This window comes from Pedobacter antarcticus (genome assembly GCF_900103515.1).
GTDB lineage: Bacteria > Bacteroidota > Bacteroidia > Sphingobacteriales > Sphingobacteriaceae > Pedobacter > Pedobacter antarcticus.
Genome location: NZ_FNGZ01000005.1, coordinates 172856 through 288198 on the forward strand (window position 1 = coordinate 172856; position 115343 = coordinate 288198).

The 115343-nt window shown below is 40.4% G+C and carries 96 protein-coding genes, 7 tRNA genes and 2 pseudogenes (1 of these 105 cut by a window edge); 64 read left to right on the plus strand and 41 right to left on the minus strand.

Features of this window, described 5'->3' with window-relative positions; all coding sequences use genetic code 11:
• The first annotated feature begins 247 nt into the window (after positions 1 to 247).
• The 4 genes from tig (at position 248) to BLR53_RS12320 (ending at position 4686) form a co-directional block, all read left to right on the plus strand.
• Complete coding sequence (gene tig / locus BLR53_RS12305; RefSeq protein WP_037439395.1) at positions 248 to 1594, plus strand: trigger factor; 1347 nt, start codon at positions 248 to 250, stop codon at positions 1592 to 1594.
• Positions 1595 to 1785: 191 nt separating this feature from the next.
• Positions 1786 to 2475, plus strand: coding sequence for an ATP-dependent Clp endopeptidase proteolytic subunit ClpP (gene clpP / locus BLR53_RS12310; protein WP_074590047.1), 690 nt, complete (start codon positions 1786 to 1788; stop codon positions 2473 to 2475).
• A 3-nt stretch (positions 2476 to 2478) separates the two neighbouring features.
• Positions 2479 to 3723: an ATP-dependent Clp protease ATP-binding subunit ClpX gene (gene clpX / locus BLR53_RS12315; RefSeq protein ID WP_074590049.1), complete on the plus strand. Its 1245-nt coding sequence runs from the start codon at positions 2479 to 2481 to the stop codon at positions 3721 to 3723.
• A gap of 102 nt (positions 3724 to 3825) precedes the next feature.
• Positions 3826 to 4686 (plus strand): AMP nucleosidase, encoded by an 861-nt coding sequence (locus tag BLR53_RS12320; RefSeq protein ID WP_051759745.1) that lies wholly within the window; start codon positions 3826 to 3828, stop codon positions 4684 to 4686.
• On the opposite strand, the gene BLR53_RS12325 is transcribed toward BLR53_RS12320, so the two are convergent.
• Genes BLR53_RS12325 through BLR53_RS12340 form a run of 4 tightly spaced genes read right to left on the minus strand, consistent with a single transcriptional unit; the run spans position 4683 to position 8521 of the window.
• Positions 4683 to 5186, minus strand: a complete 504-nt coding sequence (locus BLR53_RS12325) for a SixA phosphatase family protein (protein WP_037439391.1) — start codon at positions 5184 to 5186, stop codon at positions 4683 to 4685. The genes BLR53_RS12320 and BLR53_RS12325 overlap by 4 nt on opposite strands.
• Positions 5179 to 6222, minus strand: coding sequence for a glycosyltransferase family 9 protein (locus BLR53_RS12330; protein ID WP_074590051.1), 1044 nt, complete (start codon positions 6220 to 6222; stop codon positions 5179 to 5181). The genes BLR53_RS12325 and BLR53_RS12330 overlap by 8 nt, the downstream gene beginning before the upstream one ends.
• On the minus strand, positions 6222 to 6824 hold the full coding sequence (locus BLR53_RS12335) for a DUF4254 domain-containing protein (RefSeq protein ID WP_074590053.1): 603 nt from the start codon (positions 6822 to 6824) through the stop codon (positions 6222 to 6224). Before BLR53_RS12335 ends, BLR53_RS12330 begins: the two co-directional genes overlap by 1 nt.
• A gap of 20 nt (positions 6825 to 6844) precedes the next feature.
• Entirely contained in the window at positions 6845 to 8521 is a 1677-nt protein-coding gene (locus tag BLR53_RS12340) for a DNA polymerase/3'-5' exonuclease PolX (RefSeq protein ID WP_074590055.1), read from the minus strand.
• 75 nt (positions 8522 to 8596) lie between these two features.
• On the opposite strand from BLR53_RS12340, the gene BLR53_RS12345 reads away from it, so the two are divergent.
• On the plus strand, positions 8597 to 9238 hold the full coding sequence (locus BLR53_RS12345; protein WP_143007869.1) for a hypothetical protein: 642 nt from the start codon (positions 8597 to 8599) through the stop codon (positions 9236 to 9238).
• 28 nt (positions 9239 to 9266) lie between these two features.
• Here the strand turns inward: BLR53_RS12345 and sppA are convergent, their stop codons facing one another.
• The gene (sppA, locus tag BLR53_RS12350) at positions 9267 to 11036 is read right to left on the minus strand and encodes a signal peptide peptidase SppA (RefSeq protein WP_074590060.1); all 1770 of its coding nucleotides are present in this window, start codon (positions 11034 to 11036) and stop codon (positions 9267 to 9269) included.
• Between the two features lie 51 nt (positions 11037 to 11087).
• Here sppA and folK point away from each other — a divergent pair, with 51 nt between their 5' ends.
• Together folK and BLR53_RS12360 are read left to right on the plus strand one after the other, a co-directional pair.
• Positions 11088 to 11585 (plus strand): 2-amino-4-hydroxy-6-hydroxymethyldihydropteridine diphosphokinase, encoded by a 498-nt coding sequence (folK, locus tag BLR53_RS12355; protein WP_074590062.1) that lies wholly within the window; start codon positions 11088 to 11090, stop codon positions 11583 to 11585.
• A 21-nt stretch (positions 11586 to 11606) separates the two neighbouring features.
• Entirely contained in the window at positions 11607 to 11984 is a 378-nt protein-coding gene (locus BLR53_RS12360) for an Hpt domain-containing protein (protein WP_037439379.1), read from the plus strand.
• A 69-nt stretch (positions 11985 to 12053) separates the two neighbouring features.
• Here BLR53_RS12360 and pssA read toward each other — a convergent pair whose 3' ends face one another.
• Complete coding sequence (gene pssA / locus BLR53_RS12365) at positions 12054 to 12746, minus strand: CDP-diacylglycerol--serine O-phosphatidyltransferase (RefSeq protein ID WP_037439376.1); 693 nt, start codon at positions 12744 to 12746, stop codon at positions 12054 to 12056.
• Between the two features lie 6 nt (positions 12747 to 12752).
• On the minus strand, positions 12753 to 14471 hold the full coding sequence (gene rho / locus BLR53_RS12370; RefSeq protein WP_074590064.1) for a transcription termination factor Rho: 1719 nt from the start codon (positions 14469 to 14471) through the stop codon (positions 12753 to 12755).
• A gap of 269 nt (positions 14472 to 14740) precedes the next feature.
• Here rho and pyrF point away from each other — a divergent pair, with 269 nt between their 5' ends.
• The 6 genes from pyrF to BLR53_RS12400 all read left to right on the plus strand — a co-directional run bounded on the left by pyrF (position 14741) and on the right by BLR53_RS12400 (position 20248).
• Positions 14741 to 15571 (plus strand): orotidine-5'-phosphate decarboxylase, encoded by an 831-nt coding sequence (gene pyrF, locus BLR53_RS12375; RefSeq protein ID WP_074590066.1) that lies wholly within the window; start codon positions 14741 to 14743, stop codon positions 15569 to 15571.
• 118 nt (positions 15572 to 15689) lie between these two features.
• On the plus strand, positions 15690 to 15911 hold the full coding sequence (locus tag BLR53_RS12380) for a PspC domain-containing protein (protein WP_037439370.1): 222 nt from the start codon (positions 15690 to 15692) through the stop codon (positions 15909 to 15911).
• 71 nt (positions 15912 to 15982) lie between these two features.
• Positions 15983 to 18658, plus strand: coding sequence for an FtsK/SpoIIIE family DNA translocase (locus BLR53_RS12385; RefSeq protein ID WP_074590068.1), 2676 nt, complete (start codon positions 15983 to 15985; stop codon positions 18656 to 18658).
• Between the two features lie 15 nt (positions 18659 to 18673).
• Complete coding sequence (gene lolA1, locus BLR53_RS12390) at positions 18674 to 19324, plus strand: outer membrane lipoprotein periplasmic chaperone LolA1 (protein WP_074590070.1); 651 nt, start codon at positions 18674 to 18676, stop codon at positions 19322 to 19324.
• Between the two features lie 19 nt (positions 19325 to 19343).
• A complete protein-coding gene (locus BLR53_RS12395) occupies positions 19344 to 20105 on the plus strand; it encodes an MBL fold metallo-hydrolase (RefSeq protein WP_037439364.1) in 762 nt (253 codons plus the stop codon).
• 59 nt (positions 20106 to 20164) lie between these two features.
• A tRNA-Leu gene (locus BLR53_RS12400) sits at positions 20165 to 20248 on the plus strand.
• A 68-nt stretch (positions 20249 to 20316) separates the two neighbouring features.
• Here the strand turns inward: BLR53_RS12400 and BLR53_RS12405 are convergent.
• The 3 genes from BLR53_RS12405 to BLR53_RS12415 all read right to left on the minus strand — a co-directional run bounded on the left by BLR53_RS12405 (position 20317) and on the right by BLR53_RS12415 (position 22084).
• Positions 20317 to 20967: a DUF2461 domain-containing protein gene (locus BLR53_RS12405; protein ID WP_074590209.1), complete on the minus strand. Its 651-nt coding sequence runs from the start codon at positions 20965 to 20967 to the stop codon at positions 20317 to 20319.
• A gap of 24 nt (positions 20968 to 20991) precedes the next feature.
• On the minus strand, positions 20992 to 21396 hold the full coding sequence (locus BLR53_RS12410; protein WP_083332071.1) for a DUF1905 domain-containing protein: 405 nt from the start codon (positions 21394 to 21396) through the stop codon (positions 20992 to 20994).
• Positions 21397 to 21679: 283 nt separating this feature from the next.
• Positions 21680 to 22084: a winged helix-turn-helix transcriptional regulator gene (locus tag BLR53_RS12415; protein ID WP_037439360.1), complete on the minus strand. Its 405-nt coding sequence runs from the start codon at positions 22082 to 22084 to the stop codon at positions 21680 to 21682.
• A gap of 94 nt (positions 22085 to 22178) precedes the next feature.
• On the opposite strand from BLR53_RS12415, the gene BLR53_RS12420 reads away from it, so the two are divergent.
• From BLR53_RS12420 to BLR53_RS12440, 5 genes are all read left to right on the plus strand, one after another.
• A complete protein-coding gene (locus BLR53_RS12420) occupies positions 22179 to 23279 on the plus strand; it encodes an alkene reductase (RefSeq protein ID WP_037439358.1) in 1101 nt (366 codons plus the stop codon).
• A 23-nt stretch (positions 23280 to 23302) separates the two neighbouring features.
• A complete protein-coding gene (locus tag BLR53_RS12425) occupies positions 23303 to 24031 on the plus strand; it encodes an SDR family oxidoreductase (RefSeq protein ID WP_074590072.1) in 729 nt (242 codons plus the stop codon).
• A gap of 25 nt (positions 24032 to 24056) precedes the next feature.
• Positions 24057 to 24821 carry an SDR family oxidoreductase gene (locus BLR53_RS12430; protein WP_037439353.1) on the plus strand — a complete coding sequence of 255 codons (765 nt, stop codon included), beginning with the start codon at positions 24057 to 24059 and terminating at the stop codon, positions 24819 to 24821.
• 11 nt (positions 24822 to 24832) lie between these two features.
• Positions 24833 to 25834 carry an NADP-dependent oxidoreductase gene (locus BLR53_RS12435; RefSeq protein WP_074590074.1) on the plus strand — a complete coding sequence of 334 codons (1002 nt, stop codon included), beginning with the start codon at positions 24833 to 24835 and terminating at the stop codon, positions 25832 to 25834.
• 166 nt (positions 25835 to 26000) lie between these two features.
• Positions 26001 to 26891 (plus strand): alpha/beta hydrolase family protein, encoded by an 891-nt coding sequence (locus BLR53_RS12440; protein WP_051759744.1) that lies wholly within the window; start codon positions 26001 to 26003, stop codon positions 26889 to 26891.
• 27 nt (positions 26892 to 26918) lie between these two features.
• Here the strand turns inward: BLR53_RS12440 and BLR53_RS12445 are convergent, their stop codons facing one another.
• Positions 26919 to 27569: a hypothetical protein gene (locus BLR53_RS12445; protein WP_037439349.1), complete on the minus strand. Its 651-nt coding sequence runs from the start codon at positions 27567 to 27569 to the stop codon at positions 26919 to 26921.
• 274 nt (positions 27570 to 27843) lie between these two features.
• On the opposite strand from BLR53_RS12445, the gene BLR53_RS12450 reads away from it, so the two are divergent.
• From BLR53_RS12450 to BLR53_RS12475, 6 genes are all read left to right on the plus strand, one after another.
• Entirely contained in the window at positions 27844 to 29232 is a 1389-nt protein-coding gene (locus BLR53_RS12450) for a PAS domain S-box protein (protein WP_074590077.1), read from the plus strand.
• 100 nt (positions 29233 to 29332) lie between these two features.
• Positions 29333 to 29698, plus strand: coding sequence for a response regulator (locus BLR53_RS12455; RefSeq protein WP_074590079.1), 366 nt, complete (start codon positions 29333 to 29335; stop codon positions 29696 to 29698).
• A 67-nt stretch (positions 29699 to 29765) separates the two neighbouring features.
• Entirely contained in the window at positions 29766 to 30005 is a 240-nt protein-coding gene (locus BLR53_RS12460; RefSeq protein ID WP_074590081.1) for a hypothetical protein, read from the plus strand.
• Positions 30006 to 30191: 186 nt separating this feature from the next.
• Positions 30192 to 32564 (plus strand): ABC transporter permease, encoded by a 2373-nt coding sequence (locus tag BLR53_RS12465; protein WP_074590083.1) that lies wholly within the window; start codon positions 30192 to 30194, stop codon positions 32562 to 32564.
• A gap of 99 nt (positions 32565 to 32663) precedes the next feature.
• Positions 32664 to 33107: an SRPBCC family protein gene (locus BLR53_RS12470; RefSeq protein ID WP_037439340.1), complete on the plus strand. Its 444-nt coding sequence runs from the start codon at positions 32664 to 32666 to the stop codon at positions 33105 to 33107.
• Between the two features lie 61 nt (positions 33108 to 33168).
• Positions 33169 to 34371, plus strand: a complete 1203-nt coding sequence (locus BLR53_RS12475; protein WP_074590085.1) for a DUF4932 domain-containing protein — start codon at positions 33169 to 33171, stop codon at positions 34369 to 34371.
• Between the two features lie 68 nt (positions 34372 to 34439).
• Here BLR53_RS12475 and BLR53_RS12480 read toward each other — a convergent pair whose 3' ends face one another.
• From BLR53_RS12480 to BLR53_RS12490, 3 genes are all read right to left on the minus strand, one after another.
• Complete coding sequence (locus BLR53_RS12480; protein ID WP_074590088.1) at positions 34440 to 35546, minus strand: PepSY-associated TM helix domain-containing protein; 1107 nt, start codon at positions 35544 to 35546, stop codon at positions 34440 to 34442.
• Positions 35546 to 37897 carry a TonB-dependent receptor gene (locus tag BLR53_RS12485; RefSeq protein ID WP_074590090.1) on the minus strand — a complete coding sequence of 784 codons (2352 nt, stop codon included), beginning with the start codon at positions 37895 to 37897 and terminating at the stop codon, positions 35546 to 35548. The genes BLR53_RS12480 and BLR53_RS12485 overlap by 1 nt, the downstream gene beginning before the upstream one ends.
• A gap of 247 nt (positions 37898 to 38144) precedes the next feature.
• On the minus strand, positions 38145 to 38642 hold the full coding sequence (locus BLR53_RS12490; RefSeq protein WP_074590092.1) for an Lrp/AsnC family transcriptional regulator: 498 nt from the start codon (positions 38640 to 38642) through the stop codon (positions 38145 to 38147).
• Between the two features lie 123 nt (positions 38643 to 38765).
• Here BLR53_RS12490 and BLR53_RS12495 point away from each other — a divergent pair, with 123 nt between their 5' ends.
• Positions 38766 to 40148, plus strand: a complete 1383-nt coding sequence (locus BLR53_RS12495) for an MFS transporter (protein ID WP_051759738.1) — start codon at positions 38766 to 38768, stop codon at positions 40146 to 40148.
• Positions 40149 to 40473: 325 nt separating this feature from the next.
• Positions 40474 to 40722, plus strand: coding sequence for a helix-turn-helix domain-containing protein (locus BLR53_RS12500; protein WP_051759736.1), 249 nt, complete (start codon positions 40474 to 40476; stop codon positions 40720 to 40722).
• A gap of 11 nt (positions 40723 to 40733) precedes the next feature.
• On the opposite strand, the gene BLR53_RS12505 is transcribed toward BLR53_RS12500, so the two are convergent.
• Entirely contained in the window at positions 40734 to 41360 is a 627-nt protein-coding gene (locus BLR53_RS12505) for a helix-turn-helix transcriptional regulator (protein ID WP_244889509.1), read from the minus strand.
• A gap of 446 nt (positions 41361 to 41806) precedes the next feature.
• Between BLR53_RS12505 and BLR53_RS12510 the strand changes: the two genes are divergently transcribed.
• The 3 genes from BLR53_RS12510 (at position 41807) to BLR53_RS12520 (ending at position 47578) form a co-directional block, all read left to right on the plus strand.
• Positions 41807 to 42934, plus strand: coding sequence for an efflux RND transporter periplasmic adaptor subunit (locus BLR53_RS12510; protein WP_074590096.1), 1128 nt, complete (start codon positions 41807 to 41809; stop codon positions 42932 to 42934).
• An 8-nt stretch (positions 42935 to 42942) separates the two neighbouring features.
• Positions 42943 to 46101 carry an efflux RND transporter permease subunit gene (locus BLR53_RS12515; RefSeq protein WP_074590098.1) on the plus strand — a complete coding sequence of 1053 codons (3159 nt, stop codon included), beginning with the start codon at positions 42943 to 42945 and terminating at the stop codon, positions 46099 to 46101.
• An 82-nt stretch (positions 46102 to 46183) separates the two neighbouring features.
• A complete protein-coding gene (locus tag BLR53_RS12520) occupies positions 46184 to 47578 on the plus strand; it encodes an efflux transporter outer membrane subunit (protein ID WP_074590100.1) in 1395 nt (464 codons plus the stop codon).
• Positions 47579 to 47595: 17 nt separating this feature from the next.
• Here the strand turns inward: BLR53_RS12520 and BLR53_RS12525 are convergent, their stop codons facing one another.
• Positions 47596 to 48849: a glycosyltransferase gene (locus tag BLR53_RS12525; RefSeq protein ID WP_074590102.1), complete on the minus strand. Its 1254-nt coding sequence runs from the start codon at positions 48847 to 48849 to the stop codon at positions 47596 to 47598.
• A 93-nt stretch (positions 48850 to 48942) separates the two neighbouring features.
• On the opposite strand from BLR53_RS12525, the gene BLR53_RS12530 reads away from it, so the two are divergent.
• On the plus strand, positions 48943 to 49524 hold the full coding sequence (locus BLR53_RS12530) for a MiaE family protein (protein WP_074590104.1): 582 nt from the start codon (positions 48943 to 48945) through the stop codon (positions 49522 to 49524).
• Here the strand turns inward: BLR53_RS12530 and BLR53_RS12535 are convergent.
• From BLR53_RS12535 to BLR53_RS12545, 3 genes are all read right to left on the minus strand, one after another.
• Positions 49521 to 50558 (minus strand): S66 peptidase family protein, encoded by a 1038-nt coding sequence (locus BLR53_RS12535; RefSeq protein ID WP_074590106.1) that lies wholly within the window; start codon positions 50556 to 50558, stop codon positions 49521 to 49523. The two genes, BLR53_RS12530 and BLR53_RS12535, sit on opposite strands and share 4 nt — an antisense overlap.
• A 43-nt stretch (positions 50559 to 50601) precedes the next feature.
• Positions 50602 to 52743, minus strand: coding sequence for a glycoside hydrolase family 97 protein (locus BLR53_RS12540; protein WP_037439325.1), 2142 nt, complete (start codon positions 52741 to 52743; stop codon positions 50602 to 50604).
• Positions 52744 to 52955: 212 nt separating this feature from the next.
• Complete coding sequence (locus BLR53_RS12545) at positions 52956 to 53612, minus strand: HAD family hydrolase (RefSeq protein WP_037439324.1); 657 nt, start codon at positions 53610 to 53612, stop codon at positions 52956 to 52958.
• 226 nt (positions 53613 to 53838) lie between these two features.
• On the opposite strand from BLR53_RS12545, the gene BLR53_RS12550 reads away from it, so the two are divergent.
• The 5 genes from BLR53_RS12550 (at position 53839) to BLR53_RS12570 (ending at position 58257) form a co-directional block, all read left to right on the plus strand.
• Positions 53839 to 53922 (plus strand) — tRNA-Leu (locus tag BLR53_RS12550).
• A 278-nt stretch (positions 53923 to 54200) separates the two neighbouring features.
• The gene (locus BLR53_RS12555) at positions 54201 to 55214 is read left to right on the plus strand and encodes an LLM class flavin-dependent oxidoreductase (RefSeq protein WP_074590108.1); all 1014 of its coding nucleotides are present in this window, start codon (positions 54201 to 54203) and stop codon (positions 55212 to 55214) included.
• Between the two features lie 195 nt (positions 55215 to 55409).
• A complete protein-coding gene (locus tag BLR53_RS12560) occupies positions 55410 to 56738 on the plus strand; it encodes a PepSY-associated TM helix domain-containing protein (RefSeq protein WP_074590110.1) in 1329 nt (442 codons plus the stop codon).
• 71 nt (positions 56739 to 56809) lie between these two features.
• Positions 56810 to 57238 carry a DUF2147 domain-containing protein gene (locus BLR53_RS12565; protein WP_037439466.1) on the plus strand — a complete coding sequence of 143 codons (429 nt, stop codon included), beginning with the start codon at positions 56810 to 56812 and terminating at the stop codon, positions 57236 to 57238.
• 2 nt (positions 57239 to 57240) lie between these two features.
• The gene (locus BLR53_RS12570) at positions 57241 to 58257 is read left to right on the plus strand and encodes a WD40/YVTN/BNR-like repeat-containing protein (RefSeq protein WP_074590112.1); all 1017 of its coding nucleotides are present in this window, start codon (positions 57241 to 57243) and stop codon (positions 58255 to 58257) included.
• A gap of 49 nt (positions 58258 to 58306) precedes the next feature.
• On the opposite strand, the gene pncB is transcribed toward BLR53_RS12570, so the two are convergent.
• Entirely contained in the window at positions 58307 to 59497 is a 1191-nt protein-coding gene (gene pncB, locus BLR53_RS12575; protein WP_074590211.1) for a nicotinate phosphoribosyltransferase, read from the minus strand.
• Between the two features lie 201 nt (positions 59498 to 59698).
• Between pncB and BLR53_RS12580 the strand changes: the two genes are divergently transcribed.
• The 11 genes from BLR53_RS12580 (at position 59699) to BLR53_RS12630 (ending at position 78161) form a co-directional block, all read left to right on the plus strand.
• Positions 59699 to 60379 (plus strand): NAD-dependent epimerase/dehydratase family protein, encoded by a 681-nt coding sequence (locus BLR53_RS12580; RefSeq protein ID WP_037439313.1) that lies wholly within the window; start codon positions 59699 to 59701, stop codon positions 60377 to 60379.
• Between the two features lie 522 nt (positions 60380 to 60901).
• The gene (locus BLR53_RS12585; RefSeq protein WP_074590115.1) at positions 60902 to 64030 is read left to right on the plus strand and encodes a SusC/RagA family TonB-linked outer membrane protein; all 3129 of its coding nucleotides are present in this window, start codon (positions 60902 to 60904) and stop codon (positions 64028 to 64030) included.
• 32 nt (positions 64031 to 64062) lie between these two features.
• Positions 64063 to 65583 (plus strand): SusD/RagB family nutrient-binding outer membrane lipoprotein, encoded by a 1521-nt coding sequence (locus BLR53_RS12590; RefSeq protein ID WP_037439305.1) that lies wholly within the window; start codon positions 64063 to 64065, stop codon positions 65581 to 65583.
• A 94-nt stretch (positions 65584 to 65677) separates the two neighbouring features.
• Complete coding sequence (locus BLR53_RS12595; protein ID WP_083332072.1) at positions 65678 to 67216, plus strand: S10 family peptidase; 1539 nt, start codon at positions 65678 to 65680, stop codon at positions 67214 to 67216.
• Between the two features lie 23 nt (positions 67217 to 67239).
• Entirely contained in the window at positions 67240 to 68874 is a 1635-nt protein-coding gene (locus tag BLR53_RS12600; RefSeq protein ID WP_083332073.1) for a S10 family peptidase, read from the plus strand.
• Positions 68875 to 68941: 67 nt separating this feature from the next.
• Positions 68942 to 71848 (plus strand): tetratricopeptide repeat protein, encoded by a 2907-nt coding sequence (locus tag BLR53_RS12605; protein WP_074590117.1) that lies wholly within the window; start codon positions 68942 to 68944, stop codon positions 71846 to 71848.
• A 26-nt stretch (positions 71849 to 71874) separates the two neighbouring features.
• Positions 71875 to 73302: an APC family permease gene (locus tag BLR53_RS12610; protein WP_037439302.1), complete on the plus strand. Its 1428-nt coding sequence runs from the start codon at positions 71875 to 71877 to the stop codon at positions 73300 to 73302.
• 14 nt (positions 73303 to 73316) lie between these two features.
• Positions 73317 to 74915, plus strand: coding sequence for an amidohydrolase family protein (locus tag BLR53_RS12615; RefSeq protein ID WP_037439301.1), 1599 nt, complete (start codon positions 73317 to 73319; stop codon positions 74913 to 74915).
• A 577-nt stretch (positions 74916 to 75492) separates the two neighbouring features.
• Entirely contained in the window at positions 75493 to 75807 is a 315-nt protein-coding gene (locus BLR53_RS19785; protein ID WP_074590119.1) for a DsbA family oxidoreductase, read from the plus strand.
• A gap of 588 nt (positions 75808 to 76395) precedes the next feature.
• A complete protein-coding gene (locus tag BLR53_RS12625) occupies positions 76396 to 77199 on the plus strand; it encodes an SDR family oxidoreductase (RefSeq protein WP_083332076.1) in 804 nt (267 codons plus the stop codon).
• A gap of 44 nt (positions 77200 to 77243) precedes the next feature.
• Positions 77244 to 78161: a helix-turn-helix domain-containing protein gene (locus BLR53_RS12630; RefSeq protein WP_074590121.1), complete on the plus strand. Its 918-nt coding sequence runs from the start codon at positions 77244 to 77246 to the stop codon at positions 78159 to 78161.
• A 194-nt stretch (positions 78162 to 78355) separates the two neighbouring features.
• On the opposite strand, the gene BLR53_RS12635 is transcribed toward BLR53_RS12630, so the two are convergent.
• A complete protein-coding gene (locus tag BLR53_RS12635; RefSeq protein WP_074590123.1) occupies positions 78356 to 78769 on the minus strand; it encodes an SDR family NAD(P)-dependent oxidoreductase in 414 nt (137 codons plus the stop codon).
• Between the two features lie 373 nt (positions 78770 to 79142).
• Between BLR53_RS12635 and BLR53_RS12640 the strand changes: the two genes are divergently transcribed.
• The 3 genes and pseudogenes from BLR53_RS12640 to BLR53_RS12650 form a co-directional block, all read left to right on the plus strand.
• Positions 79143 to 79733, plus strand: coding sequence for a Crp/Fnr family transcriptional regulator (locus BLR53_RS12640; protein ID WP_218122984.1), 591 nt, complete (start codon positions 79143 to 79145; stop codon positions 79731 to 79733).
• 102 nt (positions 79734 to 79835) lie between these two features.
• On the plus strand, positions 79836 to 80483 hold the full coding sequence (locus BLR53_RS12645; RefSeq protein WP_074590127.1) for an NADPH-dependent F420 reductase: 648 nt from the start codon (positions 79836 to 79838) through the stop codon (positions 80481 to 80483).
• A gap of 417 nt (positions 80484 to 80900) precedes the next feature.
• Positions 80901 to 81136: pseudogene (locus tag BLR53_RS12650) on the plus strand (YWFCY domain-containing protein); the annotation flags it as partial.
• Between the two features lie 99 nt (positions 81137 to 81235).
• Here the strand turns inward: BLR53_RS12650 and BLR53_RS12655 are convergent.
• The 4 genes from BLR53_RS12655 to BLR53_RS12670 all read right to left on the minus strand — a co-directional run bounded on the left by BLR53_RS12655 (position 81236) and on the right by BLR53_RS12670 (position 83216).
• A complete protein-coding gene (locus BLR53_RS12655; RefSeq protein ID WP_083332077.1) occupies positions 81236 to 81733 on the minus strand; it encodes a superoxide dismutase in 498 nt (165 codons plus the stop codon).
• Positions 81734 to 81740: 7 nt separating this feature from the next.
• A complete protein-coding gene (locus tag BLR53_RS12660; protein ID WP_074590129.1) occupies positions 81741 to 82055 on the minus strand; it encodes a MerR family transcriptional regulator in 315 nt (104 codons plus the stop codon).
• A gap of 632 nt (positions 82056 to 82687) precedes the next feature.
• Positions 82688 to 82760, minus strand: a tRNA-Gly gene (locus BLR53_RS12665).
• Positions 82761 to 82907: 147 nt separating this feature from the next.
• Entirely contained in the window at positions 82908 to 83216 is a 309-nt protein-coding gene (locus BLR53_RS12670; RefSeq protein ID WP_037439297.1) for a putative quinol monooxygenase, read from the minus strand.
• Positions 83217 to 83464: 248 nt separating this feature from the next.
• Here BLR53_RS12670 and BLR53_RS12675 point away from each other — a divergent pair, with 248 nt between their 5' ends.
• Positions 83465 to 85969 (plus strand): phosphocholine-specific phospholipase C, encoded by a 2505-nt coding sequence (locus BLR53_RS12675; RefSeq protein WP_074590131.1) that lies wholly within the window; start codon positions 83465 to 83467, stop codon positions 85967 to 85969.
• A 44-nt stretch (positions 85970 to 86013) separates the two neighbouring features.
• On the opposite strand, the gene BLR53_RS12680 is transcribed toward BLR53_RS12675, so the two are convergent.
• The 5 genes from BLR53_RS12680 to BLR53_RS12700 all read right to left on the minus strand — a co-directional run bounded on the left by BLR53_RS12680 (position 86014) and on the right by BLR53_RS12700 (position 92196).
• On the minus strand, positions 86014 to 88722 hold the full coding sequence (locus tag BLR53_RS12680) for an outer membrane beta-barrel protein (RefSeq protein WP_037439294.1): 2709 nt from the start codon (positions 88720 to 88722) through the stop codon (positions 86014 to 86016).
• Positions 88723 to 88732: 10 nt separating this feature from the next.
• Positions 88733 to 89758, minus strand: coding sequence for a FecR family protein (locus BLR53_RS12685; RefSeq protein ID WP_074590133.1), 1026 nt, complete (start codon positions 89756 to 89758; stop codon positions 88733 to 88735).
• 81 nt (positions 89759 to 89839) lie between these two features.
• Positions 89840 to 90454, minus strand: coding sequence for an RNA polymerase sigma factor (locus tag BLR53_RS12690; RefSeq protein WP_176763538.1), 615 nt, complete (start codon positions 90452 to 90454; stop codon positions 89840 to 89842).
• A gap of 137 nt (positions 90455 to 90591) precedes the next feature.
• A complete protein-coding gene (locus BLR53_RS12695) occupies positions 90592 to 91836 on the minus strand; it encodes a hypothetical protein (RefSeq protein ID WP_074590137.1) in 1245 nt (414 codons plus the stop codon).
• Between the two features lie 27 nt (positions 91837 to 91863).
• The gene (locus tag BLR53_RS12700) at positions 91864 to 92196 is read right to left on the minus strand and encodes a potassium transporter KefB (RefSeq protein ID WP_074590140.1); all 333 of its coding nucleotides are present in this window, start codon (positions 92194 to 92196) and stop codon (positions 91864 to 91866) included.
• Between the two features lie 254 nt (positions 92197 to 92450).
• Here BLR53_RS12700 and BLR53_RS12705 point away from each other — a divergent pair, with 254 nt between their 5' ends.
• The 3 genes from BLR53_RS12705 to BLR53_RS12715 all read left to right on the plus strand — a co-directional run bounded on the left by BLR53_RS12705 (position 92451) and on the right by BLR53_RS12715 (position 95893).
• Entirely contained in the window at positions 92451 to 93359 is a 909-nt protein-coding gene (locus BLR53_RS12705) for an AraC family transcriptional regulator (RefSeq protein WP_074590142.1), read from the plus strand.
• Positions 93360 to 93604: 245 nt separating this feature from the next.
• Positions 93605 to 94675: an MFS transporter gene (locus BLR53_RS12710; RefSeq protein ID WP_244889513.1), complete on the plus strand. Its 1071-nt coding sequence runs from the start codon at positions 93605 to 93607 to the stop codon at positions 94673 to 94675.
• A 111-nt stretch (positions 94676 to 94786) separates the two neighbouring features.
• Complete coding sequence (locus BLR53_RS12715) at positions 94787 to 95893, plus strand: acyltransferase family protein (RefSeq protein WP_074590144.1); 1107 nt, start codon at positions 94787 to 94789, stop codon at positions 95891 to 95893.
• A gap of 86 nt (positions 95894 to 95979) precedes the next feature.
• Here the strand turns inward: BLR53_RS12715 and BLR53_RS12720 are convergent.
• Positions 95980 to 96064 (minus strand) — tRNA-Leu (locus BLR53_RS12720).
• 48 nt (positions 96065 to 96112) lie between these two features.
• Positions 96113 to 96185 (minus strand) — tRNA-Gly (locus tag BLR53_RS12725).
• Between the two features lie 248 nt (positions 96186 to 96433).
• Here BLR53_RS12725 and BLR53_RS12730 point away from each other — a divergent pair.
• A complete protein-coding gene (locus tag BLR53_RS12730) occupies positions 96434 to 97351 on the plus strand; it encodes a bestrophin family protein (RefSeq protein ID WP_074590146.1) in 918 nt (305 codons plus the stop codon).
• Positions 97352 to 97354: 3 nt separating this feature from the next.
• On the opposite strand, the gene BLR53_RS12735 is transcribed toward BLR53_RS12730, so the two are convergent.
• Positions 97355 to 98227: a carboxypeptidase-like regulatory domain-containing protein gene (locus tag BLR53_RS12735; protein WP_074590149.1), complete on the minus strand. Its 873-nt coding sequence runs from the start codon at positions 98225 to 98227 to the stop codon at positions 97355 to 97357.
• 321 nt (positions 98228 to 98548) lie between these two features.
• Here BLR53_RS12735 and BLR53_RS12740 point away from each other — a divergent pair, with 321 nt between their 5' ends.
• Entirely contained in the window at positions 98549 to 99367 is an 819-nt protein-coding gene (locus tag BLR53_RS12740; RefSeq protein ID WP_074590151.1) for a methyltransferase domain-containing protein, read from the plus strand.
• Here BLR53_RS12740 and BLR53_RS12745 read toward each other — a convergent pair.
• From BLR53_RS12745 to BLR53_RS12760, 4 genes are all read right to left on the minus strand, one after another.
• Complete coding sequence (locus BLR53_RS12745) at positions 99311 to 100465, minus strand: MFS transporter (RefSeq protein ID WP_074590154.1); 1155 nt, start codon at positions 100463 to 100465, stop codon at positions 99311 to 99313. The genes BLR53_RS12740 and BLR53_RS12745 overlap by 57 nt on opposite strands.
• A gap of 435 nt (positions 100466 to 100900) precedes the next feature.
• Positions 100901 to 100985, minus strand: a tRNA-Leu gene (locus BLR53_RS12750).
• Positions 100986 to 101030: 45 nt separating this feature from the next.
• A tRNA-Gly gene (locus BLR53_RS12755) sits at positions 101031 to 101106 on the minus strand.
• A gap of 130 nt (positions 101107 to 101236) precedes the next feature.
• Positions 101237 to 101731 (minus strand): regulatory protein RecX, encoded by a 495-nt coding sequence (locus BLR53_RS12760; protein WP_074590157.1) that lies wholly within the window; start codon positions 101729 to 101731, stop codon positions 101237 to 101239.
• 66 nt (positions 101732 to 101797) lie between these two features.
• Between BLR53_RS12760 and BLR53_RS12765 the strand changes: the two genes are divergently transcribed.
• A complete protein-coding gene (locus tag BLR53_RS12765) occupies positions 101798 to 104257 on the plus strand; it encodes a bifunctional UDP-N-acetylmuramoyl-tripeptide:D-alanyl-D-alanine ligase/alanine racemase (RefSeq protein WP_074590159.1) in 2460 nt (819 codons plus the stop codon).
• A 9-nt stretch (positions 104258 to 104266) separates the two neighbouring features.
• Complete coding sequence (locus tag BLR53_RS12770) at positions 104267 to 104857, plus strand: DUF502 domain-containing protein (protein WP_037444094.1); 591 nt, start codon at positions 104267 to 104269, stop codon at positions 104855 to 104857.
• Positions 104858 to 104882: 25 nt separating this feature from the next.
• Here the strand turns inward: BLR53_RS12770 and BLR53_RS12775 are convergent, their stop codons facing one another.
• Entirely contained in the window at positions 104883 to 105590 is a 708-nt protein-coding gene (locus tag BLR53_RS12775; protein WP_037444092.1) for an LOG family protein, read from the minus strand.
• A gap of 17 nt (positions 105591 to 105607) precedes the next feature.
• Positions 105608 to 107086 (minus strand): sodium:solute symporter, encoded by a 1479-nt coding sequence (locus tag BLR53_RS12780; protein ID WP_037444090.1) that lies wholly within the window; start codon positions 107084 to 107086, stop codon positions 105608 to 105610.
• Between the two features lie 82 nt (positions 107087 to 107168).
• Here BLR53_RS12780 and recR point away from each other — a divergent pair, with 82 nt between their 5' ends.
• The 6 genes and pseudogenes from recR (at position 107169) to trpA (ending at position 112501) form a co-directional block, all read left to right on the plus strand.
• Positions 107169 to 107789 (plus strand): recombination mediator RecR, encoded by a 621-nt coding sequence (recR, locus tag BLR53_RS12785; protein ID WP_037444087.1) that lies wholly within the window; start codon positions 107169 to 107171, stop codon positions 107787 to 107789.
• A 1-nt stretch (position 107790) separates the two neighbouring features.
• The gene (locus tag BLR53_RS12790; RefSeq protein ID WP_074590161.1) at positions 107791 to 108606 is read left to right on the plus strand and encodes an SDR family oxidoreductase; all 816 of its coding nucleotides are present in this window, start codon (positions 107791 to 107793) and stop codon (positions 108604 to 108606) included.
• A gap of 272 nt (positions 108607 to 108878) precedes the next feature.
• A complete protein-coding gene (gene trpD, locus BLR53_RS12795; RefSeq protein WP_074590163.1) occupies positions 108879 to 109865 on the plus strand; it encodes an anthranilate phosphoribosyltransferase in 987 nt (328 codons plus the stop codon).
• 23 nt (positions 109866 to 109888) lie between these two features.
• Positions 109889 to 110455: pseudogene (locus BLR53_RS20060) on the plus strand (phosphoribosylanthranilate isomerase); the annotation flags it as partial.
• Positions 110456 to 110509: 54 nt separating this feature from the next.
• Positions 110510 to 111691 (plus strand): tryptophan synthase subunit beta, encoded by a 1182-nt coding sequence (gene trpB, locus BLR53_RS20065; RefSeq protein ID WP_037444100.1) that lies wholly within the window; start codon positions 110510 to 110512, stop codon positions 111689 to 111691.
• 21 nt (positions 111692 to 111712) lie between these two features.
• Positions 111713 to 112501, plus strand: coding sequence for a tryptophan synthase subunit alpha (trpA, locus tag BLR53_RS12805; protein WP_074590168.1), 789 nt, complete (start codon positions 111713 to 111715; stop codon positions 112499 to 112501).
• 95 nt (positions 112502 to 112596) lie between these two features.
• Here trpA and BLR53_RS12810 read toward each other — a convergent pair whose 3' ends face one another.
• The gene (locus BLR53_RS12810) at positions 112597 to 113217 is read right to left on the minus strand and encodes an L-threonylcarbamoyladenylate synthase (RefSeq protein ID WP_074590171.1); all 621 of its coding nucleotides are present in this window, start codon (positions 113215 to 113217) and stop codon (positions 112597 to 112599) included.
• A gap of 79 nt (positions 113218 to 113296) precedes the next feature.
• Between BLR53_RS12810 and BLR53_RS12815 the strand changes: the two genes are divergently transcribed.
• Positions 113297 to 114958, plus strand: a complete 1662-nt coding sequence (locus BLR53_RS12815) for an FMN-binding glutamate synthase family protein (RefSeq protein WP_037444077.1) — start codon at positions 113297 to 113299, stop codon at positions 114956 to 114958.
• A 69-nt stretch (positions 114959 to 115027) separates the two neighbouring features.
• Here BLR53_RS12815 and asnS read toward each other — a convergent pair whose 3' ends face one another.
• Positions 115028 to 115343: the final stretch of an asparagine--tRNA ligase gene (gene asnS / locus BLR53_RS12820; RefSeq protein WP_037444073.1), read on the minus strand. Its footprint extends 1133 nt past the window's final position; only the last 316 of its 1449 coding nucleotides appear in the window; its start codon lies beyond the right edge, outside the window — the gene reads right to left on this strand; the stop codon is at positions 115028 to 115030.

The following is a 115343-nucleotide window of genomic DNA, read 5'->3' on the forward strand; positions in this document are numbered from 1 at the left end:
GAAATTTTGCCCGGCTAAAATGATTAAAATGGCTGTAAAAAGGCGGCAGACTGAAATATTGTCAGTCCGGCCGCCTGATGAGCCCTAATTTGATATTTAACTAGGTCTATTTCAAGAAAATTAATACTTTTGGCACCTCTATTGAGGAACGGGAGGCAAAGGATGAACCTTTCCACCGGATAAAAAGATCTTCCGGAATATGGAGGGGTTTTTTTATAAAGACATTTTAAAACATTGATTCAGAAAGATGAATATTACACAGGAAAAAATTGACGACTTAAACGCAGTTGTAAAAATTAAAATTTCGCCTGAAGATTACACTGAAAAGGTCGACAAAACTATAAAAGAACAAGCTAAAAAATCTAATCTTCCTGGTTTCCGTAAAGGAATGGTGCCACCAGCACATATCAAGAAAATGTATGGTAAAAGCATTCTGATTGAAACAATCAATGGTCTGCTTAGCGAAAACCTGAATAAATACCTGACCGACAATAAAGTTGAAGTTCTGGGTCAGCCATTACCAGTAATGGACGATACTAAAGACTTCAAATGGGACGGTACAGACGAATTTGAATTTGATTATGAATTAGGACTTGCTCCTGAAGTTAAATTTGAGATTTCAGCTAAAGATAAATTCACCCAGTATATAGTTAAAGCTGACGAAGAAACACTGGCATCCCGCATTAAAAATATCCGTCGCAGCTATGGCAAAATGACAAATCCTGAAGTTTCGGCAGGTGATGACGTACTTTATGCCGAATTAGCACAGTTAAATGCCGATGGTTCAGTTTTTGAAGAAGGTGTAAAGCATACTGGTTCGATCCGTCTGGATTCAGTTAAAGATAAAGCAATTCTTAAATCTTTAACAGGCGTAAAGAAAGATGACGTATTAACAATTGATATTCAGAAAGCATTTGGTTCAGATGCTGCTGTAATCGCTAAATTGTTAGGCATCGAGGAAGAGCAGGCAACTGCTTTGACAGGCAAATTCCAGGTAACTGTTAAAAACGTAAACAGACTGGAAGAAGCAGATTTGAACCAGGAGTTCTTTGACAAAATATTTGGTGAAGGTGTTGTTACTGACGAAGCTGGTTTTACAGCTAAAATCACTGAAGAAATTGAAAGCATGTTTAAACAGGATGCTGATCGTAAACTTCAGAATGATATGTACACGCAATTAACTGAAAAAGTAACAATGGATCTTCCGGATACATTCTTACGTAAATGGTTAAAAGCAACCAATGAAAAACTATCTGATGCTGAATTGGAAGAAGGTTATGCAGATTTTGCAAAAAACCTGAAATGGACTTTAATTGAAAACAAAATCATTAAAGACAACAGCATTGAGATTAAATATGAAGATGTGTTCAAGACGGCAAAGCAACGTTTGGAAGCGCAGTTCAGAATGTACAGTCCGGCTCCAATGCCAGAAGATCAGTTAGCACAATACACAACTACCTTCCTGCAGGAAAAAGACAATGGTAACCGTATTTTTGAAGAAGTTAAAGCGCTCAAAGTTTTTGACTACATTCAATCGGTAGCTACTTTAAAACCGGAAGAAATAGCTTATACAAAATTCGCAGAGATGAACTAGTCTGTTCTGCAGACAGTGATTTCTTTAATTGATTATAAGGCGGCTTGTTTAAGGCCGCTTTATTTGTATCCGGCGTTGTTTTTGTCCGTGTGGCTGGTCTTAATTTTACAATTACCAAATAATTTGTCAAATTAGTTTGCTTACATTAAGCAACATAAACAAGAGATTTAAAATTTAATATACATATACTCATGAATATAGATAAAGACGAATTTAGAAAATACGCAGTTAAGCATCACCGTATTAACGGATTAAACGTTGACCGCTATATCGGCCGTACGAGTGCAACAGTAGAGAATATGACACCTTATATTATTGAGGAGCGTCAACTGAATGTGGCACAAATGGATGTCTTTTCCAGACTGATGATGGACAGGATTATTTTCCTGGGCGATGCCATACATGACGGGAATGCCAATATCATCCAGGCACAATTGCTTTTCCTGCAGTCTACAGATAATAACAGAGATATTCAGATTTATATCAACTCACCAGGCGGTTCTGTTTATGCAGGTCTGGGTATTTATGATACAATGCAGTATATCACACCTGATGTAGCTACAATCTGTACAGGCATGGCCGCGTCTATGGGTGCTGTTTTACTTGTTGCCGGTGCAAAAGGTAAACGTGCAGCACTAACACACAGCAGGGTGATGATTCACCAACCTTCAGGCGGCGCGCAGGGTGTTGCTTCAGATATGGAGATCAATCTGAGAGAAATGCTGAAATTGAAAAAAGAATTATACGATATCATCTCCGTACATTCCGGCCAGAGCTATGAATGGGTAGAGAAAGCATCTGACCGTGATTACTGGATGAAAGCCGATGAGGCTAAGAGTTTCGGAATGATAGATGAGGTATTAGGTGCGAATAAAAAATAAATAATGGCTAAACAAAATAAAGATTCCCGTTGCTCGTTTTGCGGTTCCGGTAAGCAGGATACATTAATGCTTATCGAGGGTCTGGATGCTTATATCTGTGATAAATGCGTCGGCCAGGCACAGCTGCTGGTTCAACAGGAATTGGGTAACAAGGCAGCTAAATCACTGGATGCGTCTGCAACCCTGCTTAAACCCGCGGAAATTAAGGCTCATATTGACCAATATGTAATTGGTCAGGACGATGCAAAGAAAGTTCTTTCGGTTGCAGTGTATAACCACTATAAACGACTGGGGCAGAAAATTAATCAGGAAGATGAAGTAGAGATTGAAAAATCCAACATCATGCTGGTTGGCGAAACAGGTACTGGAAAGACCCTGCTTGCAAAAACTATTGCTAAGATATTGCATGTGCCTTTTTGTATCTGTGATGCTACGGTACTGACAGAAGCGGGTTATGTTGGCGAAGATGTGGAGAGTATTCTTACACGTCTGCTGCAGGCTGCTGATTATGACGTAGCTTCTGCAGAAAGAGGTATTGTCTATATCGATGAGGTGGATAAGGTAGCCCGCAAAAGTGATAATCCTTCGATTACCCGGGATGTTTCCGGTGAAGGTGTTCAGCAGGCATTGCTTAAAATTCTGGAAGGTACAGTTGTAAACGTTCCGCCTCAGGGTGGTCGTAAGCACCCTGATCAGAAAATGATCCCGGTAAACACGAACAATATCCTGTTCATCTGCGGTGGCGCTTTTGATGGAATTGAGCGTAAAATTGCAAACAGACTGCGTACGCAGGCTGTTGGTTATAAAGTGAAAAAAGATGATGATGAAGAACTGGACCTGGACAATCTGTACAAGTATATCACTCCGCAGGATTTAAAATCTTTCGGTCTGATTCCTGAACTGATTGGACGCGTACCTGTTTTGACGCACCTGAACCCACTGGATAAAGCTGCACTCAGAAATATATTAACTGAACCTAAGAACTCGTTGTTCCGTCAGTACGTCAAACTATTTGACTTCGAAGGCGTGGAGCTCGTGTTTGAAGATGAGGTGCTTGACTTTATTGTAGATAAGGCCATGGAATATAAACTTGGTGCAAGGGGACTCAGGTCCATTTGTGAAGCGATCATGCTGGATGCCATGTATGACATCCCATCTGACCCAAGCATTAAAAAACTGGTGATTTCGCTGGAATATGCGAAAGAGAAATTCGAGAAAGCAGACTTTAAGAAATTGAAAGCTGCCTAATCAGAAATCCCCGTTTTTTAACGGGGATTTTTTTTTATCTTGTTTTTCCGCTATGTATTTAAAAGTAGTGAAATAGAATATTTATATATAATCAGAAGCGTTATGAACGAAGAGAAAGATGTGAAAAAAGGAGATGCTCTCAAAAAAGCAAAAAAAGTAAAAGAGGTAGAAACGCCGGTTAAATCGGGTTTGAAATCTAAAGAGGATATTGTTAGAAACTGGTTGCCGAGATATACCGGCAGACCGCTGGAAGAATTCGGACAATATATTCTGTTAACCAACTTCAGCAGATATGTCCAGATGTTCTCAGAATGGAACGACAACGCGCCAATTATGGGACTGGATAAACCGATGCAAAGTGTGACAGCTAATGGTATTACGATTATCAACTTCGGTATGGGAAGTCCACTGGCAGCAACTATGATGGATCTGTTGACAGCAATAAGTCCTAAAGCTGTCTTGTTTTTAGGTAAATGCGGCGGTTTAAAGAAGAAAAATCAGTTAGGTGATCTCATCCTTCCGATCGCAGCGATAAGGGGAGAGGGGACTTCCAATGATTATTTACCTGCAGAAGTTCCGGCATTACCTGCCTTCGCCTTACAGAAAGCTATTTCTACCACAATTCGTGACCATTCCCGTGATTATTGGACAGGTACCTGTTATACGACCAACAGAAGGGTTTGGGAACATGATAAAGAATTTAAAAAATACCTGAAAACGTTGAGAGCAATGGCTGTAGATATGGAAACAGCAACTATTTTTACCACCGGATTTGCGAATAAAATTCCTACAGGTGCTTTATTGCTGGTATCTGATCAGCCGATGATACCTGAAGGTGTTAAAACTGCAGAAAGCGATAGCAATGTAACCAACAATTATGTGGAAACGCATTTACGCATTGGAATTGACTCGCTGAAACAATTGATTAATAATGGTTTAACTGTAAAGCATCTTCACTTTTAGATCTTATCCCCACTTTTTGGGAAATCAAATAGGAACAAATCTCCTGTATGCTGGCTAACCATTGCCCAGTCATCCAGTTGAAAGTCAATGACAACAACGCCTGCAGTGGGAATATTATAAATATGAGCATCTGAGAGGTAGTTAACCAGATCTGTTAATCCCGGATTGTGTCCGAACAGGGCAATCCGGTGATAATCATTGTTCATCTGATTAATAATCCGCAGCAGTGCAGCTGGATTGGCTTCATAAATACTTTCCTGTTTTTGAATTTCAGATTTCTTCTGACCCCAGCTTTCTGCAAAATGCTGTGCTGTACTCAGCGCCCTTTTTGCAGGGCTGCTAATGAGCTGTTGGGGTAGAAGTCTCCGCTTAAGAAGTCTTTCAGCCATTTCAGGAGCATTTTTATGGCCTCTGTGATTTAAAGGGCGATCAAAGTCTGCCATACCATTTACTGCCCAGTCAGATTTGCCGTGACGTACAAGTATTAATTGTTTACTCATTGTTCAGTTTATTGATTACGGTTTGAATAACAACGGATTCGGGTAAATTGTTCATACAGGCAAAATCGCCTCTGTAACAAGGTTTATTTCCGTAAACCGAGCAGGGCCGGCAATACAGATCAAGCTGTATTACATCCTGCAAAGACTGGCCGTAACCCAGAAAACCTGTGAAAGGGTGTGTAGCTCCCCAGATGGACACCACTGGAATACCTTTCAATGAGGCCAGGTGCATACCTGATGAATCCATACTAATCATCAGATCCAGGTTGGAAATCAACGCGAGTTCCTGCTCCAGATTAGCTTTTCCAATTATTGATTTAATTCGCGGATGTCCGGCTGCCCATTCTGCGCCTATGATTTGTTCTGCAGGACCACCGCCAAAAATAAAAATCTGGTATCCTCTTTCGGCCAGCTGCAGAATTACCTGCTGCATCTTTTCGGCCGGATAAACTTTCTGCGGATGTTGTGCAAAGGGACTTACACCAATCCACTTGGTATTCATTTTATCGCCACAGATTTCCGCTAATGAATCTGGGATGACCTGCGGATTTTTTGGCGGAAGCTGATGACTTAGTTTGACTGGAAAACCTAGTTTATGAAAGACACTGGCATACCTTTCTGTCATCGCCAGCAGCGGACGTAATACCTTATTGTTTTTACGTGTAAGTTGTTTTTTTTCTTCACGTGCTTTTTCAACACGGATTACCGGTACGCCGCAAAAAAAGAAAAACAAACCAAGAATCCGGCTCCGCAGATTATTGTGCAGGTCGGCGATGGCTTTTGGGCGGGTTGCATTAAGTTCCAGGAATAATTTAAATAAGCCTGTCAGTCCTTTATGTCTGCCTTTTGGTTCTAATGAATGGAAACTGAGTCGTGGTATGTCTGCAAAAAAGGGGGTAAACGCATTTCTGCTAACCACCCCTAAAGGGATATCCGGGTACTGCTCACGAAATGCTGCAAGCACGGGAGCTGTCATCGCCACATCGCCCATGGCAGAAAAACGGAATACCAGGATCCCTGATCTTACTGGTTTCATTATGATTTCTGGTAGAGTACAGGATTTAATGCAGGGTCATTATACATTTTCATCTGTTTATAGACTTTCATGTATTTCCTTCCAGCACCAATATCTTCCAGCAAATCATCCAGGCTACCCGAAAGATCAGTACGCTGATCCAGCAGGATATTTAATTTTGCTTCACAGCTGGCAATATGTAAGGGATCGGCAGTACTGCGTTTGGTTTCTTCCTGCATATGATAAACTTTCAATGCCAGAATCGATAACCTGTCAATAACCCATGCCGGGCTTTCCGAATTTATTTTTGCATTTTCAACTGCCTGCACCTCTGCGAATTTGTTCAGGAAATAGCTGTCAATAAATTCAACTACATCTGTTCTTTCCTGATTAGACGCATCAATTCTTCTCTTCCAGCTTAATCCTTCTACAGGATCGATGGAAGGATTACGGATGACATCTTCCATATGCCATTGCACAGTGTCGATCCAGCATTTCAGGTACAGTAAATGTTCTATACTTTCTTTAGCATAAGGATTGGCAATGGGCTGGTCGATATGATCATGGATATGGTAATCTCTGATTACCTCTTCAAATATGCGGTTGCAAAGTGTGCTCATCATAGCTTCAAAGGTAAGGTATATTATTTACGGCTCTTAAAATACGCTGAAATTTCTGCCAGTGTGAAGCTATTCAGGCACGATTTGGCTTCCAATCCGCCTTTTCTTCCAACATAAACGCCGTAATGCATGTCACTGAATCCTTCCATTCGGTGTGCATCAGGATTGATCGAAAGTAATACACCTTTTTCCAGCGCATAATTATGCCAGCGCCAGTCCAGATCTAAACGGAGTGGATTTGCATTAATTTCAATAACCACCCCATTGGCGGCACAGGCGTCTATGACACGGGTATAGTTAATTGGATATCCTTTACGACTTAACAACAGTCTGCCGGTTGGATGCCCTAGAATGGTTGTATATGGATTCTCTATGGCTTTGATTAGACGGGCAGTAGCTTTTTCTTCATCCATTCTAAGGTTACTGTGAACAGAGGCAACTACAAAATCAAACTGTTTCAGTATGTCATCGGCATAGTCCAGTGAGCCATCATTCAGAATATCGCTTTCTATGCCTTTGAAAATTTTAAAAGGGGCAAGTTTTACATTTAATGCTTCAATTTCCTGATGCTGTGCATATACGCGCTGCTCATTTAAGCCGTTTGCATAAAAGGCAGACTTTGAGTGATCGCAGATACCGAAATATTCCAGACCCAGCTGATCTTTGCAGAATACAGCCATCTGTTCAAGCGTGTGTACCCCGTCGCTCCAGGTGGAGTGATTATGCAAGCTACCTTTAAGATCGTTATGTGTAATTAGAACGGGCAGCTGATGTTGCGCTGCAAGCGCGATCTCTTTTCCTCCTTCACGTAATTCGGGTTCTATATAATCCATTCCCGCAGCAGCATAAATTGCTTGCTCAGTAGGGAAGGGGCGTTCACCTGCTTTTTCCAAAACAGTTGTCACATGTGTTTCATTACCTGTCAGACGGAACAATGTAATTGCGTACTGGTCAGGTGTTGTATAATGTAGTCTTATTTTTAGTCCGAATGGGCTCTGCGCTTCAAAATAGCCTTCTGGTTTTAATTCAAATTCCAGTGCGCTAAAAGTACCAATCTGATTTTCCAGATCCTCGGGATTATCGATACCGGCAACGAAGTCAATTTCTTCAATAATTTCGCAATATCTTCTGAATTCTCCGGCAACTTCGAGTTTTGCAGTATTGCTGATGGTCTGAAACCAGATAATCATTTCAGCTTGCAGTGTATGAACCAGGTTCTCGGCCTGCGCAAACAGGAATTTACCGGCAGCAGCCATTTTGAACTCAATAACCTTCCGGATTTCATCCTGGGTTTTCAGTCCAAACCCTTTGGCTTCGATTAACCGGTTTTCATTACAGGCATAATAAAGTTCACCTATATTTTCTATCCCCAGATCCTTCCAGATAATCATGATCTTTTTAGGGCCGATACCTTTGATACTGAGCATTTCCACAATGCCTTCTGGTGTGGCAGCCAGGATATCCTGCATTTCAGTTATTATCCCTGTTTGTAATAATTCCCAGATTTTAGCGGCGGTGCTTTTACCCAGACCATCAATCTGAGCAATTTCGTCCTGCGTTTTACTGCTAATGGCATAAGGTAATTTATCTACCTTAAAGGCAGCATTGGCGATTGTTTTAATCTTAAAACTATTTTCGTTATGCAGCTCCATCAACTGGGAAAGGAGCCTTAAACTACGGGCGATGGTCTTGTTTTCCATTGCCGCTAAATTAAATAAAAAGATACGTTTATCCGGCTTATTTGATTTATGGCATTTTATTGGCTTAACAAGGGTATGAAGAAATTACTATTCATGATCGGAACAGCACTGGTAGTTCTTTCCGCATGCGGCCCTGGCGACAAGCAAAAAGACCAGGGACTAAAAAAAGATACACTTGATTTGCAAAATATCGCAATTAAAGCGCCGGATAACGTTGCTGATACGCTGTTACTGATACCCGGAAAACAGGCCGGCAAGGTTCATCTGGGGCAGGATATGCAAAAGATATTTGAAATATTGGGGAAACCGGCCGATGGCGATGCCGCTATGGGCAGTGCAATGGGGGTCTGGTATAATCCAAAGGCTACTGGTAATATTGATACCGTCACAGTGTTTTCTTCCTATAGGGACAGTACCATGTCTGTAAGGGAAGTAAAGCAGGTTTCAGTTACTTCCATGTTCAATCAAACTGAGGGCGGTGTGCACACGGGTATGAAACTGGATCAGTTGGTGGAAATTTATCCGGATCTGAAGCTTGTTCAGCGGTTTAAGAAGGAAAAAGGTAACGGTGAACTGCTGATCTACGATCATCCGGGAGATGGAATCGCTTTTGATATAGTTAACGGAATATGTACGGCGATCACGATATACCCTGCTGGTAAAAGTGTGAATCAGATTTATTTACCAGCCCGTCCTGGTTGGAAAACATCACCCTGATCTATTCAGGGTGATGTTCACTCTAATTTTAATTTACTTTAATTTCGAAGGGCATTCTGGCTTGTATTCCAGAGTTGACTACCGCCTTTTTCAATTGCTGAAATAACAGGAAATTATCACCGAATTCTTTCTTGGCATAATAGATACGAATGTTCTCCGTACCGTCTTCCAGAAACGATTTAATAGGGTCTGTTTTCTGTGGATATTCTACCAGCTTATATTCTTTAAGCTTTGCTTTTTTAGCTGCAGCAGTAATGGCATCCTGGAAATTTCCTAAACGGTCTGCCAGTCCTATTTTTACAGCGTCTGTACCTACCCATACATGGCCGCCACCGATGGAATCAATGTACGACTGGGATTTCTTCCGGCCTTCTGCCACACGGCTCGTAAAAGTAGCGTATACATGATTTACGTCGTTCTGGATAATTAATCTTTCTCCTGCAGTTAACGGTCTGTTCACGCTCATGATATCTGCATACTGGCCCGTTTTAACCCCGTCGAATGTAATACCAAGCTTATTGTTTAACAGGTTTTGAAAGTTAGGAATGATACCAAATACGCCTATTGAGCCGGTTATAGTATTAGGCTGCACAAAAATTGAATCGGCTGCACAGGCAATATAATATCCACCTGAGGCTGCCACGTCACCGAAAGAAGCAATGACTGGTTTAACTTTTTTACTAAGTACAATTTCTCTCCAAATTACGTCTGACGCCAGTGCGCTACCTCCGCCGGAGTTGACACGCAGTACGATAGCTTTTACTTTATCATCTTCTCTGGCTTTACGAATGGCACGGGAGATCCGTTCTGATCCAATCGAATCATCGTTGCCTTCTCCGCTGGTGATATCTCCATTTGCATAGATCACAGCAACTCTGTCTCTACTGCTACTGTTCTCCGGCTCCAGGTTTGCCGCATATTCATTGATAGTTAGGCTGACGATCTTCTGACGCGGGCTCAGACCACTCAATTTCTTTAATTCAGCAAGAACTTCGTCTTTATATTTTAAGCCGTCTATCATTTTGGCATTTAAGGCATCCTGCGGTTGTTTGATCCTGTAAGTATCTGCGATAACGTAAAGACTATCTGCTGGTATTTTACGGGTTTCTGCGATTCCATTCAGAAATGTATCATATAAGCCTCCCAGATAGGCGCTAACCTGGGTACGGTTATAATCACTCATTTTATCATTTATAAATGGCTCAACTGCACTTTTGTAATTTCCTACGCGGATGATCTGCGCTTCGACACCAATCTTCTCCATTGCACCTTTAAAAAAGGTCAACTGAGAGCTAAAGCCTTTAAATTCTAAGACTCCCTGTGGGTTCAAATAGACTTTGTCTGCTGCAGAAGCTAGGTAATAGGCATCTTGTGTATAAACTTCACTATAGGCTATAACTTGTTTTTTACTTTTCCTGAAATCAATGATCGCATCCCTCACTTCTTTCAATGTTGCTTTTCCTGCATTGGGAGAGCTGACATTGAGAAAAATACATTTGATGTTATCATCTGTCTTCGCTTTTTTAAGAGCCATGATCAGGTCATTAAATCCTATACTTTTACCCGAACCGGAACCTATAACGGGTAAGTTATCAAATGTTTTGTTTGGTGTTCTTTCTTTGATGGTCTGGTCCAGATTTAAATACAAGACACTGTTTGCAGCAACTGTTGTACTGGACGTCGTGTCAAGTGAGGAGATCACTGAGAAAACAATAACGATAAAAAACAGGAAAATCAGGAATGTTGAAATGATAATTCCGACAACTGTAGCAAAAACATATTTGAAAAATTCTCTCATGTGAATGTTTAATATTTAATTTGTAAATATATTAAATGATCAGGCTTACGTATGCAGTTAGAGCACAAAATAGTTTATTTGTTACTGGGTAGCAATCTGGGGGACAGACAAGCTAAACTGGAACAGGCGACCGAATTGATTACAGCAAAATTAGGGCCGGTAATTGCCAGTTCGGCCTGGTATGAAACTGCCGCCTGGGGACTTCAGGAACAGCCGGATTTTTTAAACCGGGCAATAGCCGTGAAGACAGGTCTTACTGCGCATGAAGTTTTGGATACTGTGCTGGGTATTGAAGAAATTCTGGGGCGGGTGAGAGCAGAAAAATGGGGTGCAAGGATAATTGATATAGACATTATTCTTTACGGTAATGATGTGATCAGTGACGGGGCCAGGCTGCAGGTCCCGCATCCGCTCATGCTGGAGAGGAAATTCGTGATGGAGCCGCTGGCTGAAATTGCAGGGGATCTGATCCATCCGGTCGCCGGAAAGGACATTTCAACTCTATTATCCTTGTTACAGGATAATTCAGATGTATCTAAAATTATTTAATTTTATTATAATTGTCTTATAATGATAGATCAACAGAAAAATACAGTTCCCTTAGATTTGTCGTACCTGAAAGATATGTCGGGTGACAGCGCCGAATTTATGATTGAGATGATCGATATGTTTAAACTGCAGACGCCATTATATGTCGCAGATCTTGAGCAGGCAGTGAATGCTTCAGATTGGGAAAAGGCAGCGGGATTTGCCCATAAAATTAAACCTACTTTTTCTTATGTGGGTAGGGAAGATGCGCGTGAACATCTGCAGGAAATGGAGAATAATCTAAGGAACGGGAGTAATACAGGTCAGATCCCTGAAGCGATGAAAGAGTTGCTTGCTTTTATTCAGGTTTTATATCGTCAGCTGGACGAAGCCAGGGCTGATCTTGAAGCACGTGGGTAAACGGATATTATTACATAAAAAAAGCCGCTGCATATCATATGCAGCGGCTTTTTAAATATATTTCTTTAGTTATTTGGTGATTACACTGATCTGTTTGAAATGTAAAGGCGATAAGCCGATGTATAAAACCAGGATCAGTGGAATAGCTGCGAATTGTAAAAATGCAAGCAATACTGCTGAAATGAGCAGAAAGATAAATTTTATTTTATTTGGTCCCCATGCCAGTGAACTGAACTTAAGCGAGAAAATACGGATCTCGCTCACCAGTAGTAAACTCATTACAATAGTTAAGATGATTAACAAAGGTACGGAGTAAACCAAGTTTGGAAACTGATCAGCAATGAAAGGTAGTGACACGATGAAAAGTGTATTCATTGGTGTATTTAGCCCGATGAAATCTTCCGTCTGGCGGGTATCGATATTAAACTTAGCTAATCTCAATGCCGAAAATATAGTGACCATAAAACCCAGGTAAGGCAGATATTTAACATCCGGAGCTGCAATACCCAGTAACTGGAAGAGCACCACACCCGGAAGAAAGCCAAAGCTGACCATATCTGCCAGTGAGTCGAGTTCTTTACCGATATCAGATTTAACATGGAGTGCACGCGCGGCCATTCCATCGAAAAAATCAAAAATACCGGATATTAAAACCGCCCATGCGCAGGCTTTGAGATCTCCCTGAAATGCGTAAACCACACCAATACATCCGGAGAGGAGATTGGCACAGGTCAACGCATTTGGAATATGTTTTTTTATCATCAGTTTCTAGCTGTTCATGGAGATTAAGAACTCTTCATTAGTTTTAGTGTTTCTGATCTGAGCCTGTACAAACTCCATGGCTTCCTGTGCATTCATATCTGCAAGGTGATTACGTAAGATCCATACGCGTTGTAAGGTGTCTCTGTCATGTAACAGATCGTCTCTTCTTGTGCTTGATGCAGTGATATCGATAGCAGGGAAGATACGTTTGTTGGACAGTTTACGATCCAGTTGCAGTTCCATATTACCGGTACCTTTAAATTCTTCAAAGATAACTTCGTCCATTTTAGAGCCTGTATCAGTAAGGGCAGTAGCCAAAATAGTTAATGAACCACCTTTTTCAATATTACGGGCCGCACCGAAGAAACGTTTAGGTTTATGTAAAGCATTTGCGTCTACACCACCGGAAAGTATTTTACCGGAAGCTGGTGCTGTTGTGTTGTAAGCACGCGCAAGACGTGTAATAGAATCCAGCAGGATCACTACATCGTGACCGCATTCTACCAGTCTTTTCGCTTTCTCTAATACAATATTGGCAATCTTTACATGACGTTCTGCAGGCTCATCAAATGTGGAGGCAATTACTTCTGCTCTTACACTTCTCGCCATATCTGTCACCTCTTCCGGACGCTCGTCGATCAACAGGATAATCAGATATACTTCGGGGTGATTTTTAGCAATCGCATTCGCAACTTCTTTCAGTAAATTAGTTTTACCTGTTTTAGGTTGTGCTACGATCAAACCACGCTGTCCTTTACCAATTGGGGTAAAAAGGTCAATAATACGGGTTGAATAATTATTGGTTTCTGTAAACAGATTTAATCTTTCTGTCGGGAATAAAGGGGTCAGGTAGTCGAATGGAACGCGATCTCTGACATCGGCCGGAAGTCTTCCATTAATGGTTTCCACACGAACCAGCGGAAAATACTTCTCTCCTTCTTTTGGTGGTCTGATGCTTCCTTTTACAGTGTCACCGGTCTTCAGGCCGAATAATTTAATCTGTGACTGGGAAACGTAAATATCATCGGGCGAGGACAGGTAATTGTAATCTGCTGATCTTAGGAAACCATAACCGTCCGGCATAATTTCCAATACACCTTCATTCGTAATTGTATTATCGAAATCCAGATTCGAGTAGCTGTTCTCGTTTTGTTTTTGATTATTGTTGTTTTTCTGACGGTTGTTATCTTCTCTTGGAGTTTTAACTTTTTTATTGTCCGCCTGATTACCGTTATTTTGAGTTGAAGGCTGCGTCTCTTGTTTTCTTTGTACAGGAGCCTGTTGTACTGGAGTGTTCGTCTCTTCTGCTACCGGCTGCACTGGTGCAGGTATAGTTTCCTGGACATTTACAACTTGTTCTTCTACCGCAGGTGCATCAAATAACGCAGCCCTGTTAAAAGTACCGTTAGACGGTTGTGGCGCTTCAGCCTCTTCTTTTGGTATCCTTGTTCTTTTTCTGACAGTTTTTTCTGCCGGAGCAGCTTTAACTATTTTATTTTTTGCTGGTTTTTCCTTCGGCTGTTTTTCTTCTGCGGGTGCAGTTACTCCGGCTTCAGCAGCAATTTCAGCTGGTTGCCCGGACTGATTGGTCTGTTCGCTCAATTGATGAATAACTTCTATCAATTCTGGTTTGCGCAGTTCATCAGCATTTAGAATACCCTGTGATTTTGCTAACTCCCGCAGTTCTGCAGTGAGTTTTTCATTTAATTCTGTTTTACTAAACATTATGTGGGTGTGGAGAAAATTTTATAAACGTATTTATCTGTAGATCACAGCAAAAAAATGCAATAACGATTTGGATTGACAACAAATTTTAATGAGATTTTCTGGAATGATCAGATAGAACTTGAGAATTATGTTGCAATTGTATGTATTTGAAACCTAATCTCCAAGTATTTTTTAAAATTAATGGTAATAATTTACCTGCTAATGAACATTCGGGGGTTGGTATCCTTTGAAAAAAAATGGCATATTTGCGCATAATCTAAGCCCAAATGAATAAGAAGCAGTTATTTGAACAAATCAGAGTTAAAAAATCATTTTTGTGTGTAGGTCTGGATCCGGTACTGGAAAACCTCCCTGAACACTTGCTGGATCTGGAAGATCCGGTATTTGAATTTAACAAACAACTTATTGATGCAACACAGGATCTTTGTGTTGCCTATAAACCAAATACTGCTTTTTATGAATCAAGAGGTTTAAAAGGCTGGAAAAGTCTTGAGCAAACCTGGGCTTATATTCCTAAAAATATTTTTACGATCGCAGATGCGAAAAGAGGAGATATCGGCAATACTTCTGCTATGTACGCTGATGCATTTTTTAAGGAGGAGCAAAGCGGATTAGGTTTCGATGCGGTAACAGTTGCACCTTATATGGGCAAAGATTCTGTCAGTCCTTTTCTGAATTATGCAGATAAATGGGTAATTCTGCTTGCCCTGACCTCTAATGCTGGACACAGTGATTTTCAGCTGACCGAATCTGAAAATGGTAAATTGTATGAAGAAGTAATCCGTATTTCATCTGGTTGGGCTGATAGCGAACAGCTGATGTATGTTGTTGGTGCAACCAGGGGCTCGGAATTTGCCAATATCAGAAGGCTTGCTCCTGATCATTTTCTTTTGGTTCCTGGAGTCGGTGCGCAAGGTGGAAGTCTTAAAGATGTGTGTGAATTTGGCTTGAATGACCATTGTGGACTCCTTGTGAACTCTTCTCGAGGAATAATCTACGCTGGTAAAGGAAAGGATTTTGCAGAGAAAGCACGGGCCGAAGCTCTAAAGTTACAGCAGGAAATGGAATCAATTCTAACAGAAGCCGGACTGCTGTAAAATATGTAAGCTTGTATTTCGTTTTTTAATGGGGAATGATTTTTGCATTCCGTAATTATTCGTTAAATTTAGTCTCCCGGTTGGGAAATAGATACGGATTTACATTTTAATCAGCATTATGTTCCAGAGTATCGTTACTTATTTTGAAAAACAAAGTTTTGGTGTCTGCACTTATCTGGCAGATAAGCTGAATATGTCCATCAGCAAGATCAGGCTTTTCTTCATTTATTCTTCTTTTCTGGCTGTAGGCTTTCCTATTATCTTTTATATGATGGCTGTTGTTGTACTAGATGTACGCCATTATGTTAAACGGATCAGAATGCGGATCTGGGATCGGTAGACTATAATATCATAGGGTGGTCAGATATAAATATTTTATATTTGCTGCTTATTAAATTCAGTAAACGCAACATGTCGGTAAGGGGAAACCAATTTAAATCTAATTCATTCAAAAACGATAGCAGGGACAAACAGGGTGCCAGGGCCAGTTCCAGGGATACCCGGTCGACATTTGAGCGGATGCCCTCACTGAATTTTCAGGATGAAAGAATACTGAAAATAGCCGGGCTTTTCTTTTTGATTCTTTCTATATATTTTCTGGTTGCATTTACTTCCTACGTGTTTACATGGCAGGAGGATTACAGCTATGTTATAGACGCCAACGGTGGCTGGAGCAACCTTTTCAAAACGGTTGAAGAACTGCAGCAAAATAATATTCCAATAATGGTCCAGAACTGGCTGGGCAAATTCGGTGCTTTACTTTCCCACCAGTTTATTTATGAGTGGTTTGGTGTCGCCTCTTTTCTTTTCGTATTTGTCTTCTTTGTAATCGGCTATCGTCTGCTGTTTAAAGTGAAGATATTTTCTATGGAAAAAACGCTGGGCTACAGTTTGTTCTTTTTACTTTTTCTGAGTCTGACCTTTGGGTTTTTTCATTCCTTTTTTCTGGATGCGCCGCATTATCTCGAAGGTGAAATTGGCTACTGGTCCAATAAAGTACTGGTCGCCCAGATCGGTGTAACTGGTGTAGGAGTATTACTTGCATTTTTAGCACTGACGATTTTAGTAATCGCTTACAATATTGATTTTAAACTTCCTGAACGTAAAAAGGTGCTTGTCGAAGAGGATACAGACCTGGAGCCAGAATATAGTAACGGAAATGCCTTTACACCAAAAACCGCAGAAAGTAGCGCTCTAACGGAAAAATCTGCCGCGAGACCAGTACAGGAAAACGATAAAAAATCGGGAGAGGTTGAGTTTACACTCAATGAACGTTTGGGAGGTCAGCGTAAGCAAAGTCAGGGTGCTATTGTTCCGTCCAGCAGATTTGAAGTGCAGGAGCCGATAGAAGAGGAGGTTGTAACGCCTTCAAGGCCTGCAGTTAATGTGATGAATGAAGCTATTATTCTCAGTCCTGCAGTTGCGCCGCCAGCCCCGGTTCGGGTTGCCTCTATTGCATTGGAAGAAGTGATCGTTCCTCAATCTGAACCAATATCAGTTAAGGCGGAGCCAGTTCTGACTGTAGCAAAATCTGAGGAAGAAAAGAAATCTGAACAGCTTGTTGAGCAGTTTGGAAATTATGATCCTAAATTGGATCTGTCCAGCTATCAATATCCACATCTGGATCTATTGGAAGATTATGGTTCGAATAAAATTTCAGTAAATGCTGATGAGCTCGAAGCCAACAAGAATAAGATTGTAGAAACGCTGAATCACTATAATATCGAAATTGATAAGATTAAAGCAACCATCGGTCCGACGGTTACGCTTTATGAAATTATACCTGCCCCAGGTATCCGGATTTCCAAAATCAAGAATCTGGAAGACGACATCGCTTTAAGTCTTGCTGCTCTGGGAATCCGTATTATTGCGCCAATGCCCGGTAAAGGAACTATTGGTATTGAGGTACCTAATATGCATCCGGAGATGGTTTCTATGCGGAGTATACTGGCTACTGAAAAGTTCCAGAAAACGGATATGGAGCTTCCTATTGCTTTGGGTAAGACGATTTCCAACGAAGTTTATATTGCTGATCTGGCGAAAATGCCCCATTTACTTGTTGCAGGTGCGACAGGGCAAGGTAAATCTGTTGGTATTAATGCTCTTCTGGTATCGCTGCTCTATAAAAAGCATCCATCTCAATTGAAGTTCGTATTGGTCGATCCTAAAAAGGTTGAGCTGACTTTATTCAATAAAATTGAACGGCATTTCCTGGCTAAGCTTCCTGGTGAAGCAGACGCAATTATTACGGATACAAAAAAGGTAATTCATACACTGAATTCACTATGTATCGAAATGGATCAGCGTTATGATTTGTTAAAGGACGCACAGGTCAGAAATTTGAAAGAATACAATGATAAGTTTATCAAAAGGAAGCTTAATCCTGAGAATTCGCATCGTTTTCTTCCATATATTGTACTGATTGTGGATGAGTTTGCAGATTTGATGATGACCGCTGGTAAAGAGGTTGAAACCCCGATTGCGCGTCTTGCACAGCTGGCGCGTGCGGTAGGTATTCACCTGGTACTGGCTACGCAGCGTCCATCGGTAAATATTATTACGGGTACGATTAAAGCGAACTTCCCGGCAAGGCTTGCGTTCAGGGTATTATCAAAAATTGACTCGAGAACTATTCTGGATAGTGGTGGTGCCGATCAGCTGATCGGGCGGGGAGATATGCTTTTATCTACAGGAAATGACCTGATTCGTTTACAGTGTGCTTTTGTAGATACACCTGAAGTTGATCGTATTTCTGAATTCATTGGTAATCAGCGTGGTTATCCTGAGGCATATCAGTTGCCTGAATATCTGGATGAGGCTGCGGAATCGGCCAAGGCAGATTTTAATCTGGATGACCGGGATTCTATGTTCGAAGAAGCAGCAAGACTGATTGTTATGCACCAGCAGGGTTCAACTTCACTGATTCAGCGTAAGCTTAAACTTGGATATAACCGGGCAGGTAGAATTATTGATCAGCTGGAAGCTACGGGTGTGGTCGGGCCTTTTGAGGGGAGTAAAGCCAGAGAGGTTTTATTGCCTGATGAATATGCTTTGGAACAGTTCTTGGACAATCTGAAGAAACCATAAATAACACACACACCGATGAAACAACTTTTTTTGGCGTTCCTTCTACTTACAGGAACTGGATATACCGGCTTTGCCCAGCAACAGGCACAGGCTACAACAATACTTGCTGGAGTCAGCAAAAAATATAAGTCTTACGATGCTGTAAAGGCAGATTTTATCTTCACACTGGAAAGCCCGCAAAACAAGGCTAAAGAAACCCAGCAGGGGACTCTCACCGTTCAGGCGAAGGCTAACAGGTACCGGGTAGTCATGACCGATCAGGATATGATTAGTGATGGTAAAACGCTTTGGACCTACCTGAAGAAAGATAAGGAGGTACAGGTTGCAAATGTAAACAATGAAGACGGAGATATTAACCCCGCCAAAATCTTTACCTTGTATGAAAAGGGATTTAAATATGCTTATACCGGCGAACGTAAAGTGGGCGGCAAAGTACAGCAGTTTGTTGATTTAACACCTACCGATTCCAAGAAATCTTATGCTAAGATTACACTGGGGATTGATAAAGTGGCAAAGCAGATTGCCAGTGTGCTGATCTTTGATAAAAATGGGAATAAATACACATATACAGTCAAATCTTTCGCACCGAACGTAAAAGTTCCGGAGAGCACCTATAGTTTTGATGCTAAAAAATATCCTGGTGTAGAAGTAGTGGATTTGAGATAATATAATTTAAATTTTGCCATTGAAGATAACATTTCTGGGTACGGGCACTTCACAAGGTATTCCTGTGATTTGCTGCAATTGTGAAGTATGCCGCTCTGAGGACGACAGAGATAAACGCCTGCGTGTTTCTGTTCTCGTAGAAACGGCAGACAGGACCATCGTAATTGATAGTGGCCCGGATTTCAGGTATCAGATGCTTCGTGCGGGTGTGAAAGATCTGGATGCTATCATTTATACGCATGAACATAAAGATCATATTGCCGGCCTGGATGATATCCGCCCATTTAATTATCTACTGCAAAAGAACATAGATATCTATGCAACTCCACGTGTTCAGGATGCTCTAAAAAGAGAATTCTCTTATATTTTTACTGAACATTTCTATCCGGGACTGCCGCAGATAGATATGCATACTGTAATTGACGAATCTTTTTTGATCGGACAAACGGAAATCATTCCACTGCCTGTGATGCATTATAAACTGCCGATTCTGGGCTACCGTATTGGAGATTTTAGTTATATCACGGATGCCAAAACTATCTCAGCCGAGACCAGGGAAAAGGTAAAAGGAACAAAAGTATTGGTAATCAACGCCCTCCAAAAGGAGCCTCATATTTCTCATTTTACGTTAGATGAAGCCCTGGATTTTGCTGCCGAAATAGGAGCGGAGACTACTTATCTAACCCACGTAAGTCATAATTTGGGTAAACATGCAGATATTTCATCTGAATTACCCGCTGGTGTTCAGCTTGCTTACGACGGGCTGCAGATTATTGTCTAGTTTTTTAAAATATCTCTTTAAACTATTGGTAATAAATATATCTTTGCAGCACAGTACAAACCCGGGTGGCGAAATTGGTAGACGCGCCAGCTTGAGGGGCTGGTGCTGGCAACGGCGTGGCAGTTCGAATCTGCTCTCGGGTACAACCGGAATTGAGAAATCAATTCCGGTTTTTTAATTTCAAATGGGCTTGCTATGCCAATACCACTCACTAGACCCTGTTCACAAATTTGTTGAGCTCAACGCAGGTTTTAAGCCGCTTGATTATACCATCAAAATTGTCTTCCTTAAGGAAGAAGGAATCGGCATAATATTGTCTTACAAAGAAGCTCTTCATCTTAAGAAACGCAGCTGCCGGGCTAGAAGCATCAAAACCGTTTGGGACTTTTTGTAAACTTTCTTGCGCAATGATGCCGTCAGGGAAAGCTGTCTTAAGTGTAGAATTCTCTGCTATTTTTATCCATTCCTCAAAATTGTAATCTATTTCCTGACGCAATTTTTTAAGTTTATCTGGATCTGGCTGGAAACTGCCTGCACCAAAGCAGCATTTATCTGGATCCAACATAACGTAATATACTGCATTTCCACTTTTTCGACCTCCACTGCTGATGACAGCATATAGATAGGTTTTATAAGGGGATTTATCTTTAGAAAACCTGAGGTCTCTATTTAAACGTGGGATACAGTCTTTGGCTAGCAAATGAGAAGATGCGATTGAGGGGTCAAACTTGCTGATAGAATCAATAAGATCTTGTGTGAACCCCTCGAAATTTTCATAGACTTCTCTGTAATCATCGCGGTTTTTATCGAACCATTCTTTGCTATTATTTTTCTTCAGTCCTTTAAGAAAGTCGAAGGTCATTTTTTTTAGCATATTTATCTCAAATTAATGTCTACCGCCCGGTTTTGCTGCTAAGTTTTTTATCTCTAAGAGTATCTTTTTTTCCTGACTGTTCTCGTCAGCTTGTGAGAGGATATCTTTGATGATGATAGTTCTTTCCTCTTCATTTAGGGCTCTGAATTCTGTAAGGATATCAGCATCCCTAAAACACGCCAAGATATCATCTTCATCCGTAAGCTTATTATCAGAATCCTTGTACATGTTAACAATAACTGAATCACCACCTTTTTTATTGATTGCTTTCCTGATACCAGCATTGACTGACATATACATATCCAGCCCCTTGCGTGGTGCTAAATTCATATTCTTAAATTCGTAACCGTCGATTGTGCCGGATACCTTAATATATCCCCATTTGCCTTTAATATCCTTAGAATCTGGGATAATAATATTATAGGTTCATGCCCCGTGATCAGGGACATAGTTTAGCGTCAATTTTTTGTCTTTTAATAATTCTTTCATATACATTTATGGTATAATAACTAATCAGTTAAAGGAATTCTCTAGTTTTATTCTTTATATCTATATAAAGAGCCTCTATAAGAATCAGGTCGTGAATGTACTACAAAATGACATTTATTATGTTTCGTCATCAGGCCATAATAATATAGACTGATGGTCGCAAAAACCAATTATAATCTGGTGAAGGTGATCCATTTAAAGAACTCGAATCTTATAACAGCTCAATCTTTTTGTGCTTTATAAAAGCATCTTTATCTTTTTTTACTTCTTTCAACATTGATTTTATTTCTATTGGCAATGTGAAATATTTATCAGCCCATAAGTTTATTTCGATCATTAAGGGAAGCAAATCAACCCCTTTTTGGGTTAGTTTATATAAAACTTTGGCTTTGCTTTCCGGATGGTCTAGTTTGATAATTACCCCATTTGTTTCCAGCATTTGTAACCGGGAAGCGAGGATATTAGTTGCTATTTTTTCATCCGATTTCAGGAAGTCTCCATACGTGCATTGTTTCTTGAACATAAGATCCCTGACAATAAGTAATGACCATTTGTCTCCCCATATATCCAAGGAGCTGCTAATAGGGCAATCAGACCTCTTTTTTATTTCCATCATAAAATATTTATAAAATCACTTGCAAATTAAAAGTTGTTTCTATATTTGCACTTGCAAAACGCAAGCGAATTTACGTAATTAAATTATAGATACAATGGAAACAGGATTAATTTTTGAACCTTATAGCCTAAATGGACTGGCCTTAAACAACCGAATAGTGATGGCACCAATGACCAGAAGCCGCTCTGCAAACCCTGGGAATGTCGCTACGACCCTTACTGCGCTATATTATAAACAACGTGCCACTGCTGGACTGATCATTACCGAAGGAACATTTATCAGTGAAGATGCGGTTGGCGTAGTGAACGTACCTGGTATTTATAGCAAAGAACAGATACAGGGCTGGAAATTAACTACTGATGCAGTACATGGCGAAGGCGGAAAAATATTTGCGCAGCTTTGGCATACCGGAGCATATTCTCATCCGGATCTGCATGCTGGTAGAAAGCCATTGGCCCCCTCGGCTGTAAATCCTGAGCAGCAAATATTTACAGCAAAGGGATTTCAGCCGTCTCAAGCACCAGAACCAATGAATACCGAAGATATTAAAAGAACAGTTAATGATTTCAAGCAAGCCGCCATCAATGCATTCGAAGCTGGTTTTGATGGTGTGGAACTACATGGGGCAAATGGCTATCTGCTGCAACAGTTCTTTAGCAAAAACAGCAATCACCGGACAGACGAATATGGTGGCTCTGTAGAAAACCGTGCAAGAATTTTATTCGACATTTTAGATGAATTGGAGCAGGTAGTTGATATTAAAAAAGTTGCTGTTCGTTTAAATCCCTCTTTAAATGGGATAATGGGCATTCTTGTAGATGATGAAACCAAGTCTTTATATAATTATGTTGTAAACAAGCTGAATGATTATGGCCTTGCTTACATCCATCTGATTGAGCCGTTTACCGATGTTTCTGCAATTCCTGATGCGATCCAGGAAGTAGCCAAACATTTCCGGAAGATTTACAAAGGCACCATTATTATTAACAGGGCTTTTACCCGGGAAACCGCTAATCAAGTATTAAATGATGGAGATGCTAATCTGGTGTCCTTTGGTGTTCCATTTATTGCTAATCCCGATCTAGTAGCGCGTTTCAGAACGCAGGCAATTCTTAATCAACCAGATCAAACTACTTTTTACACGCCTGGTGAAAAAGGATATACAGATTATCCTACACTGGATACCAGCAAATAGGTTTTAAAATTAAATATAGAATAATGAAAACGACAGGAAATACAATATTCATAAGTGGTGGAAGTGCCGGAATAGGTCTAGCGATCGCCAAAAAATTAAGTGAGGCAGGAAACAAGATTATCATCAACGGCCGCAGTGAAGAACGTCTTCAAAGCGCATTGAAAGAGCTTGATAATGCAGTTGCCATTCAGGGAGATTTATCGATAGCTGCTGATAGAACTCGCATTGCAGGAGAGCTCAAAGCGAATTATCCAAATGTGAATATTATCATTAATAATGCTGGAGCGGCATTTATGAATGATTTAAGCGATATTAAAAATAATGCTGCAGAAAAAGCTTATCAGGAAATCAATACTAATTATATCAGTGTGATTGATTTTACCGCACTGACTTTACCATTACTTTTGAAACAGGAAGAGGCGGCAATCGTAAACGTTTCTTCAATAGCTGTATTTAGGTCCAACAAATATTTGCCTACTTATTCCGCTAGCAAGGCTGCACTCCACAGTTACACGCAAGGTCTGAGAGATACATTTGCCACTAACGAAAAGTTGAATGTTTATGAAATATATCCGCCTTTGGTAAATACCGAGTTTTCAGCAGAGATTGGCGGGGTAAACGGTATTGCGCCATCAGAGGTAGCCGATGAACTGTTTGCTGCTTTGGAGAAAAACCAGTTTGAAATTCCTGTCGGGGATGCAAAAAAAATACACGCTTTGGTTGATGCCATCACCGAGCAGGTTAATAATTGATAAATCTGTATAATTTCAAAGAACAATGAATGTAAAAGGTAAAACAATCCTGATAACGGGTGGAGCATCAGGAATAGGGCTGGAAGCAGCAAAGCAATTTTTGGAAATCGGCGCTAAAGTGATCATTACCGGTAGAAATCAAAACAAGCTAGATGCGGTGAAACAAGACATACCTGCGGTAACCGTTATCAGGAGTGATGTTGAAAAGGAAGACGATGCGCTTTCCCTCTTTAGGCAGATTAGTACATTGGGCGGTATAGATATCTTGTATCATAATGCAGGCGTTGGAAGTCCGGCGCTTAATCTGGGCACAGGAAATGAACAGATCCTGAAGAATGCAGAGTACGAGATGAACGTAAACTATTTCGGAGTCATAAGATTGAATAACTTGTTTATGCACATGTTGAAATCTAGAGCTGACAGTGCAATTATCATTACTACTTCGCTACTTAGTCTCGTTCCCGGGTTAGAAGAGCCAACTTATTCTGCAACTAAAGTTGCTTTGGGCTTTTATACAAAGTTGTTGAGAAAAGATCTGGAAATACTCGGGAGTGATCTGAAAATATTTGAGTTGCTGCCACCGCTAGTATCAACAGAGATGACCGCCAAAAGAAAAGATAAGAAGATGACTACATATGATTTGGTAAAAGCGCTTATCTCAGGGATTAAAAGAGATCAGTTCACCATTCGTGTCGGAGATACAAAATTATTATATTTAATAAGCAGATTTTCCCCCAAGATGGCATTTAACCTGGTAAACCCTAAAAAAATATACAACAGCCTCCGGTAACAGATAAAGATATGAAAGCATTTATAGTAGAAAAATATGGTAAAAAGGAGGCGCTTAAGTTAGCCGAGATGCCGCTTCCAGTCTTAGAGGAAAATGAAGTGATGGTGGAAGTTTATGCTGCCGGCCTCAATCTGCTGGATTCTAAAATCAAGTCTGGTGAATTCAAATTGATCCTACCCTACAAATTGCCACTTATTTTAGGACATGATGTCGCAGGCGTAATTACCCAGGTTGGAAAAAATGTAAAACAGTTTAAGCAGGGGGATGAGGTTTATGCGCGCCCTTCAGATTTTCATATCGGTACATTTGCAGAGTTCATTGCAATTAGTGAAAAAGATGTAGCCTTAAAGCCAAAGAGTCTTTCTATGGAAGAAGCTGCGTCTATTCCGTTGGTTGCCCTTACTGCATGGCAAGCCCTGGTAGAAAACGCGCGTCTCAAAAAAGGGCAGAAAGTGTTTATTCAGGCCGGTTCCGGTGGAGTAGGAACTATTGCAATACAACTGGCGAAATATTTAGGTGCAACCGTTGCCACAACTGCAAGTGAAAAGAGCTTTCCAATGTTAAAAGACCTTGGAGCTGATGTGCTGATTGATTACAAAAAGGAAGATTTTGAACTTGTACTGAAAGATTATGATGTTGTGCTAAATAGCCAGGATGCAAAGACTTTAGACAAATCATTAAGGATTTTAAAACCGGGAGGAAAGGCGATTTCAATCTCCGGGCCGCCTACGCCAGATTTTGCCAAATCAATCGGCGCCCCTTGGTTCGTAAAGATTGTATTGTCACTGATAAGCTCCGGCATCCGAAGAAAAGCCAGGAAACTGGGTGTTGACTATTCATTCCTTTTCATGAGAGCCGATGGGCAGCAATTACAGCAAATTTCCAAACTTATCGAAGAGGGTGCGATTCGACCTGTGGTAGATAAGGCGTTTCCGTTTGAGCAGACTGCTGAGGCTCTGGAATATGTGGAGAGCGGGCGAGCAAAAGGAAAAGTAGTCGTCAAATTGAAATAATGCTACTGTCATTCATCAAGTATTTTATTCTACCGTAGAACTGCCTTTCGTCACATTTTCCCACTGTTCTATCACATTTATTAAATTCAGGATTCCGGGCTGCCTATTATTGTTTTATGTTATAATCTAATAACCGGGGGTATTAGACCCCTTTAAACTTAAAACAATGAAATCGTATTTACTTCTTCTTCTCTGCTGCCTTAGTTTTAGTTCATTTGGACAAACGATACCTGACCCCGGTCACCGGACGGACTTCATTACCGATGATGTTGAGTTCAATAGTGCCGGTATCACTCTGGCTGGTACTATATTTAAACCTAAACATCCATATGGGGCGGTAATTCTTATCCATGGCTCTGGTCAGGAAACAAGGATGCTGAAAATGGCGTCTCTTCTGGCAGAAAATGGTATCGCGGTATTAACATATGACAAACGCGGAGTGGGAAAATCGGGGGGAGTATACGTTGGACCGGAAGCCGGAACTAATAACATTGATGTTTCAAATCTCAATTTATTGGCACTAGATGCAAGTGCCGCCACTAACGCTTTGATTGCGCATTTACCTGCAAATCATGGGCCGTTGGGCTTCATAGGGTTTAGCCAGGCCGGCTGGATCATCCCTTTGGCTGCGAAAGAAAATCGTAATGTGAATTTTATGATATTATTTAGCGGACCAGTTGTCACAACGCTCGAACAGCTGCGATTTCAATTTTATACAGAAGGAAAACCTGGCTTTTGGGAAACGCACACAGAAGCTGAGGTACGCGAACATATACGCAGTGATGCAGATCGCTATCAGTTTGCTGCCACAGATCCACGCGATGCACTCGCTGCACTCCCGATTCGGGGGCTTTGGCTTTTTGGAGGCAAAGATGTGCAAATTCCGGTTAATTTGTCCATTGAACACCTCGACGCGCTTAAAGCGAAAGGTAAGCCTTATGAATACCGGTTATTTCCAGAATTAGGGCATAACACCTCATTCTCGAAATCGCCGGATCCGTTTAATGTTGCTATTCAATGGATTAAATCCGGTGATGGTAATATGAACCGGAAATAATCAAATACTATCAACATCTGGTTATTGTCATTTACCAGATGTTGTATTGCCGTTTGTTCCACTGTTCTTGCCGAAATTTAGTAAATCAATAGGAATGACCAATTTAAGTCCTATTGCTGCTACGCCACGATTTTTAAATAAGGTATCATCGGACGTGGATATTTCCGATTGAATATTTCCATTCACTATGAGCGGTAGGTTTTTACCCTCAAACTGGGCGAGGAAGTAATCCCGAGGTTGCCTTACATTTAGAAATTCAATTGTAGCAAGCAATGAGACGGCTCTGAACCGCCAACCTGCTCCCACTCCCCAATCAAAAGGTTTATTAGTTTCACTAATTGTTGACAAACTTACCGGATTGACAAATACCGCAAAAGTTGGCCCTTTAGTAACCAAATCATGCGAAACTACTTCTCCAGCTGCATCCATCTTATCTACCCAGTATTTATATGGAGTCCATGAAAAGCCAAGGGTTGCATTATATCGCATCTTATCAGATCGTTCTATAATGACTACGTTATTTAATTTACTGATCTTGGGATCTAAGTAGGTATTATTAATCATTGTCCCGGCGCCAAGGCCAATTATGGCAGAAAATACCGGTTCAGAGACCTGCGCTATCGCAGAATATGTACTTATAAAAGTACATAGGCAAAAAACACTTGTTGTAATTTTCATGAGAGAGTTAGTTTATTTAATCTAATATACTAATTATCAGCAGTATGGCGGTATTATTTCGCTTGTGTGATATCGCTTTAAAAGCTGATTTCATTAGAGTTCTTTAATAGATTAATAAACCTAATTTGCGGTGCGATCAGCCGCTGAGTTTCTTTAATAAAATTCGCAGAAATCACTTATTAAGGAAAAAGATCCTCCTTTTCTAAAAACTATCCCATGTAAGGGGCGTTATTAACGTAGATTCTTTAGTTTAATTGTATTTACGTTTTTTATTATGGCAGACCATCAAAATCAAAGAAACCCTGAGTTATTCAGAGATACAGTAGATTTTGAGTATCAATTGTCTCAGTATCGAAAGAGAATTTCCAATATTCTAGAAAGTTTTACAGATGCATTTTTCGAAGTGGATAGAGAATGGAAAGTAACTTACTGGAATAAAGAGGCAGAGCGGCTAATGCTCATGCCCCGGTCAGAAGTCATAGGAAAAAATTTATGGGATGTTTATGCTGACGCTGTACCATTGAAGTTCTTTACCGAATATCATAAAGCAGTGGATGAGAATGTTTCCGTGAGGTTTGAGGAGTATTTTCCGCCCCGGGGAATTTGGGTGGAAGTTGCTGCTTTCCCATCAGGAAATGGACTGTCAGTTTATTTCAAAGATATCACAGCGAATAAAAAGTCTTTGGAAACGCTTCAGGATGAACGGAGGAAATATCGTGATTTATTTAACCTCAGCCCGGTGCCGCAATGGGTATATGATTTCGATAATTTGCAGTTCCTGGACGTGAATGAGGCTGCAATCAGTCATTACGGGTATACCCGAGGCGAATTTTTATCCATGACAATCAAAGATATCCGCCTTAAAAGTGACATACCAGCGCTTGAGGAAATGTTATGTACAAAAGTTGCTGTGGGCTATTTTAGTAAAAACAGCGTAAAGCACCAGAAAAAGAATGGAGAAATTATCTCGGTAAATGTGGAGGGCAATACGGTCTACTTTGAAGGCAAAAATGCAAGGCTTGTAATGGCAATAGATCGTACTGCCGAGATCCAGGCGAAGCAAGCACAGGAAAATAGTCTTAAAAGATTTGATATTGTTTCCAAGGCAACAAGCGATGCAATTTGGGATCTGGATATGGTTACCGGAGAAATGTTATGGAATCAGGGCATCAGAGGAATCTTTGGTCACGAAAAAACTTCATATACTGAAAAATGGTGGCAGGAGCATGTCCACCCCGAAGATCTGGACAAAATACTTTGGAAGACAAAATCACTGATCGAAAATCATAAAACTAGATTGAATGCCGAATACCGTTTTAGATGTGCAGATGGTTCGTACAGGTTTGTACTCGACAGAGCCTTTATTCTCTTTAACGTGGACGGCTTGCCGGTAAGAATAATTGGTTCCATGCAAGATGTAACCGAGCGGGTGAGTGATCTGAATGCAATTAAGGATCAAAATAGGCGTTTACAGGAAATATCGTGGATACAATCCCACAAGGTTCGTAGTCCACTTGCGAAGATATTGGGCCTTGTTTCTCTAATGAAGCTTAGCAAAAATGATCTATCTGCCCTGAATGAATTAATTCCTATGGTGGCGTCTTCGGCCGAAGAACTGGATGCGGTACTAAAGGAAATTGTTGAAAAAACAGAGCGTAAGTAATGGAATCAGATTAAACTAATGAAATACGTATAAACCCCCGTTATAGGTGTTTTTATTATTTAATATATTTGGCGAAATCTTAAACAGATGCTCTGGTTTTATGAATAAACGAATCCTCCTTATAGACAAAGATCCTGCGGTAATTGACGTTATAACTTTGTTACTTGAATCTGAAGGATATCAAATATATGTCTCCAAGAAGCCATTTGAGCATTCGGAGATATACGACATTAAGCCAGACCTGATCTTAATTCATAACGGACTGGCTAATGAAGGCAGTGAAATATCTAAAAGGATTAAATCTGAACCGGGAACGTCTTCAATTCCGGTAATTTTAACCTCAACTAATCCCAATATAGCACAGATAGCCCGTGAGAACGGTGCGGATAACTATTTGCTGAAGCCTTTTGATATTGATGAGTTATGTCTTCTGATTGGTAAAACGATCCAAGCTAAGCTCTGCTAATAAGGGAGCTATTATTATTCATTTTATATATAATAAGTATTAGCGATTATATACTTATATTAATTCGATGAAAAAGCTGATCTTCTCTGTTCTTTTCGGATTGAGTTTGCTTGCTGTTCCCGGATTTGGTGCTGAATATTTACATACGCACATCTCAGACAGGAAAGAGATAATCGTATACATTACTCGTACTGGTGAAAAATATCATCAATCAAACTGCAGGTATCTTAGGCAAAGTAAGATACAAACTACTAAAAAGGAAGCGGTGAAAAACGGATATTCCGCCTGTAAAGTTTGCAAGCCTTAGCAATTAGCTTCTACTGTCAATTTTTTTGAAAATTTCATGTACGTTACCGGACACCGGTGAACGCTAACGTACATGCAAATCTATAAAGATTAAGCAGGAAGCTTATCCTCGACCTTTTGTCTAATAATTTATTGTGGCATATGATTGGTTCTTGCACCTCATTTATCATAGTCAAAAAAACATTTCATGTTCAAGAACTACTTAAAATTAGGTTTCAGGAATCTCAAAAAATATAAACTGTCATCGTTTATAAATATTTCAGGTCTTGCCCTGGCAGTAGGTTGCTGCATTATGGTTTCTGAATATACTTACTGGGCTTTACATCAGGATAGTTTTAATTCCAGAATTGACCGGCTATTTGTGATTGAAAAAATAGTAGATAAGAAAGGGGTACAGCAGATTTATGGAGATGTTCCTGCAGCTCTGGCACCATCGCTGAAGAATGATTACCCTCAGGTATCAAATGCGGCAAGGCTTAATTACCGGTCTGTAGTTATCAAGCAAGGGGAAAATGTGTTCCGGGATAGACTCACTTTTGTAGACGATGATTTTTATGAAATGTTTGATTACCCTGTAAAATGGGGAGAAAGGCAGAAATTCACTGATCAAGATGGAATTGTTCTGACGCAGGAGTTATCTGGCAAGTTATTTGGAACTAGTAATCCGGTAGGTAAAGCGCTGACAATAAGAATCAACCGCGGGAAGAGCGTCATTTCAGAAAACTTTATAGTAAAAGGGGTTCTTAAGAAGTATCCTGTAGAAGCTTCGTTTAATTTCTCCGCGCTTGTTCCATATTCCAGAATGACCGCGCTGGGGCTGGATAAGCCCGGAAGCTGGGTTGAGAGTACCAGCATCACTTTTATTGAAATGAAAGACGCGAAAGACATTGCTTTACTTAGGAGCCAGGGGAAGCGATATTCAGATCTTTACAATGCTGCTAATCAGAATAGCCAGATTTCATCTTTCCACTATCAGCACCTAAATACGATGAACTTTCATTCGTATAAGGTGTATGGGAGTTATTTTAATACCATGCAACCAATCGGGTTAATTATGCTGATTGTTATTGCAGTATCCATTTTGCTGCTGGTATATTTTAATTATATTAATATCACTATTGCATCTGTTTCCGGCAGACTGAAAGAAATCAGCGTCCGAAAAGTAATGGGTAGCAGTAAGGGCCAGATCATTCTTCAGTTTATAACTGAGAATTTAATAATTTGCTCAATAGCCGTTTTTTTCGGTTTGCTGTTGGCAGAAGTCTTCTTTTTTCCATGGTTTAGTTCGATATCAGGATTTCAGTTGGGGAACGAATTTTTCTTGCATCAAAGAACCTGGGTCATGGCATTCATACTTATTTTTGTTTCCGCTTTGAGTGGAGCCACTTATCCGGCATACTATATCTATTCCTTAAGTACCGTTGGAATGATGAAAGGAAATGTACAGATGGGAAGTAAGAATCGTTTCAGGAAGGTTCTGCTGGCTTTTCAATTCTTTCTTACTTTTATGGCTATTTCAACAGCTATCGCATTCGTAAAAGAAACAAAAACTATCAAATCTAAGCCCTGGGGTTATCACCCTGATAATAATGTGGTAGTAAGTATAGATAACTCAAATAGTTATAATTCTATACAGGAACAACTTAAAAAAAATAATAAAATTGAGTCAGTTGCGGGTTCAGTTGAATCGCTTGGCAATTTTACCAGAGAGATCAGCGTAAAGGCTGATACGGAGGCCGAGACAGTCAAGAGTTTGAATGTTCTGCCTGGATTTACCGACCATCTGGGAATTAAAATAACATCCGGACGAGGGTTCAGTGAGAAGTTTCCAGCGGACCGTCAGAATTCGGTTATTGTAAATCAGGCATTTTTGAAAATGATGAACTGGTCATCGGGAATTGGGAAAAAGATCATCTATAACAGCCATAACTATGTGATAGTAGGTGAAGTTAATGATTTCCGTTACGAAAGTTTTGAACACGAAATAGCGCCCTTAGTCCTGATGAATTGTAAACCAGAAGATGTGAGGTTTATATACATCAAATATGCGCCTGAGCTGTTTTCTAACGCACAGCAGGACATCAAAGGAATTCTGCAGAAGATTTATCCTTATCATCCCTTTGAATATTATTATCAGGACGAAGTTTTTGATGGCTATTTCACAGGGTTTTCGAAAATATCAAAACTTCTAGGCGTAACATCGTTATTCATGACGCTGATATCAGTTTCGGGTGTATTTGGACTGGCATTGATTATTCTAGGCAAAAAGATGAAGGAAATAAGTGTCCGAAAAGTATTGGGTGCAGATATGAGCCATATTATATATTTGATTGTCAAAGAGTTTTTCTTTGCATTGGTTTTTGCCATATCAATTGGATTGCCGCTTTCCTATGTTATGATGACCGCTATGTTCAGTCAGCTATCTGTTAATAGTCAGTTTTCATTATTGCCGGTTTTAATGGCTGTGGTCGCCCTGTTATTTACTACAGCAGTAAGTGTGTCATGGCATATTTTAAAAGCTTATAGGGCAAGTATTTCCCCTTATCTAAAAGACGAATAGCTTTATAAAGCTGTCTCAATTTACCCATTTTATGTCTTTTATGCACCGGTTTTGGACGCTGGATAACAGTTAACTTTATCATAATCAAAAATAGATCTTATGAAAAAACTTGAATACAGCATTACTATTAATGCTTCACCTGAGCGTGTTTGGGAAATAATTACCGGCAAAGAAACCTACGGACAATGGACGTCGGTATTTGCTGAAGGCTCCAGTGCAGAGACAGACTGGAAAAAAGGAAGTAAGGCGATCTTTCTCAATGGAGAGGGTCAGGGAATGGTCTCTGAAATTGTCGATAGTATTCCGGGTAAATTTCTTTCGATCCGTCACCTTGGAGAAGTAAAAGACGGTGTAGAAGATGCAACGACCTATCAGGGAGAGGAGTGGGGAGACGCACTGGAAAATTATGAACTAGAGCAGGTTAATGGAAAAACGGTATGGGTTGTTACGCTAGATATGAACGATGATTACGTCGATTTCATGAATAATACCTGGCCTGCCGCACTGGAAAAGGTAAAAGACCTGTCTGAACAGGCAAAATAATAGCAAGATTATACAATCGTTGGAGGCATATCTATCTTAAATTTGGAGCAAAAATATTACCATGAATAAGATGTTTATTGTTTTCTTGTTATCCTTAATTTCTTCCGTGCTTTTTGCCCAGCACCAGCTGCCTTTGTCCACAAAAGGTTCAGTTGGTGTTAGTACAAATATCGAAACCTACTTCTTTGCTGAAAAGCTTGCAGTCGAACATATCGGTAACTATGTTTTTGATATTAAGGGGGTAGATTATTCTCATCAACCCATTGTGTATTTTGGTTTTAAACATTTTAGTAACTACCAGAATGATCCCGTTATAATCCGTGCAGCGGAAATACTAAAGGAGATTCGTGATACATTGCACGATAATGGTCCGATTTTTAACTATTTATTGAATCAGAAGGAGTTCCCCGGGGCGGGGCCGAGGTTTGCGTTGAAAACAGATAATAATCCTTCTGGCTCTTCCATGAATAAAAATGTGGATGCTCTGTTGGCAGAGCTCACTGATAGTCTGAGGAGTTTCTATGTCAAAGCAGATGTGGGGAGATTTCTGGCTGAAAATTCGTCCTTTTACAAACAAGCACTGCAGGAAATAGGAAAAGATATCAATAAGGATATTTTTCTTCATATGGAGAAGTGGTACGGCCAAAAATTTCCTTTTTATGAATTATACATTTCCCCAGCTATGCCTATTACTCCTGGCGATGACAATTATCGTGGTGTTGGACCACAAATAGACTCTCCAAAGGGTAAGATTCCTTCTATGGTTGTCAGCTCCAGTAAAATGCTCAAACTTCAAAATAGCCTTGCCGACTATCATGAATTTGGATTTGATAACGAACCTGTAACTTCATTTATTTCTTCGCATGAAATAGGACATTCTTTTGTGAATCCTTTGCTTGATCAATATACGACAAGCATTAAGGCAGATTCCGCACTTTATACAAAAAAATTAGAAGCGATATTGAGTACAAGCAATATCCGTGGCTGGCATGTGACTGTTATTGAACATCTGGTAAGGTTGGGAGAAATTCGAATTGCAGTTTCAGTGAAGAATGATAAAGAAGCAGAACGATTACGGAAATTGCATATCGGGGAATACAATTGCGTGCTGATCCCTTTATTAGAGGCGAAAATCATAGAGTATGAACGTAACCATAAAAAATACCCTGATTTTAAAAGTTATGTACCTGTCCTGATGGCGTATTTTCAGGGGCTCACGCCGGAGATTATTGATGAGCAGGTAAGATTGTATGTAAATTACTGATAGATTACCCAGTCTTCCGGGGGCAGAATAATTGAATTGGTTGTTCCCCCTGGGTAAAAAGACATACGTTAAGCCTTTATACGATGTGCATTTTTCTTTTTACCCTTTTTTAGCCAGATAATAAACCCAGTTACAGGTAAACTGGCAGAAATAAGACTAATTATAGTGGCTACTATTTTCCCGAACAGGCCAAATATCTGCCCGGTATGAAGGTCATAATTTGCAGCCTCGATGACATCAGCTCTTGTATAGTCTTTGTATAATTTGGAACTGATTAATTGCCCATTATTTGCATTGTAGAAAAAAGTGTTCCGCTTTCTTTCCCAGCTTGACGCATAGTTTAAACGAAGACGGATATTTCCGTCTTTACGGATAGTCAACGTTGTTAATTCAGCACCAGGGTATAGACTGACCGCATCTGCATACATTTTTCCGTAACGTTCCGGGATAGCTTCAATGATTTCAGGTTTAATCGCCGGCTCAGCTTTTTTACCTTCGGTGAGTTTAGACCCACTTAAAAAACTAACCGCTGTGCGTACTTCTTTGAATCCAAAATATAGTCCGGAAAGAGAAATTACCAGCAAGATACCTGAAGCATAAAATCCCACTACATTGTGCAAATCATAATTGACTCGCTTAAAAGAGCCTTCCCATTTAATCGTAAGGGCTTGTCTGATAAGCCGGACCTGGCCAGGAAACCATAAAATCAAACCGGAAATTAACATAATCACAAATATGACTACAGACCAGCGGATAATAAACTTTCCTGTCTCACCCATTAATAATGAGGTATGTATTTCGCGGATGGTAAGTAGATAATCTTTCCCAGCTTTTTTGACCAGACGCCCATTATACGGATCAAGGTAATAAACATTACCTTTTCCGGCACTGAAAGCAACGGTTGCATTAGGCGCTGTATGGTTAATCTCAATCCCTGTTATTTTCTTTCCAGGGGCAATTTTGGACATGTCATGCAATAATGCAGCAAGGCTTGCAGGTGTTTGGTTGCTTACAGGTACATAAGCGTATTCTTTCTGCAGATAGGTCCGGATATCAGACTCAAAGACATACATACAGGCGGTAAGGCTGATGATCATAACTATGACCCCACTAAACAGACCCAGCCATAAATGGATTAACCTCACGCCATTTTTAATTTTCTTACTTGTTTTCATTAGAAAGAATATCCTGCAGCAAGGTTAAATCTTCGTCCGTTTCCTCTGGTATAGATTGTGTTATTTCCATAGAACTGAGAGATGCTTGGGTAATAAGCTTTATTAAATAGGTTCTCTAGTCCAAGATTCAGTTTCAAAGCCTTTGTTGCCTGATAACCCATGGCAAGGTTGAAAAGGTTATACGCCTTCACAGGGCCTTCTCCGATTAGGTATTTGCCTGTCTTTGGACTTGGCTCGAAATGATCCCTGTTGCCAACTCTCATCCAGTTTAAATCGAAGGTGAAATCTTTAATACCCGAAAACTTAAGATAAACTGTCGCTTTAGAAGGGGGAATGCGGGTTGTATTAAGATATACGTCATTTGGTCCATCATAATTTCCGTCGTTATCGACGTCGCCTTTTCCATCTACAAAAGCATAGTTACCGCCAATTGACAGATCTTTTGTAAACGTGTAGTCGGCTTGGATCTCGTAGCCGGAAACCCGTTCAGGTATTCTTTGGGAAATATACTTACCATCTACTTCTAAAAGATTCGCACCTAGTTTAGAAGTACTGATATAATAAGCTGCACTCACATTCAGACTTCCGATTGAACTACTAAATCCCGCCTCATAATTATTGACAATAATAGGCTTTGTTTGCAATTGTGAAAGCGTATTGCTTTGCGCTGCACGCAGCACACGGCCTAATTCGAAAACAGAAAAAGATTGTGCATAACTGATAAATGGATTAAATAATTTAGAAGCTGAATATCTGGCGCCTAAGTTAAATACAAGGGCATTATAATTTAACTTTCCACCTTGAACAGCGATACTTCCTTCATTATTGGGGCCAGTAGCAAGCGTATTAAAATCGTCAACTTTGATATTGATATTTTCTACTCTTAAACCTCCTTTAATGGTAAGGTTTCTTAAAATATTTGTAGTAGTCTGCAGATAAGGTGCGAAGTTAACCATATTCATATCCGGTACCCATACTCTTCCGTCAGTCAGACTTTGAGAGGTATTATCATTCATCAGATCGAGTCCATAGTTAATCTGTGTGGAAACTTGTTCCGAAAAAGTAACCGGAGTATTCAAATTAACTCTTGCCCCTTTTTTTTGTGATTTAATGGCCGACTGCCCACCTTCATAAAAAGACGCTACATTTGAATAGATAGTATAAAAATCCTGTAGATAAACGTTAGCCTGTAGATTAGTTTGTCCAAAGATCTGGTTATTGGTATACTGCAGGTTTGCGTTGTGATTGTGGCGCGTTCCTTCGTGTTCTCCTTTACGTATACCTTTAACTCCAATTGCAGGTTTCTCACCATATATTCCGTTTTTCAATACATATTCAGAATGCTGCCTTGAGCTAAAATAGTTGTACATCAGTTCGAGTCTTTGTTTGGCAGAAATATCGTAGCCAATTTTAGCGAAGGCATTATAAGTTTTAGTTTCTCCTAATCCGTAATCTGGGGAAATAACTTCTCCTTTAGCATCACGGTAAACACCCGTTTTCTCATAAGAACCGCTTACAACGTAATCTATTTTCCCATCTTTTCCATAAAACTGCTGTACTGCGCGAAAACCGAGAGTGCTGTCTCCCTTAGTATTACCTGTCATTCCAAGTTGAGAATACCCACCGAATTTTTTACCTGCAACAGGTTTTTTAGTGATATAATTGATCAATCCGCCTTCGGCACCATTACCGTATATGGCAGTAGCGCCTTTAATAACCTCAACTCTTTCAATTACAGATGGATCTATACTTCGGATATCCCTTCCTCCAGCACGTAGCGGGGTAGATTGAGGTATACCGTCGACCAATACTAAGACATTACGTCCGCGAAGTGTCTGACCTGAATTGCCCGTTTGATTTGTAGATGTACCCAGTCCAGGAACACTGTAAGCAAGAATATTGGCGAGATTAGGACTGATAGTTGACTGTGTCGCAATGTCCTTGGCTGTTAATATCGTTACTGATGACGGGGTCTGAGAAAGTGATTCTGCCTTTCTGCTTGCGGAAACAATTACTTCATTTAGGTCTGCATTGTCATTCTGCAGGGTGAAATCAAGGTTTATTACCTGATCAGAATTGATGGATATTACAGATTCATGATTAAGAAACCCTGTAACGGAAATACGGATTGTATATGTTCCAGAAGGGATCCCTTTGAACTGAAACCGTCCATTTTGATCGGTGACAGTCTTCAGACTAGTTTTCTTTAACTGTACATTTGCATTTGCGATTTTCTGATGATCGCTGTCAGTTACCGTACCCGTCAGTATGTTTTGTGTGCCTTGGGAAAAAGTAAAAAGAGGAATAAATATTAAGAACGTAATGTATAGTAGTAAAGATCCAGGCTTCATATAGAATAATTTCCGCAAATATATACTTATTAAGACTTGTTACAAATAGACTTAAGTTAAATCCGTAATTTTAATTATTTGACTTACAGTTGAGCTGCATAAATAATTATTGAAAATTCGCAAAATATACATCGTTTCATATGGCACCTGTTAGAAAACTTATTCAGCAAATTCTATGTGGAGATTAGAAGGTGGGTTGCTTTAAGCATTACCTCGTGGTTTAAAATAGATTTTCATAGAAAAATGATTAAAGTAATTGCTGTGTTTCTTTAATGGTATCCATTACAAAAATGCTTTCTGTTTTAGCAATTCCGGAAACTTCACCGAGCTTATGTATAGAGAAATGATGATAAGCTTCCATACTGCCAGTTACGATTTTGAGCATGAAGTCGAATTCTCCAGAGATATTATAACACTCTATCACTTCTTTAAACTGTAATATTTTTTGAATAAAAGCACCCGCTATTTCTTTGTTATGCTCTTTCAGAGATACTTTACAAATTACAATAATGCCCTTATTTAGTTTTCTTTTATCCAGCACAGCGACATACTCTTTGATAATTCCTTCTCTCTCCAGGCGTTTTATTCTTTCATGAGTGGGGGTAGGACTGAGGTGTACCGTATTCGCAATTTCTCTTATTGTGAGTTTTGCATTTTCCTGTAATAGTTTCAATATGTCGAGGTCTTTCTCGTCCAGTACTAGATTGTTCCCTTTAGTTTGTTCTGTTTGAGGTTTGGTGTTCATTTGAAATAAGGCAAATGTTCTATGGATATAGTTTGATAGTTATGTTTGTTCTAAATATCTGTATTATTTTTATAAACTATGGCTTAAATCTACCTTTGCGTAGAATTTTATTCGTATATAATTATGATTCAAAGAAAGAACCTGATTCTCGCCATCGCGTCCGTAGGCATTTTTGTCGAAGCACTTGATATTGCAATTGTGAATCTGGCTATACCCTCAATACAGTCTCAATATGGACTGACAAGCGACCAGGTACAATGGGTGCAAACCTTGTACGTACTGTTATACGGCGGATTCCTGATTATAGGCGGAAAATTAACCGACCTGATTGGAAAGAAAAAGATTTTTATGACAGGTTGCCTGCTTTTTCTGCTCACCTCTCTGGGGGCAGGCTTTTCTCCCGGGTTGGAATATCTCGTTTTTTTTCGCGCATTGCAGGGCATTGGTGCTGCCCTGATCATGCCTTCAGCTTTCGCCATAGTCACCCATACCTTTACAGATAGTAGCGAGAGAAGCAGAGCTATCGCTGTTTTTAGTTCATTCGCTGCGATCGGATCGGGGAGCGGTCTGGCTTTAGGCGGTATTATAACAACACATATGGGCTGGCACTGGATTTTCTTTCTAAATGTACCTGTGTTGTTAATAGTTATCCTTTTAGCTTGGTATCTGCTCAGGGCTGATGAACCGGCAAAAGATACTTCTAAAACTGATTTTCTATCTGGGTTTTTGCTGGTACTGGTATTGCTAATGTTAAGTTATGGTGTGCATGAACTTGGTCATATCAGAGAAAAGGCTTGGCTGATCGCCGGTCTGGGAATAGTTGTACTCCTGATGTCCAGGGCAATTTTAAAAAGGCTAAAAGAAAAATCATTGCCCCTGATTGATTTGTCATTATTTCGCTCTAGGGAGACAGTTACCGGCTTCGGGGTATTCATTTTACTGGGGGCCTTTTTTACCGGATATATGTTTGTTTTATCACTACTGCTTCAGCAGGATATGCACTTTAGTGCAGCAAAGGCTGGTTTGTACCTGGTGCCATTCAGCCTGCTTTCAGCGGCGTTTGCTAAATTTGCTTTGCCCCTGGTTATCCGAAAATTCACAATATGGCAAACTGCAATAATGGGCATGACTTTAATGGTGATGGGAGCAGGCTTTTTAATGGCTTCTGTCTTTTTCGGGCATAATTTACCGTTATTACTTTGCTCTGCAGCCTGTGTATCTGGCTTAGGCATGACTATATGCTACACAAGTTTATCTGTTATTTCAATCATGGGTATCCCCGTTCGACACCATGGATTAGCTTCAAGTCTGGCTAGCACAGCTTATTTTCTGGGTGGAGGAATAGGTCTTTCCTTACTTACACTTTTTATAAATCATGACGTGACCGGGCATTCTGTGAGTTATGCCGCTATTACCGTCCTCTGTATTTATACGCTATCTGGACTAGGTTGGTTACTAAAATATGTCACAACCGTCAGATCCCAGGTCATCACTGCTTCTGTTTAAAGAAAAATGATAACGTATTAAGATACGTATTTGTACTTATGTGAACGTATTAATACCTGCTAAGCAGTATAACTACGTAAAATGAGTGTGGTTTTTGCGTATTGTGGGTGTTGATGCTTATTTTCGAGTACTAAATGAAGCGTAATTAATGCTCAGATTATGATGTGTACACGGACTTTTGATATTCAAAAAAGGAATCTTAAGACGCCATGACACTTCATCCATGCAATACTATAGTCCATTGAATCCCGAGTTAGTTTACTGTTTGGGTTTAATTCGTTTAAAATCATTTAGTGATTTTTTTGACAAAACAACGCATCTCGATATGGAAAAGCCTTTGGTGAGTTCTATAGATCAATATATAATTGATAAAGTTCAGAAACTTAGATTATCCCATAATTTGACCATGAAAGAATTTGGATATATTTTAAACGTCAGCCCGTCCTTTATCTGGAACGTTGAAAATCCTCAGAATATCGCGAAGTATAATATCAAGCATTTGAATATCCTGGCTTTTTACTTCGAACTTTCTCCGAAATATTTTTTACCAAACAAAGCCGTTGTGCCTTTATAGATACCGGAGAATTACGAATTGAACGCATTTGCATCAGTATCGGACTCAGTTTCGATGATTTGGTAAACACAGCGTCTGTCTCCTTTGATCATGTGGTTCATGCGACTAATTTCCACTTTGTCGCCCAGCACATATTTGAATGTATTTAATTCCGATGAACAGAATCCCTGGCAGGTTTTAGCAACTGCGCAAATAGGGCAGTGATTTTCTATGAAAAAATATCCGTTATCTTCCTTCGTGTATTCTGCCATATAACCTTCTCTGGTTCTGATTTCAGCCAGTTTTGCAATTTTTTCTTCTAAAGCAGTGTGTTCCGTCAATTCATTTAGATATCGGGTTTTCCCCTGTTCTTCGTAAATATCTATAACCGTCTGTAGCGCATTTTCGCCTAAAGATGTTTTAATAATATCAACTAGTTTTACAGTAAGTTCAGCATGTGTGTCTGGAAATTTACCATTTCCAAGATCGGTAAGACTATAATATTGTTTAGGACGGCCAACTCCCGTAACATCAGTCTCAACTTTCACGAAACCGTCTTCCATGTTCTTAACCAGTTGAAGTCTAGCTCCTTCACTGGTTATTTGAAGGTGTGAAGCCAGATCTTTTGCAGTTAAAGGGCCTCTTGTCTTGAGGAGCATCAGTATTCGATTTGTCGTCATAATTCAATAAAACAAGTAAATGGTTGTTTTATTCACAAAAGTACTAACTTTGCCGTACTTATTCATATTTAGGTTCAGTTTTCTATTCAGAATGGAAAAAGTATCTAATGATTTACTTTATGATTTAACTTATGCCTATTGTATTATTTGACCCCACCCCAACGGCGACTTTAAGCAGGAATGAAAAAATACCTGTATTCCTTGTTCCTTATTGGAATGTATTAAAGAAGCGGTAAACATGTAATTTCTGTTGAATTCTTCAGCAGAAACCTATTAAACTTTTAACTGGAAATAAACCTTAGGAACGGCATTATTCTGCTGTACAGGATAACTATGCGTATTTTTTTTTATTCGTCGCTGGTTAATTCGCTCCTTCAGGAAGTATTTCTTCTTTTTTATCTTTTAAAAAACAGCTTTGACGAAAAATGAAAAAAAATAATATGCTGACTTTTATAGTCGCTGGTTCGATCCTAAGTTCCTGTGGAAATGCGGTGAAAAATAATGTTGCACCAATACCCGAAAAGTTTCAGACGCAGGTTATCGAGCCTCGCGAGACGGAATTACACGTTACTTATCCTGCAACGCTCGAGGGTGAGCAAACCGTTGAGATACGTCCAAAAGTTGACGGGTATATTGAACAGGTATTGGTTCAGGAGGGCACCTATGTTAAAAGAGGTCAGCCGATTTTCGATATTGATGCCAATACCTACAAACAAGATGTCAATATTAGCCTAGCAGCCATTGCAGCTGCCGAAGCAGAACTAGAAACTGCGGGGATCCAGGTGCAAAGAACAAAAGCGCTGGTAGAACGGAAAATCGTAAACACATTCGAATTAAAAACTGCTGTTAATCTGGAGCGGGTGAAAAAAGCACAACTCCTTCAGGCAAAAGCAGATCTTTCCGCAGCAAGAACAAAACTCTCCTATACCCGTATTCTGAGCCCTATAGACGGATATATAGGGACACTTCCTTATAAAACGGGAAGTTTAGTTAGCAGTACAGCAGAAATACCGCTTACCAGTGTTGCAGACACCAGAAAAGTCTATGCTTATTTTTCACTAAGTCAGCAGCAATTGCAGGTGTTTCTTAATAAATATAAAGGAAATCAGCAGCATAATAGATTGAAAAACATGCCCGAAGTAAACCTGATTCTTTCGCAGGGAGAGACATACCCTTTAAAAGGTAAAATAGAAACGTTAAGCGGTGTGCTCAATAAAAATACCGGTTCAGCCAATTTTAAAGCGGTATTTGCTAATCCGGACGGCCGACTCTGGAGTGGTTCCAGTGCGTCAGTTTCTGTCCCTTTGCTGTTAAAGGATGCATTGCTGATTCCTAAAAATGCGACTTATGAAATCCAGGGTAAACGTTTTGTTTTTACAGTGGATAATAAGAATAAAGTACAGCAAATGCCAATTGAGATTATGGACTCCGCTAACGAGAAGACCTATGTTGTGACCGGCGGATTAAAATCAGGAGACCGGATAGTCTGCGAAGGACTTCAGTATTTAAGTAATGGAATGCAAATAGTTCCTGATGGTTCAGCTGCTAAATAAATGATAAAATGTTAAGAAAATTTATAGAGAACCCTGTATTATCAACGGTAATATCGGTAATAATCGTAATTCTGGGACTATTGGGACTATTTTCCCTTCCCATCTCCCAATATCCTGAAATAGCGCCGCCAACCGTCGAGGTTTCTGCTGCATATCAGGGGGCAAGTGCAGAAGTGGTGATGAAAAGTGTTATCACGCCTCTGGAAGAACAAATTAATGGTGTGGAAGACATGACCTACATGACTTCCAAATCAAGTAATAACGGAAGCGCTGTTATTACTATCTTTTTTAAGCAGGGAACTAATCCTGATCTTGCTGCAGTCAATGTTCAAAACCGTGTCAATAAGGCGACCAGCCAGTTGCCGGCAGATGTGATCAAAGCTGGTATCACGACCAGTAAAAAGCTGAGCAGTACTGCATTTAGTTTCTTATTTTACGATGAAAGTGGTAAATATGATCAAAAATTTCTAGACAATTACCTGAGGATTAATATCATGCCTCAAATGAAAAGAGTTGAGGGAGTCGGTGGTGCTGAAATCTATGGAATGCGAGAATATTCTATGCGGATCTGGCTTAAGCCAGATGCAATGGCTAACCATGGCCTGGTACCAGATGATATCGTTGATGCCTTAAAAGAACAGAATATAGAGGCAGCTCCGGGTAAAATCGGTGAGAATAGCAAACAATCTGTTCAATACACTTTAAAATATACAGGCAGGTTAGATGAAGTCACAGAATTCGAGCAGATTATTCTGCGAAGTGACAGAAAAGGTAGTTTACTTAGATTAAAAGACGTTGCAGATATCGAATTTGGGGCGTTGGATTATACGACATCACTGGTAACGAATGGTAAAGTTTCCTCAGGCGGTGAAATCAGTCAGACATCAGGATCAAATGCGAGAGAGTTGATTATTTCCTGCGAAAAAATACTTAAAGATGCGTCTAAAGACTTCCCTCCAGGGATTAAATATAGTACGTTTTTAAATGCGAATGACTTTTTAGATGCTTCCATAGAAAAAGTTGTCCACACGATTATCGAGGCGTTTATACTAGTTTTTATAGTAGTCTTTATTTTTCTGCAGGATTTCAGATCTACTTTAATTCCCGCAATTGCGGTTCCGGTCTCTATTATTGGTACATTCTTTTTTCTGAAATTATTTGGCTTTACAATCAATCTACTCACGCTTTTTGCATTGGTTCTAGCCATAGGCATTGTTGTCGATGATGCGATTGTTGTGGTCGAAGCGGTTCATGCTAAACTTGACCAGGGGGCGAAGTCAGCTAAGAAAGCTACTATACATGCGATGAGTGAGATCAGCGGTGCTATTATTTCGATTACATTGATTATGTCGGCTGTGTTTTTGCCCGTTACTTTTATTACCGGATCGGCCGGAGTCTTTTACAAGCAATTTGGTTTGACGCTGGCCGTAGCAATTGTAATTTCTGCTATCAATGCTTTAACGCTCAGTCCGGCACTTTGTGCGATTCTGCTTAAGCCGCATCAACCTGGAGAGAATCATCAGCCGAAAGGCTTTCTGCCTAGATTTTTTACAGGCTTTAATACTGCTTTTGAGGTTGTCACTTTCAAATATATTCATGCAGTTAAATTTCTGGTCCGCAGAAAATGGATTTCAGCGGCAGGTATTTTGGCCTTTTCACTGATATTCTATGGTCTGATGAAAAGTACGCCCACAGGTTTTGTACCTAATGAAGACGGTGGTGGTATTTATGGCAACATTGTACTTCCACCTGCTGCTACACTGGAACGTACCGTCGAGATTTCCAAAGAAGTTGACAGTATTGTCCGGAGTATTCCAGAAGTTGAACTTTCTTCCAATTTATCAGGTATGGATCTCTTCAATGGTTTTGGTGGATCATACGGTGCACTTTTTATCAGATTAAAACCGTGGAATGAAAGAATGGATAAAGGACAGGATATCAATTCTGTAGTCGGTCAGCTGTTCGCTAAAACAGCGCATATAAAAGGGGCTAAACTTATATTTTTTGCTGCTCCGACACTGCAAGGATTTGGGAATAGTAATGGATTTGAAATGCAGCTGCAAGATCGTACAGGCGGCGATTACCAGGCCTTCTCCAGTTCGATAGATAAATTCATGACAGCCGTGAATCAGCGGCCGGAAATTATGTATGCCACTAATCCCTTCAACATAGGATTTCCTGAATACCAGGTGAACGTGAATGTCGCTAAATGTAAAGATGCTGGAGTGAGTGTTAATATGGTATTAAATACACTTCAGGGATATTTTGGGGGTATTTATGCTTCTGATTTTAATAAGTTCGGAAAACAATACCGGGTGATGGTCCAAAGTCAACCTGATTTAATCGGTGATGAGCAGACGCTGAATAAAATCTTCGTCAGATCTGCAGACGGAATGATGCCGGTTTCCGAATTAGTGACGCTAACTAAAACTTACGGCCCGGAATTTATAACTAGATTCAACCTGTTTAATTCAACTACGGTAACTGGTAGCCCCAATGAAGGATATAGCTCCGGAGATGCAATCAGAGCGCTGGAAGAAGTAGCTGCTGAGACTCTGGACCGGGGTTACACTTATGAATTTTCCGGTTTAACGAGGGAGGAGCTCTCCAGCGGGAGTCAGACGGTATTGATTTTTGCACTCTGTCTACTATTCATTTATTTCCTGTTAAGTGCACAATACAAAAGTTATATTTTACCCTTTTCAGTGTTATTGTCGCTACCTGTAGGTTTGGCTGGTGCCTTTATTTTCGCTAAAATATTTGGTGTCGATAATAATATTTTTCTACAGATAAGCCTCATCATGTTAATTGGACTACTCGCCAAAAATGCAATTCTGATTGTAGAATTCTCATTAATGCATCGTTTGAGCGGGCGGAGTCTGGTACAGTCTGCAATTCTGGGTGCAAGGGCCAGGTTAAGACCTATCCTGATGACTTCTTTCGCTTTCATATTCGGGCTCTTGCCGCTCATGCTTAGTACAGGAGCCGGTGCTTTAAGTAATAAGTCAATTGGAACTGCTGCAATCGGCGGAATGCTGATAGGTACACTTTTCGGTGTGTTTGTGATCCCGGTTTTGTTCATCGTATTCCAGTCGATTCAAGAGAAACTGTTTGGTGTCGACAAACCGGCACATGAACCCCGGGTTCTTCAGGAACCGCTTCTTTAACTCATTTGTTTCCCGGTCTTATTGTAATTCAGCCTGTTAAAGCTGTTGCAGGCCGGGGAGCATCTCTAAAAACAAAATCAAAATGAAATTATATATTATAAAAATTCCTTTGTTATTTCTTTGTTCTTCCATTTTGTGGAGTTCCTGCAAAATAACCAAACCCTATAAAAAGCCAGACCTAGTTTTAACGGGACAGTATCACTCACCTGGAGGAAATGATACATTGAATATGGTTCAGCTTAATTGGAGTGAGGTTTTCGCAGATACTTTATTGAAAGATTTAATTCATGCAGGTTTAAACGCAAATCTGAATCTGAAGATCGCGCTGGAAAGAATTGAAGAATCCAGAGCCGGTCTGAAAATGAGTAAGGCAGCTTTTTTGCCCGAAATCACTGGAAACCTGAGTGTAAGGCAGTCCCGTCTGTCTTTTCCTCAAGGATTTGGGCTTTTTAGAAATTCCACACAATATGACCTTGGAATTTCCTCCATATGGGAAATGGATATCTGGGGTAAATTAAGTAGTGCAAAACGCTCCGCAGTAGCTGGTTTACTAGCGAGCGAAGCTGGAAAGAGAGCTGTTCAGACACAACTGATCGCAGATATAGCAAACCATTATTTTGACTTACTAGCCTTGGATGAACAATTGACTGTAACCAGAAAAACTGCTGTAAACAGGGCTGCTGATGCAGAAGCGATCCGGGTTCTATTTGAAAATTCCATTCAGAATGGCGTTGCTGTCGTACAAAGTGAAGCAAATTATTATGAGGCGGAATTAGCCATCCCTGATATTGAACAAAAGATTCGCGTAACAGAACATGCGCTAAGTATACTACTCGCACGTATGCCGGGAAAAATCAAAAGATCTGCCCTGGCAGACCAACGATTGAATTACGACCTTAATCCAGGGGTACCAGCACAGTTACTGGCCAACAGGCCCGATGTTCTGCAAGCTGAATATCAATTCAGGGAGGCATTTGAAAATACAAATATCTCCAGAGCAAATTTTTATCCGGCATTGAGAATTACAGCTGGTGGAGGGTTCTCCAGTTTTGGTCTGAGTAACTGGTTTACCAATGCTGGTTTATTTGGTAATATCGCCGGCGGGCTGGCGCAGCCAATTCTTAATCGCGGAATTAATAAAGCGGAACTGACAAAGGCTCAGTCCAGACAACAACAGACAGTATATAATTTTCAGCTTATCTGTTTGCGTGCGAGCCAGGAAGTGTCAGATGCACTGGGAGCCTACCATGCTGCCTCACAAAAAGAAATTGGGCGTACAAAGCAGCTAAAAGCGTTAGAAACAGCAGTTGAGTTCAATAAAGAGTTGTTAAATAACAGCCCGCAGACGAACTATACTGATGTGCTGGCGGCAGAACAAAACCTGCTTAGTGCCGAAATGAAAAGCATTGACGATAAAAGTCAGAAACTGCATGCAGTCGTCAATTTATATCGTGCTTTAGGCGGAGGATGGAGATAGAACAATCAGTCCCGGTATTACCGGGACTGATCTGCTGCATTTTTTTGTTCAATCCATAAAGACATATATTTTGTACTGTTCATAGTTTGGAATCTCAAAATTCGGCCTGTGAAATTATGCTTTCTATGCTGCTCTAGATTCGTTAAGATATTGTGAAGCATGGAAATAAAAGCTTTGCTGGATTTTGTCTTTTCAAACCGCTCATTTATTATGGCAATTCCATTATTACGGTATTGGGTCCATAACTCCTTATTGGTATATAATTGGGCGGCAAATTGGGGAAACTCTTCTAAATCATCGGTTACTAAACCATTCCATTCCAGTTCTCCCTGCATGCCCTCTGCACCGATAGTGGTCGTTACCGAAGGTGTGCCAGTTCGCATCGCGTGTATGAGTTTTCCTTTCAGGCCGGCACCAAAAAGAATAGGGGCAAGTAAAATGCGGTGCATGGAGATAGCTTCGAGCGAATCATCTGCACGTCCGTGCACGTAAAACCGTTCCTTTACATTGTGTAGCTGGGTTATTTTCTGACTGCAGTAAGCACCATAAATATGCATGCCGACCCCCGGAAGTATTTTACTCAATACTGGCCAGATTCTCGTTTTTAGAACCTGAACCGTATTCCAGTTCGGCTCATGTAGAAAGTTACCTATAAACATAAAACCTTCCCGGTCCTGATATTTTTTCCATTGTAGTATATCTGCTGGCTTAATAGGTTCTTCCAGAAAAGGTAAATAACAAAGCAGACTAGGGTCTATACGGAATTTTTCCAGTAGAAGCAGCATTTCGGCTTCTGAAATAATAAGTGAAAGATCACATCGCATGATTGCAGATATCTCTCTTATGGTCACCGGATCTGAGAATACAGCGTCTGGATTAAAATCTTTTTGGTGTTTATGTGCCTGTTGCCTGGCTTTACGCAAACCATGGAGATCTTCAGTATCTAAAATGGTAATAGCGTCCGGGCAATGTTCAGCTATTCGCCATCCGTACTGCTCTTCCGTTACGAAACGGTCGTAAATCACTATTTCCGGATTAATTTCCTGGAGGAATGCATCAAAGCTACTATGGTTAAGGCTTATTGTCTGTTCAGCAACTCCCAGGCCAGACAGATCGAAGCTATATGGACCTTTTCCGGCTGCACAGGCGAAGATCAACTGGTGGGTTTCAGCAAGCAATAATTTGATCAGCTGGATTATTCTTGTACCTGCCGCAGAAGAATCCGGTTCTGGCCAGACCAGGCCAATGATCAATATTTTCTTACTTTTCATCTTATAAATTTGTGCAAAGAAGGTGTTTTTAATTACAATTTTAAAACCCTGCGATTATTCCTAATTTTGCGGGCAAAGAATTACCCCTGTAAGATGCTTGGATTAAAATTACTGACAGAGCCGCGATGGGCAAATATAGCTGAGTCAAATTTAGAAGAAATTCTAACTGATCATGCCTGGTGCGAACAGAAAGCTGCGACTAATGCCATTACCCTGATTACTAATAATTCAGAGCACATGGATCTGGTAGAAGAGCTAACTGCGATTGCTATCGAAGAAATGCAGCATTTTCAAATGGTTATTGATATTATCCAAAAACGGGGATATACGCTTGGCAGAGAACGTAAAGACGATTATGTTGGTCGACTGGTTAAATTTAGCCGTAAAGACGGTAGCAGAAATGCCGCGTTTATCGACAGGTTATTATTTGCTGCTATGATTGAGGCAAGAAGTTGCGAGCGCTTCCGTGTGTTGTCACTTAATATTAAAGACCAGGAGCTTGCTAAATTTTATCATGATCTTATGATTTCCGAAGCAGGCCATTACACGACTTTTCTAAAATTTGCACGGAAGTATACTATTGATATAGATGTCGATAAAAGATGGAAAGAATGGCTTGAATTCGAGGGGGAATTAATTCAGAGCTTTGGAAAAAAAGAGGCTATACATGGTTAAACAGAAATTCTAACAGACGTTAAAAAAGTAAGTTGCGCTCCGACTTCCAGTTTATGCACCATTCCGCATTTTAGCGCGAAATTGTTTTTCTGATGCCCAACAGGGAAATCATAACATACCGGATAGTTGAAATCTTTCACCTGACTATTCACAATTTCATAAAGATCCCGGCCAAATTCCTCACCAGGCTCATCTGGTTTTAATTTGAAACCTCCGACAACCAAACCGGCCAGATTGTCCAGTTTACCGGTCCTTTTCAGGTTCCAGAGCATCCGGTCAATCCTGTAAAGAGATTCGTCTACATCTTCGATAAATAAGATTCTGCCTTTTGTCTTCAGATCGGATGCTGTACCAGCAAGTGTTTCTATAATACTAAGGTTACCGCCGACAAGTTCGGCGGTAACCACTCCTAAGCGGTTAAACGGATTGAAGGGCGCGCTAAAGACAGATTCTTCACCTGCGAGTGCCTGCCTTATCGAAAGGATGGTTTCAATCTGAACAGGCTCTGCCTTCGTCCAGTCTTTAGGGAAACTATTACACATTTTAGAGTGAAGGGTGGCGATGTTAAAATTGCGGCTGATATGGCAGTGCAATACGGTGATATCACTAAAACCGATAATCCATTTCGGCTTCTTTTTAAAACCACTGAAATCAAGCTGGTCTATAATCCTGACAACTCCGTAACCACCTCTTGCACACATAATAGCTTTGACCTCCGGATCATCCAGCATTTGTTGCAGGTCTTTAGCTCTTTGTAAATCCGTACCACCGTAAATAAAATCCTGTTGTCCGGGGCTGGATCCTATAAGAACACGATAACCCCAGCTCTCCATTAACTGAACTGCCGGAGCAATATCTGCTAAACTGATAAACCCCGAAGGACTGCAAATACCGATTGTGTCGCCAGGTTTTAGAAATGGCGGCACTTTAAGCGAGCTGTTTATAGTCGGCGAAACTGGAGTCGCCCAGCTTCCCATACTGGTTAATGCAGCACCTGCAGTGAGTAAAGAAGAGAGGAAGTATTTACGGTTCATGTATGTAGCTGTTTAGCTACGACAATATAGAAATTTGCAAGGCTTATTTGATAGCTTTTAGGCCTTTTAAAACAGCAGAATCCTTAACTTCCATTACACTTATCGCATAACCACCACCTGGCGCGCAATATTGGCTGAGTTTGGTTTTGCTCGTCACCAAACCTTTTCTGATTTGATAAGCTTGGGGGTTAGTTTCATAATGTGCATCTTTTGCATCACTGTAAATCGTTGCTATATATTTTTTAGCAGGATCGAGGTAATTAAAATTAATTTTAGAAACCCTTCCGTTCTCATCACAGCTACTGCCGATAAACCAGTTTTCAGTTCCCTTCGCCTTTCTGGCAATTGTAATATAGTCACCTGGTTCGGCTTCCAGAATCTTAGTATCATCCCAGTCTACTGCTACATCTTTAATGAACTGGAATGCATCCAGGAACTTGTTATAGGTTTCTGGAAGATCTCCAGCCATTTGTAACGGGCTGTACATAGTTACATACAAAGCCAGTTGTCTTGCAAGCGTACTATGAACAAAAGAATTGTTTTCTGGATTGTATGCGGAGATCTTAGTTTCAAAAATACCTGGTGTATAATCCATTGGACCACCTATTAGACGTGTAAAAGGAAGAATAGTAGTGTGATCAGCATTATTTCCGCCAAAAGCTTCGTACTCCGTACCTCTTGCCGACTCATTACCAATCAGGTTAGGATAGGTGCGGCTCATACCAGTTGGTCTTACAGCCTCATGTGCGTTAACCATTATTTTGTAGTCAGCCGCTTTTTCAATAGCATACAGATAATGGTTATTCATCCACTGCCCGTAATGATGTTCACCCCTTGGAATCATATTCCCTACATAACCACTTTTTACAGAGTTGTAGCCATTTTCAACCATGAATTTATACGCTGTATCCAGATGGCGTTCGTAGTTTCTTACAGAAGATGAAGTTTCATGGTGCATCATCATTTTTACACCTTTACTTTTTGCATAGTTGTGTAATTCTTTTACGTCGAAATCAGGGTAGGGAGTGACGAAGTCGAAAACGTAATCTTTTGTTTTGCCAAACCAATCTTCCCAGCCGACATTCCAGCCTTCCACCAATACCGCATCAAAGCCATGTTTAGAAGCGAAATCTATATATTCTTTTACGTGTGCTGTATTTGCAGCATGTTTTCCTGAAGGAGTTACTTTAGAAAAATCAGTTACACCCAATTGAACACTGCTCAGGTCTGAATACGCCCAGTTACTCTTACCGGTAATCATTTCCCACCATACACCGATATATTTAACCGGTTTGATCCAGGACGTATCCTTAAATTTAGTGGGCTCATTTAGGTTCAGAACCAGCTTTGATTCCAGAATTCCAGCGGCCTTGTCACTTACTATAATTGTTCTCCATGGCGTTTTTGTAGGCGCCTGCATATACCCTTTATTACCAATTGCATCAGGTGTGAGTACAGATTCCAGGATGAAGTTCTTGTCGTCTAGTTCGAGTGAAAGGCAGGAATAGTCTATCAGTGCTGCCTCATGGATATTGATATACAATCCATCTTTACTTTTCATCATTAGTGGTGTTTGAACACCGGTATCTGAAAAGGTAGTTTGAGATGAATTTGGTGTCACAGCAGCTTTCATTTTACCCCTGATTTCGGAGAGGTCAGAAGTGACGGTACTATATTCCTGTGTATCATAATCTCCTGGAAGCCAAAATGTTTTATGGTCTCCTGCCAAGGCGAACTGTGTTTTTTCTTCTTTAATGATAAAGTAATTAAGGTTCTTTTGCTCGGGAAATTCATATCTGAAACCCAGACCGTCATTAAATAATCTGAAACGAATAATTATCGTTCTTTGCGTTGATTTCTGATCCAGGGTCACGGCCAGTTCATTATAATGATTTCTGATCTGACTCACTTCACCCCATACCGGCTTCCATGTTTCATCGAAAGTACTTGTTTTAGTATCAGCTATAGCAAATCCTTCCTGAAATGAAATGGAGTCCTTTAACTCCAGACCCATTTTACTTGTTTTGATTACCGATTTTCCTTTGTATTTCAGTTGATAGGTGGGGGTACCTTTGTCATTCACGCTAAATTGTAAACTGAAGCTTGAATCCGGTGACCGCAGTTCCTGTGCAAATGTCAGGCTGCCGATCAGACAGAAGCACATGGTGATAAATGTTTTACGCATATATATAAATTTAATGGGGATTAAAATCACTACCCGCATATTTCGATCTTTACGGGAACGTTCCCGTAAAGATGCCTAATTTTATAGACGCAGGCAAATATGATGAATTATTTCTAAAAATGACTCATTATATTCGCCTGGATTTGGAGCATATTCCAGTAGTATTATTTGCTTTTTTTATGCCGTTAAGGCTTGTTTTTTCTACAGAATGATTATAAAATTGCGATGATGTCGCTTGCCTTTAAAGCAGAATAATCTTTGATATAAAGCTGGCAGGGAGGTAGTTCTTCCCGTGTATGCGAAGTCAATACACCAACAACTTTCATACCCGCATTCAGTGCAGCCGAAACACCAGAAAATGAATCTTCAAAAACAATACAGTTTTCAGGGTCTACATTCAGGTTTTTTGCTGAAAGCAAGTATACTTCCGGATCAGGCTTATGTTTTTTCACATCCTCGCTTGAAAGTATAGATCCCATTTTAGCTCTGATTTCGACTTTTGACAGGATCAGTTCCAGGTTTGCGTAAGGAGCAGAGGTCGCAACACCTAATTTGAAATTATGGGCCGCAAGGTCATCCATAAATGAAACAATCCCGGCAATCGGATCAATATGTGGCTCGTAAATTTTGCGGAAAAGACTTTCTTTCTCATCTTCCAGTTCCAGAAGTTCTTGACCCGTTACAGGTCTTTGTAAAAAATGGCTGAGAATATAGCTATTGCTCTTTCCAAACATGTGTTGTGCAAAATCTTCATCAGTAGGCTGAAGTTCGCGTTTCAGGAAAAACTCTCTGAACGCCAGAGAATGGTAAGGATTGGTATGGCAGATTACGCCATCCATGTCAAAAATGACGGCCGAATTTTGATTCATAGATCGCAAATGTAGCCTAATTTGTTTTTTTTGCAATTTTCATTCGTCCTGAATTGTTAAAATGACGGAGGTATTAGAATAAGATATCTGTCAGATAATCAAAATGTAAACAGTAGAAATCCCACTGTATACACATCCAGACGCATTTTTTTTATAATTTTTTATCGGTGTTTAAGAATTAATGCTACATTTGTGGCCACAGAAAGCAAATGCTTTTTGTGACAATGCCCGGATGGCGAAATTGGTAAACGTTGCGGTCTCAGAAGCCGTTGGAGTAAGATCCTTGAGAGTTCGAGTCTCTCTTCGGGCACCCAGGCAAAGTGCAAGATTTAATAATCTTGCACTTTTTTTTTGCTTAAAAAATGGCCAGTCGGCGCCTTAAAACGAATTGACCAGCTTATCGGGTCCAGGAATTATTAGTGACGGGATTATTAAAATATAACATCAGCGTCAAATTTGTTGAATCCTGCGTTTTGCTTTTTATATCAACTAATTTTATAAAATCTTTTGTAACCCTAACTGACAATTTATCTGAAAAGAGATAAAAACAATTATTGTTTGACAATAGATATAACTTAATTTTTTGATATGAATAGAACTAATCATATTGCCTATTCGGTACTGGAGCTTGCTGCAGTAACGCAAGGACATACACCTGCTGATTCATTCCATAATGCTCTTGATCTGGCTATAAATGCGGAGACTTTGGGCTATAAAAGATTTTGGCTGGCCGAACATCACAATATGTCGAATGTTGGGAGTTCAGCTACTGCAGTTCTGATTGGATATATTGCCGGAGGGACCTCTAAAATTAGAGTTGGTTCCGGCGGAATTATGCTGCCGAATCATGCCCCTCTTATAGTGGCAGAGCAATTTGGAACATTAGAATCACTTTATCCCGGGAGGATTGATCTGGGGCTGGGACGTGCGCCTGGAACCGATCAGGTAACTGCAATGGCAATTCGAGGGAATAATATCCAGTCAGCACATGATTTCCCTCAGGATATTATTAAGCTTCAAACTTATTTTTCTGCGTCCAATGCACACGCAAAGGTAAGAGCTGTACCTGGTGAAGGCCTGGATCTTCCAATTTATATTTTAGGATCAAGTACCGAGAGTGCTCGTCTGGCGGCCGCATTGGGTTTGCCTTACGCATTTGCAAGCCATTTTGCGCCAGCTCAGTTTATGGCTGCAATTCAAATATACAGGCAGAATTTTAAACCTTCCGCGGTATTAAAAGAGCCTTATATTATTGCTTGCGTTAATGTGGTTGCAGCAGATACAGATGAACAGGCAACTTACTTATTTAGTTCAGTGCAGCAGTTTTTCCGTGGAGTCGTTACCGGACAGCGTCAGTTGTTGCAGCCACCTGTGGAAGATATCAATAAAGTCTGGACACCTTATGAAGAAGAAGCTGTCAGTCAAATGATTTCCTGTACTTTTGTGGGTAGCCGTGCCACAATCACTGCAGATTTGAAAGATTTCCTTCAGGAAACAGGGGTGGATGAAATTATGGTAACCTCTGCTATTTATGACCACCATGCCAGATTGCATTCTTATAAAATACTTGCCGATGTTTTTAATCAGGAAATTAATTCCTGATCATAATTCTAATTGATCTTAAATCCCTCATTGCATAATGAGGGATTTTTTTGTGTCTTTTTTTTATTAATGTTTATTTATTCTGATTCTAAATGATATTTTTGAACGAAAGCCTTTGTATACCGTTAATTCTCAGTTCAAGTTGCTGTAAAAAAGGATATTTTAATCTTATAATCTATATACATTAAATAAAGAATGAAAAAAGAAACAACCTGGGCGAGAATCCGGAAATTTTTAACAGATGTCCATTTATGGTTGGGTTTAGGAAGTGGTATCATCGTCTTGGTTGTCTGCCTAACTGGAACTATATATGTCTTTAACACAGAAATTCGTGAGGCGGCGACTCCAGAGCTTTTTAAGATTAACCCGAATGGGTTAAAAATAAGGACTCACGAAGAACTGATTGCTGTTGTAGAGAGATCAAGCGAAGGTAAAGTCGTAGGGATGAGAATGCCGGCAGATCAGCACCGTAGCTGGCAGTTCAGCGTCCGTAAGAAGGAGGAGAAGAAGGGGAAATCTATAGAAACAATAGTTCCGGTTGAAAAAGAAATTAAGACACCCACGAAGGGTGTAAAGGAAGGTGGATCTGCAAAAGCTAAAGGACCTGGAAAAAACAGCAGACCTGTTACTTATTATGTAAATCCCTATACTGCTGAAGTCTTGGGCAATTCGGCTGCGATAAAGTCTACTACGGTAGACTTTATGGGATATATGTTCAGTCTTCACCGGTGGTTGTTACTGGACAAAATCGAAGAACCAATATTTGAAGGTTTGGAGAACCGGAAACTTGGAAGTTACATTACGGGGATCGCCACGATTTTGTTTACGGTAGGTGTACTTACTGGAATGGCAATATGGTTCCCGAAAAAAATAAAATCATGGAAACAAGGATTAAAGATTAAGTGGTCAGGCAGCTGGAAAAGAACCAATCATGATCTACATAATACATTAGGATTTTACTCTTGTATCTTTTTGTTTTTGATGGGCGTAACTGGTCCGTTATTTTCGTTTGACTGGTATCGTGATGGTTTAAGAAAAACACTTGGTACATATCAGTCACCTGACGCACCACCAGTAAAAGCACCATCATCAAATCCAGAACTGGCTATTAGTAAGAAGTTGAGTGTCGCCGATTATAGCGCCGCTGCATCGCAGGTATTAAATTATCACGGGGATCTTCACCTGAGTTTTCCTGCAGATTCTGTAGCCACTGTAGTGGTAACCAAATATAAAAACGGATTTTTTGCACCTGCTGCGGGAGATAAAGTAGCATTGGACCAATACTCTGGAGAAGTACTCGAATTATCGAAATTTTCCGAAATGCCATTTAATGAAAGAGTCTCTGGCTCTTTAAAAGCATTGCATCTGGGAGACGTTTATGGAACCTTTACCAAATTAATCTATTTTCTGGCCTGTCTAATCGCAACAAGTTTGCCGGTATCGGGTACACTGATCTGGTTAAATAAGATGAAGAAAAAGAAGAAGAAATCTGGAGTTAATTTGTCCGTTCAGTCCGCTGTCTGAGCAAATATTCTGATTTACTTCTATTTAGCGCCGTCAATGTGTAAATTAGCTTTACACTAAATATGGACTATATGAAATATCTATCATTATTTTTATTGCTGACAGTTGCTTCTTTTACTGTGTCGGCACAACAAGCAGATGCTATTCTTGGAAAGTGGGTAAATTCTTCAGGTGAGGCACACATTGAGATTTACAAAAAAGATGCAAAGTTTTTCGGCAAAATTGTTTGGGTTAAAGCTCCTAATGACGAGAAAGGGAACCCTAAGAAAGACGTGAAGAATCCTGATGCTAAATTAAGAACCAGGCCTATACTAGGTATGGAATTGTTGAAAGACTTCGTTTTCTCCGATGGAAAGTGGACTGATGGTAAAATTTATGATCCTAAATCGGGAAAAACGTACAGTTGTAACATGAATTTAAAATCCAATGGTGACCTTAGCATGAGAGGATATATTGGTATATCTTTGATTGGAAGAACCGAAGTGTGGAAAAAAGTTTAATAATGCGAATAACCCTGATTTTAATCTGTCTGTTTCCTTTAGCAGCCATAGCCCAGACCTACGAATTAAGTACCAGTAATGCGAGTGCCAATACCAGTTTAAGAGGACTTTCTGTTGTTTCGGACAGTGTTGCCTGGGTAAGTGGCAGCAATGGGCTGATTGGAAAAACGACAGATGGAGGCAAGCAATGGAAGTGGCAGAAACCGGCAGGGTTTGAGAATTCAGATTTCAGAGACATTGAAGCATTTGATGAACAAAAAGCAGTCGTAATGAGTTCAGGCTCGCCCGCCGTCGTACTGAGAACAGAAGATGGTGGTAAAAACTGGTCAACCTCTTATAAAAATGCGGATACTGCCATTTTTTTGGATGGTATGGCTTTTTGGAGTGAATCCAGGGGACTGATATTCGGCGATCCTGTAAAAAATAAGATGCAGTTGCTGGAAACAGCAGATGGAGGTATCACCTGGAAAGATGTTTCGGAAAATATGAAAATCGAAATGGCTGAGGGAGAAGCTGGTTTTGCGGCCAGCGGAAGTAGTATCAAGGCGTTGCCGGGAGGAAAAGCCTGGATTGCAACCGGAGGTAGTAAATCTGGTATTTATGCGACTGAAGATTATGGGATAGAGTGGAAACGGTATGATTGTCCCATTTTGCATGGGAATAATAGTTCAGGTGCATTCTCTTTAGATTTTTATACCGGTACACACGGAATTGTTGTTGGCGGAGATTACAAGCGTGATCAGGAGAATTCCAATAATATACTCCTCACAAAAGACGGCGGTAAGTCATGGAACAAACCATCCAGACCAGTTTTTGGATTTAGGAGCGGTGTAATCTGGTTTAACGACGAAGTTTGTTTTGCAACTGGTACAAGCGGAACAGATGTATCAAGAGACGGAGGAATGAACTGGTATCACATTTCAGATGAAAGCTTTAATGCCATACAGAGAGCGAAAAATGGGAAGCTAATTATTCTGGCTGGTAATAAAGGATTAATCTATACGCTTAAAATAAAGTAAAACGCTATACCTGATTTACAGGCTGCCGGGAACCGGCAGCCTTTTTTATTTAATCGTTTATTTTCAGAATAGTTTTTCCTAAATGGATCATTTTCGGAGAACCTGTATGTTTCCCTGGCTCGTCAGATAATTTGATAACCTCTGTCCAATCTTCGTCCTGAGGCTGAGCCTCTGTCATTTTAATCACTATATTGGTAGGAGCCGGACCGGCGTCGTTAGTGAAATTAGTTCCAATTCCAAAAGAAAGACCAACCTTTCCCTTACAGTACTCCAGGATCCTGTTCACCTTTTCAAAATTAAGAGCATCAGAAAAGATAATAGTTTTTGTTAATGGGTCTATTCCCATCGCCTGATAGTGTGCTATTACTTTGTCGGCAAATAACAGTGGATCGCCACTGTCATGCCGGACGCCATCAAAAAGTTTAGAAAACATCTTATCAAATTGTCTGAAAAACACATCAGTAGTATAGGTATCTGAAAGCGCTATACCGAGATCACCCCGGTAAACCTGTACCCAGTGCTCCAGACCGACGGCATTAGCCATTTTAAACCCGTATCTCGCTGCATGAAACATAAACCATTCATGGGCATGTGTACCGATAGGTTTGGTTTTGTAAACCATAGCCATATGGACATTGCTGGTACCTATAAAGGATCCGCCGCCAAATTTCTTCAGCGTTTCAAGAACCAGCTGGTGGACATGATAACTATATCTTCTGCGGGTTCCAAATTCAGCTATTGTAACCCCCAGTTTCTTATATCCTTCAATTTTAGCTTTTGTTCTGCTGATAATTTCATCATCGCTCACCCTTTCTGCGCCGGTAGTAAGATAGAATAGTTCTGAAATCAATGACATCAATGGGACTTCCCATAAAATGGTCCTGTACCATAATCCCTCAATATGAACCTCAAGTTGACCATCTTTCTGAGTAATTTGTACTTCATGTGGCTGGAAACGATATCCTTCCAGGAAATCAAGATAGACTGGATCCAGGTAAGGACAGGTGTTCTGCAGGAATGCTTTCTCTTCCCTTGTTAATTGTAGTCCGGCCATGTGATCGACTGCTTTTTTAAGAGTCAGGCCAAAACCTTCAGGGAAGGTATGTTTTCCACGGTTAATAAACTGGTAACGGACAACAGCACGTGGGAAAAGCCGGATGACTCCCTGCTGCATGGTGAATTTGTAAAAATCGTTGTCCAGGATAGAGGAGAGTCGAATCTGATGCAATTGTTCGGGCATAAAATAAAGCTGATGCGGGAATTTAACATATATCATACCGCAAATAGCAATACTTAAGATCTAAGGTAATTATTCCCTGGCGCTTAATTTTCGAAACTGTTTAAAAAGGTGATTCTGTACGGTCTGTTTTTTTTGTTTTTTGTATATTAACAGCTCCAATTCTAAACAAATCAACCATAACCGATCAATAATTAACGCATCATGAAAATAAAGGCTATCAAAGCAATTATCACCGGGAGTACAGGAATGGTGGGCGAGGGGGTATTAAGGGTATGCCTGAATAGTGACGCCGTCAAAAATGTTCTTGTTATTAACCGCAAACCGTGTCATGTCATTCATCCTAAGCTCAAAGAAATTATAAAGGAAGACTTTATGGACTGGACAGGATTAGAAGACGAACTGGAGGGTTATAATGCCTGCTTCTTTTGTCTGGGTGTTTCCGCTATAAGGATGCCGGCAGAACGCTATTATGAACTAACCTACACCTTAACGCTCAAACTGGCAACTGTATTGAGTGAAAGAAATCCTGAGATGACATTTTGTTATATTTCCGGTGCGGGTACAGATAGTACTGAAAAAGGTTCCAGCAAGTGGGCAAAAGTGAAAGGGAAGACAGAGAACGACCTGATGAAACTTCCTTTTAGAGAAGTATACGCCTTTCGTCCCGGCTTTATTAAACCTATCGGAGGGCTGGTGCATACACAGCCTTTTTATAAATATATAGGCTGGTTATTCCCGGTGGGGAGAGCAATTTATCCAAATGGGTTCTGTACCTTACAGGAAGTGGGTGAATCGATGATTAATGCAGCCACTTGGGGATACACTAAAAAAATCCTGGAAGGCAAGGATATCATTCAATTGGCAAGGCTGAACGCTGGATAGAATTTCCAATAATTGCAGTGAGGGAAAAGTATTCCTGAAAGCTCATCAAATAACGAATTTCGAAATTCCGAAGACCCGCTAGGGTCTTTTTTTTTATACTAAAACCCAGAAATTGGATATGTTTCGGCTGAATGTTGAATAATAACTTGCTGGATTGTATCATTATAATTACAAATCACGTAAATTATGGATAATTATTGATTGTACCGGGTTAATGCCTGATTTAAGCGGCCAATTTTTGATTAAGTCATGACAATTACGGTTAGGACTTGCTATTAGGACAATAATTAGACATCATTTCCTGAAAAAAATCAAATATTGGAGAAAATCGCTTGTTTTATGTCTTTTTGTTGACAATTTTTGATTAGCACAGGACAATAATTGTCCGGTAATAAATCAACGACCCCGCTATTTTTGAGTTAACCAAGAATAAATCAGTAATTGCCCAACGAACAAAAACATCAAACGAAAGGCTGACCACCTTTTTAAAAACCTTATTAACCTAACCTAACCCAAACAATTATGAAAAGAGTATTACTCGTTTTTATGGTTCTGTTTACCTGCTATTCCGTAGCAGATGCGCAAACCAAGAAAATTACCGGGACTGTTATCGGCCAGGATGACAACCAACCTATTCCCGGAGCATCAATTAAAGTGGAGGGATCCACTGCTGGTACAGTTACTGATGGCAAGGGTAACTTTAGCTTGCAGGTCCCTCAGAATTCCACCTTAGTAATTAGCTTTATTGGATATTCCAATAAAACGATTAAGGTAACCGGAGATTCAAATTATAAGATCCTTCTGGGTGAAGACTCAAAAAAACTGGAAGAAGTAGTCGTTACTTCATTCGGTATTGCCAGGGACAAGAAAACACTTGGTTATGGTGTTAGTAAAGTTAGTGGTGAGAGCTTAACTAAATCTCCAACTCCGGATATCACGAATGCGCTTGCGGGTAAAGTTGCCGGTGTGCAGATTTCTGGTTCAGGAGGTGGTTTCACCAGTTCTAACGTCACCATCCGTGGTTTTTCGAGTATTACAAGAAGTAATCAGCCACTATATGTAATAGATGGTGTACCAATCGATAATGGTGGCGGTGCAAATACGGTGAATGCCGGTGTGGCCAGCTCAAGCAGAGCTTCAGATGTGAACCCTGAAGACATCGAAAGTATTAACGTATTAAAAGGTGCAGCAGCAACGGTACTTTATGGATCAAGAGCAGCTTCTGGTGTTATCTTAATTACGACTAAAAAAGGAAAAAAAGGTGGACGTAGCCAGGTGTCCTTTACTTCTAATACAACAATAGGGGTAATCAATAGATTCCCTGAGTATCAAAATGAATATGCACAGGGTAGCCAGGGCATTTATGGCAGTGCAGATAAACCGAATGACTGGGTAGCAAGAGCAACTTCATGGGGACCTCGAATTGCAGGACAGAAAGTCAAAAATATTTTAGGTGAAGAGGTTGCTTTGCAGGCTTATCCGAATAATGTGCGTGACATTCTGCAAAGCTCAGCTGCATTTGATAATAATATCAATTTCTCAGGAGCTGATGAGAAGTATGACTACAGGGTTTCTTATGGTAATAATACCCAAGACGCACTGGTACCGGGAAATAAGCTTTACAAAAATACATTTAGCGTAAACCTGGGCGGTAAAATCACAGAGAAATTCAAAATTAATACTTCCTTCTCCTATATTAACAACAGATCTAACCGTACACAAGCTGGTAATCAAGGAGCGAACCCATTGTGGAGAGCTATTTATGCACCAAGATCTTATGATGTGACAGGACTTCCTGTCACTGATGCTGCTGGTAATCAGGTCTGGTATTCAAGTTCAGAAGAAAATCCTTATTGGGCCATTGATCACGTTACTACGAAACAAGAGCTAAATAGATTTTACGGAAACTTGAATCTGAAATATGACTTTACAAGCTGGTTAGCTGCAGATTTAAAAGTCGGAGCTGATGTTTACACAAATTCATTTGTTGGATTTGATGATAAAGGCGTTAGAAGTAATGGAAATACGTCTTCAGCAGGTGCAGGTGGTGTTATCGAAACTAATGATCTAACCAGGAATTTAAGCAGTTATTTCACTTTAACTGCGAATAAAACCTATGGAGATTTCAATTTATCTGCAACTGTAGGTAATGAAGTTCTTTCAAACTATTACAAATATAGTGCGGCAACCGGCCGTTCAATTACACTTCCAGGGTTTTCTAACTTAAAAAACTTTACCACTTTTAATGCGGAAGGTAGATATGAGCAGATCAGATCAATGGGTGTATTCGGAGACGTTTCGGTAGGTTACAAAAGTTATCTGAACTTAAACTTAAAAGCACGTAATGATTTTTCTTCAACTTTGGTTAAAGAATACAGATCGATCTTCTATCCGGCTATAGCTTTAAGTTTTGTACCGACTGAAGCTTTCCCTGAATTGAAAAGCAACTTCCTGACTTCTGCGAAAATCAGAGCCAATGTGGGCGAGGTTGGTAAATCGGCAGGTGTTTACCAAACAGGCACTTATTATGTGACTGCAGGTGCCTCTGACGGATTCAGTTCAACAGCAGTTAACTTTCCTTATAACGGATTAGCAGGCTATACCTATAGTAATGCTGCTGGTAATGCTGCGATCAACCCTGAATTTACCAGAGAGATTGAATTAGGTACAGAATTGGCCTTTTTTAATAACCGGTTATCCCTGGACTTCTCCGTTTACAAACGTGATTCAAGAAACCTGATTTTCGGTGTTCCGGTTCCACCTAGTTCCGGATTCACGAGCCAGGTTAAAAATGCAGGTAAATTATCTACAAAAGGTCTGGAGTTCCTGTTAGCGGGTACGGCTGTTAAAACGAATAACTTCACTTGGGATGCGTCCTTAAACTTCACGACTTTCAGATCAGTTGTTAAAGAATTGGCTCCCGGTGTAACAATGATTTCCCTCGGTGGTTTTACCTCACCTAACGTACAGGCCGTTGCTGGTCAGCAATATGGTTTGATCTACTCAAATATGTATTTGAGAGATGATCAGGGAAGAATGGTTATTAAGGCTAATGGCTTACCTCAAGCAACAGCAGCTGTTGGACAAGTTGGAAATCCCAATCCAAAATTCACTGCTGGTTTATCTAACTCCTTTACATACAAAGATTTCAACTTCTCATTCCTGTTGGATTTCAAATACAAAGGAGACATTTTATCCAGGACAGTTGGAGATCTTCGTATCAACGGTGTAGCTAAAGAAACAGCTGAATTTGATAGATTTAATGCAGATGGTACAGTTTCTAAACCTTACCTGTTCGAGGGCGTTCACGCAGATGGCACGCCAAATACTACGAATGTAAGTGCTCAGGATTACTGGGGTCTTTCTGGTAAATATGTAGCCTGGGAAGGTTATGTGCTTGACGCGACCTACCTGAAACTTAGAGAAGCAACTTTCAGCTATAACCTGCCGTCAAAATTATTGGAAAGAACTAAATTCATCAGCCGCCTTCAGATTTCTATCTATGGACGTAACCTGCTGACTTACGCACCTCATTTCCCACATCTTGATCCTGAACAAAATGTACTGGGTGTAAGTAATGCTAGAGGTTTAGAGTTTGGTATTCAGCCTGTAGCAAGAACTTTTGGTGCAACCATCAGAGCTACATTTTAATTCACTGATTTAAGAAATTTTCAATTAAGATTATGAAACTCAACAAAACCATTATATGTACAGGCCTCGTATTGTTCGGCTGCCTGTTCGATTCCTGCAAAAAATTCTATGATGTAAATGAAGACCCTAATAATGTTCAGGATGTACCGGTTGCACAGTTGCTACCGTCTATTACAGTGAACGTTGGTTATCTAGGTGGAAGTGACCTTTTCAGGTATTCAGGTTTGATGATCCAGCAGTTTTCCGGTCAGACGACAAATACTTCACAAACTTTTAAAGAGTACGAACGCTATAATATTAATAACTCTGATGTAAATAATCAGTGGAGCTCTATTTTTGCCACACTATTAGCCGATATAGGGAAAATTATACCGAAAGCAGAAGCTTCAGCAAGCCCGCATTATGCAGGAGTAGCCAAGATATTGAAAGCTTATGTTTATCAGGTTACTGTAGATGGATGGGGCGATGTGCCTTATTCTGAAGCAGCTAAATTCGCAGAGAATTTGTATCCTAAATTTGATAATGACGAGGATATCTATGCAGATCTGATTAAGGTAATTGATGCCGGTATTGCAGACATTAATGCACCGACGTCAGTTTTTGAACCGAACCAGAACACAACGATCTACGCTGGTTCATGGGCGGATATGAAACCTAAATGGATTAAGTTTGCGAATACACTAAAATTAAGGATCTATTTACACTACAGTCAGAAAGATCCGGCTTTCGCAAGCAGTCAGATTGCTGCATTAGTGAATAGCGGAGCGACTTTTATGACGTCTAACGGAGATAGTTTTAAAATGAACTATTTAGCGGAAGCCGGTAGACAGAATCCAATAAACAGTATTGAAGGCGGCCAATTCAGGAATGCATTTTTCCCTAATAAAACGCTTGTAGATATGATGAATACGAAATCAGATCCACGTCGTCCTTCTTACTTTGTCAGATTTCCATACAATACATCACCGGCTACTTATAAAGGCGCCACGGTTTTAGATAATTCTTCGGTTGCTTACTCAAGGCTAAATACCTTCCTGAAAGGTGATGCAACGATTAACACAATCGTTCAGAATTCTGATGGGTCGATCACAGATGGATCTATTACCTGGTCAGGGAATGCACCGGCCAGATTGCTAACTTTTGCAGAATATAATTTTATCCGTGCGGAAGCTGCTTTGACACTGAATGCGCCTGGTGATGCACAGACGTTTTTTGCTGCAGGTATCAGATCTTCAATGGAAGAGTCTGGAGTTTCAGCTGCTGATATCACAGCCTATTTATCTGTTTATGGTACTTTAACAGGTAGTACTGCACAGAAGCTCGAGCAATTAATTACTGAAAAATTCGTAGCGAACTTTGGTGTATTGATGGAGCCTTGGAATGACTGGAGGAGAACAGGTTATCCAAACCTTAAAGCTTTACCCATCTCGGTAGCAGTTTACGATCAGATCCCAAGAATATTACCTTATCCGTTATCGGAAGAAAGCAGTAATCCAAACATTCCGGCAAGGAAAAATATGTTGGATCGCGTGTTCTGGGACACACGTCAATAAGCAAAACTAAATTTCCTAAAAAATGAACGATCATGAGCTAAAGCAGAGGATGCAATAGCTCATGATTGCTTTCATCAACTTAAAAACTAATTACATGCTGATTAAAAAAGTATTTTTAGTAGTCCTTGCATTGGGCATTCAGTTGTCATATGCACAGACCAAATCTACTACAGAAAGCCCTGCCGCTACGCCAATATTTGGTACCAGGCCTGAAGTAGAAGAAACTGTAAAAACAAAAGGATCTGTAACGATTAAAGGTAAAGTAATCAACTATACCGCGACCACTGGATATATGCTGCTAAGAACCGAAGAGGGCAAACTTCGGGGCAGGATATTCTATGTGGCTTACACGAAAGATAATGAGAACGATCTGACTAAAAGACCAGTAACCTACACCTTTAATGGTGGTCCGGGTTCTGCATCCCTTTGGTTACATATGGGGGTAATTGGTCCAAAAAGAATTGTAATGTCCGATAAAGGAGACGCACTTACACCACCTTATTCCTATACCAATAATGAATATTCCTGGTTAGATCACAGTGATCTGGTATTCATTGATCCAATAGGTACTGGTTACAGCCGTGCTGCTCCTGGAGTCGATAAGAAAGAATTTCAGGGTTATCAGGAAGACATAGAATCTGTAGGCGAATTTATCAAGTTATATACCTCACAGAACAAACGCTGGGGATCGCCGAAGTTTCTGGCCGGTGAAAGCTATGGTACAACTCGTGCATCTGGGTTGTCCAATTACCTGCAGAGTGCCTATAAAATGTACGTGAACGGTATTGTATTGATCTCCGCAGTTTTAAATTTTCAAACTATCAATTTCGGAATTGGTAATGACTTACCTTACCCATTATACCTCCCTAGTTATGCGGCTACTTCATGGTATTACAAAAAACTGAGCCCAGAATTGCAGGCTAAGGATTTGAAAACACTAACCGCTGAAGCAGAGGAATTTGCAATTAATGAATATGCAACAGCATTGGTTAAAGGCGATAAATTAACAACAGCAGAATATAACTCAGTAGTTAAAAAACTAAGCTTTTATACGGGACTGTCAGAAGTTTTTATCAGACAGACCAATCTTCGTATTGACCTGCCTCAGTATAATAAAGAACTTTTGCGTAAAGAGGGTAAAACTGTGGGCCGTTTAGATTCGCGCTTTACCGGCACAGACTTTAATGATACCGGTTCGTCTACTTCTTACGATCCAAGTAATACAGGTACAATCTCCGGCCCGTATACAGCAGGTATGTTAAGCTATATGGGTAAGGAACTTAATTTTACCAGTGACCTGACCTATTATACTTTAGGCGGAGGAGTCGGCCGATGGAATTACAGTAATGTGCAGAATAAATACCTGAACGTTGCAGAATACCTGAGACAGGCAATGTCTACAAATCCTTCCATGAAAGTTTGGGTATTAGGTGGTTATTATGATTTTGCAACGCCATATTTTGCTTCCAGGTATGTTATGAACCATATGGGTTTAAGACCGGAGCAGGCTAAGAATGTGACTTTCACCTATTACGAAGCCGGCCATATGCTATATATCCACATGCCGTCACTTCAGCAGATGAAGACCGATGCCGACCTGTATTATAAGAATACATTGGCAGAAATTAAATAATCACAATTGAAAAATGTATACACATGGAGTTATTTCATAAAAAATATATACAACGCAGCATTTTAACAGGCCTGCTGGCCGCTTTTGTCCTTTCTGTACAGGCACAGCCGGGACAGGGAAGGCAGGCCGCACCGGCCGCAGTAAATCCACTGGCTGCAGACAGTAAAGCAGCAGGCGTTTCGCTGCCACTAGATCCGGGTGGATATGTTATTTCCAATTCGGCAAATATTCCCGAACCGATTAGTACTAAACACAGTGTGACCATTAATGGTCAGGTAATTAACTATACGGCTACAACGGGTTATCTGCAGTTGAAAACTGAAGATGGCAAGCCTAAAGCAAATATCTTTTTTGTAGCCTATACCAAAGATGGCGTGACAGACCGCAAGGTAAGGCCAATGACCTACACCTTTAACGGCGGCCCTGGATCTTCATCTGTTTGGTTGCATATGGGGATCATCGGACCTAAAAGAGTACTTATGTCCGATAAGGGTGACGTACTTTCTCCGCCCTATAGCTATGTCGATAATGAATATTCATGGCTGGATAAAACCGATATGGTGTTCCTTGATCCGGTAACTACCGGATACAGCAGAGCAGTAACTGGTGAAAATGATAAACAGTTTCATGGTTATGATGAGGATATTCAAAGTATGGGTGAAGCTATTCGTCTGTACGCCACACGTTATGACCGCTGGCACTCTCCAAAATTCCTGGCTGGTGAAAGTTATGGTACTACACGTGCTGCAGGCTTATCAGAATACCTGCAGAGCAAATATAAGTTTTATCTGAACGGTGTCGTATTGATCAGTTCTATCCTGAATATGCAGACTGCAAGGTTTGATATCGGCAATGATCTGCCTTTCCCTTTATTTTTGCCAACTTATGCTGCGACTGCCTGGTACCATAAAAAACTGGATGCCGATTTACAGCGTGATCTTAAAACTACCCTTAAAGAAGTCGAGGCATTTGCGCTGGGTGAATATCATACTGCATTAATGAAAGGTTCAGATCTTACGGCTGCGGAGTATGAAAATATAGTGAATAAACTGAGCCGTTATACTGGTCTTTCCAAAGACTATATCCGCCAGACTAACCTGCGTATAGACATTCATAAATTCGATAAAGAACTGCGCAGGGAAGAAGGACTGACAGTAGGACGTCTGGACAGCAGATTTACCGGACGTGATTATAATGATGTAGGAGTAACCCCGGAGTTCGATCCAAGTAATGACGGAACGATTTCAGGACCATACAGTGCAGCGTTAAATCATTATGTACGTGCAGAACTGAAATTTAAAAATGATCTGCCCTATGAGATCCTTGGCGGACGTGTGCAGCCCTGGAACTATAATAACGTACAGAATCGCTATTTGAACGTGGCAGAGTCACTGCGAAAAGCGATGGCTGTAAATCCTTACCTGAAGGTGTGGGTACTCTGCGGTTATTATGATCTGGCTACACCTTATTTCGCAGCTGAGTATACTTTCAGTACGATGGGATTAAGACCTGAGCAGAAAAAAAATGTAAATTTCACCTATTACGAAGCGGGGCACATGCTATATGTACATAAACCTTCTTTGATTCAAGTGAAAAAAGATGCAGATAAGTTATACAACGATGTTATGAAGGAGATTAATTCAGCTCCCGTAAAATAAAATAAGACCAGCGCAACAGCTTTATCCCGTAAAGCTGTTGCGCTGTATATTCATCTCTCAACCCTAAATGATGAAAAGGAACCACTTCTACCTGACCTGTCTGTTCGCCTTACAGGCTGCAGGCCTTTCGGCGCAAACATTAAGTCCTGACAGTGCAGGCCTGGCGTTAAAACAACTCAGCGGGCTTCAGCAGGAAGTCTTAAAAAAAGCCACACAACCCGGTAAAGATCAGGTTGAGAGCCTATCCAGGCTATTACAGCTTGGCATGTGGGACCAGGTACTAGCAACCATTAACGGTAAAGGCAACCAGACACCAGATTTTCAGTTACTGAAAGCCGATTATCTGATCCTGACCAATGAACTGAAACAAGCTGAGAAGCTGGTTTATGAGGTGTTGAAAAAACAACCTTCCAATGAGAAAGCTATTCTTTTGAAGGCTTTCCTCGAAATTCAGGCCTGGCGTTTACCAGAAGCAGCTCAGATCTGCGAAGCTGCCCTGAAAAAACAACCATCCGAGAAACTATCCCTAATGCTTGGCCGGACCCGGCTCTTGCAGAAAAATTATAAAGAAGCATTAAAAATTGCTAAAGATGTCCTGCAAAAGAACCCCAAAAGTGCGGGAGCGTATTTACTGGAGGCAGACGTTTATTTCTGGGATCAACAACCTGATCTGGCAGAAGCACCTTTGAAACGTTCTCTTGAAATTGATCCTTACAACGCTGATGCCCGTTTTAGTTATGGCTATGCGATCTGGCGGAGAATTGATGCTACGCAGCTGAACGCAATGGCAGCACAGTGGGAGCTTGCACTGGCTGTAAATCCGCTGCATTTTCAAACCAACTGGCATTGGGGTAACGGGCATACCAACCTTACTTATGCCGATTATGCCGAAAAAGACGACGACGAAGTGAGAAAAGCGCTCGATAAATCTGACGATGCTGTAAGGCAAAACCAGGTGGATAAAGCCATTGCGATTACCAGGGAAGTAGAGAAACAATATCCCGCTTCAGTGCTTCCCGGAATGCGCAGAGCCTCTATTTATTATATTGCTTTTGATATGGACCGTAAATCTCGTCTGGATTCAGCACAAAAGATCTTCAGCAATATCTTAATGCGTAAGAAACATTATGGTCCGGCTCATAACGGACTTTCGGCTGTAATTAAATCTAAAAGGATTCCCTACCTGGCAGTTTATGACTCGATCAGTAATCAGTTGCAGACTACTAAGATTACAGACATGGAGAATTTCATTAAGGTATTTCCTGACGTCAGCTATTATCCAGGTGAAACGGTTAAGGCTATGGCCTGGAACCAGTTGTTTACCGCTGTGGTTTATTTCCCTTTCCTGTCTAAACAGGATAATGCGTTCCGGATTCCACCGTTACACAACGATTTGGCAATCACGATGAATTCTCCTTATTTCCGCTTTATGACAACCTTTGATAACAGGCAGTGGATGGATATCAGGGGAGTAGGAAGTGGTGCTGCCGCAATTGAATATGTAGAACGTGGTGCTTTTCTGGAAAGAAATGTGATTCTGCATGAATATGTTCACCTGTTTCATGGAAGAGTGCTTACAGATGCCGAAAACCGTCAGATTAAGGCCCTGTATTATCAGGCGATGAAAGAGAAACGTACACTCGATTATTATTCTCAGAATAATGAAAGCGAGTACCTGGCACAAACTTATCCGGCCTATTTTGAACCGGTTAAAGTACATCCGCTGGATTTTAAGTCTATGAATACCACTTCCGATCTGAAAACAAAAGATCCGGATATGTATGCATTTCTGGATAAACTAGTTAAAAAGGAAAAAGCTTACCTCGCTGGTGACAAACAGGCAATGGCTAGTAACTGGTCACAGGTTTATTTGAATCTGAGTGAGAAAGCTAAACAAAAAGACGGAGAACTTGCTGCACGCTATCTGGATACAGCATTGGTTTATGATCAGAAATACCTCCCTGCATATTTGAGTTATGCGGCATTATATAATACGCGGAAGGATTTTAAATCGGCAGAAAACTGGTTGAAAAAAGCTGAAGCAGTTGATGCGAAATACGCACCTGTTTATGCAGCGTATGCCGAGTGGTATGCTGCGCGCTTTGTCGCTAAAGAAATCGATTTGCAGACCGCTGTGAGTGAACAGGCAAAGTATCTGAAAAAATCATTTGAACTAGAACAGGATTATCAGGAGCTGGCTAAAGTAAATATGCAACTACGTGAAATGTACCGTAGAAATGGGATGATCGCAGAAGCTATCGATGCTGCGGGTGCCTATGGCAAAAGCGGTGCGACCGTCTCTACTTATCTGCGTGATAGAAGGGATGATGCGGTTGCTTTTGCTGCTGCATTGAAATCTGGATTAGGCTATTCCGACCAGGTTCAGGTATTACAGAAACTGGTTCTGCAGAAACCGCAGAATTATGAATACCGTAATTTGTATGCCGACGCTTTGGCGGCTAACGGAAACTATGCTGAGGCCGTTAAGACCCTGGAGCAGGCACAGCGTATACTTGCGGCTTCGGGAAATGGAAGATCGGACTATACCCTTCGCATTGCAGCTTTCCAGGTTGCTCAGGGTAATAAAGCTGCCGCAGACGAATTGATCCAGGCATTTCTGAGCGGTAAAACGCCGGTGCGTGAGAATGACAAACTTCGCTATGCCAGGCTGTTAATTGAAACAGGGCATCAGGAAGAAGCCTTCAAACAATTAAACACTGTAAAACCTGCGATAGATCTCTATAATCAGGCAGATTATAATTATACTGCGGGCCAGATATTGCTGTCACAAGGGAAAAAAGCCGAAGCCGTAGCAGCGTGGGAAAATGCCTTAGGTGCAAATCCATATCTACTGGAAGCTTATGGTCCGTTAAAAGCCCAATATTTGGCTGCTAACCAAAAATCTAAAGCAGATGCATTGCAGGCGAAGCTCGCGCAGTTACCAGTTCAGCCAGGACCGGGTTTCAAAAGATAAATTAACACTATTACCATAAAAAAAACATGTCTAAAATCGAAAACGAAACAGAAAACCATGAAATGAAGCGGGAGCTGGGCTTACTGGACGCCACGATGCTGGTTGTCGGATCTATGATTGGTTCCGGTATTTTTATCGTCAGTGCCGATATCACCCGTAGTGTGGGGAGTGCAGGCTGGCTGATTATTATCTGGCTGCTCACCGGTATGGTTACTTTAATGGCCGCTTTAAGTTACGGAGAGCTTTCTGCGATGTACCCGAAAGCAGGAGGACAATATGTATATCTGAAAGAATCATATAACAAGCTTATTGCATTTTTATATGGCTGGTCTACCTTTATGGTAATTCAGACCGGTACAATTGCCGCTGTTGGTGTAGCTTTTGCGAAATTTGCAGCTTATTTATACGCGCCACTGGGAGATGATAATATTCTGTTTTCTATAGGCGGTGTAAATATTAATGCTGCTCAGATATTGGCCATCAGTACGATTATTTTACTCACCTGGATCAATAGCCGCGGTGTTAAAAATGGTAAGATCATCCAGACGATATTAACGATCGTTAAAATTCTGTCCTTATTCGGATTGATCATTGCAGGTCTGGCATTTTCGTTTCGTACCGAAGTATGGCAGGCAAACTGGACAGATATGTTCACACCATTCAGGTGGGATGCCAGTACACAGACTAAAGTAACTATTGGTGGTGCTACTTTATTTGCCGGTGTAGTTTCGGCTATGGTGGGTTCGCTATTTTCCAGTGATGCCTGGAATAACGTCACCTTTATTGCCGGAGAAATTAGAAATCCGCGTAAAAATATTGGATTGAGCCTGTTTCTCGGAACGATGATCGTCACCGTAATTTACGTTTCGACCAACATCATGTACACTGCTGTTCTCTCTATGGAGGAGATTGCCAATGCACCTGCTGACCGCGTAGCCGTAGCAGCCTCGCAGTATATTTTTGGTACAGCCGGAACATTGGTTATCGCTATCATGATCATGATCTCAACTTTTGGGTGTAATAATGGCCTGATCCTTTCTGGTGCAAGAGTTTATTACACAATGGCACAGGATGGCGTATTCTTTAAACAAGCTGCGGTTCTGAATAAATTTGAAGTTCCGGGATGGGGTTTATGGGCTCAATGTCTATGGGCATCGGCTTTATGCCTGACTGGACGTTACGGAGATTTACTCGATTACGTAATCTTCGTGGTTCTGATCTTCTATATTCTGACTATCGGTGGTATTTTTATTTTGAGACGTAAATATCCGGATGCAGACAGACCATACAAAGCTTTTGGTTATCCATTTATCCCAGCACTGTATATTGTGTGTGCGGCGGTTATCTGTGGTGGATTATTGTATTATAAAACCAGTACATGTGGATGGGGATTGGTTATCGTGTTATTAGGAATTCCAGTGTATTACATTTCTGAACGTTACCGTAAATCTTAATTGAACAGATCTATATGAAACATCTCAAATTAACCAGCCTTTTGTTTACTGCGCTGTTGTTTTCCGGCCTGAGCAGTTTTGCCCAGGCACAGAAAGCGTCACCCAGAAATGATGGCGAAGGCCCCTGGCCACAACTTATTATCCGCGGTGTAACGCTCATTAACAGTACTGGTGCTCCTGCGATGGGACCTGTCGATATTGTTGTAGAAGGAAACCGGATCACAAACGTACAGGCAGTGGGTTCTCCGGGAGTTAAGATTAATCCAGCAAGAAGACCGGTACTTAAAGCAGGAGGGAAAGAATTGCAGGCAGAAGGGATGTATCTTTTACCCGGGTTTATTGATATGCACGGTCATATCGGCGGTGCAGAAAAAGGTTCCGACGCAGACTATGTCTTTAAATTATGGATGGCACACGGCATAACTACAATTCGTGAACCTGGCAGCATGAATGGTATAGACTGGGTGCTGGATCAGAAAGCTAAAAGTCTGCGCAACGAAATTACTGCGCCACGTATCTTCGCCTATACGGTTTTCGGTCAGGGTAATAAAACGCCAATTTCTACAGCGGAACAGGCTAGAGCCTGGGTACGTGAAAATGCGAAAAAAGGCGCAGACGGTGTTAAGTTTTTCGGTGCTTCACCGGAAGTGATGTTTGCAGCTATTGACGAAAATAAGAAATTAGGACTACGTTCAGCAGCACATCATGCGCAGACAGATGTAGGCCGATGGAATGCATTGAACAGCGCGAAAGCCGGTTTAACTTCTCTTGAGCATTGGTATGGTTTGCCGGAAGCGATGTTCAAAGACCGTACTGTACAACATTATTCTGCGGACTATAATTATCTGAATGAACAGGATCGTTTTGGCGAAGCAGGTACATTATGGAAACAAGCTGCGGAACCGCAGTCTGACCGTTGGAAAGAGCTGATCAGCCAGTTGCTGGCTTTAGATTTTACTTTAGATCCGACATTTAATATTTATGAAGCCAACAGGGATCTTATGCGGGCAAGGACAGTCGAATGGCACGCAGATTATACCATGCCTAAGCTTTGGGATTTTTACAGCCCAAGCTGGAATTCTCATGGTTCTTACTGGCATTCCTGGGGTACAGAACAAGAGAATGACTGGAAGCAGAACTATAAGCTTTGGATGGCCTTTATCAACGAATACAAGAATAGGGGCGGCAGGGTAACTGCAGGTTCTGATGCGGGCTTCATTTATGAATTATTTGGGTTTGCTTACATCAGAGAGCTGGAATTGCTTAGAGAAGCCGGATTCCATCCGCTTGAGGTAATTAAAGCAGCTACGTTAAGTGGCGCACAGGCATTAGGTATGGAGAAAGACCTGGGCAGTGTAGAAGTTGGTAAACTTGCAGATTTTGTAATCGTTGAAGAAAACCCATTGAAAAACCTGCAGGTTTTATACGGAACGGGAGCTATTCAGCTGAATGCAAACAACGAAGTGATCAGAGCTGGTGGTGTGAAATACACGATCAAAGACGGAATCATTTATGATGCTAAAAAATTATTGGCGGATGTAAAAGAGATGGTAGAAAAAGAAAAAGCCAAAACAGGTTATAAGCTTGTTCAGCCTGGCGTTCATCAGCATTAATAAGCTAATTTTTTTTATAAAAAGATTAGTAGAAAGCAAAATTAAGCAAAACGGTTAAAACCGTTTATATACAATGCTTTATAAAACAGTAGTCTTAGTTTGGAACTCGGTGTCTGATAGGTTTTGGTCTTAAAAATACAAACATAGGTTACTAATTCGTTACCGACTAGCAAAGGTAACTAAAGGTGTAACGGGTTATATTTCAGTATTTTGCACTATTTTTCATATTCCCCTGTAACTCAATACAACTTAATTTTAAACATTAAACATTTGAGTTATGGAGCAGACAAAAAAATCTACGTTCAAATTACTTTTCTACCTTAAAAAGAACGAACCGAAAAAGAACGGCAATGCCCCGATTATCCACTTGTATTTCAATAAATTCTTCATGTTCTGCCATTACTACACTTTATTTTAGTTGCTACAACTATTTGTATTAGTAAAATTTATGCAGCAAATATATCGGAAATAGAAACGTGGAGAGTGCATTGGAACAATTTTCGGATAAAAATCAGGTGGAGATCGTTTGGAAAAGTTTTCAACTTGACCCTTCCTTACCTGAAGTGGCAGAAGAAAGTTGTGTGGACTATATCGTCAAAAGCAAAGGAATTGGCCGGGAACAGATGAAAGGAATGCTATCGAATGTGGCATCATCAGCAAAACAAGTGGCTTAGATTATGATTTTGAAAAATGGGTCATGGTAAATTCGCTCAAAGCAAACAGGTTGCTGCAATTTGCAAAAACAAAAAATGCTGGCAATGAAGCCGAAGAACGATTGTTTTATCCATTTTTCACAGAAGGAAAAAATTTAGCAGACATAGACACGCTCATTCAGCTAGGCACAGAAATTGGTTTGGATCAACAGGAGTTAAAAACAGCTTTTACAGACTAAAAATATCTGAATTCAGTAAATAAAGACATTGATGAAGCCCGTAATATTGGAGTAAATGACCTGACTTTTTATGAGCGGAGGAAACTCTCATATCATCATATATATGACCGGAATAAGGACTGAAATTTTTAAGATGGTGGAAAAACATGCCGTTCAGTTTTAGAAGATATTGTTGCTAAATTAATGAATTAGTTAGCCAATAAGCTAACAATAAAACAGATTGATTCTAATAAAAGACATTATTATCCTAAAGCACAATATTTACGGTGCATAAGATTTCTTGATATTTATTGAACAACAAAACCAACAGATTTCCAGTTGGTTTAACTACTTCGTTTACTAATTCTTGTATTGAAGTAATAATTGTCTTAATTTTTATTGTGAATGATGATTGTTAACTATTCCTTTTTGTTGAGATAAAGTTCGTTCAGCCACTCCCTCACTTCCTAGCACATTTGAGCGGAAGAACAGCACAGAAATACACTTAATTTTAAAAATCAGAGAAATGTATAAGTGTTTCCGTGAAATCATCAAATGCCTCACAATGATTTGAAGGAAATTTGTAATCAGAAAATTAAATCATTTATTATGAAAAAGACAGTATTAATAACAGGTGCATCATCAGGATTTGGAAAAGCGTGTGCAAAATTGTTTCAAAACCAAGGCTGGAATGTCATCGCTGCTATGCGTTCTCCTGAAAAGGAAGAGGAATTAAAGGATAGTGAAAATCTGCTTTTGGTAAAACTGGACGTTACAGATTTGGAAAGTATTAAAAAATCAGTTGAACAGGGACTGGAAAAGTTCAGTACGATTGATGTTCTGATCAACAGTGCGGGTTACGGTTTGATAGGCGTTTTCGAATCTTCAGACGAAACTCAGATTCAAAAACAATTTGAAGTCAATGTTTTCGGCCTGATGAATATGACAAAAGCCATTTTACCGGCGATGAGAAAACAAAAAAGCGGAGTTATCGTCAATATTTCATCTTTCGGAGGTGTGACAGCCAGTCCTTTTACAAGTTTATACAACAGTTCGAAATTTGCCGTTGAAGGTTTTTCTGAAGCATTGTATTTTGAATTGTCATCTTTTGGGATTTCCGTTAAAATTGTGGAACCCGGAAGCGTTGCGACCAATTTCAGAAACGGAATGGAAATGATTCAGAATACGATTGAGGATTACAATCAGGAACTGGCGTCTTTCATTCCAAAGTTTACAAAACGTACGGAACATGTAGCAAATGCTACGACCGAAGAAGTTGCAAATACTATTTTTGAGGCAGCAACAGATGATCAATCCAGATTGAGATATAGTATTGGGGAGGATGCAAAGTTCTATATCGATTTGAAAAATCAAAATTCTGAAGAAGATTTTTTAAGATTTATGCAGGAGTAATCGCTGAAAAAAGATTTAACTTTACCATTAAAAATTCCAACGAAATGCCGGAATCATTCATCAATATTCATTCGATTTCAGAGTTTCATCGATATTATAGTCTTGAAAGTCCAAAACATCCTCTGGTAAGCGTTATCGACCTGACAAAAATCAAAAGAAAAGATGCGGATTCTGCCCAGCATTTTCATCATCTGGGTTTATATGCGGCTGTTTACAAAAAATTCGACGGCAGCTTTAAATACGGCCGTTCAGATTATGATTTTCAGGAAGGTGCTTTGATGTTCATTGCGCCTGACCAGATAGTACAGACAAGTTCTGATACCGATACTGAGATTGACGAAGGATGGTTTCTGGCATTTCACCCTGATTTCATCTATGGTTCCGAATTGGGCAAAAAGATTCGGAACTATACTTTTTTCGACTACTCAAGCAATGAAGCGCTGTACGTTTCTGATGAAGAAAAGAAAACGCTCGAGACGATAATTTCTGCCATTCAAACAGAATATTCAAAAAACATCGACCGCCACACACAAGGCTTGATTTTAAATAATATCGAGTTACTTCTCAACTATTGCGACCGCTTCTACGAAAGGCAGTTTTTTACGAGGTCAAAAGTGAGCAACGATATTCTTCATAATTTTGAACAGTTGCTCAATCACTATTTTGATGACGAAAATCTCATAGACAAAGGTATCCCCGAAGTGAAATATTTTGCAGAAAAACTTTATCTTTCTTCTAACTATTTATCCGACCTTCTCACTAAATATTCCGGAAAAACAACGATTGAACATATTCATCTCAGGTTGGTCGATAAGGCAAAAAATCTGCTGCTTGGAACGTCAAAATCTATCAGCGAAATTGCTTATGAGCTTGGATTCGAACATCCTTCACATTTCACAAAAGTATTTAAAACCAAAACAGGGTTATCACCACTTCATTTCAGGAAAAACCAGATTTCGTAGCAAATTGTACCAATTCTATTTCTCAGTGAAAAGACGGCAGGTCGGTCTTTGTTTTCAATAGGACTACAATTGAGAAATTCCCTATTTCCAATAACGGTATACACTTAAATGAAATCATTAAAAATTTAGTGATATTTAGAAATTAAATTAAGCATTGTATAAATTAACTCACTTACCAAGTATATAGTATATCATCAATGAAGTCCGCCCATAGAGGTAATATTGATAATTGCTCCGGATTTATTTTCTCTAAAGTGAGGCAAAATGGATTTAATTATCTGCATAGGACCGAACAGATTGATATCAAATATTTTGTGCAGTTGGTCATCATAAGTCATTTCAAATGCCCCAAATACAGAAAAACCTGCATTGTTGACCAATGTGTCGATACCTCCGAATCTTTCTATACCTGCTTTAATGGCGCTGTCAATACTTTCTAAGTTTTGTACATCAAGTTTGGCAACAAGAACATTTTCCAATCTGTTCAGTTCTGTTTCTTTCTCCGGGCCGCGCATCGTAGCTACGACATTCCAACCTTCGCGTTGAAATTTTAATGCTGCTGCTCTTCCTATACCTGAAGAGGTACCTGTAATTAAGATTGTTTTCATTTTACTTGTTTTAAAATTTTTCGAATATTTCAGTGTTGACGACTCCGCCTACCAATGGCAATACTTTTTTAAAGGATCCCCGAGTTAAAATCGGGGATTCTCTATTCTATGATTGATCTAGTACCAGTGAATGGATTTAAAAGTATTTGCAGGTTACTCTTTGCTGAGTTAAGTTTTCAATTCCGTACTATACGCAGTAACTGGTTTTTAAAGGCATTCGATTCGAATGACAAAACACTAAAAATGCCAATTTTAAGTAATTTTCTAGGCAGGCTCTGCCAATTTAGTTAAATTTGATGCGAAGGACTATATTAGTGACGATAGCTTTTAGTAGCATCTTCTAATATATCTGTCCCATAAAGAAAAAGCAATGATGTCAACCATAGAACCTCTAATTACTTATTTTAATAACTTCACTCCGTTAGATGAAGAGGAGATAATATTTGTAAGTACCTGTTTCAAATCGAGACTTTATCGGAAAAGGCAATATATTTTGCAAGAGGGAGATGTATGTAATAACTATAATTTTGTAGTACGCGGTTGTTTGCGAATGTATAAAATTGACAAAAATGGGAATACGCATATTTTACAATTTACATCAGAAAATGGCTGGATTGCCGATATAGGGAGCTTTCACGAGCACACACCATCAGAACTAAGCATTGATGCATTGGAAGACACTATAGTCTTACAAATCAGCTACGAGAATCTTATTGCAATTTATGAAAGATTTCCTAGGTTCAACCGCATTTTCAGAATATTGATGGAGAACGCATATGTCTCTCTTCAAAAAAGAATGTTTCAAAATATAAGTTCCCCAGCAGAAGACCGGTACAATTTTTTTATGGAGGTGTACCCTCATTTATCCAGTCGTCTGCCACAAACACAGATTGCTTCGTTTCTTGGTATTACCCCTGAATTTCTTAGTAGGCTGAGAAATAGACGATTAAAAAACAAGTCTTAAACTAGATCAATACTATTTCTTAAAGTAGTTCATTGGAGAAATGACTCCTTTTCTCCGAACTTTGCATTATCAAATTTATTTAATAATAAAAAAAGAAATAGTATGTCAAATACACAGAAAGTTGCCGTTATCGGCTTAGGAAATATTGGTAAAGCATTAGCCAATAATTTATTAAAAGGAAACAGAGAGATTATTGTTGCTTCCAAAAATTTTGAAGATGCCGTAGCTTTTGCATCCAATGCAGGAGATTTAGCAGAAGCCCTACAAATTGAAGAGGCCGTAAAATCTGCCGATATCATTATCCCGACCGTTTGGTTTAATGTAGGGCAAGAATTTGTACAGCAATACGCAAATGATCTGAAAGGGAAAATTATAATTGATGTTTCCAATCCAATTGCCCAAGATGAAAACGGAGGTTTCAAAAAAATAATTGCTGAAAATCAATCTTCTGGGCAGATCATGCACGACCTGGTTAGTGACAACGCAAAATTGGTTAAAACCTTTGGTACATTGGGAGTTGAGAGTTTAACGAATGCCGCTCACCAACAACCTGCTAACGCAATGTTCTATGCAACAGACCATAACGAAGTTTCTAATACAATCGAAATTTTGATAAATGATGCAGGGTTTGAGGCATTGAGTATTGGAGGTATCGATCAGTCCATTCGTATGGAAGTCTTTGGTGATTTGCACGAATTCGGTGCAATCGGAAAGTCGGTAACGGCTACTGAGGGCAAATCGAAAATATAAATTTGTCATAATACTAAAATCCTCATTGCTGGATTGTATCCTATATCCAAATAATTAATAGTGGATGATGTAAAAAAAAAGCGAGTTCTGATTTAATCAAAATCAGAACTCGCTTTTACTAACATTAAGATAATTTCTTTTTTATACACATTACTTCGGGTGCAAATATTCACATTTGACCAAGCAGACATTAGTCATATTACAGTTTCCATTCAGCTTGCCGTTTACCTTATTATTCTTGAGACTTTATAGGGATATCTTACTTGAGTTAGGTAATTACTAAAACACCGTAATTAATAGTTACAAAAAACTCATAAATCAGACAAATAACGCCAAGCAATGCCATTAAGTGCCACATTCTAACATCCTCTCTTAATAGCCTTTAAATTCAAGTTCCGAACATTAAGACTAAAGATAATGCAGGGAGAAGACGATTTAAGAGTTTAGCCAAAATAATGGCTTTTATGCGGGCAGTAAGTATTCTTTTGATACTGATGCACCTTTATTGGTTCTGCTACGGTTTCTTTTTAGAACGTGGTTGGACGTTGGAAGTAATCAACAAAATATTAGGCAATTTTCAGCGTACAGCAGGACTGTTTTCATATGCCCTCTATACCAAAGTCTTCGCCTTGGTATTACTGGCTTTAAGTTGTTTTCGAGCAGATCAACGGTAACTATCCCTGTAAGGGCAACTTTATTTACAAATTCTCCATTACTCATAACAATTAGCTTTAAATGCTGAACTTATCGTGCTATTTAATCTTTTGTAGAACTTCGGCATATACCTTTTCTACCGCAGACCAATCGAGCAGTGACCAAAAAGCATTAAGATAGTCCGCCCTTTTGTTTTGATATTTTAAATAATAGGCGTGTTCCCATACATCAACGCCCAAAAGGGGGAATCCTCTGCTGATAATACTCGTATCCATTAAAGGATTGTCCTGATTGGGAGTGGAACTTACCATCAAACTTCCGTTATATTTAACCAGGAGCCATGCCCATCCTGAACCAAATTGACCAAGTCCGGCTTTGTTGATTTCTTCTTTAAGCTGTTCTAAACTTCCGAAACTATTGTTGATTGCCTCTAATAGCTTTCCGTCTGGAACTAGTTTAGGTTGAGGCGATAATATTTTCCAAAAAAGGGAATGGTTGTAGTGTCCACCACCGTTATTGCGAATGGCAGGACTGTGTTTGCTGACTTCGTTTAAGACTTCTTCTACGGTCTTGTTTTCAAGCTCAGTTCCGGTAATTGCTTTGTTATAGTTGTCTACATATGCCTGATGATTTGCTTCCTTCTATGCGATTTGAGTTATAGGTCAGATCGATTTGCGTACGGTGATAAATACCACCTTTGAGCTTCATTTCTTTTTGCTCGTTGAGATGATTGAGTAATTGATTATCACTAAATTTCTTCTTATTTGCTTTCTCAGGCAATATTGCATCATCGGGAATATTCCATGTTTTACCAGTTAAGAATGCTCCCTTAATCCTTCCTGTAGCACAATAATTCCGGACAGTTCTTTCGGGAATGTTCCGCTTTTTTGCAAATTCACTTACTGAAATATAATTCATAGCTTTTGATTATAAATGCCGTTATCGGCAAATATACAATAAACAACAACTGTCTAATCCTCAATTGTTGCCGATAACGGCAACAATTGAGGGTTTTATTTCCTGTGTGAATATGTAACCCTCCCTTTTTTCGGACTGGTTTAGGAGACGAGAATTCAAAGGAGCATAAAACCTTAGCTTTTGCTCTTTTTTTTGTGCCCTCACCTTAATCATGTTGTTCATTCCTCTACTAAGTTTACCTGAATTTTTATTGGTTAGCTCGCTTTACACTAAAAGGCTATTGAGCCGGTATTGATAGGGTATTGAAAGGGTGTTCAGTCGGTAATTGGGTATATCAACACCGACTGAACACCCTTTCAATACCCTATCAACACCCTTTTAAACTTTAACGTTAGTCGGAGTGTCCTATACTGGAATTACTGTATAAAAAACCATCGGACCCGACGGAAGGTCAAAAGAATCGTGCAGTTATTCCTTTACAGACTTACCCAATTGTATGCTTAAATTCAAAAAAAAATGATTGCTCCACAACATTTGGCATTGATCCTCAACAATTCCGCTTGATCCATTGATCAATTAGCTGCCCAAAAATATAGGCATAAAAAAAGCCTTCCTGAGGGGGAAGGCTTTAGAGCGAAAGACGAGATTCGAACTCGCGACCCCGACCTTGGCAAGGTCGTGCTCTACCAACTGAGCTACTTTCGCGTTGATTACGTCACGAAGATAGATATTTTTTCTTTTTTATAAACCCCGTTTTGAATATTTCGCGGAACACTCTGAATTTCAAGCTGAAAAAATAACAGTAAAATAATGTAGAGTGTCTTTTATGCGAATAAAAAGGTTTTACAGCTATTATTTCAGACCGAAACCTCCGATGATTTCAAATTCCCTTCCGCTGGGGCTGCCTTCGATAATAGGGAGTGCCTGTAGTACCAATTCTGCAGCGCCTTCCGTCTTTAAAGATAAATGATGGTCTTCTTTAGTATCCCAGATCTCTGTTACCCAGAACATATTTTCATCGTCTTTGTCCCTGCTGATAATGTATAAATTACATCCCTTTGTTTTAGAGACCAGTTCAGATGCCTGGAGGAGAATTGAAGCCAGTTGTTCTGCGTTACCTGGTGTCGCTTTTAACTTGCCGTGTAGTCCGTATTTGCTCATAATAATATTTGGTTTTGATGGATTCGTTCTTTAACGGTTATCCCAAAATAGTAATATTATTTGCTAAATTATTCTTTGAACGGACATTTTACATAGGATGTCAGGAGTTTATAAAAAACCTTTTTATGGTAAAACAGTCTTAACATTTACTTAATCATTCTGCAGCTACTTTAGCCGCTAAATCAAAACAGGTTTCTAAGGTTTATTATTTAACCAGTGGGAACAGGTGTCAACAGGTTTAATAAGATATGGATTCACGTAGAGACTTTCTAAAAAAAGCAGCATTACTAACCACAGGTGCCGGCCTGATTAATAATTTGCCGCCCGTTATACAAAAGGCATTAGCTATTGATCCGGCAGCGGGCAGTACATTTTACGATGCAGAGCACGTTGTATTCCTGATGCAGGAGAACCGTTCCTTTGACCATGCATTGGGAACACTGCAGGGGGTTCGCGGTTTTAATGACCCCAGGGCTGTACAGTTACCAAATAAGAATAAAGTATGGTTGCAATCTAATAAAGAAGGGGAGACCTATGTACCTTTTCATCTTGACATCAAAGAAACTAAAGTCGCGTGGATGGGCTCTACACCACACAACTGGACAGATCAGACCGATGCCAGGAACGGTGGGAAATACGATCAGTGGCTGGATTTCAAAAAACCATATAAAACAACATATGCGCATATACCTTTAACCATTGGATACTGTAAAAGGGAAGATTTCCCATTTTACCATTCTTTAGCTGATGCGTTTACTGTCTGTGATCAGAATTTTTGCTCCGTACTTGCCGGGACGCATCCTAACCGTTATTACTGGATGACAGGTACTGTCCGGGAAAAAAATAGTCCAGAAGGAATTGCACATCTCTGGAATAACAGCAATTACGATATACCAACACTGAACTGGAAAACTTATCCGGAAAGGCTGGAAGAAAACGGGGTCTCCTGGAAAATCTATCAGAATGAACTGACCATGGGTTTTGGCCTGAATGGAGAAGAAAGCAGTTGGTTAAGTAATTTTGGTACAAATGTATTGGAGTATTTTGAGCAATATAATGTCAGACTTCATCCCAGTGCAGTATCGAACCTTCAAAAAAAGAAAAAGTTGCTTGAGGTCCATCTGGCGGAAATGCCTGCAGATTTAAGCGATGATGAGCAGAAAAAGCTAGAGGCAATGCAGAAATTGCTACGCAAAATTGAGCTGGATCAGCAAAAATATACGGTAGAAGCCCATAACGCCTTGTCTGAAAAAGCACAGCGATTAAATGCAAAAGCATTTACTACCAATACGAATGATCCGGATTTTCATACATTAACTCCGCTTACCTATACCGATAAAGGCGTAGAAAGAGAGTTGAATATTCCAAAGGGTGATGTGTTGCATCAGTTCAGGAAAGATGTAAATGATGGCGCTTTACCTGCAGTTTCCTGGTTAATGACGCCTGCAAATTTCTCAGATCATCCCGGTGTGCCCTGGTTTGGTTCATGGTTTGTGAGTGAGGTTATGGAAATTCTGACCAAGAATCCGGAAGTTTGGAAAAAGACAGTTTTTATTATGACCTATGATGAAAACGATGGTTATTTCGACCATGTCCCACCCTATGTGCCGACACACCCGTTTAAAGCGAATACAGGTAAAATGTCTAAAGGCCTCGATGCAAAACTCGATTTTGCTGCCCGGGATCAGCAGACGAACCCTTCGGCGCAACCGGAAAAGATTAGGGAGAGCCAAATTGGATTAGGCTATAGAGTTCCGATGATCATTGTTTCACCTTGGACTAGGGGTGGCTATGTGTGTTCCGAGGTTTTTGATCATACTTCTTCACTCCAGTTTCTGGAGAATTTTATAGAGAAAAAATTCAATAAAAGTATCAAAGAAGAGAATATAACGCCTTGGAGAAGAACGGTGTGTGGAGATCTTACGGCTGCATTCAGACCTTATAATGGTGAGAAAATTCAGCAACCTGAATTTCTGGAGAAACGACCTTTTATGGAAAAGATTTATTCTGCGAAATTTAAGGAAGAGCCGGATAATTTTAAAGCATTGAATGCAGAAGAGATCAGACAGGTAAACGAAAATCAGGCTGCTTCTACCATATTTCCACAGCAGGAAAAGGGAGTCAGATCTGCCTGTGCAATCCCTTATGAACTTTATGTTAATGCAGTTTCAGCGCAGGGCAAATTGAAATTAACTTTCCATGCTGGTCAGAAAGTCTTTGGCAAAAAGTCTGCAGGCAGTCCTTTTACGGTATACGCGATGAATCCTTATCAGAATGAAACCTTAAGGGTATGGGATTATACAGTAGCTGCGGGCGACACGCTGGAAGATGAGTGGACGATAAAAGATTTCCAAAAGGGCAGGTATCATTTACACGTGCATGGACCGAATGGTTTTTTCAGGTCTTTTCAGGGAGCTGAATCTGATCCGTCATTACAAATTCAGATACGCTACGAACAATCTCCGAACAATCCTTTAAAGCTAAGTGGGAACGTGATTGTTACAGTTAATAATACAGCAACAACTGTAAAAGAAATAGAGATTTCCGACTTGAGCTATAAGACAGGGAAGCAAATATTAAAAGTGCCTGCTGCTAATAAGGCGAGTCTGGTGCTGAATTTAAAAAACAGCTATAACTGGTACGATTTTACTGTTGGCCTGAAAGGTGAAAGTAGCTTTATTGCACAGTATGCCGGACGGGTTGAAACAGGGCAGGTTACCAAAACAGACCCGCTAATGGGTAGAATGGTTTAATATACAGCGCAGCCTCCTTTAAATTTAAAAGAGGCTGCGCTTTTTTATAACCTTCTTAAAGCATCTTCGTTGCCTAATTTTGTGTCATTTTTCTGTACACGTGATTTTCCGAATTTATAGGTGAAACCCGCATAAATTCTTTTGCTGTCGGTATTTAATCTTTCTGCAGAACGGAAACTTCCGTAATCTCTGGAGACAACATAATCATTACGTTTAAATATCAGTTCATTTCCACCTAATCTAAGCTGACCCTTACCTTCCCATAGGTTTAGCAGAAAGGAAGCGTCTACATTTTTATTACCTGTATTATGTGAGAGATCCTGTACGTAGTTTGTCCAGTAATAAGCGTCTATCTGAAATTTTAGCTTTTCGGAAAATTTGAATACGTGTGATGTCCGAAAATCTGAATGAAAAGCAGATAGTTTATATTGCCGGCCAAATACCATGCCTTCAGCCTGGTTGTATCCGATCGGCGTACCGCTGTTGATGGTTTCCCACCAACTAGTAATCTGTAAAGGATAGAACAAGTAAAGGGAAATATCTGAAGCACTTTTTAAGTTCTGACGGGAATAGTAGGTCACTTTAGTTGCATAATCCTGTTTGACCGGAAAAAGTCCGATCAGCCCTTTATTTCTCGTGTAAATAGCAGACAGATTAAGCTTATGAATATTAGCGTTTACGGAATAGATATCGTCGAAAGCAGGTACCAGTGCTGGGTTGCCTTGTTCAATTGTATACTGATTGGTCGAGACCATATAAGGTACTAACTCATTATAGGGGGCGCGGCTGATCGTTTTTTTATAGGAAGCCGATATATCAACGTTTTTATTCAACTGCTGCTGCACTAGAAGTGTGGGGAAGAGGTTTGTATAATGCTGGCGAAAATGTTCTGCGAAATTCGCCCTGGTATCTTCCAGACGCAGCCCAGCTTGTATTTTAGTGTCTGACCAACCTTTGGAAACTATCCCATATGCACCGCCAATAGATTCCTGCAAGGTATTCTGACTTGAAAATTCAGGAACTTGTTGCATCTCTCCGGACCGGTCGTCTTCGTAATTGACACTTGTTTTGGAATCGGTTTTCTGGTATTTAACACCGGTTTCCAACTTCCAGTTATCTTTAAACTGTCGGGTGTAATCTGCCTGTGCAATATAAACATCTATATTACCCCTGTTCCTGTTCTGATATAGGAAAGGGGTTTTGATCAATTTTCCGGATCCATCATAAAGTGCAGATGGAAATTGCTGGAACATGTCTCTTTCCCAGGGGGTAAAGGTTGCCAAAATTGTTAAATCATGCTTTCCCGAATCCGCTGTAAGGTGATAATTAATATTATAGGTAGAAGATCTGATTTTGAGGTTAAAATCGGCATCAGTCAGTAAGATAGAGTCTGGCTTTGCATTCAGCCTTCCAAATTCGTTTTGTGTAGCCCAGGGACCTTTAGCATCGTATCTGTTCAAGTCGGCGAACAGCCCGATAGTTTGGTTTTTGTCTAGTTGATACTCCACGCTGCCCTGAAAAGAGTAGTTATTGTAATGCGAAATCCGTTTCCAGTTATTTGTCAGGAAATATGAAGGATCTGAAGGATCCTGAAACCTGGTGCCGGTAAGGCCAAAAAGGTTATCGCCTTTATTGAGCCCGCCATTTGCAGAAATAGTTAAGCGGTTACGCTTATAGGTAGTGGAGAGGTTTGTATTACCATTAGCATACTTTCCTGCAGAACCATCGAGTCGAAAGTTACCGGTTAGACCTTCTAACTGACTTTTTTTAGTAATGATATTAATTACGGCGCCGTAGGACGCGTCATATTTGGCTGAGGGTTGGGTAATCAATTCAATCTTCTGGATATTTCCTGCCGGCATTGTCTGCAGGATGTTTTCCAGTGAAACATCAGGAACCGGCTTGCTATCAATCAAGATCATAGTTTTCTTTCCCTGCAAGCTCACACTGTTGTCTGCGGAAACCCTAACGAAAGGTGCGGAGCGAAGTAACTGTAAGGAATTGCCGGCAGCCATAGCACTATTTTCGACATTATAAATAAGCCTGTCACTTTTCGTCTCTACCAGTGGTCTGGCAGAAGTAATCTTCACTTCTTTTAAAGTTTCTTCAGATGCACGCATCGCGATAGGTTCAATCGCTACACGTAATGTCCCGCCAACAGTAAAAGGTTTTGTGATATAGGGCAGTTTTCCTATCGCAGAGATTCTGATCTTATAAACACCTGCTTTAATTCCCGTAAAACCGAAATTACCATCAGGGTCAGTCAATGCATTCAGCACTAAAGCAGAATCTGCCGCAGTTAGTAAAGTGACTTTGGTATAGCCCAGGGGCTGTTGATGCTCGTCCAGTACACGTCCGGCGATCTGTTCCCTTACTACTGAATCCTGCCCTGTCAAACCCGGGGCAGAGATTTGGTGTATCTGAGGAATTGAAGGCACTGGTTTAGGGAAGATGGAATAGTTTTGAGCATCGACTTTATACCAGGAGAGATTTAAGGGCGCTAATAAATTATTTAGTACCTCGTTGATAGATTTACCTTTATAATGTGCTGCGTCGTATATTACTTTTTGATGGATTACGTTTGTCTCTTCATATAAAAAGTTGACCTTATATTGTATTGTTAAAGAGGACAGCACACTAGTCAGTGACTGCGGCGTTCCTGCTGGTTTAACCTGTTGGGCTATGGCATCGGCCGAACATAAGAAGAACATACTAATCACTATGATTAGTCCTGTTTTGAAATATTTTTCCATGATTCTCGTCTTAATTTGATTTAATGATGAGTTCATGGGAATCGTGATCAGGTGTGATGCTGATGTTTAGTGTTCTGGCGATGGTTTCAAAGAAAACTTTTTCATTCTTCGAACTCATTGTTCCGGAAAGTCTTCTTTTTAAAATCTCCGGATCGTCTACCTTTACTTTATATCCGTATATGTCTTCGAAATAATCAAATATTCTGGAGACAGGGACATCTCTGAAATATAGCTTCCCATCTTTCCATGAAGCATATTCCACGACATTGACCGGCTTCTTATTTAACTTGCCTCCAGTATATTCTACGATATCTCCCGGAGCCATTATAATTGGTTTTTCCCGAGTGGTATTCAAACCGAGGCTAACTTTTCCTTCTAATAAGGCAACTGCTGTCCGGCCTCTTCTGTCATTAACGTTAAAAGAGGTACCGAGTACTTCTACATCTAATGCACCAGTATGTACAATGAAACGTTGATTATTTTTTACCTGTCCTTCTTTATGCAAATGGTTTACTTTTAAAAAGGCTTCTCCTTCAATCCATACTTCCCTGATTTGATTTTCTCCCCATTTCTTATCATATCTGATATTGGAATTCGCATTTAAAGTCACCAGGGACCCATCTGGCAGCGTTACATTCTGTAATTGACCATATGGAGTCTGGATAGTTACCTGACGGAAGCCGGAGTAGAAAAGACCGGATGCGAAAAGTACACCAACCAATATTGCGGCAGCTGCATAGCGCGACCAGAGTCTGATCTGCTTAATGGGCTTATCTAATAAAGTAGTTTTAGCAGCAATAGTATTCCAAAGTTCCTTTTGCTCTTTAGCATCCAGTACTTCCGTTTCAAAACGCATGGACTGTATAATTTCCCTGCCTTCCTGTATAATTGGAGCTAATCCGGGATAGGCCTCCAGGATGCTGCTCCAATGGGTATCTAGCTCGTCATTGGGTTGGGTTACCCATACCATAAAGGATTCATCATTGATCAGATCCTCCAGAGTAAAAGATTGATAGTCGGTTAATTGTTTCTTCATCTTCCTTATTTTGATCCTATTAGCCGACCACGAACTATTTCACCCCATTAAAATTATCTTAATTTTTTATCTTGCTGATTATCAGTTTAATAATTTCATGTGAAATGCCATGTACAGTATCAGCAGATCTTCTTTAGACAGATTATCCCTTAAAAAACTGAGCGATCTGGCCATTATCTTATAACTAGCCTTAACCGTGATTCCCATAACTTCTGCGATCTCTTCATAGGAAAGCTGTTCATAAAATCTCAGAAATATCGCCTCTTTTTGCCTTGCTGTAAGCTTAGAGATTGCTTCTTGCAGATGCCCGCTTATTTTTTTACGCCTTTCTCCATCAATCAATGCTTCTTCTATATTCAGACTGACATTGAATCCGTAGTTTTCAAGATCATCAAAACCCTGATTCTTCTGTAATTGAGCTGTTTTTTTAAGAATGAGATTTCTGAAAGATTTATACAGGTAGTTCTTGATATGTTCGGGATTTCCAATTGAACTCCGTTTTGTCCAGATCTGCACAAACAACTCCTGAATACACTCTTTGATCAGATCCTTATCTCCGCTGAATTTATCGCCATAGTTATAAAGCCCCGCAGAATATTTTTGATAAAGATATTCAAATGAAGCCGGGTTGCCTGTTTTAAAGGATTGCCAGTGAAGGTTTTCTGATTCTCCGGGATTAAGACGTAAGTTTTGCAAGGTGTGCTGTTTCCGGCTAAAATACAATTTTTATGAGATGTTCAAACAACGGAGCACATTTGTAGGGTCTGTTGCTGGTTAAAATATCTTAATTAATCGGCGGGCAGTGTGCCCCTGTTTGGGATGAGGTAAGGCTGCTATTTGAACCCGAAAATAAAAGGAAAGAAAAATGTCACTATGATCGTCCAGATGAAGTAAACGGGTAAATAAAATGAGATAGATTTTCCGACGCTGGTTATGTCTGACTTTTTTGCAAGTACACGGAAAAGCTGCAATGTTACCAAAAGCAGATTGATCAGAATCAGCATATTTCCACCGAGAACTGCTATTCTGTTTGGGGTAATCCCAAATTCCGATATCCGAAATAGGATAGCTGACAGGGCAATACCGTTAACCAGGACGGTTAGAACTGATAATATAAAAAGAATTCCTGTTTGGACACGGCTTTTACCCGAATTTGACGTTTCGGCTATCGAAAAGAAAATTATAGCGAGAACGCCAATTAACAAGGCGTTAAAAATCAACAAGAAATCCCTGTCTTGGTAAGGATCTTTCCCCGAATAAAGAATAGCTATAAGGTAAGCGGAAAGCATAACTACGACCAGAGGACTAAACAGCTTTGCAATCACCGGAGAAACTTTCCCGACTAACTGTGGATTGGTTTGGGTTAGGTAAGTACCGATAATTGGTGCCGCGGCTAATCCGAATACAGCAACATTTTTGAAATAATATTCCTCAATATTAAAGCCGATCAGCGAGAAGAGTCCTATGGTTATACCGGTCAGAATTGCACCAGAGATCAGAATGAGTGTTGTCATAACAATCAGGTCTCCATTGTACTTCAAAAAACCCAGTCGTCTGTGCTCGTTATTTTGTCGTCCGCCGACGAAAGCGAACCCTAATACAGACCATAGAAATAATGGTAAATGAATACATGCCAGAATTAGCGTATCACTTTTCCTAACGTCCGGCAGGAAATTGATGAGAAGCATGCCTGCAATAATTGTAAAAACTATAAAGACTATTTTTCCAACTGATAGTTTGTTTTTCCAGGCGAAGTAAGCGGTTAACAATGGAAAAATGACGAATGCGGTATTGCGGGGGTAGAAAAAGGCGTCAGTGATAGGCAGTAAATCGGGTAGTCTTGCAATCAGCCCTGCAAAAAGAGAAGCAATAATGACTATTCCTAACTCCCGGCCAGTTCCCCAGTTGATTTCTTCATTCTCATAATTGAGCCTTTCGTTCCAGAAATCAGCAAGGGCGTTGCCTTTTAGCTCCGGATAAAGCTCGCTAAATTCACGTTTGAAATTATTTTTGTTAGCCCGGTACATCTTTTCGAGTTGCCTGGAATCGTTCAGATGGATGCGTATGTCTTCTTTCATCTTTATGTCGTAAGTTCTAATCAGAATTTAGTTCCACAAGGTTCCGTTCAGTCCGAGAACTGTGCCAAGCCAGAGCAGGATGATATATATGATCACACTGCAAAGCAATGCCAGTACTTTTTTCCAGCCGCCCTGATAGCGATTAATCAGGTGGAAAAAGAAGCCACCCGCTGCACCAGCCAGAGGAACGATAATTAGCGGTTTTAATATCCATAATTTTCCCCATTCTGGATTAGAAGCTCCGGCACTTAACAAAAACACTACGATTAGAACGAGTGCGATGATTGAACCGACCAGCATCCTTTTAATCAACGACGCTGGATGAATTTGTTTTGCGATTAGACTGGTTTCCTGCATCATGGCAATTTTTATTTAAGTTATGAATAAAAAAATCGATTATAGAACTCCTGCCAGAATGATTTATTGCGATATTCTCAGATTTAATTAATATTTCTTTCCGGGGAGTCTAACGATGATTGGCATTTCGCCAATCTGTCTGAATTTAGTGTTATTTACCTGGCAGTTTATATTCCAATGGTAAAGGAACTTCTAAAGATGCTCGCGAATGGCTTCTGGTCATAATGGTTGTTGTTTTAATTTCATAATTTTGTGGAATGAACAAGAAAGAAAGTATAGCAGAGTTTCATACCCGGCATGGGCGGGAATATCCCAGAACCGGACAGTTCAATGTGTATAATAGAGGAGAGTTTTCTTGTGATAGTACATCATTGCCACCCAACCGCCGGGATTTCTATAAAATTTCAATGATCACAGCGGGAACAGGTATTTTAAGCTATGCTGACAAAGCCATTAAGATCGATAAACCATCTATTACTTTTTTCAATCCGTTAATTCCTTATTCATGGGAACCGACCTCGAAAGACCAGGCTGGATATTTTTGCCTTTTTACCGAGGATTTCATTAGTCAAAATCTCAAAAGTGAAAGTCTGTCACAATTTTCCTTGTTCAAAGCCGGGGGAGACCATTTGTTTTTTCCTGCGAAAGAAAGTGTTGAACTATTGAAAGGGGTTTTTGAAAATATGTTTCTCGAAATTCGATCTGGTTACGCTCATAAATATGAATTATTGAGAAGCTATGTTCAAATTGTTATGCACGAGGCGATGAAAATCCAACCTCCTAATACTTTTTATCAGCCATTCAATGCGTCAGAGCGTATTAGTACTTTATTTCTTGAGCTATTAGAACTGCAGTTTCCGATTGATGCCCCAAGTCAAACTTTAAAGCTGAAAACAGCCAATGAATTTGCCTTGCAGCTCAATATACATACGAATACTTTAAACAGGGCTTTAAAAGAAAGCACAGGTAAAACCACTACTGAATGGATTGCGGGAAGAATAGTAAATGAAGCAAAAGCATTGTTGCAGTTCAGTAACTGGGATATCTCTGAAGTAGCATATAGTTTAGGGTTTGAACATCCATCAAACTTTATTATCTTCTTCAAAAAGCAAACCGGTAAGACCCCTCTGCAACTCAGGAAAGAATTTGGGTCGGTTAGTGTCTGATACTTTATTTTGGATCTGTATTTAATAATTATTGGTTTGATTGGCATAATTTTATTCAAGGCTTAAAAGTGAGCTTTGTTCCATAAAAATTCGTTTGTTTTATGGAAAATGTAAATTTATGTGACAGTAGTCCAGCTTGTGTTGCAGCACCAACTTCGCCAGCGTGGACAGCAGTGTTTTCGCTTACAATGGGTGTCTTCGGATTATTGACAGCGGAATATCTTCCGGCCAGCTTGTTGACGCCGATGGCAGCCGAACTGAAGGTATCAGAAGCAGTAGCGGGGCAGGCCGTAACAGTCACGGCAATTGCCGCTTTGTTCTCCGGGTTACTATTGCCCGGTTTAACGCGCTCAATTGACCGCCGGGTGGTATTACTGGGTTTTTCAGCTTTAATGATTGTCTCCAACTTACTGGTAGCCTTTTCCTCCAGTATAGTGGTGCTTTTGGTTATGCGAACCTTATTAGGTGTCGCACTGGGAGGATTCTGGGCCATGACGGCGGCTGTAGCTATGCGTCTGGTACCTGTGGCGCTGGTGCCGCGTGCCTTATCGATAATTTTTAGCGGTATAGCTGTGGGTACCGTAGTATCAGTTCCTCTGGGGAGCTATCTGGGTGGTATGTTCGGCTGGCGCAGTGCCTTCTACGCATCGGCAGGGATTGGTGTGGTGACACTGGCTTTCCAGTGGTTAACATTGCCTAGTTTAATGCCGCAACGGACGGTAAAGACAATAACTGTACTTCAAGTGCTTTTACGACCCGGAATCGCAGTGGGGATGCTGGGTTGCGTGCTGGCACATATGGGCCATTACGCACTTTTCACTTATATCCGTCCATTCCTGGAAAGCACAGTGGGAATAGGGGCTGAAGGACTTGCATTGATTTTGCTTGGATTTGGCGTGGCGAACTTTGCCGGGACATTGCTGGCGGGACGACTCCTTGAGCACAGCCTTCGTGGGACATTAATTTTTATGCCCGTGCTGGTCGGTGTCGTTGCATTGATCTTGGTGCTTATTCCTTCCTCTTTTGCCAGCCATGCTTTATTGATAGCAATCTGGGGAATGGCTTTCGGCGGTGTACCAGTTGCATGGTCGGCCTGGGTCGCGCGCGCCGTTCCTGATCAGGCGGAAAGTGCCGGCGGTATGGTTGTGGCATCAGTGCAGGGTGCGATTGCCGCTGGTGCTGCAGCTGGCGGTCTTTTGTTCAGCTTTACGGGGATCGTGGGTGTATTCGTGGCGGCTGGTATCTCGATGGTTCTTGCAGGATTGCTGATAGCTTTATGGGTCAGGGTGCAGCACCCGGGGGTGGTTCAAAGATAAGTTCTGTAGTGCATCTTTGAGATAACAGTAAGCTCGACAGTAATTTGACTAACGCATTTTTTTTATAATTTGCGTTAGTTTTAATTCAGAGCCTGTATATCAATTTTATTAATGAACAACAATGAGCTGGCATCCAAGCCACATTATCCTATATTAGATGGTCTCCGTGGTGTCGCAGCGATTATCGTCGTAACCTTTCATCTTGCAGAACCATTAGCTACCGGTCATTTAGATATTCTTGTTAATCATGGTTATTTGGCTGTAGACTTTTTCTTTTTATTGTCGGGCTTTGTAATCGGCTATGCCTATGACGACAGGTGGCATAAAATGACAGTCGGCAATTTTTTTAAACGCCGGATTGAACGTCTTCAGCCAATGGTGATTCTGGGAATGACCCTGGGTGCTATCGGATTCTATTTTACTGATTCTACGCTATGGCCGTTAATTCATACGATACCTCTTTGGAAAGTGATGTTGGTAATGCTTATTGGATATACTATCCTGCCTGTGCCATTATCACTGGATATACGTGGCTGGGAAGAGATGCACCCTCTTAACAGCGTAGGGTGGTCACTGTTCTTCGAATACATTGCCAACATTCTTTATGCTGTTTGGATCAGGAAATTTTCGACAACGGCATTAAGTATTTTAGTAGGCATCGCCGCTATTGCACTCGCTCACCTGGCAATCACCAATGGTGACGTCAGTGGTGGCTGGACACTAAATGTGGAGCAGGTGCGAATTGGGTTTACCCGTACTATGTACCCTTTCTTTGCCGGTCTGTTGCTCTCTCGTATAGCGAAACCAACCCGAATTAAAAATGCCTTTTTATGGTGCAGTATTTTAGTTGCTATCGTACTTTATATGCCACGCATTGGTGGAGCAGAGCATGTTTGGATGAATGGAGTCTATGAATCTATTTGCATTATCATCGTTTTTCCACTTATCGTTTACCTAGGTGCCAGTGGATTGATGAAAACTCAAAGAGAGCACAGGATCTGCAAATTTTTAGGTGATATATCCTATCCGCTTTATTTGGTGCATTATCCGCTGGTTTATTTTTACGTTGCCTGGATCGGTAACAATAAAGGTGTAACGATTGCACAAGCTTGGCCTTATGCGTTACTTATTTTAACAGGCGGGATCGTTTTGGCTTACGCCGCATTGAAATGGTATGATGAGCCGGTTCGTAAATGGTTGCGGAAAAAGCTGGCATAATATCAGAATAACGACCTGAAGGATTTAATGGAATCAGGGTAAAAAAAGAAACCCCTTTCTGATATCAGAAAGGGGTTTTCCAGAAGTACTCAGAGCGGGAATCGAACCCGCACGACTTTTAAGGTCACAGGATTTTAAGTCCTGCGTGTCTACCAGTTCCACCATCTGAGCAGGTGTTAAACCTTTTGATAAATGATTTCCGGTAGAGAAATCATTTAGAGCGAAAGACGAGATTCGAACTCGCGACCCCGACCTTGGCAAGGTCGTGCTCTACCAACTGAGCTACTTTCGCTTATGTTCTGCGAAGATAGATATTGTTTTGATTTTTCCATACTCTAATTTAAAGAATGTATTAAAGCGGCTGAATTTCAGCTAGTAAATTTTTTATAAAGGTTTGTTTAAAGAGGTTTAAACATCATTCTCTGTGATTTTGCGAGTGGATGGGGGATAGTTGGTGGTCTTTTTCCGGTAAAGGTCTCCAACCATATAGGTTTTAGTTAAATTGCACATGTCTTGTAATTATCAGGACATGGCAGGTTTATGATTATTAGAAAAAATGACAACTGGTTCCAGATGCTTTTTATCTGGAAAGGTTCAGTCCTTCCAAAAATATTACCACGTTTACTTTTGCTGCTCGTGTTATCGGTAGCTATCGTTTATTTTAAAGGGACTTTTTTTGACTATAAAATCCCTTTAAATCCCGCGCCATTTACCATTTTTGGTATTGCACTTGCATTATTCCTTGGCTTTAGGAATAATGCAAGCTATGATCGTTTCTGGGAAGCGAGAAAGATATGGGGTGCTTTATTAAATGATACTAGGTCAATGGCCAGGCAGGCAATTACCTTAACTGGATATGAAAAAGATAGCAGGGAAATTCATGTGTTTATACATTATCTGACTAGCTTCACCTATGCTTTGAAACATCAGCTCCGGTTTACAGATGCAGGACCTGATCTGCAAAAGCGTCTCGATCCGGTACTCGCTGAAAAGATAAACTCTGCAATTTATAAACCGATCATGTTAATGAAGGTTATGGCAGAATGGGTACAGCAGGCCCGATCAGCCGGAAAAATTGATACAATATTGCAAGCTGCTTTTGATACCAACCTGAGTAATTTGTCAACGATAGTGGGTGGATGTGAGCGAATAGCATCTACACCAATACCTTATACTTACCGCGTGCTTTTGCATCGTACGGTTTATATCTACTGCTTGCTTTTACCTTTTGGTTTTGTAGATAGCCTGGGTTGGTTCACACCGTTGATTGTCGTATTTATAGCCTACACTTTTGTAGCTTTAGAGGCGATAGCAGATGAAATAGAAGACCCTTTTGGATTGGAAGATAATGATCTGGCCCTAAATGCGATGTGTCTGATGATTGAAACTACATTATTGGAAATGGCCGAATTACCACTTCCCTTGCAGCAGAGAAAAACAACAGGCATCATTGACTAATATTTATTGCTCTACAATTGCATAAATGGACCCGCTTCCTGCGCTCATTGGTGTCCAGTCTCCTATACTTGCTTTCCTGGAATACCCGCCTTTACCAGTTATGCTGGCCCGGAAACTTAAAATATCTATATGTTCCGTGTTTCCTTTAGGAATATATTCAAAAGATACTATACAGTCTTTATCTGTGAAAATTGATTCCCGCGTTAGGTCAAAGCTGATTTCCCGTTCTGCCATTGAGAAAGATTTAATCAGATTTTTCTCCAGAATGCGTGGGCCAGGCAGACCGTCTTTTACTGCGTAAATATTTAATCTGTAATTTACTGAATCTGTTTTCTTCTTATTCCCGGCGACCTTTGCTCTGACTTCCAGTAATCTGGTCGGTTCGCTGATCTTGATCAATTGTGCCTGTTCTGCAAAATCATTTTTATTTTTAAAGCTAATAGAAACCCAAACCATTGGTGTGTAACCGGTCGTGCCTAATTTGCGGATCTTCTTTTTGCGGTTGGTGATGACGACCTCCTGTAGTTGATGTGTAGATTTTTTCAGGATGATCTTATTTTCGTTCCCGGTTTGGAAAGCAGAAATGGGAATAGCCTGATCGTGATATCCGACATAGCTGAATAGGAGTGTATCTTGAAAACTCGTCGAAGGGATTTGCAGTTCGAACTTTCCATTGGCTTTACTCATACTGCCGATGTTTTTCTTTTTAATGCCAATATTTACCCAGGGAAGAGGGATTGCATTTTCGTCGGTCAGGATACCTTTTGCAGTGATTTCCTGTGCACCTGCAGTCAAACTGCAGGTTAGAAGAATAAGGAGTGCATATCCTTTTAAACGGATATGAAAGCTATTTTTTGTTATTTTAAGATGATTCATAACGGAAAGATATATATTCAGTTTTTCAGATAATTCTACGTTAACATACTTTAACACCGGGTCATATTACTTGCTGCCACAGATGCTGTTGCCGCCATCAGTATTACAAAACGCCTGCGGCTCTCACATACAAGAACGACAATTCTGGAAGGTGAACCTTGTCAATGATTCATCTGCACTGGTAGCTCTCGTGCGTGCATTCCTGCAGAACCACGGAAGGGTATCGAAAGAGGCACTTTTAAGTTTTGAAGAAAGTATATTTATCAGCTGGCCGGGTATGCGGGGAAAAGAAATTGTAATCATCAGCTATAACAGCATTATATGGAAAATAAAATTATTAACCGGGACCACCAGACAGCTAATAAAGTGTTTGACGACAGAAGTTTGGAACGTGACTATGCTACTTTAATACCGTTGTTGAGAGAGGGGCTAAAAGTACTGGATGTGGGTTGCGGAACCGGTGCTATTTCCAGTGGAATAGCGGCATTGGTAGGCCCTTCCGGCACTGTAACTGCGCTTGATAATACAGAGAAATTTATAAGCAGCGGAAAAGAAACTTATAAGGATACTGTTAATTTGACATTGATTCACAGTGATTTATTCAATTATCAGGTGGGTGAAAAATATGACCTTATTGTTTCTGCCAGAACATTGCAGTGGTTGAGTAACCCATTGGAAGCACTGAAGAAGATGAAAAGCATGTTAAAACCAGGAGGAATTGTTTCCATCCTGGATTATAATCATGAGCAGCTGGAGTGGCAGCCTTCACCGCCGGAAAGTATGCAGCATTTCTATTCGGCCTTTCTCAAGTGGCGTGCTGATGCGGGAATGAATAACCATATCGCAGACGATCTGGCTGGTTACTTCAGAGAAGCCGGTTTTCAGGATATCCAGGTCTTTAACTCGGATGAAGTTTATGAGAAAAAGGATCCTGGGTTCTCAGCACGTATAGGGATCTGGTCAAAAGTTGCCAATTTAAAACAGATTGTCGAAGAGGGGTATCTTACCGAAGAACAGCGGCTGAAAGCTATTGAAGACTATGACCAATGGGTGGAAGATACAGCTGAAAGGATGACTATGAAATTAAATGAGGTCAGAGGTTTTTCTTTCCATCAGGCTCCTGATTCCGATCATCAGTAATGCCAGTAAACCAAATATTGCGCCGATCCATGGAACATATGCTATGCCTTTTGTGGCAATAATCCATCCGCCAAGAATTGTTCCCAGGGATACGCCCAAGTTTCCGAAAGAGGTAGCCAGACTGTTTGCAAATTCCAAAGAGTTTGGCGCCGCGGAAATCATATAGGCCGATGCATTTAAAAAGCAAGGAGCGTAAAAGAATCCCCAGCAAGCAATTACTGCTATAATAGCAACCTCATTTTCTCCTGAAAAATAGAGCAGAACCGGAATGATAATAGTGCCCGAAAGAAAGATTGCTACGGTAAGGGGGATGTTTTTATTCAGCATTTTACCGGCAATCCAGTTGGAGGCGATACCCGTTATACCAAAGAGGAAAAGCATATAACTCACCATTGTGCCATCCATACTTTTAACCTTATTTAAGTAATCTGCAAAATAACTATAAGTGGAAAACCAGGCTGCTATCATCAGAAAGTTCATAGCTGTGCTCAACTGAAATCTGAACTGCGTTAAGATCTTTAGCTGACTGCCGTATGATTTCTTCTCCCTAACGGGAATGGCTGGCAGAATTTTCAGGATTCCGGCCAGTGCAATCAGGCTGATTACCGCCTGTACTATGAATGAGCTTTCCCAGCCCCAGTGGCTGGCTATATAGGTGGCAATAGGAATAGTTGTGACCATAGAGATCGCGATTCCTCCAAGGACGATTCCCATCATTTCATTCTCTTGCTTTTTATCGGCCTGAGCTACAGCAACTGCTATAGCGGTCGCGATATATACGGGCTGAAGAAAGGCGGGTAGTATACGAACCAGAATTAATAGCCAGAATGGCGGCGACATTGCCGAAACGATACCTGTAAGCATAAAGATAGCGATGGCAGCCATCATAATTTTTTTGCGGTCTATTCCGGAGGTTAGCAGTGTCATAAACGGGCCGGTTAATGCAATAACCAGAGCAAATGCACTGAGTAACAAACCGGCTTTATCGATTGTAATCTGGTAGTGTGCGGCGATTTGCGGCAAAATGCCAATTACACCAAATTCTGTAGTGATAACGCCTATCATACCCAGGCATCCAACGTATGCGAACTTTTTCATTTATGATCAACTATTTAAAATGCAGCGAAGCATTCATTTGAGTTGGCGAAAATAGGGTCAATTACCTGCCTATTACAGTCTGCATTGATTTGTATGATACAGACAAATTTGTAAGTAATGGATAGGAGACTCTGTGAAAGGGGGTTCACTGATAATGCTCCGGAAACAGGATTAGTTTTTGGTAAGGAATTTAAAAAAAAAAGGCTCTTTACAAATTTGTAAAGAGCCTTTGTACCGTTTCTTCGGATTACTCTTTTAAGGAAATTTTCAAGAATCAGTTTGAATTTGCTGTTAAAACCTATTTTTAGTAATTTTTTAGCGATCAGAACAGCTATTGCAAAAAATGCAACATTTAAAAACTAAAAAAGCCTTTAGATGATATCTAAAGGCTTTTTTAGTTTTTAAATAATCTTTCCCATATGGGAAAGATTTCTGTACTCAGAGCGGGAATCGAACCCGCACGACTTTTAAGGTCACAGGATTTTAAGTCCTGCGTGTCTACCAGTTCCACCATCTGAGCAGGTGTTAAACCTTTTAATAAATGATTTCCGGTAGAGAAATCATTTGGAGCGAAAGACGAGATTCGAACTCGCGACCCCGACCTTGGCAAGGTCGTGCTCTACCAACTGAGCTACTTTCGCATGGTATAATTCACATGATCCCATGTGATCCCTGAGGTTATAATGTGTTGTACACCTTATTTCCGTTTGGGATTGCAAATATAGTGACTTTTATATCAATGACAAGTTTTTCTTAATAAAATCTAAAGTTTTATATTAACTGGTTGTCTTTCAGTACTTCTGAAATCACATTAAATTCAAAGCCTCTTCCCATTAGATAGGTAATCAATTTGTTTTTCCTTTTGTAAGCGTCTTTTTCCGTTATAGAAGCTGCTTTTTTTTCTGCCGCCGTAAGTATAGCTGCCAGGTAATCGTCGTAATCTATCTTCGCAAGTGCTTTGATTATCATTTTTTCGGGAACCTTTTTAAGCTTCAGTCCCTGCTTGATTTTTATTTTTCCCCATCTTTTAATGTTAAATTTTCCGGAGACATAGGAAGCGGCAAATCTTTCCTCGTTTAGAAAATTGGTGAGGATTAATTCTGTGATAATGGATTCTGTATCTTGCTGATGAAGCCCCCATTCATACAACTTATTCCTGACCTCTTGTTGCGAACGTTCCTGATAAGCACAGTAACTTTCTGCTTTTAGCATTGCACTTCTCTTGTCAAGTGGCGGTTTTGGCGGTCTGTTCTCGTTATATTCCATTTCTTAGCTGCAAATATCTGCATTATCTTTTTATTAACTTTACCAGTCTTTATCTGACCAACAATCATGACTGAAACCAGCTATACCATGCAGCAGTTAGCCGGGATTTTAAATCCTGTGAATTTTGTGCCGAAAACTCAATCCCGCATCAATCAATTGTTAATTGACAGCAGGAAGGTTATGGACCCGGAACATGCATTGTTTTTTGCTGTCAAAGCACAAAGAGATGGGCATGAATTTATTGCAGATGCGTATGCAGCGGGGGTCAGGAAATTTGTTATCAGTGATTCTGAATGGCAAAACAAATTTCCGGAAGCAAGCTTTCTGGTCGTTTCAGATGTTATTACCGCTCTTCAGCAGATTGCTGCCGCACACCGCAGTGTTTTTAAAATACCCGTTATTGGTATTACAGGTAGTAATGGGAAGACCATTGTAAAAGAGTGGCTTGCGCAGTTGCTCAATGCTGATTACAAAATTGTCCGAAGTCCAAAAAGTTTTAATTCCCAGATTGGGGTGCCTTTGTCGGTATGGCAAATGAACTCCGGACATACGCTGGGTATTTTCGAAGCAGGGATTTCCAGAACAGGGGAGATGGCTAAGCTTGCGGGAGTTTTGCAACCCACAATTGGTATCCTTACTAATCTGGGAGAGGCGCATGCAGAAGGATTCTCCGGAAAGCCAGAAAAACTAAGTGAGAAATTACGTTTGTTTGATCATACTGATCTGTTTATTTACAGTCCTGATTATACCTCCGGGCTGCCTGCAAAAAATCTGCCCGGCAGCACCAAGTTCAGCTGGAGTTTTAGCCAGCCTGCTGATCTGCAGATTACGGGCATACGTCAGGAACAAGCGGGTACTACTCTTGATGCGCTGTATCAGGGCACATCCTTCAGTGTTTATCTTCCATTTAAGGATAGGGCATCATTGGAAAATGGTGTGATTTGCTGGTCGGTACTTCTCGCCCTGGGTTATGAACCTGCCGTTGTAAAATCTAAATTGAGTGAGCTCGTGCCGGTTAATATGCGTCTTTCTTTGAAAAACGGAATAAACCAATGTTCTATTATAGATGATTCCTACAGTGCCGATACTTCCTCGCTTGCCATTGCGCTGGACTTTCTCAAACTGCAAAAGCAGCATAATAAAAAAACAGTGATCCTGTCTGATCTTCATGAAACAGGGAGGACAGACACTGAACTTTACGCTGAAATAGCCGCTATGCTTAGCCAAAAAGAAATCAGCAGATTAGTTGGCATCGGTCCGCATATTAAGTCTGTTGCAGAATTATTTGATCTGGAAACAGTGTTCTTCGATTCTACAGCAGATTTTATCTCTGCTTTTTCCCAGCTTCATTTTAGCCAGGAAACTATACTGGTGAAAGGGGCTCGCAAATTTGGTTTTGAGCAGATCAGTAAGCTGTTAACACAGAAAGTCCATGATACAATTATGGAAATTGACCTGAATGCAATTGCACATAACCTGCGTTATTATCAGACACAATTGTCTCCGGGGGTTAAACTAATGGCAATGGTGAAAGCCTTTTCTTACGGTAGCGGTAGTTTTGAAATTGCTAACCTGTTGCAATATCATCAGGTTGATTATCTGACGGTTGCCTATGCAGATGAAGGGATTGCACTTCGTAAATCTGGAATAACGTTACCGATAATGGTCATGAGCCCGGAGCCCTCTGCTTTTGAGGCCATGCTGAAATATAAGCTTGAACCAGAATTATATAGTTTTGAAATATTGAATGCTTTTATTGCCTTTCTTCCGCAGGAGCAGAAAGATTATCCTGTGCATTTGAAAGTTGATACCGGGATGCGCCGTCTGGGCTTCGAAGAGCCAGATCTGCCTGTTTTACTGAAAGTATTAAAAGATACAGGTAAGCTTAAGGTCATTTCAGCTTTTTCTCATCTTGCGGGAAGCGAAGACGAGCTTCATGAAGAGTTTACCCTCGGACAGATCGGACGTTTTAAAGCTTTTGCTCTTGTCCTTCGGCACGAGCTTGGATATGACTTTATCAGACATATTTGTAATACTTCGGCGATTACCAGGTATCCCGATGCACAGTTTGAGATGGTTCGTTTGGGCATTGGACTGTATGGATTCGATTCCGGCAAACCTGACACTTCAGATCTGCAGGTTGTCGCTAAGCTTAAAACTACAGTTACCCAGGTAAAACGGATAGCTCCCGGTGAAACTGTGGGTTATGGCAGAAGAGGTATCCTCCCGCAGGGGGGCCAGATTGCTACAGTTAAGATCGGTTACGCCGATGGTTACCGCAGATCTTTCGGAAATGGTATCGGTATGATGCTGGTTAATGGTAAACCTGCCAGAACTATAGGTGCTATTGCAATGGATATGTGTATGCTGGATGTAACCGGTATAGATGTGCATACGGATGATGAGGTGATTGTTTTTAATGAAGAATTAACGATTGTTGATCTGGCAGCACAAATCGGAACCATTCCTTACGAGATTTTAACAAATATTTCTCAAAGAGTTAAACGCATCTATTTTTATGAGTAATATTGCGCTATGAACAGGATTGGAAGGGCTTTATTAAATTACCTGATTAAAGGTTTGCTGATTGTATTGCCTATTACACTCAGTATCTATATTGTTGTATGGTGTGTAACCACAGTTGATAGCTGGTTAAATCTAAACAATATCCTTGGTGTGGACCCACGTACAGGTGAAAGCAGAAATATTCCTGGTTTCGGACTTGCATTGGTATTAGCGCTAATCCTGCTGGCTGGTATTTTTGTTACCAACTTCGTAACTGAGCCAATGTATAATTGGTTTAATCGTTGGATGAACAGGTTGCCCGGACTCAATTTTATCTACTCTTCAATTAAAGATCTGACGGAAGCATTTGTAGGAGATGAAAAGAAATTTAATCATCCGGTGACAGTTGAAGTTGTTCCTGGTGTAAAACGGATTGGCTTTTTGACCCAGAATGATCTGGCTTCGATAGGATTACCTGGTGAGTGTGTCGTCTACTTCCCTTTCTCTTACTCTTTTGCCGGACAGGTTTGTGTTGTGCAAAGGGACAGTGTTAAGGAATTAAATATGAATGCTGCCGAAGCAATGAAACTAGTAGTATCAGGAGGGGTTAGTCATATCTAACCCCTGCACTAATTCTATATTCTTATTAGAAGTTTGGTTTCAGGACATACTTGTCGTAGAATCTGAAGATGTGCTCAGCAGCTTCCTCTGCGGTATCAACTACTCTGAACAGGTTCAGATCTTCTGCATGTATATTGTGTTCTTTTCCCAACATCGTGTTGGTAATCCAATCCACTAGTCCGCCCCAGTAATCTTTTCCAACCAGTACGATAGGAAACCTTGCAATTTTACCGGTTTGAATCAAAGTGATTGCTTCGAAAAGTTCATCCATAGTTCCCATACCGCCAGGTAACACGATAAAACCTTGTGAATATTTCATGAACATTACTTTGCGCACGAAAAAATAGTCGAATTCCAATAATTTATTGTGGTCGATATATTTATTGTGAAACTGCTCAAACGGCAGATCGATATTTAATCCTACGGATTTACCGCCATTCATGTGTGCGCCTTTATTCCCTGCCTCCATAATCCCGGGACCTCCACCTGTAATTACGCCGTAACCTCTGTCGGTCAACAGTCTGCCACATTCGACAGCAATCTCATAGTATTTATTGGTCTCGGCAGTTCTTGCAGAACCAAAAATGGATACACAAGGACCAATTTTTGCTAATTTCTCAAAGCCGTCTACAAATTCGGCCATTATTTTAAAGATCGACCAGGAGTCTGTTACTTTAATCTCCTGCCAGTTTTTATTTTCAAATGCGCTTCTGATTTTCTCTTCACTTGTCATTATATAGGGTATTAATGTTAAAATTTTGTCTGGCTTACGGATGGTTTTCCGGTCAGCCACAGCAGAATAAAGGTAATGAGCCCATTTAGAACAATCAGTTCAAAACTCATGGTATATCCGAACCAGTGCATGCTATTGCTGTTAATAATATAACAAAGCACTGGCGAGGCCAGACAAAGGTAAGGAACTAATTTATCATGAACTGCTCTTTTGGTTAGCAGGCCAAAGCTGAAAAGCCCCAGCAATGGACCGTAAGTATATCCGGCTGCTGTAAATATGGAGTTAACCACCGAATCATTATTAATAACTTTAAAAATCAGGATGACGATTACCATCAGCACTGAAAAACCAATATGAACCAGGTGCCTTTGCGTGACAAGCTTAGGGTCTTGCTGGTCTGTTTTTTTGTCAAAATGCAGAAAGTCAACGCAAAAAGATGTAGTAAGTGCAGTTAAAGCAGAATCGGTAGTAGCAAATGTTGCAGCGGTTAAGCCCATCATAAAAATAATTCCCGGAACAATATTAAGGTGATTTAAAGCAATTTCCGGATATAAATGATCCGGCGTTTGTAATGCAGCAACTGATATGCCATTTTTAGCGGCGTAAAGATAAAGGAGTGCACCTACACTCAAAAAAAAGATGTTCATAATGACAAATACGAGCGTAAAAGTGAACATGTTTTTTTGTGCTTCACCAATGGTTTTCATACTCAGGTTTTTCTGCATAAGATCCTGATCGAGGCCGGTCATTGCAATGGTCACAAAGATCCCTCCAACGAACTGTTTAATAAAATGAGATTTGCTTCCCATAAAATCTTCCCAGAAGAATATCGTTGAATAACTGCTGGTTTTAACGGCTTCAAAAGTTCCTGCAACATCCAGGTGAAGTGATTTTGAAATAAATATAATCGAAAGGACCACGGAAAGGAGCAGGAACACTGTCTGCAAGGTATCGGTGATAATGATCGTTTTTAATCCTCCTTTATGGGTATAAAGCCAGATAAGTAAAAGGCAGAGTACTATGGTGAGCCAGAACGGGACGTTCCAGGCATCGAATATGAAACGCTGTAACACGATAGCAACCAGATACAAACGGAAAGCAGATCCGATAGTTCTGGAAATCAGGAAAATAACTGCGCCAGTTTTATAGCTATAATGGCCAAGCCTTTTCTCCAGATACGTATATATGGAGATGAGGTTCATCCTGTAATAGAGTGGTAATAATACGGTTGCAACGATTACAAAACCTACAGCATTACCCAGTATAAACTGAAAATAGCCAAAGCTGTTGTTACCTACGGCTCCGGGAACAGAAATGAAAGTGACACCAGATAATGCTGTTCCAATCATTCCAAAAGCAACGAGATACCATTTGGAGTTACGGTTAGCTATAAAGAAGGACGCATTGTCGGAAGAATTTCTGGAAGTGAAATAAGCCACACCAATCAGTAGGGCAAAATATCCTAAAAGAAACGTCAAAAGGATGGCTGGAGTCATATTATAGTGTCGTTTTAGGAGCTAAATGTAAGAAAATCAAATTTTAAAAATCAAATCCAGAAGATAAATATAAATTTGCAGAATGAACTTTTCATCTAAGCTTCTTGAAGATGCTGTTAGTGAATTTGCAAAGTTACCTGGAGTAGGCCAAAAAACTGCTCTTCGTCTTGTTTTGCATCTGCTGGGTAAGGAACAAGAGGAGGTGGACACCTTCGGGAATACGTTAATTAAACTCAGACGTGACATCCGGCATTGTTCTATCTGTCATAATATATCTGATCTGCCGGTTTGCAGTATCTGCTCATCGCCAAGAAGAGATAAAGAAACGATTTGTGTGGTAGAAGATACAAGGGACGTTATGGCTATCGAGAATACATCTCAGTTTTTCGGTGTTTATCATGTTCTTGGGGGCTTAATTTCCCCTATGGATGGTGTCGGGCCTTCCGATCTTTTTATAGATTCATTAGTACAGCGTGTCGCGACAACTCCGGTTAAGGAAGTTGTGATGGCCCTGAGCGCTACAATGGAGGGGGACACTACCTTATTCTATTTGTATAAAAAATTGAAGGATTTTCAAATTCCTGTTACCACCATCGCCAGGGGTATTGCTTTTGGTGGAGAATTGGAGTATGCAGATGAGATTACGCTGGGCAGGTCTATTGTAACCAGAATACCTTACGTGAGTTCAATAGTAAAATCATAAAATGAGCTTTAAAAATAAAAGTGTAATTATTACCGGCGCTTCCTCGGGTATTGGCTATGCCTGTGCTCTGGAACTGGCCTCAAGAGGAGCAAATCTGGTTTTAGGCGCAAGAAATTTCGCTGCTTTAAGTGAATTTTGTACCGCTTTGGAGAAGGATTACGGAATTCGGGCTTTGCCCGTTCAAACCGACGTTAGCCGGGAAGAAGATTGTGAGAAACTGGTTGCCAGGGCGGTCGCTGCTCTGGGAAAGGTAGACGTATTGATTAATAATGCCGGGTTATCAATGCGTGCTTTATTTAATGACCTCGATCTTTCTGTACTTAAAAACCTGATGGATGTGAATTTCTGGGGCACCGTTTATTGTACAAAATATGCACTGCCGGAGATCCTGAAAACGGGAGGGAGTATAGTCGGGGTTTCCAGTATCGCAGGATACAGGGGTTTGCCGGGAAGGACCGGTTACTCTGCATCTAAATTTGCCATGAATGGCTTTATGGAATCATTGAGGACAGAATTATTGCACAGTGGAGTGCATGTGATGGTGGCTTGCCCTGGGTTTACAGCTTCTAATATCCGATCCACTGCTTTAGCTGCAGACGGCTCTTCTCACGGTGAGACGAGTATGGATGAAGGGAAGATGATGTCTGCTCAGGAGGTAGCTGTCCGAATAATTGATGGTATCGGCGATAGAAAAAGAACTTTAGTGATGACAGCTCAGGGAAATTTAACGGTATGGCTGAATAAATTGCTTCCTGGTTTGGCAGATAAACTGGTGTTTAATCACTTTACCAAAGAAAAAAAAGCATTGATTAAATAGCTTATTAATATTCCTTCGGCACTTTGATTCAATTATTTTAAATTAATCTTGCATTTCTCCAAAAACAAATACATATTTGCTTCCGCCTGGTGATAGCCAGACAGATATCAAATTCTCCGGAGACAAATAAATCATGAAATTAACAAACGGACTTAAGCAATGGTGGTGGCACAACGCAACAAGCGTAGTGTGACCCATTTTTGTGCGTTTATATTTATATAAAAATATGTAAAGGGTTGCTTTTTAAGCAGCCCTTTTTTTTTTGATCAATTATGAAAAAAATACTTAACCATCTATTTGAGAACAAATCATTTAGTCGGGAAGAAGCGAGAAGAATATTAACTTCTATTACTCAGGGAGAGTTCAACTCTGCCCAGATCGCAGCCTTTATGACTGCATTAAATATGCGAAACATTACAGTCGCTGAACTTCAGGGATTCCGTGATGCCATGCTGGAACTCTGTGTACGTGTAGATCTTTCGGAATATGAACTGATAGACCTATGCGGAACAGGTGGAGATGGAAAAGATACATTTAATATTTCAACACTCGCTTCCTTCGTTGTGGCAGGAGCTGGATATCCTGTTGCCAAACATGGAAATTATGGAGTGTCATCTGGCTGCGGTTCGTCAAATGTGATGGAGTTTCTGGGCTACCAGTTTACTGCAGATCAGGATGAGCTGAAACGTAGTCTGGATCGTGCGGGCATCTGTTTTATTCACGCACCATTATTTAATCCGGCAATGAAAATTGTGGCGCCCATCAGAAGGGATTTAGGCGTTAAAACGTTTTTTAATATGCTCGGGCCTATGGTTAATCCTGCGCAGCCGAAACACCAGATGGTTGGTGTTTTTAGTCTTGAACTTGCACGCCTGTATGCTTATCTCTATCAGCAAACTCAAATTAATTATACCATTCTTCATGCTGTGGATGGTTTTGATGAGGTTTCCCTATCCTGCGATGTTAAGGTGTTTAACAAACAGGGTGAGGCTTTGTTAACCGTAGCTGACCTTGGTTTTGAGCAGGTCGACCCTTTCGAAATTGAGGGTGGAGATAGTGTGCAGAGTTCTGCAAAGATTTTTATGCAGGTGCTGGAAGGCCATGGTACAGATCCGCAGCAGAACGTGGTACTTTGTAATGCTGCTCTGGCTATCCGTACAATAAAACCGGAAAGCACTTTTGCTGATTGTTATTATGAAGCGGAAAGTTCGCTGGTTGGTGGAAGTGCATTGAAATCTTTTAAACAACTTGTCGGATGAAAGCAGGGTTAAAAGTTTGCGGAATGCGGGATTTGATGAATATTCAGGCTGTTACAGCTCTTCACCCTGCTTATATAGGGTTTATTTTTTATCCTGGCTCTGCCAGGTACATTGGTTCTGTTGATCCTGAATTGCTCAGTTCAATTCCTGCAACGATTAAAACTACAGGTGTTTTTGTCAATGAAACATTGGAAGAAGTCAAGAGGCTGATAGCTTTATATGAACTTAAGGCAGTACAGTTACATGGAGCTGAAAGTCCGGAGTATTGCGCTGCCTTACAGCCGTATACTGAGGTGATTAAGGCTTTTGGGGTTAATTATTCATTTGATTTTGAAAGTCTTATTGCTTATGAAAAGGTAACCAGTTATTTTCTTTTTGATACGCTGACGGTAAACCATGGCGGATCAGGTAAACGTTTTGACTGGTCTTTATTAAAACAATACCGGTTAAATCAGCCTTATTTCCTAAGTGGTGGAATTGGCCCGGATGATGTGAATGAACTGGCATCAATCGATGATAAGCGTCTACATTTTATAGATGTTAACAGTAGGTTCGAAATATCACCCGGGTTAAAAGACATAGAACTACTTAGTACATTTTTTACTTTATGGAATGCGGCCCCGGCTGCTAAAAATTATAACGATATGAATTATTTTGTTAATGAAAAAGGCTATTACGGTGATTTTGGAGGAGCATATATTCCTGAAATGTTATATCCGAATGTAGAAGAACTTCGTCAGCATTACCTTGAAATTATCAATGCGCCAGAATTTCAGCAGGAATTCAGGGCGTTGCTTAAAGATTACGTAGGCAGACCTTCTCCTTTATATCTGGCAAAACGTTTGTCTGAAAAGTATAATGCGAACATCTTTCTAAAAAGGGAAGATCTCAATCATACCGGTGCGCATAAAATTAACAATACCATTGGCCAGATCCTGTTAGCGGAAAAGCTGGGCAAAAAAAGGATTATTGCCGAAACCGGTGCCGGACAGCATGGCGTTGCAACAGCTACTGTTTGTGCGCTGCGTGGTTTGGAATGTGTGGTGTATATGGGAGAAATCGATATTCAGCGTCAGGCACCTAATGTGGCCAGAATGAAAATGCTGGGTGCGAAAGTTGTGTCTGCTGTTTCCGGCAGTAAAACGTTGAAAGATGCAACCAATGAAGCCATGCGTGACTGGATTAATAATCCTATTGATACACATTATATTATTGGTTCTGTAGTTGGGCCGCATCCTTATCCGGATATGGTCGCACTTTTTCAGTCGGTTATATCAGAAGAGACTAAGAAACAATTACTGGAACAGACAGGAAATGATCAACCTGATTACGTCCTAGCCTGTGTTGGTGGTGGCAGTAATGCAATGGGTATGTTCTATCATTTTGTAAATGATAAAGATGTGAAGCTTATCGCTGTAGAAGCTGCGGGTAAAGGTGTTCACAGTGGGCATTCTGCTGCGACAACTGCTTTGGGTAAGGAAGGAGTACTTCATGGAAGCAGAAGTATTTTAATGCAGACAGACGACGGTCAGGTAATTGAACCTTATTCCATTTCCGCTGGGCTCGACTACCCGGGGATAGGTCCCCAGCATGCACATTTGTTTAAAACTACCCGTGCTGAATATGTATCAGTGAGCGATGAAGAGTCTCTGGACGCAGGTCTGTTACTCACGCAGCTGGAAGGAATTATTCCTGCTATAGAAAGCGCACATGCACTCGCCTATCTCGAAAAAATGGAGTTTACAGGCAAGGAGAATGTTGTTGTTTGCCTTTCCGGCAGGGGAGACAAAGACATGGAAACCTATATGAAACATTTTGGATTTTAATTACCGGCAGGTTATATATATATGAACAGAATTAATCAGTTATTCGAAAAGAAAAAAAACAATGTCTTATCCATTTATTATACCGCCGGATATCCTGGTCTAGGTGACACCGTTAGCATTGCTGAAGCATTGGAGAAATCCGGTGCTGATATGCTTGAAATCGGTTTTCCTTATTCTGATCCTGTTGCAGATGGTCCGGTAATTCAAGCTAGCAGCAAACTTGCGTTGGATAGTGGAATGACCCTGGATTTATTATTTAAACAATTAAAGGAACTGAGAAATAAGGTTACCGTTCCGGTTTTACTAATGGGATATGTTAATCCTGTATTACAGTACGGGGTAGAGAATTTTTGTAAAGCTTGCGCTGAAGCAGGGGTAGATGGTTGTATTGTCCCAGATCTTCCGATGTATGAATACGAAGAATTATATCAGGATGTGTTTCTAAAGTATGATATCTGTAACGTTTTTCTGGTTACTCCGCAAACTTCGGAAGAACGGATCAGGAAGATTGACGGTCTGAGTAAGGGGTTTATCTACCTTTTATCTTCTTCGGCAACGACTGGGCAGAATTTACAGGTATCTGATACAACAAGTGCATATTTTTCAAGGATTAAAGCAATGGAATTAAAGAACCCAACTATGATCGGTTTTGGGATTAGCAGCAAAGAAACTTTTGATAAGGCCTGCCAGTATGCAAACGGCGGCATTATCGGAACTGCATTTGTAAAGTCACTGCAGTCGCCGAATCCGGCCGAAGGTGTAAGTTCTTTTATGGAAGAGTTTACCGGCACCGTGCCGAGTCTGTCTTAAAACCGCGTGTAATAAATTAAAAGCAGCTTTCTCATCTTGTGGGAAAGCTGCTTTTTTTATAAATGAGCTTGTCATAAACAAGTAAAGATCGCCGGCTATAAATAGAGGTCCAGATTTCCTTTTCCTTCTCTTATGATTTCAAAATCACCTTGAGTACAATCAACGACAGTCGAAGCTTCATTATCTCCATATCCTCCATCTATAACAAGGTCTACGAGATCCTCATATTTTTCATGGATTAATTCGGGGTCTGTTGAATATTCTATTACCTCATCATCATCTTTAATGGAAGTAGATAAAATCGGATTACCAAGTGCCCTTACAATTTCTCTGGCAATCGTGTTATCTGGTACACGTATACCAACCGTCTTCTTGTTCGAACTAAGCAGTTTGGGTACGTTATTACTAGCGTTAAAGATAAATGTAAAGGGGCCGGGAAGTGCTTTTTTCAATACGCGGAAAGCAGCGGTATCAATAGGTTTGATATAATCTGATATATGACTCAGGTCAGAACAGATAAATGAAAAGTTAGCTTTTTCTGGTTTTATCCCTCTGATCTTACAGATCTTTTCGATCGCGCGCTGGTTTGTAATGTCACAGCCCAATCCATAAATAGTGTCAGTAGGGTAGATAATAATGCCGCCCTTTTTCAAGACTTCAGCCACCTGTTCGATGGCTTTATCGTTCGGATTTTCGGGGTAGATTTTGATTAGCATGTGTAAATTTACTGAAAATTTAACTGAGTAAATAGATAAATGTCGTAACATTGCTCCTAATTTGTAAAACTGACAAGTAATGAGAAAAGCATTTATTGCGATTGCCGCGTTTTTAGTATCGGCAACTTTGATGATTAGCCTTGCATGGCCGCCCTTTTACTGGGCGTTTATTTTTATTGGTCCGGTCATTTTGTTAGGTATCTATGATTTGTACCAACCTAAACATAGTATTGTCCGAAACTACCCGGTGGTCGGCCGTTTAAGATATTTTGCGGAAGACCTTCGTCCTAAAGTTTATCAATATTTTGTTGAAAGTGATACTAATGGTAAGCCATTCAGTAGATTAAACAGATCTTTGATCTATCAGCGTGCAAAAAAAGAGAATGATACTATTCCATTTGGTACACAGCTGGACGTTTATGAAAATGGGTATGAATGGTTGAGCCACAGTATTTCTGCGATCAGCCATCATGAATTAAATGAAGATCCGAGAATTACCGTTGGGGGCCCGGAATGTAAACAGCCCTATTCGTCTAGTATCTTTAATATTTCTGCTATGAGTTTTGGCTCATTAAGTCAGAATGCTATTCTTGCTTTAAACGGCGGTGCTTTCATGGGGAACTTTGCACATAATACCGGAGAAGGTGGAATTAGTGATTACCATGCGGCTCCAAAAGGAGATTTGATCTGGCAGATCGGTACCGGATACTTTGGTTGCAGAAATCATGATGGTACCTTTAATTTTGATGCTTTCTCCGAGCGGGCAAAAGGATCTCAGGTTAAAATGATTGAAATCAAATTATCTCAGGGTGCCAAACCAGGTCACGGGGGAATACTTCCAGCGGGAAAAGTAACGCCTGAAATTGCGAGAATCAGATTAGTAAAACAAGGTTTTGATATTATATCTCCACCTGCTCACTCTGCTTTCAGCACACCGGTGGAACTGGTGACTTTTGTTCAGAAATTACGTGAATTATCGGATGGTAAACCGGTAGGTATTAAATTATGTATCGGACGTAAAAGTGAGTTTTTCGCAATTTGTAAAGCCATGGTGGAAACAGGTACCTACGTAGATTTCATTACCGTAGATGGTGGTGAAGGTGGTACGGGAGCATCTCCTCAGGAATTCTCGAATGCAGTAGGTATGCCTTTAAGAGAAGGTGTTGCTTTCGTATACGATGTATTGACAGGATTTGACTTGAAGAAACATATTAAAATTATTGCATCCGGGAAAGTCTCTTCTGGTTTCGACCTGGTAAAAAATATAGCGCTTGGTGCAGATATTTGTAATTCTGCAAGAGGAATGATGTTCGCGCTCGGCTGTATACAGGCGCTGGAGTGTAACAGCAATACCTGTCCGACTGGTGTCGCTACACAAGATCAGAGTTTGATGAAAGGATTAGTCGTGGATGACAAGAAAGTGCGTGTATTTAATTATCACAGATTGACGGTGGCCAGTGCTGTGGAATTGTTGGGTGCAGCCGGCTTGAGACAGACTGAGCAATTGACACGTGCTTATATAAACAGAAGAATTGCACCGAATGTAACCCAGTCCTACATGGAAACATTCCCTTATATCCCTGAGGGTAGCCTGTTAAGCACACCTTATCCTTTGAGATTTGAATTGGGAATGGCCCTGAGTAAGGCTTCTAGCTTTGCACCGACAGACTATAGAGCAACCTCTATGGATTATGCACATGCGAATGCACCGGGCAATGCGCCGCAACCGTTCGCTGGTTAAGCTATTATATAAGTCAATAAAAGAGGGTCCTGCTAATACAGCAGGACCCTCTTTTATTTTATTGTGTTCTTAAAATTCTGCATTCTTAGGGAAACGCGGAAAGGCAATAACGTCTCTGATGTTGGTCATACCCGTCACGAATAATATCAGCCGCTCAAATCCAAGCCCAAAGCCTGAATGTGGTGCTGTACCGAAACGACGAGTGTCTAGATACCACCATAACTCTTCCTGAGGGATGTTTAATTCATCCATTCTTTGTGTCAGTCTATCCATACGTTCCTCTCTCTGTGATCCGCCAATCATTTCACCGATACCAGGGAAAAGTACGTCCATGGCAGCAACAGTTCTTCTGCCTTCGGAATCCGGTTCATTCTGACGCATGTAG

Coding starts and splice junctions, on each gene's coding strand:
- tig (WP_037439395.1), top strand. CDS start 248: ATGAATATTACACAGGAAAAAATTGACGACTTAAACGCAGTTGTAAAA.
- clpP (WP_074590047.1), top strand. CDS start 1,786: ATGAATATAGATAAAGACGAATTTAGAAAATACGCAGTTAAGCATCAC.
- clpX (WP_074590049.1), top strand. CDS start 2,479: ATGGCTAAACAAAATAAAGATTCCCGTTGCTCGTTTTGCGGTTCCGGT.
- BLR53_RS12320 (WP_051759745.1), top strand. CDS start 3,826: ATGAACGAAGAGAAAGATGTGAAAAAAGGAGATGCTCTCAAAAAAGCA.
- BLR53_RS12325 (WP_037439391.1), bottom strand. CDS start 5,186: ATGAGTAAACAATTAATACTTGTACGTCACGGCAAATCTGACTGGGCA.
- BLR53_RS12330 (WP_074590051.1), bottom strand. CDS start 6,222: ATGAAACCAGTAAGATCAGGGATCCTGGTATTCCGTTTTTCTGCCATG.
- BLR53_RS12335 (WP_074590053.1), bottom strand. CDS start 6,824: ATGATGAGCACACTTTGCAACCGCATATTTGAAGAGGTAATCAGAGAT.
- BLR53_RS12340 (WP_074590055.1), bottom strand. CDS start 8,521: ATGGAAAACAAGACCATCGCCCGTAGTTTAAGGCTCCTTTCCCAGTTG.
- BLR53_RS12345 (WP_143007869.1), top strand. CDS start 8,597: ATGAAGAAATTACTATTCATGATCGGAACAGCACTGGTAGTTCTTTCC.
- sppA (WP_074590060.1), bottom strand. CDS start 11,036: ATGAGAGAATTTTTCAAATATGTTTTTGCTACAGTTGTCGGAATTATC.
- folK (WP_074590062.1), top strand. CDS start 11,088: ATGCAGTTAGAGCACAAAATAGTTTATTTGTTACTGGGTAGCAATCTG.
- BLR53_RS12360 (WP_037439379.1), top strand. CDS start 11,607: ATGATAGATCAACAGAAAAATACAGTTCCCTTAGATTTGTCGTACCTG.
- pssA (WP_037439376.1), bottom strand. CDS start 12,746: ATGATAAAAAAACATATTCCAAATGCGTTGACCTGTGCCAATCTCCTC.
- rho (WP_074590064.1), bottom strand. CDS start 14,471: ATGTTTAGTAAAACAGAATTAAATGAAAAACTCACTGCAGAACTGCGG.
- pyrF (WP_074590066.1), top strand. CDS start 14,741: ATGAATAAGAAGCAGTTATTTGAACAAATCAGAGTTAAAAAATCATTT.
- BLR53_RS12380 (WP_037439370.1), top strand. CDS start 15,690: ATGTTCCAGAGTATCGTTACTTATTTTGAAAAACAAAGTTTTGGTGTC.
- BLR53_RS12385 (WP_074590068.1), top strand. CDS start 15,983: ATGTCGGTAAGGGGAAACCAATTTAAATCTAATTCATTCAAAAACGAT.
- lolA1 (WP_074590070.1), top strand. CDS start 18,674: ATGAAACAACTTTTTTTGGCGTTCCTTCTACTTACAGGAACTGGATAT.
- BLR53_RS12405 (WP_074590209.1), bottom strand. CDS start 20,967: ATGACCTTCGACTTTCTTAAAGGACTGAAGAAAAATAATAGCAAAGAA.
- BLR53_RS12415 (WP_037439360.1), bottom strand. CDS start 22,084: ATGATGGAAATAAAAAAGAGGTCTGATTGCCCTATTAGCAGCTCCTTG.
- BLR53_RS12420 (WP_037439358.1), top strand. CDS start 22,179: ATGGAAACAGGATTAATTTTTGAACCTTATAGCCTAAATGGACTGGCC.
- BLR53_RS12425 (WP_074590072.1), top strand. CDS start 23,303: ATGAAAACGACAGGAAATACAATATTCATAAGTGGTGGAAGTGCCGGA.
- BLR53_RS12430 (WP_037439353.1), top strand. CDS start 24,057: ATGAATGTAAAAGGTAAAACAATCCTGATAACGGGTGGAGCATCAGGA.
- BLR53_RS12435 (WP_074590074.1), top strand. CDS start 24,833: ATGAAAGCATTTATAGTAGAAAAATATGGTAAAAAGGAGGCGCTTAAG.
- BLR53_RS12440 (WP_051759744.1), top strand. CDS start 26,001: ATGAAATCGTATTTACTTCTTCTTCTCTGCTGCCTTAGTTTTAGTTCA.
- BLR53_RS12445 (WP_037439349.1), bottom strand. CDS start 27,569: ATGAAAATTACAACAAGTGTTTTTTGCCTATGTACTTTTATAAGTACA.
- BLR53_RS12450 (WP_074590077.1), top strand. CDS start 27,844: ATGGCAGACCATCAAAATCAAAGAAACCCTGAGTTATTCAGAGATACA.
- BLR53_RS12455 (WP_074590079.1), top strand. CDS start 29,333: ATGAATAAACGAATCCTCCTTATAGACAAAGATCCTGCGGTAATTGAC.
- BLR53_RS12460 (WP_074590081.1), top strand. CDS start 29,766: ATGAAAAAGCTGATCTTCTCTGTTCTTTTCGGATTGAGTTTGCTTGCT.
- BLR53_RS12465 (WP_074590083.1), top strand. CDS start 30,192: ATGTTCAAGAACTACTTAAAATTAGGTTTCAGGAATCTCAAAAAATAT.
- BLR53_RS12470 (WP_037439340.1), top strand. CDS start 32,664: ATGAAAAAACTTGAATACAGCATTACTATTAATGCTTCACCTGAGCGT.
- BLR53_RS12475 (WP_074590085.1), top strand. CDS start 33,169: ATGAATAAGATGTTTATTGTTTTCTTGTTATCCTTAATTTCTTCCGTG.
- BLR53_RS12480 (WP_074590088.1), bottom strand. CDS start 35,546: ATGAAAACAAGTAAGAAAATTAAAAATGGCGTGAGGTTAATCCATTTA.
- BLR53_RS12485 (WP_074590090.1), bottom strand. CDS start 37,897: ATGAAGCCTGGATCTTTACTACTATACATTACGTTCTTAATATTTATT.
- BLR53_RS12490 (WP_074590092.1), bottom strand. CDS start 38,642: ATGAACACCAAACCTCAAACAGAACAAACTAAAGGGAACAATCTAGTA.
- BLR53_RS12495 (WP_051759738.1), top strand. CDS start 38,766: ATGATTCAAAGAAAGAACCTGATTCTCGCCATCGCGTCCGTAGGCATT.
- BLR53_RS12500 (WP_051759736.1), top strand. CDS start 40,474: ATGGAAAAGCCTTTGGTGAGTTCTATAGATCAATATATAATTGATAAA.
- BLR53_RS12505 (WP_244889509.1), bottom strand. CDS start 41,360: ATGCTCCTCAAGACAAGAGGCCCTTTAACTGCAAAAGATCTGGCTTCA.
- BLR53_RS12510 (WP_074590096.1), top strand. CDS start 41,807: ATGAAAAAAAATAATATGCTGACTTTTATAGTCGCTGGTTCGATCCTA.
- BLR53_RS12515 (WP_074590098.1), top strand. CDS start 42,943: ATGTTAAGAAAATTTATAGAGAACCCTGTATTATCAACGGTAATATCG.
- BLR53_RS12520 (WP_074590100.1), top strand. CDS start 46,184: ATGAAATTATATATTATAAAAATTCCTTTGTTATTTCTTTGTTCTTCC.
- BLR53_RS12525 (WP_074590102.1), bottom strand. CDS start 48,849: ATGAAAAGTAAGAAAATATTGATCATTGGCCTGGTCTGGCCAGAACCG.
- BLR53_RS12530 (WP_074590104.1), top strand. CDS start 48,943: ATGCTTGGATTAAAATTACTGACAGAGCCGCGATGGGCAAATATAGCT.
- BLR53_RS12535 (WP_074590106.1), bottom strand. CDS start 50,558: ATGAACCGTAAATACTTCCTCTCTTCTTTACTCACTGCAGGTGCTGCA.
- BLR53_RS12540 (WP_037439325.1), bottom strand. CDS start 52,743: ATGCGTAAAACATTTATCACCATGTGCTTCTGTCTGATCGGCAGCCTG.
- BLR53_RS12545 (WP_037439324.1), bottom strand. CDS start 53,612: ATGAATCAAAATTCGGCCGTCATTTTTGACATGGATGGCGTAATCTGC.
- BLR53_RS12555 (WP_074590108.1), top strand. CDS start 54,201: ATGAATAGAACTAATCATATTGCCTATTCGGTACTGGAGCTTGCTGCA.
- BLR53_RS12560 (WP_074590110.1), top strand. CDS start 55,410: ATGAAAAAAGAAACAACCTGGGCGAGAATCCGGAAATTTTTAACAGAT.
- BLR53_RS12565 (WP_037439466.1), top strand. CDS start 56,810: ATGAAATATCTATCATTATTTTTATTGCTGACAGTTGCTTCTTTTACT.
- BLR53_RS12570 (WP_074590112.1), top strand. CDS start 57,241: ATGCGAATAACCCTGATTTTAATCTGTCTGTTTCCTTTAGCAGCCATA.
- pncB (WP_074590211.1), bottom strand. CDS start 59,497: ATGCCCGAACAATTGCATCAGATTCGACTCTCCTCTATCCTGGACAAC.
- BLR53_RS12580 (WP_037439313.1), top strand. CDS start 59,699: ATGAAAATAAAGGCTATCAAAGCAATTATCACCGGGAGTACAGGAATG.
- BLR53_RS12585 (WP_074590115.1), top strand. CDS start 60,902: ATGAAAAGAGTATTACTCGTTTTTATGGTTCTGTTTACCTGCTATTCC.
- BLR53_RS12590 (WP_037439305.1), top strand. CDS start 64,063: ATGAAACTCAACAAAACCATTATATGTACAGGCCTCGTATTGTTCGGC.
- BLR53_RS12595 (WP_083332072.1), top strand. CDS start 65,678: ATGCTGATTAAAAAAGTATTTTTAGTAGTCCTTGCATTGGGCATTCAG.
- BLR53_RS12600 (WP_083332073.1), top strand. CDS start 67,240: ATGGAGTTATTTCATAAAAAATATATACAACGCAGCATTTTAACAGGC.
- BLR53_RS12605 (WP_074590117.1), top strand. CDS start 68,942: ATGATGAAAAGGAACCACTTCTACCTGACCTGTCTGTTCGCCTTACAG.
- BLR53_RS12610 (WP_037439302.1), top strand. CDS start 71,875: ATGTCTAAAATCGAAAACGAAACAGAAAACCATGAAATGAAGCGGGAG.
- BLR53_RS12615 (WP_037439301.1), top strand. CDS start 73,317: ATGAAACATCTCAAATTAACCAGCCTTTTGTTTACTGCGCTGTTGTTT.
- BLR53_RS12625 (WP_083332076.1), top strand. CDS start 76,396: ATGAAAAAGACAGTATTAATAACAGGTGCATCATCAGGATTTGGAAAA.
- BLR53_RS12630 (WP_074590121.1), top strand. CDS start 77,244: ATGCCGGAATCATTCATCAATATTCATTCGATTTCAGAGTTTCATCGA.
- BLR53_RS12635 (WP_074590123.1), bottom strand. CDS start 78,769: ATGAAAACAATCTTAATTACAGGTACCTCTTCAGGTATAGGAAGAGCA.
- BLR53_RS12640 (WP_218122984.1), top strand. CDS start 79,143: ATGTCAACCATAGAACCTCTAATTACTTATTTTAATAACTTCACTCCG.
- BLR53_RS12645 (WP_074590127.1), top strand. CDS start 79,836: ATGTCAAATACACAGAAAGTTGCCGTTATCGGCTTAGGAAATATTGGT.
- BLR53_RS12660 (WP_074590129.1), bottom strand. CDS start 82,055: ATGAATTATATTTCAGTAAGTGAATTTGCAAAAAAGCGGAACATTCCC.
- BLR53_RS12670 (WP_037439297.1), bottom strand. CDS start 83,216: ATGAGCAAATACGGACTACACGGCAAGTTAAAAGCGACACCAGGTAAC.
- BLR53_RS12675 (WP_074590131.1), top strand. CDS start 83,465: ATGGATTCACGTAGAGACTTTCTAAAAAAAGCAGCATTACTAACCACA.
- BLR53_RS12680 (WP_037439294.1), bottom strand. CDS start 88,722: ATGGAAAAATATTTCAAAACAGGACTAATCATAGTGATTAGTATGTTC.
- BLR53_RS12685 (WP_074590133.1), bottom strand. CDS start 89,758: ATGAAGAAACAATTAACCGACTATCAATCTTTTACTCTGGAGGATCTG.
- BLR53_RS12695 (WP_074590137.1), bottom strand. CDS start 91,836: ATGAAAGAAGACATACGCATCCATCTGAACGATTCCAGGCAACTCGAA.
- BLR53_RS12700 (WP_074590140.1), bottom strand. CDS start 92,196: ATGATGCAGGAAACCAGTCTAATCGCAAAACAAATTCATCCAGCGTCG.
- BLR53_RS12705 (WP_074590142.1), top strand. CDS start 92,451: ATGAACAAGAAAGAAAGTATAGCAGAGTTTCATACCCGGCATGGGCGG.
- BLR53_RS12710 (WP_244889513.1), top strand. CDS start 93,605: ATGGCAGCCGAACTGAAGGTATCAGAAGCAGTAGCGGGGCAGGCCGTA.
- BLR53_RS12715 (WP_074590144.1), top strand. CDS start 94,787: ATGAACAACAATGAGCTGGCATCCAAGCCACATTATCCTATATTAGAT.
- BLR53_RS12730 (WP_074590146.1), top strand. CDS start 96,434: ATGATTATTAGAAAAAATGACAACTGGTTCCAGATGCTTTTTATCTGG.
- BLR53_RS12735 (WP_074590149.1), bottom strand. CDS start 98,227: ATGAATCATCTTAAAATAACAAAAAATAGCTTTCATATCCGTTTAAAA.
- BLR53_RS12740 (WP_074590151.1), top strand. CDS start 98,549: ATGGAAAATAAAATTATTAACCGGGACCACCAGACAGCTAATAAAGTG.
- BLR53_RS12745 (WP_074590154.1), bottom strand. CDS start 100,465: ATGAAAAAGTTCGCATACGTTGGATGCCTGGGTATGATAGGCGTTATC.
- BLR53_RS12760 (WP_074590157.1), bottom strand. CDS start 101,731: ATGGAATATAACGAGAACAGACCGCCAAAACCGCCACTTGACAAGAGA.
- BLR53_RS12765 (WP_074590159.1), top strand. CDS start 101,798: ATGACTGAAACCAGCTATACCATGCAGCAGTTAGCCGGGATTTTAAAT.
- BLR53_RS12770 (WP_037444094.1), top strand. CDS start 104,267: ATGAACAGGATTGGAAGGGCTTTATTAAATTACCTGATTAAAGGTTTG.
- BLR53_RS12775 (WP_037444092.1), bottom strand. CDS start 105,590: ATGACAAGTGAAGAGAAAATCAGAAGCGCATTTGAAAATAAAAACTGG.
- BLR53_RS12780 (WP_037444090.1), bottom strand. CDS start 107,086: ATGACTCCAGCCATCCTTTTGACGTTTCTTTTAGGATATTTTGCCCTA.
- recR (WP_037444087.1), top strand. CDS start 107,169: ATGAACTTTTCATCTAAGCTTCTTGAAGATGCTGTTAGTGAATTTGCA.
- BLR53_RS12790 (WP_074590161.1), top strand. CDS start 107,791: ATGAGCTTTAAAAATAAAAGTGTAATTATTACCGGCGCTTCCTCGGGT.
- trpD (WP_074590163.1), top strand. CDS start 108,879: ATGAAAAAAATACTTAACCATCTATTTGAGAACAAATCATTTAGTCGG.
- trpB (WP_037444100.1), top strand. CDS start 110,510: ATGAATTATTTTGTTAATGAAAAAGGCTATTACGGTGATTTTGGAGGA.
- trpA (WP_074590168.1), top strand. CDS start 111,713: ATGAACAGAATTAATCAGTTATTCGAAAAGAAAAAAAACAATGTCTTA.
- BLR53_RS12810 (WP_074590171.1), bottom strand. CDS start 113,217: ATGCTAATCAAAATCTACCCCGAAAATCCGAACGATAAAGCCATCGAA.
- BLR53_RS12815 (WP_037444077.1), top strand. CDS start 113,297: ATGAGAAAAGCATTTATTGCGATTGCCGCGTTTTTAGTATCGGCAACT.